Annotated in this window: 117 protein-coding genes, 1 tRNA gene, 1 other RNA gene and 3 pseudogenes (2 of these 122 cut by a window edge); 57 read left to right on the top strand and 65 right to left on the bottom strand. The window is 68.6% G+C overall.

Annotation, left to right across the window (positions count from 1 at the left end; translation table 11 throughout):
- A protein-coding gene (locus BST11_RS05735; protein ID WP_083136991.1) for a helix-turn-helix transcriptional regulator crosses the window boundary here: on the top strand, positions 1-50 show its 3' portion. The gene continues 1,030 nt to the left of window position 1, outside the view; 50 of the gene's 1,080 nt are visible here — the last part of the coding sequence; its start codon lies off the left edge, out of view; the stop codon is at positions 48-50.
- 43 nt (positions 51-93) lie between these two features.
- Complete coding sequence (locus BST11_RS05730) at positions 94-534, top strand: SRPBCC family protein (RefSeq protein ID WP_083136990.1); 441 nt, start codon at positions 94-96, stop codon at positions 532-534.
- Between the two features lie 6 nt (positions 535-540).
- Here the strand turns inward: BST11_RS05730 and BST11_RS05725 are convergent, their stop codons facing one another.
- Positions 541-1,887 (bottom strand): flavin monoamine oxidase family protein, encoded by a 1,347-nt coding sequence (locus BST11_RS05725; protein ID WP_083137040.1) that lies wholly within the window; start codon positions 1,885-1,887, stop codon positions 541-543.
- Positions 1,888-2,064: 177 nt separating this feature from the next.
- Here BST11_RS05725 and BST11_RS05720 point away from each other — a divergent pair, with 177 nt between their 5' ends.
- Complete coding sequence (locus BST11_RS05720) at positions 2,065-3,039, top strand: alpha/beta fold hydrolase (protein ID WP_083136989.1); 975 nt, start codon at positions 2,065-2,067, stop codon at positions 3,037-3,039.
- Here the strand turns inward: BST11_RS05720 and BST11_RS05715 are convergent.
- Positions 3,034-4,380 carry a flavin monoamine oxidase family protein gene (locus BST11_RS05715; RefSeq protein WP_083136988.1) on the bottom strand — a complete coding sequence of 449 codons (1,347 nt, stop codon included), beginning with the start codon at positions 4,378-4,380 and terminating at the stop codon, positions 3,034-3,036. The two genes, BST11_RS05720 and BST11_RS05715, sit on opposite strands and share 6 nt — an antisense overlap.
- Before the next feature lie 104 nt (positions 4,381-4,484).
- On the opposite strand from BST11_RS05715, the gene BST11_RS05710 reads away from it, so the two are divergent.
- A complete protein-coding gene (locus BST11_RS05710) occupies positions 4,485-5,471 on the top strand; it encodes a TIGR03617 family F420-dependent LLM class oxidoreductase (protein ID WP_083136987.1) in 987 nt (328 codons plus the stop codon).
- 20 nt (positions 5,472-5,491) lie between these two features.
- Here the strand turns inward: BST11_RS05710 and BST11_RS05705 are convergent, their stop codons facing one another.
- Together BST11_RS05705 and BST11_RS05700 are read right to left on the bottom strand one after the other, a co-directional pair.
- Positions 5,492-6,607, bottom strand: a complete 1,116-nt coding sequence (locus BST11_RS05705) for an Rv3169 family protein (protein ID WP_083136986.1) — start codon at positions 6,605-6,607, stop codon at positions 5,492-5,494.
- Positions 6,607-7,743, bottom strand: coding sequence for a phosphotransferase family protein (locus tag BST11_RS05700; RefSeq protein ID WP_083136985.1), 1,137 nt, complete (start codon positions 7,741-7,743; stop codon positions 6,607-6,609). The genes BST11_RS05705 and BST11_RS05700 overlap by 1 nt, the downstream gene beginning before the upstream one ends.
- Before the next feature lie 59 nt (positions 7,744-7,802).
- On the opposite strand from BST11_RS05700, the gene BST11_RS05695 reads away from it, so the two are divergent.
- A complete protein-coding gene (locus tag BST11_RS05695) occupies positions 7,803-8,405 on the top strand; it encodes a TetR/AcrR family transcriptional regulator (protein WP_083136984.1) in 603 nt (200 codons plus the stop codon).
- Positions 8,402-9,274, top strand: a complete 873-nt coding sequence (locus BST11_RS05690) for an SDR family NAD(P)-dependent oxidoreductase (protein WP_083136983.1) — start codon at positions 8,402-8,404, stop codon at positions 9,272-9,274. Before BST11_RS05695 ends, BST11_RS05690 begins: the two co-directional genes overlap by 4 nt.
- Here BST11_RS05690 and BST11_RS05685 read toward each other — a convergent pair.
- Entirely contained in the window at positions 9,261-9,887 is a 627-nt protein-coding gene (locus BST11_RS05685) for a class I SAM-dependent methyltransferase (RefSeq protein ID WP_158086767.1), read from the bottom strand. The genes BST11_RS05690 and BST11_RS05685 overlap by 14 nt on opposite strands.
- A 215-nt stretch (positions 9,888-10,102) precedes the next feature.
- Between BST11_RS05685 and BST11_RS05680 the strand changes: the two genes are divergently transcribed.
- The 6 genes and pseudogenes from BST11_RS05680 to BST11_RS29400 form a co-directional block, all read left to right on the top strand.
- A complete protein-coding gene (locus BST11_RS05680) occupies positions 10,103-11,047 on the top strand; it encodes a DUF4129 domain-containing protein (RefSeq protein ID WP_083136981.1) in 945 nt (314 codons plus the stop codon).
- Positions 11,044-11,526: a hypothetical protein gene (locus BST11_RS05675; protein WP_083136980.1), complete on the top strand. Its 483-nt coding sequence runs from the start codon at positions 11,044-11,046 to the stop codon at positions 11,524-11,526. The genes BST11_RS05680 and BST11_RS05675 overlap by 4 nt, the downstream gene beginning before the upstream one ends.
- Before the next feature lie 14 nt (positions 11,527-11,540).
- Positions 11,541-12,512, top strand: coding sequence for an AAA family ATPase (locus BST11_RS05670; RefSeq protein ID WP_083137038.1), 972 nt, complete (start codon positions 11,541-11,543; stop codon positions 12,510-12,512).
- A gap of 7 nt (positions 12,513-12,519) precedes the next feature.
- On the top strand, positions 12,520-13,788 hold the full coding sequence (locus BST11_RS05665; RefSeq protein ID WP_083137039.1) for a DUF58 domain-containing protein: 1,269 nt from the start codon (positions 12,520-12,522) through the stop codon (positions 13,786-13,788).
- A 4-nt stretch (positions 13,789-13,792) separates the two neighbouring features.
- Positions 13,793-14,242: a hypothetical protein gene (locus BST11_RS05660; protein WP_083136979.1), complete on the top strand. Its 450-nt coding sequence runs from the start codon at positions 13,793-13,795 to the stop codon at positions 14,240-14,242.
- Between the two features lie 142 nt (positions 14,243-14,384).
- Positions 14,385-14,846 (top strand): annotated as a pseudogene (locus tag BST11_RS29400) (PPE family protein); the annotation flags it as partial.
- 942 nt (positions 14,847-15,788) lie between these two features.
- Here BST11_RS29400 and nuoN read toward each other — a convergent pair.
- The 26 genes from nuoN to BST11_RS05530 all read right to left on the bottom strand — a co-directional run bounded on the left by nuoN (position 15,789) and on the right by BST11_RS05530 (position 41,786).
- The gene (gene nuoN, locus BST11_RS05650) at positions 15,789-17,378 is read right to left on the bottom strand and encodes an NADH-quinone oxidoreductase subunit NuoN (protein WP_083136977.1); all 1,590 of its coding nucleotides are present in this window, start codon (positions 17,376-17,378) and stop codon (positions 15,789-15,791) included.
- Complete coding sequence (locus tag BST11_RS05645; protein ID WP_169834882.1) at positions 17,378-19,003, bottom strand: NADH-quinone oxidoreductase subunit M; 1,626 nt, start codon at positions 19,001-19,003, stop codon at positions 17,378-17,380. Before BST11_RS05645 ends, nuoN begins: the two co-directional genes overlap by 1 nt.
- An 11-nt stretch (positions 19,004-19,014) precedes the next feature.
- Entirely contained in the window at positions 19,015-20,901 is a 1,887-nt protein-coding gene (gene nuoL / locus BST11_RS05640; protein WP_083136976.1) for an NADH-quinone oxidoreductase subunit L, read from the bottom strand.
- 11 nt (positions 20,902-20,912) lie between these two features.
- A complete protein-coding gene (nuoK, locus tag BST11_RS05635) occupies positions 20,913-21,212 on the bottom strand; it encodes an NADH-quinone oxidoreductase subunit NuoK (protein ID WP_083136975.1) in 300 nt (99 codons plus the stop codon).
- A complete protein-coding gene (locus BST11_RS05630; protein ID WP_142276205.1) occupies positions 21,209-22,003 on the bottom strand; it encodes an NADH-quinone oxidoreductase subunit J in 795 nt (264 codons plus the stop codon). Before BST11_RS05630 ends, nuoK begins: the two co-directional genes overlap by 4 nt.
- A gap of 8 nt (positions 22,004-22,011) precedes the next feature.
- Positions 22,012-22,578: an NADH-quinone oxidoreductase subunit NuoI gene (nuoI, locus tag BST11_RS05625; protein WP_264010334.1), complete on the bottom strand. Its 567-nt coding sequence runs from the start codon at positions 22,576-22,578 to the stop codon at positions 22,012-22,014.
- Complete coding sequence (gene nuoH, locus BST11_RS05620; protein ID WP_169834881.1) at positions 22,571-23,833, bottom strand: NADH-quinone oxidoreductase subunit NuoH; 1,263 nt, start codon at positions 23,831-23,833, stop codon at positions 22,571-22,573. The genes nuoI and nuoH overlap by 8 nt, the downstream gene beginning before the upstream one ends.
- A 5-nt stretch (positions 23,834-23,838) precedes the next feature.
- Entirely contained in the window at positions 23,839-26,256 is a 2,418-nt protein-coding gene (locus BST11_RS05615; RefSeq protein ID WP_083136972.1) for an NADH-quinone oxidoreductase subunit G, read from the bottom strand.
- Positions 26,257-26,329: 73 nt separating this feature from the next.
- The gene (gene nuoF / locus BST11_RS05610; RefSeq protein ID WP_083136971.1) at positions 26,330-27,661 is read right to left on the bottom strand and encodes an NADH-quinone oxidoreductase subunit NuoF; all 1,332 of its coding nucleotides are present in this window, start codon (positions 27,659-27,661) and stop codon (positions 26,330-26,332) included.
- On the bottom strand, positions 27,658-28,416 hold the full coding sequence (gene nuoE / locus BST11_RS05605; protein ID WP_083136970.1) for an NADH-quinone oxidoreductase subunit NuoE: 759 nt from the start codon (positions 28,414-28,416) through the stop codon (positions 27,658-27,660). The genes nuoF and nuoE overlap by 4 nt, the downstream gene beginning before the upstream one ends.
- Complete coding sequence (nuoD, locus tag BST11_RS05600; RefSeq protein ID WP_083136969.1) at positions 28,413-29,741, bottom strand: NADH dehydrogenase (quinone) subunit D; 1,329 nt, start codon at positions 29,739-29,741, stop codon at positions 28,413-28,415. The genes nuoE and nuoD overlap by 4 nt, the downstream gene beginning before the upstream one ends.
- Positions 29,741-30,469, bottom strand: coding sequence for an NADH-quinone oxidoreductase subunit C (locus tag BST11_RS05595; protein ID WP_083136968.1), 729 nt, complete (start codon positions 30,467-30,469; stop codon positions 29,741-29,743). The genes nuoD and BST11_RS05595 overlap by 1 nt, the downstream gene beginning before the upstream one ends.
- A complete protein-coding gene (locus BST11_RS05590) occupies positions 30,466-31,020 on the bottom strand; it encodes a NuoB/complex I 20 kDa subunit family protein (protein ID WP_067315934.1) in 555 nt (184 codons plus the stop codon). The genes BST11_RS05595 and BST11_RS05590 overlap by 4 nt, the downstream gene beginning before the upstream one ends.
- A gap of 9 nt (positions 31,021-31,029) precedes the next feature.
- Complete coding sequence (locus BST11_RS05585) at positions 31,030-31,407, bottom strand: NADH-quinone oxidoreductase subunit A (protein ID WP_067315931.1); 378 nt, start codon at positions 31,405-31,407, stop codon at positions 31,030-31,032.
- A 236-nt stretch (positions 31,408-31,643) separates the two neighbouring features.
- Positions 31,644-32,057 (bottom strand): Rv3143 family two-component system response regulator, encoded by a 414-nt coding sequence (locus BST11_RS05580; RefSeq protein WP_083137035.1) that lies wholly within the window; start codon positions 32,055-32,057, stop codon positions 31,644-31,646.
- A gap of 29 nt (positions 32,058-32,086) precedes the next feature.
- The gene (locus BST11_RS05575; RefSeq protein ID WP_083136967.1) at positions 32,087-32,623 is read right to left on the bottom strand and encodes a YceI family protein; all 537 of its coding nucleotides are present in this window, start codon (positions 32,621-32,623) and stop codon (positions 32,087-32,089) included.
- Positions 32,624-32,629: 6 nt separating this feature from the next.
- Positions 32,630-33,016 carry a nuclear transport factor 2 family protein gene (locus BST11_RS05570; protein ID WP_083136966.1) on the bottom strand — a complete coding sequence of 129 codons (387 nt, stop codon included), beginning with the start codon at positions 33,014-33,016 and terminating at the stop codon, positions 32,630-32,632.
- Between the two features lie 10 nt (positions 33,017-33,026).
- The gene (locus BST11_RS28360) at positions 33,027-33,371 is read right to left on the bottom strand and encodes a DUF6285 domain-containing protein (protein ID WP_067315920.1); all 345 of its coding nucleotides are present in this window, start codon (positions 33,369-33,371) and stop codon (positions 33,027-33,029) included.
- Entirely contained in the window at positions 33,368-34,375 is a 1,008-nt protein-coding gene (locus tag BST11_RS05565) for a phosphotransferase family protein (protein ID WP_142276202.1), read from the bottom strand. Before BST11_RS05565 ends, BST11_RS28360 begins: the two co-directional genes overlap by 4 nt.
- On the bottom strand, positions 34,372-35,610 hold the full coding sequence (locus BST11_RS05560; RefSeq protein WP_083136965.1) for an acyl-CoA dehydrogenase family protein: 1,239 nt from the start codon (positions 35,608-35,610) through the stop codon (positions 34,372-34,374). The genes BST11_RS05565 and BST11_RS05560 overlap by 4 nt, the downstream gene beginning before the upstream one ends.
- Before the next feature lie 11 nt (positions 35,611-35,621).
- Positions 35,622-36,242, bottom strand: a complete 621-nt coding sequence (locus tag BST11_RS05555; RefSeq protein WP_083136964.1) for a TetR/AcrR family transcriptional regulator — start codon at positions 36,240-36,242, stop codon at positions 35,622-35,624.
- Positions 36,242-37,144, bottom strand: a complete 903-nt coding sequence (locus BST11_RS05550; RefSeq protein ID WP_083136963.1) for a hydroxymethylglutaryl-CoA lyase — start codon at positions 37,142-37,144, stop codon at positions 36,242-36,244. The genes BST11_RS05555 and BST11_RS05550 overlap by 1 nt, the downstream gene beginning before the upstream one ends.
- The gene (locus BST11_RS05545) at positions 37,141-38,355 is read right to left on the bottom strand and encodes a CaiB/BaiF CoA transferase family protein (protein WP_083136962.1); all 1,215 of its coding nucleotides are present in this window, start codon (positions 38,353-38,355) and stop codon (positions 37,141-37,143) included. Before BST11_RS05545 ends, BST11_RS05550 begins: the two co-directional genes overlap by 4 nt.
- Positions 38,352-39,527 (bottom strand): alpha/beta hydrolase, encoded by a 1,176-nt coding sequence (locus BST11_RS05540; protein WP_211284653.1) that lies wholly within the window; start codon positions 39,525-39,527, stop codon positions 38,352-38,354. Before BST11_RS05540 ends, BST11_RS05545 begins: the two co-directional genes overlap by 4 nt.
- Before the next feature lie 19 nt (positions 39,528-39,546).
- Complete coding sequence (locus tag BST11_RS05535) at positions 39,547-40,650, bottom strand: homogentisate 1,2-dioxygenase (protein ID WP_083136960.1); 1,104 nt, start codon at positions 40,648-40,650, stop codon at positions 39,547-39,549.
- 164 nt (positions 40,651-40,814) lie between these two features.
- On the bottom strand, positions 40,815-41,786 hold the full coding sequence (locus BST11_RS05530; RefSeq protein ID WP_083136959.1) for an NADPH:quinone oxidoreductase family protein: 972 nt from the start codon (positions 41,784-41,786) through the stop codon (positions 40,815-40,817).
- A 48-nt stretch (positions 41,787-41,834) separates the two neighbouring features.
- Between BST11_RS05530 and BST11_RS05525 the strand changes: the two genes are divergently transcribed.
- On the top strand, positions 41,835-42,689 hold the full coding sequence (locus BST11_RS05525) for an oxidoreductase (RefSeq protein WP_083136958.1): 855 nt from the start codon (positions 41,835-41,837) through the stop codon (positions 42,687-42,689).
- A gap of 31 nt (positions 42,690-42,720) precedes the next feature.
- Here the strand turns inward: BST11_RS05525 and BST11_RS05520 are convergent, their stop codons facing one another.
- The 3 genes from BST11_RS05520 to hisN form a co-directional block, all read right to left on the bottom strand.
- The gene (locus tag BST11_RS05520; RefSeq protein WP_083136957.1) at positions 42,721-43,926 is read right to left on the bottom strand and encodes an acyl-CoA dehydrogenase family protein; all 1,206 of its coding nucleotides are present in this window, start codon (positions 43,924-43,926) and stop codon (positions 42,721-42,723) included.
- Between the two features lie 32 nt (positions 43,927-43,958).
- Complete coding sequence (locus BST11_RS05515) at positions 43,959-45,359, bottom strand: acyl-CoA dehydrogenase family protein (protein WP_083136956.1); 1,401 nt, start codon at positions 45,357-45,359, stop codon at positions 43,959-43,961.
- 83 nt (positions 45,360-45,442) lie between these two features.
- On the bottom strand, positions 45,443-46,231 hold the full coding sequence (gene hisN / locus BST11_RS05510; protein WP_083136955.1) for a histidinol-phosphatase: 789 nt from the start codon (positions 46,229-46,231) through the stop codon (positions 45,443-45,445).
- Between the two features lie 22 nt (positions 46,232-46,253).
- On the opposite strand from hisN, the gene BST11_RS05505 reads away from it, so the two are divergent.
- Positions 46,254-46,583, top strand: coding sequence for a hypothetical protein (locus BST11_RS05505; RefSeq protein WP_083137034.1), 330 nt, complete (start codon positions 46,254-46,256; stop codon positions 46,581-46,583).
- 6 nt (positions 46,584-46,589) lie between these two features.
- Here the strand turns inward: BST11_RS05505 and BST11_RS05500 are convergent, their stop codons facing one another.
- The 6 genes from BST11_RS05500 to BST11_RS05475 form a co-directional block, all read right to left on the bottom strand.
- Complete coding sequence (locus BST11_RS05500) at positions 46,590-47,729, bottom strand: PPE family protein (RefSeq protein WP_083136954.1); 1,140 nt, start codon at positions 47,727-47,729, stop codon at positions 46,590-46,592.
- A gap of 154 nt (positions 47,730-47,883) precedes the next feature.
- Positions 47,884-48,954: a tellurite resistance/C4-dicarboxylate transporter family protein gene (locus BST11_RS05495; protein WP_083136953.1), complete on the bottom strand. Its 1,071-nt coding sequence runs from the start codon at positions 48,952-48,954 to the stop codon at positions 47,884-47,886.
- Entirely contained in the window at positions 48,951-49,748 is a 798-nt protein-coding gene (locus BST11_RS05490; protein ID WP_083136952.1) for a slipin family protein, read from the bottom strand. Before BST11_RS05490 ends, BST11_RS05495 begins: the two co-directional genes overlap by 4 nt.
- Positions 49,745-50,371, bottom strand: a complete 627-nt coding sequence (locus BST11_RS05485) for a hypothetical protein (protein ID WP_142276200.1) — start codon at positions 50,369-50,371, stop codon at positions 49,745-49,747. The genes BST11_RS05490 and BST11_RS05485 overlap by 4 nt, the downstream gene beginning before the upstream one ends.
- A 2-nt stretch (positions 50,372-50,373) precedes the next feature.
- A complete protein-coding gene (locus BST11_RS05480; protein ID WP_083136950.1) occupies positions 50,374-52,689 on the bottom strand; it encodes a nitric-oxide reductase large subunit in 2,316 nt (771 codons plus the stop codon).
- 138 nt (positions 52,690-52,827) lie between these two features.
- Positions 52,828-54,207, bottom strand: coding sequence for an FAD-dependent oxidoreductase (locus BST11_RS05475; RefSeq protein ID WP_083136949.1), 1,380 nt, complete (start codon positions 54,205-54,207; stop codon positions 52,828-52,830).
- Between the two features lie 133 nt (positions 54,208-54,340).
- Here BST11_RS05475 and prfB point away from each other — a divergent pair, with 133 nt between their 5' ends.
- The 10 genes from prfB (at position 54,341) to ssrA (ending at position 62,425) form a co-directional block, all read left to right on the top strand.
- A complete protein-coding gene (prfB, locus tag BST11_RS05470) occupies positions 54,341-55,459 on the top strand; it encodes a peptide chain release factor 2 (protein WP_083136948.1) in 1,119 nt (372 codons plus the stop codon).
- Complete coding sequence (locus tag BST11_RS05465; RefSeq protein ID WP_083136947.1) at positions 55,449-56,441, top strand: mechanosensitive ion channel family protein; 993 nt, start codon at positions 55,449-55,451, stop codon at positions 56,439-56,441. Before prfB ends, BST11_RS05465 begins: the two co-directional genes overlap by 11 nt.
- On the top strand, positions 56,438-56,917 hold the full coding sequence (locus BST11_RS05460) for an Rv3103c family proline-rich protein (RefSeq protein ID WP_083136946.1): 480 nt from the start codon (positions 56,438-56,440) through the stop codon (positions 56,915-56,917). Before BST11_RS05465 ends, BST11_RS05460 begins: the two co-directional genes overlap by 4 nt.
- Positions 56,918-56,960: 43 nt before the next feature.
- A complete protein-coding gene (gene ftsE / locus BST11_RS05455; protein WP_083137033.1) occupies positions 56,961-57,650 on the top strand; it encodes a cell division ATP-binding protein FtsE in 690 nt (229 codons plus the stop codon).
- On the top strand, positions 57,651-58,547 hold the full coding sequence (ftsX, locus tag BST11_RS05450) for a permease-like cell division protein FtsX (RefSeq protein ID WP_083136945.1): 897 nt from the start codon (positions 57,651-57,653) through the stop codon (positions 58,545-58,547).
- 2 nt (positions 58,548-58,549) lie between these two features.
- On the top strand, positions 58,550-59,059 hold the full coding sequence (smpB, locus tag BST11_RS05445; RefSeq protein ID WP_083136944.1) for an SsrA-binding protein SmpB: 510 nt from the start codon (positions 58,550-58,552) through the stop codon (positions 59,057-59,059).
- Positions 59,056-59,901: an EamA family transporter gene (locus tag BST11_RS05440; protein WP_142276199.1), complete on the top strand. Its 846-nt coding sequence runs from the start codon at positions 59,056-59,058 to the stop codon at positions 59,899-59,901. Before smpB ends, BST11_RS05440 begins: the two co-directional genes overlap by 4 nt.
- 32 nt (positions 59,902-59,933) lie before the next feature.
- Positions 59,934-60,779 (top strand): maleylpyruvate isomerase family mycothiol-dependent enzyme, encoded by an 846-nt coding sequence (locus tag BST11_RS05435; protein ID WP_083136942.1) that lies wholly within the window; start codon positions 59,934-59,936, stop codon positions 60,777-60,779.
- 155 nt (positions 60,780-60,934) lie between these two features.
- A complete protein-coding gene (locus BST11_RS05430; RefSeq protein WP_083136941.1) occupies positions 60,935-61,897 on the top strand; it encodes a hypothetical protein in 963 nt (320 codons plus the stop codon).
- 160 nt (positions 61,898-62,057) lie between these two features.
- Positions 62,058-62,425, top strand: a transfer-messenger RNA (tmRNA) gene (gene ssrA, locus BST11_RS05425).
- Positions 62,426-62,478: 53 nt separating this feature from the next.
- On the opposite strand, the gene BST11_RS05420 is transcribed toward ssrA, so the two are convergent.
- The 4 genes from BST11_RS05420 to BST11_RS05410 all read right to left on the bottom strand — a co-directional run bounded on the left by BST11_RS05420 (position 62,479) and on the right by BST11_RS05410 (position 65,608).
- Complete coding sequence (locus BST11_RS05420; RefSeq protein WP_083136940.1) at positions 62,479-63,369, bottom strand: universal stress protein; 891 nt, start codon at positions 63,367-63,369, stop codon at positions 62,479-62,481.
- A 133-nt stretch (positions 63,370-63,502) separates the two neighbouring features.
- Positions 63,503-63,655: a hypothetical protein gene (locus tag BST11_RS27900; RefSeq protein WP_169834879.1), complete on the bottom strand. Its 153-nt coding sequence runs from the start codon at positions 63,653-63,655 to the stop codon at positions 63,503-63,505.
- Between the two features lie 478 nt (positions 63,656-64,133).
- Positions 64,134-64,601 carry a GAF domain-containing protein gene (locus tag BST11_RS05415; RefSeq protein WP_083136939.1) on the bottom strand — a complete coding sequence of 156 codons (468 nt, stop codon included), beginning with the start codon at positions 64,599-64,601 and terminating at the stop codon, positions 64,134-64,136.
- An 11-nt stretch (positions 64,602-64,612) separates the two neighbouring features.
- A complete protein-coding gene (locus tag BST11_RS05410; protein ID WP_083136938.1) occupies positions 64,613-65,608 on the bottom strand; it encodes a glycoside hydrolase family 6 protein in 996 nt (331 codons plus the stop codon).
- A gap of 147 nt (positions 65,609-65,755) precedes the next feature.
- Between BST11_RS05410 and BST11_RS05405 the strand changes: the two genes are divergently transcribed.
- From BST11_RS05405 to BST11_RS05395, 3 genes are read left to right on the top strand one after another with little or no spacing between them, the layout of a single operon-like run.
- A complete protein-coding gene (locus BST11_RS05405) occupies positions 65,756-66,058 on the top strand; it encodes an RNA 2'-phosphotransferase (RefSeq protein WP_244897541.1) in 303 nt (100 codons plus the stop codon).
- Between the two features lie 9 nt (positions 66,059-66,067).
- On the top strand, positions 66,068-67,837 hold the full coding sequence (locus BST11_RS05400; RefSeq protein WP_244897540.1) for a TNT domain-containing protein: 1,770 nt from the start codon (positions 66,068-66,070) through the stop codon (positions 67,835-67,837).
- A 58-nt stretch (positions 67,838-67,895) separates the two neighbouring features.
- On the top strand, positions 67,896-68,228 hold the full coding sequence (locus tag BST11_RS05395; RefSeq protein WP_083136937.1) for a hypothetical protein: 333 nt from the start codon (positions 67,896-67,898) through the stop codon (positions 68,226-68,228).
- A 24-nt stretch (positions 68,229-68,252) separates the two neighbouring features.
- Here the strand turns inward: BST11_RS05395 and BST11_RS05390 are convergent, their stop codons facing one another.
- Positions 68,253-69,173 (bottom strand): LysR family transcriptional regulator, encoded by a 921-nt coding sequence (locus tag BST11_RS05390; RefSeq protein ID WP_083136936.1) that lies wholly within the window; start codon positions 69,171-69,173, stop codon positions 68,253-68,255.
- 123 nt (positions 69,174-69,296) lie between these two features.
- Between BST11_RS05390 and BST11_RS05385 the strand changes: the two genes are divergently transcribed.
- The 14 genes from BST11_RS05385 (at position 69,297) to BST11_RS05315 (ending at position 82,469) form a co-directional block, all read left to right on the top strand.
- Positions 69,297-70,580, top strand: a complete 1,284-nt coding sequence (locus tag BST11_RS05385; protein ID WP_083136935.1) for an aromatic ring-hydroxylating oxygenase subunit alpha — start codon at positions 69,297-69,299, stop codon at positions 70,578-70,580.
- Complete coding sequence (locus BST11_RS05380) at positions 70,577-70,900, top strand: hypothetical protein (protein ID WP_083136934.1); 324 nt, start codon at positions 70,577-70,579, stop codon at positions 70,898-70,900. The genes BST11_RS05385 and BST11_RS05380 overlap by 4 nt, the downstream gene beginning before the upstream one ends.
- A gap of 5 nt (positions 70,901-70,905) precedes the next feature.
- On the top strand, positions 70,906-71,736 hold the full coding sequence (locus BST11_RS05375) for a TauD/TfdA dioxygenase family protein (RefSeq protein WP_083136933.1): 831 nt from the start codon (positions 70,906-70,908) through the stop codon (positions 71,734-71,736).
- Complete coding sequence (locus tag BST11_RS05370; protein WP_083136932.1) at positions 71,733-72,590, top strand: TIGR03619 family F420-dependent LLM class oxidoreductase; 858 nt, start codon at positions 71,733-71,735, stop codon at positions 72,588-72,590. The genes BST11_RS05375 and BST11_RS05370 overlap by 4 nt, the downstream gene beginning before the upstream one ends.
- A 159-nt stretch (positions 72,591-72,749) precedes the next feature.
- Entirely contained in the window at positions 72,750-73,799 is a 1,050-nt protein-coding gene (locus BST11_RS05360) for an MlaE family ABC transporter permease (protein ID WP_372509642.1), read from the top strand.
- A complete protein-coding gene (locus tag BST11_RS05355; RefSeq protein ID WP_083136929.1) occupies positions 73,799-74,668 on the top strand; it encodes an MlaE family ABC transporter permease in 870 nt (289 codons plus the stop codon). Before BST11_RS05360 ends, BST11_RS05355 begins: the two co-directional genes overlap by 1 nt.
- Positions 74,669-74,671: 3 nt before the next feature.
- The gene (locus BST11_RS05350) at positions 74,672-75,718 is read left to right on the top strand and encodes an MlaD family protein (RefSeq protein ID WP_083136928.1); all 1,047 of its coding nucleotides are present in this window, start codon (positions 74,672-74,674) and stop codon (positions 75,716-75,718) included.
- A complete protein-coding gene (locus tag BST11_RS05345; protein ID WP_083136927.1) occupies positions 75,715-76,725 on the top strand; it encodes an MCE family protein in 1,011 nt (336 codons plus the stop codon). The genes BST11_RS05350 and BST11_RS05345 overlap by 4 nt, the downstream gene beginning before the upstream one ends.
- Positions 76,725-77,753 carry an MlaD family protein gene (locus BST11_RS05340; RefSeq protein ID WP_083137030.1) on the top strand — a complete coding sequence of 343 codons (1,029 nt, stop codon included), beginning with the start codon at positions 76,725-76,727 and terminating at the stop codon, positions 77,751-77,753. Before BST11_RS05345 ends, BST11_RS05340 begins: the two co-directional genes overlap by 1 nt.
- Positions 77,754-77,763: 10 nt before the next feature.
- Positions 77,764-78,915 carry an MlaD family protein gene (locus BST11_RS05335; RefSeq protein ID WP_083137029.1) on the top strand — a complete coding sequence of 384 codons (1,152 nt, stop codon included), beginning with the start codon at positions 77,764-77,766 and terminating at the stop codon, positions 78,913-78,915.
- Entirely contained in the window at positions 78,912-79,958 is a 1,047-nt protein-coding gene (locus BST11_RS05330) for an MlaD family protein (protein WP_083136926.1), read from the top strand. Before BST11_RS05335 ends, BST11_RS05330 begins: the two co-directional genes overlap by 4 nt.
- A complete protein-coding gene (locus BST11_RS05325; protein ID WP_083136925.1) occupies positions 79,955-80,920 on the top strand; it encodes an MlaD family protein in 966 nt (321 codons plus the stop codon). The genes BST11_RS05330 and BST11_RS05325 overlap by 4 nt, the downstream gene beginning before the upstream one ends.
- Before the next feature lie 17 nt (positions 80,921-80,937).
- Positions 80,938-81,675 carry a hypothetical protein gene (locus BST11_RS05320; RefSeq protein WP_083136924.1) on the top strand — a complete coding sequence of 246 codons (738 nt, stop codon included), beginning with the start codon at positions 80,938-80,940 and terminating at the stop codon, positions 81,673-81,675.
- Between the two features lie 8 nt (positions 81,676-81,683).
- Positions 81,684-82,469, top strand: coding sequence for a hypothetical protein (locus BST11_RS05315; RefSeq protein ID WP_142276197.1), 786 nt, complete (start codon positions 81,684-81,686; stop codon positions 82,467-82,469).
- Positions 82,470-82,479: 10 nt separating this feature from the next.
- Here BST11_RS05315 and BST11_RS05310 read toward each other — a convergent pair whose 3' ends face one another.
- On the bottom strand, positions 82,480-82,857 hold the full coding sequence (locus tag BST11_RS05310) for a hypothetical protein (protein WP_083136923.1): 378 nt from the start codon (positions 82,855-82,857) through the stop codon (positions 82,480-82,482).
- Between the two features lie 122 nt (positions 82,858-82,979).
- Between BST11_RS05310 and BST11_RS05305 the strand changes: the two genes are divergently transcribed.
- A complete protein-coding gene (locus BST11_RS05305) occupies positions 82,980-84,515 on the top strand; it encodes an adenylate/guanylate cyclase domain-containing protein (protein ID WP_083136922.1) in 1,536 nt (511 codons plus the stop codon).
- Here the strand turns inward: BST11_RS05305 and BST11_RS05300 are convergent.
- From BST11_RS05300 to BST11_RS05290, 3 genes are all read right to left on the bottom strand, one after another.
- Positions 84,490-85,182, bottom strand: coding sequence for an N-acetylmuramoyl-L-alanine amidase (locus tag BST11_RS05300; protein WP_244897537.1), 693 nt, complete (start codon positions 85,180-85,182; stop codon positions 84,490-84,492). The genes BST11_RS05305 and BST11_RS05300 overlap by 26 nt on opposite strands.
- A 4-nt stretch (positions 85,183-85,186) precedes the next feature.
- Positions 85,187-85,708: a DUF732 domain-containing protein gene (locus BST11_RS05295; protein ID WP_083136921.1), complete on the bottom strand. Its 522-nt coding sequence runs from the start codon at positions 85,706-85,708 to the stop codon at positions 85,187-85,189.
- A 240-nt stretch (positions 85,709-85,948) separates the two neighbouring features.
- Positions 85,949-86,536: a DUF732 domain-containing protein gene (locus BST11_RS05290; protein ID WP_158086766.1), complete on the bottom strand. Its 588-nt coding sequence runs from the start codon at positions 86,534-86,536 to the stop codon at positions 85,949-85,951.
- A 120-nt stretch (positions 86,537-86,656) separates the two neighbouring features.
- Here BST11_RS05290 and BST11_RS05285 point away from each other — a divergent pair, with 120 nt between their 5' ends.
- Entirely contained in the window at positions 86,657-86,920 is a 264-nt protein-coding gene (locus BST11_RS05285) for a hypothetical protein (protein ID WP_083136919.1), read from the top strand.
- Positions 86,921-86,927: 7 nt separating this feature from the next.
- Here BST11_RS05285 and BST11_RS05280 read toward each other — a convergent pair whose 3' ends face one another.
- Together BST11_RS05280 and BST11_RS05275 are read right to left on the bottom strand one after the other, a co-directional pair.
- Positions 86,928-87,593 carry a TetR/AcrR family transcriptional regulator gene (locus BST11_RS05280; RefSeq protein ID WP_083136918.1) on the bottom strand — a complete coding sequence of 222 codons (666 nt, stop codon included), beginning with the start codon at positions 87,591-87,593 and terminating at the stop codon, positions 86,928-86,930.
- A gap of 100 nt (positions 87,594-87,693) precedes the next feature.
- Entirely contained in the window at positions 87,694-88,398 is a 705-nt protein-coding gene (locus BST11_RS05275) for a TetR/AcrR family transcriptional regulator (protein ID WP_083136917.1), read from the bottom strand.
- A 407-nt stretch (positions 88,399-88,805) separates the two neighbouring features.
- Between BST11_RS05275 and BST11_RS05270 the strand changes: the two genes are divergently transcribed.
- Positions 88,806-89,204 carry a DUF4267 domain-containing protein gene (locus BST11_RS05270; protein WP_083136916.1) on the top strand — a complete coding sequence of 133 codons (399 nt, stop codon included), beginning with the start codon at positions 88,806-88,808 and terminating at the stop codon, positions 89,202-89,204.
- Positions 89,186-90,013, top strand: coding sequence for an LLM class F420-dependent oxidoreductase (locus BST11_RS05265; RefSeq protein WP_083136915.1), 828 nt, complete (start codon positions 89,186-89,188; stop codon positions 90,011-90,013). The genes BST11_RS05270 and BST11_RS05265 overlap by 19 nt, the downstream gene beginning before the upstream one ends.
- A gap of 2 nt (positions 90,014-90,015) precedes the next feature.
- Here BST11_RS05265 and BST11_RS29210 read toward each other — a convergent pair whose 3' ends face one another.
- The 4 genes and pseudogenes from BST11_RS29210 to BST11_RS05250 all read right to left on the bottom strand — a co-directional run bounded on the left by BST11_RS29210 (position 90,016) and on the right by BST11_RS05250 (position 92,502).
- On the bottom strand, positions 90,016-90,810 hold the full coding sequence (locus tag BST11_RS29210; RefSeq protein ID WP_425320596.1) for a protein adenylyltransferase SelO family protein: 795 nt from the start codon (positions 90,808-90,810) through the stop codon (positions 90,016-90,018).
- A gap of 133 nt (positions 90,811-90,943) precedes the next feature.
- Positions 90,944-91,465, bottom strand: a pseudogene (locus BST11_RS29205) (protein adenylyltransferase SelO family protein); the annotation flags it as partial.
- Between the two features lie 26 nt (positions 91,466-91,491).
- Positions 91,492-92,058, bottom strand: a complete 567-nt coding sequence (locus BST11_RS05255) for a hemerythrin domain-containing protein (protein WP_083136914.1) — start codon at positions 92,056-92,058, stop codon at positions 91,492-91,494.
- A gap of 168 nt (positions 92,059-92,226) precedes the next feature.
- Positions 92,227-92,502, bottom strand: coding sequence for a WGxxGxxG family protein (locus BST11_RS05250; RefSeq protein WP_083136913.1), 276 nt, complete (start codon positions 92,500-92,502; stop codon positions 92,227-92,229).
- 260 nt (positions 92,503-92,762) lie between these two features.
- Between BST11_RS05250 and BST11_RS05245 the strand changes: the two genes are divergently transcribed.
- The 3 genes from BST11_RS05245 (at position 92,763) to BST11_RS05235 (ending at position 95,036) form a co-directional block, all read left to right on the top strand.
- The gene (locus BST11_RS05245; protein WP_083136912.1) at positions 92,763-93,314 is read left to right on the top strand and encodes a hypothetical protein; all 552 of its coding nucleotides are present in this window, start codon (positions 92,763-92,765) and stop codon (positions 93,312-93,314) included.
- Positions 93,315-93,407: 93 nt separating this feature from the next.
- Complete coding sequence (locus BST11_RS05240; RefSeq protein WP_083136911.1) at positions 93,408-94,328, top strand: HpcH/HpaI aldolase/citrate lyase family protein; 921 nt, start codon at positions 93,408-93,410, stop codon at positions 94,326-94,328.
- Between the two features lie 15 nt (positions 94,329-94,343).
- Entirely contained in the window at positions 94,344-95,036 is a 693-nt protein-coding gene (locus tag BST11_RS05235) for a mycothiol-dependent nitroreductase Rv2466c family protein (protein ID WP_083136910.1), read from the top strand.
- A gap of 16 nt (positions 95,037-95,052) precedes the next feature.
- Here the strand turns inward: BST11_RS05235 and BST11_RS05230 are convergent, their stop codons facing one another.
- Entirely contained in the window at positions 95,053-96,327 is a 1,275-nt protein-coding gene (locus BST11_RS05230) for an HNH endonuclease (protein ID WP_083136909.1), read from the bottom strand.
- 46 nt (positions 96,328-96,373) lie between these two features.
- Between BST11_RS05230 and BST11_RS05225 the strand changes: the two genes are divergently transcribed.
- Together BST11_RS05225 and BST11_RS05220 are read left to right on the top strand one after the other, a co-directional pair.
- Positions 96,374-96,733, top strand: coding sequence for a DUF488 domain-containing protein (locus tag BST11_RS05225; RefSeq protein WP_083136908.1), 360 nt, complete (start codon positions 96,374-96,376; stop codon positions 96,731-96,733).
- 76 nt (positions 96,734-96,809) lie between these two features.
- Positions 96,810-97,439 (top strand): GNAT family N-acetyltransferase, encoded by a 630-nt coding sequence (locus BST11_RS05220; protein ID WP_083136907.1) that lies wholly within the window; start codon positions 96,810-96,812, stop codon positions 97,437-97,439.
- 12 nt (positions 97,440-97,451) lie between these two features.
- Here BST11_RS05220 and BST11_RS05215 read toward each other — a convergent pair whose 3' ends face one another.
- A complete protein-coding gene (locus tag BST11_RS05215) occupies positions 97,452-98,465 on the bottom strand; it encodes a phosphotransferase (RefSeq protein WP_276033622.1) in 1,014 nt (337 codons plus the stop codon).
- Positions 98,466-98,577: 112 nt separating this feature from the next.
- Here BST11_RS05215 and BST11_RS05210 point away from each other — a divergent pair, with 112 nt between their 5' ends.
- Complete coding sequence (locus BST11_RS05210) at positions 98,578-99,174, top strand: TetR/AcrR family transcriptional regulator (RefSeq protein WP_244897534.1); 597 nt, start codon at positions 98,578-98,580, stop codon at positions 99,172-99,174.
- Here the strand turns inward: BST11_RS05210 and crcB (BST11_RS28125) are convergent.
- The gene (gene crcB / locus BST11_RS28125) at positions 99,161-99,535 is read right to left on the bottom strand and encodes a fluoride efflux transporter CrcB (RefSeq protein ID WP_083136905.1); all 375 of its coding nucleotides are present in this window, start codon (positions 99,533-99,535) and stop codon (positions 99,161-99,163) included. The two genes, BST11_RS05210 and crcB (BST11_RS28125), sit on opposite strands and share 14 nt — an antisense overlap.
- Entirely contained in the window at positions 99,532-99,930 is a 399-nt protein-coding gene (crcB, locus tag BST11_RS28120) for a fluoride efflux transporter CrcB (RefSeq protein WP_083136904.1), read from the bottom strand. Before crcB (BST11_RS28120) ends, crcB (BST11_RS28125) begins: the two co-directional genes overlap by 4 nt.
- Positions 99,931-99,972: 42 nt before the next feature.
- Between crcB (BST11_RS28120) and pgm the strand changes: the two genes are divergently transcribed.
- The 3 genes from pgm (at position 99,973) to BST11_RS05185 (ending at position 102,980) form a co-directional block, all read left to right on the top strand.
- Positions 99,973-101,601, top strand: coding sequence for a phosphoglucomutase (alpha-D-glucose-1,6-bisphosphate-dependent) (pgm, locus tag BST11_RS05195; protein WP_083136903.1), 1,629 nt, complete (start codon positions 99,973-99,975; stop codon positions 101,599-101,601).
- Between the two features lie 41 nt (positions 101,602-101,642).
- Positions 101,643-102,866 carry an MFS transporter gene (locus tag BST11_RS05190; RefSeq protein ID WP_342351728.1) on the top strand — a complete coding sequence of 408 codons (1,224 nt, stop codon included), beginning with the start codon at positions 101,643-101,645 and terminating at the stop codon, positions 102,864-102,866.
- A gap of 41 nt (positions 102,867-102,907) precedes the next feature.
- A tRNA-Ala gene (locus BST11_RS05185) sits at positions 102,908-102,980 on the top strand.
- Positions 102,981-103,037: 57 nt separating this feature from the next.
- Here the strand turns inward: BST11_RS05185 and BST11_RS05180 are convergent.
- The 3 genes and pseudogenes from BST11_RS05180 to BST11_RS05170 all read right to left on the bottom strand — a co-directional run bounded on the left by BST11_RS05180 (position 103,038) and on the right by BST11_RS05170 (position 105,710).
- Positions 103,038-103,865 (bottom strand): DUF1906 domain-containing protein, encoded by an 828-nt coding sequence (locus tag BST11_RS05180; protein ID WP_083136902.1) that lies wholly within the window; start codon positions 103,863-103,865, stop codon positions 103,038-103,040.
- A gap of 311 nt (positions 103,866-104,176) precedes the next feature.
- Positions 104,177-104,681, bottom strand: a pseudogene (locus BST11_RS29395) (nuclear transport factor 2 family protein).
- 36 nt (positions 104,682-104,717) lie between these two features.
- Positions 104,718-105,710, bottom strand: coding sequence for an Acg family FMN-binding oxidoreductase (locus BST11_RS05170; protein ID WP_083137024.1), 993 nt, complete (start codon positions 105,708-105,710; stop codon positions 104,718-104,720).
- Between the two features lie 239 nt (positions 105,711-105,949).
- On the opposite strand from BST11_RS05170, the gene BST11_RS05165 reads away from it, so the two are divergent.
- Positions 105,950-107,359 (top strand): WS/DGAT/MGAT family O-acyltransferase, encoded by a 1,410-nt coding sequence (locus tag BST11_RS05165; RefSeq protein ID WP_083137023.1) that lies wholly within the window; start codon positions 105,950-105,952, stop codon positions 107,357-107,359.
- A gap of 14 nt (positions 107,360-107,373) precedes the next feature.
- The gene (locus tag BST11_RS05160) at positions 107,374-107,709 is read left to right on the top strand and encodes a cupin domain-containing protein (protein WP_067321099.1); all 336 of its coding nucleotides are present in this window, start codon (positions 107,374-107,376) and stop codon (positions 107,707-107,709) included.
- A 10-nt stretch (positions 107,710-107,719) separates the two neighbouring features.
- Here BST11_RS05160 and BST11_RS05155 read toward each other — a convergent pair whose 3' ends face one another.
- The 3 genes from BST11_RS05155 to BST11_RS05145 are packed head-to-tail and all read right to left on the bottom strand — an operon-like array spanning position 107,720 to position 112,087.
- Positions 107,720-110,299 carry a multicopper oxidase domain-containing protein gene (locus tag BST11_RS05155; RefSeq protein ID WP_083136901.1) on the bottom strand — a complete coding sequence of 860 codons (2,580 nt, stop codon included), beginning with the start codon at positions 110,297-110,299 and terminating at the stop codon, positions 107,720-107,722.
- A complete protein-coding gene (locus tag BST11_RS05150) occupies positions 110,296-111,396 on the bottom strand; it encodes a hypothetical protein (protein ID WP_083136900.1) in 1,101 nt (366 codons plus the stop codon). The genes BST11_RS05155 and BST11_RS05150 overlap by 4 nt, the downstream gene beginning before the upstream one ends.
- A complete protein-coding gene (locus BST11_RS05145; RefSeq protein ID WP_083136899.1) occupies positions 111,386-112,087 on the bottom strand; it encodes a helix-turn-helix transcriptional regulator in 702 nt (233 codons plus the stop codon). The genes BST11_RS05150 and BST11_RS05145 overlap by 11 nt, the downstream gene beginning before the upstream one ends.
- 95 nt (positions 112,088-112,182) lie before the next feature.
- On the opposite strand from BST11_RS05145, the gene BST11_RS05140 reads away from it, so the two are divergent.
- Positions 112,183-112,283, top strand: partial view of a DUF2249 domain-containing protein gene (locus tag BST11_RS05140; protein WP_083136898.1) — the start only. It continues 667 nt past the right edge of the window; 101 of the gene's 768 nt are visible here — the first part of the coding sequence; its start codon is at positions 112,183-112,185; the stop codon falls past the right edge of the window.

Below are 112,283 nucleotides of genomic sequence, written 5' to 3'. Positions count from 1 at the left end.
GGCAGGTCTACGGACAGAGCCCGCACACCACGCTCAAACAGCTGACGTAGCGCCCGCCGATGTGGGCGACCTTGCGCGTCTAGCATGTCTGCAATGGTCGAGATTCATGTGGAGCGAACCATCGCCGCGCCCATCGACGAGGTCTTCGACTGGCTGGCCGACCCGCCGAACCTGGCCGCCGCCCCGCTGGCCCTGAAGGCCAACTATGCGAAGGATTCGCCGGGGCACGGCGCGGGAGCGGTGCGCGAGGTGGTCTGTGCCGGCGCGTGGTTCCGGGAGAAGATCACCGCCTACGATCGGCCGCGCAGCTATACCTATCTCATCGTCCGATCTTTCCCGCCGTTCGACCATGACGGCGGCACACTGACGCTCACGGCTTCGGGCGACGGCACGCACGTGGACTGGCTGACCCACTACACCCATCCGGCGCGGGCCGGCGGCAAGCTGTTGGAAGCGGTCAGCTATCGGCTGCTGCGCTCGAGCTTCCGTGCCATCCTTGACGCCTGTGCCACCGCGCTGGAGAACAAGAGGTAGCGGTCATCAGTGACGCAATCGGCGCATCAGTTGGCCGGCGGCGTAGCGACCACTGACCACCGCGCCGGTGACGGTGGCCGGATTGTCGACGCCGACGGCCTCGCCGGCGAGGTAGAGCCGGTCGCCGATCGGTTCGGCCAGCCGGCGGCGGTCGGCCAGCCCGGACCCGGGGGCATGGAACGAGTAGGAGCCCAACGCATAGGGGTCGGCGGCCCAGTTCGACGTGCGGACCTCGACCGGGGAGACGTCGGCGCCGAACAACTGCCGGGCGACGGGCACGGCGCTGGCCGTCAGCTCCGCGGGTGACGACGACTCCGCCCACCGGCCGCGCTCGCCGGCGTTGAAGGCCAACACGATTGGGCCCGCGCTGCGCGGCAGAGTGAACCATTGCGACCACAGTCCCGGCTCGGGGCCGAGGTACTGATGGAAGGCGTTCTCCGCGTTCCAGGTGCGCCGGTCGAAACGGAAGAAGCTTTTGGACAGCACGCCGAACCCCAGCGCCTTCACGGCGCGGGCATGCGGGCCTGGGAGGGGCGGATCGAACGCGATGGCACCGGCTTTCAGCACGCCGAGGGGGACGGTGACGATCGCCGCGGGACCGTCGAACGAGCGGCTCGCGGCGTGCACGGTGACGGAGTCGTCGTGGTGCGTGATCGCGGTGACCGGGGTGTTCAGCTGGATCTGCAGGCCGTCGGCGAGCAGCTGCGGCAGGGCGTCGTAGCCGCTCGTGACGACGTCTTGGTCGCCGCCGGCGTAGTCGCCAACATCAAAAGTCTTGGCGGACAGCTCATTCGCACCGGCGGCGTATTCGTTCTCGATTTCGGTGGCGACATAGAAGGCCAGTTGGGCGCGGTCGGATGCGGAAAGCCCGGCGCCGGCCGCCGCGGCATCCACGGCGGCTCCGAGGCTGCCGTCGTCGACGTGGTCGCGGGCCCGCTTGACGAAGCCGCGCCAGGCCTGTGGGTGGTACCGCAGCGCCGGGAGCCGCGGATCGATTGCCAGCTTCGCCCATCCGTAGTAGTCGGTGGGGACGAGCCGCGCCCGCGCCCTGGCCGCCAGCTCCATCAGCGGGTTGTCGGTGGTGCCCTGGATCCACGACGCGCCCATCTCGAGCGGCACGTCCCAGTCGCGAGAGGTGCACACCCGGCCGCCGATGCGGTCACGTGCCTCGATGACGCGCACCGGCCAGCCCGCGTCGGCGAGGCCGCGCGCGGCGGACAGGCCCGCCATGCCGGCCCCGACGACGAGCACAGCGTTGGTGTCAGGCGGCGGCGGGCGGCCCCGTGCGCAGGCGGCGGCCAGCGCGCCGCCGACCAGGCTCGCCGTCGCGGCGAGTAGCTCCCGACGAGACATCGGGTACACGGCCGTCAGCGTCTCACACCCGGCGCACCGCGGACCGGAGATGTGGGACGGCCGTCCTCAAATTCACGACGTGTAATGGGCCGTTTTCACCCGTTCGTCATCGACTCGGGGCTACACTCGCCTACACCGGAGTGCGGCGGGGTGGCCGCGTTCGAAGGGGGAACGGCGATGAGCGCTGGGCTATCGAACCGGACACGTGAGCGGATCCCCGACGAATTGCCGCCCAGCCGCACCCTGACCGTGCGCGCGGCCGACGGGATCCCCTTGCACACGGAGGTTTTCGGGCCGCCGGAGGGCTACCCGATCGTGCTCACGCACGGTATCACCTGCTCCATCCGGGCCTGGACCCATCAGATCGCCGACCTGGCGGCCGACTACCGGGTCATCGCGTTCGACCACCGCGGCCACGGCCGCAGCGGAATCCCGCGGCGTGGCGGCTACAGCCTCAAACACCTTGCGTGCGACCTGGATTCGGTCCTCGATGCCACGCTCGCGCCGCACGAGCGGGCGGTGCTGGCCGGGCATTCGATGGGCGGCATCACGATCGCCGCGTGGTCGTCGCACCACCGGCACAAGGTGCACCGGCGCGCCGACGCCGTCGCGCTGATCAACACCACCACGGGGGATCTGGTGCGCCAGGTGAAGCTGCTGTCGGTGCCGCGCGGGCTGGGCGCCCTGTCCCAGGCCCGCGTCGCAGCGGCGCGCGGGCTGATCGGCGTGTTCGGCGGCTTCCCGCTGCCGCCCGGGGCGGGGATCCCGAGCCGCCACGTGGTCGCGGCGCTGGCGGTCGGGGGCGACGCCGACCCGGGCGCCGCGCGGATCGTCTGCGAGCTGTTCGCGCAGACGTCGCCCGCGGGGCGCGGCGGGTGTGCACGGATGCTCGTCGAGGCGCTGGGGTCGCGCCACCTGGACCTGGACGGGTTGACGGTGCCGACCCTGGTCATCGGCAGCGAACGGGATCGGCTGACCCCGATCGGGCAGTCGCGCAGGATCGCGCGCACGGCGCCCAATGTCGTCGGTCTGGTCGAGCTGCCCGGCGGCCACTGCTCGATGCTCGAGCGGCCGCGTGAGGTCAACCGGCACCTGCGGGAACTGGTCGAATCGGTGACCCACGACGCGCGGGACCGCCGCATCAGCTCATAGCAGCGCGGTGATCTCGGCGGCCGCCCGCTGGCCCGACCGGACCGCGCCGTCGAGGAACCCGGTCCACTCGTCGGCGGTCTCGGTGCCGGCCCAATGGATCGGCCCGACGGGTTCGCGCAGCAGCGGTCCGAATCGCGTCCACGACCCCGGCGGTACCGCCGCCGTCGGTCCACCCGGTGCGAAACCCTCTGCGCCCCACCGGTGGTCGACGTAGTCGAGCGGCTTGAGCGCCTCGTCGCCGAACAGCGACGCGAAGCAGCGCAGCGCGTCGCGGCGGCGCTGCTCGGTGGGCAGCGAGTCGAACGCGCGGGCGTCGACGAAGCCCATCAGGACGCCCGGGCCGTCGGCGTGCGGGCTGACGTCGAACGTGATGAAAACCGGGCCCCGGTCGGACAGCGCCTGCCCGGAGAACCCGTCGGCCCGCCAGAACGGCGTCTCGTAGGCCGCGTACGCCTTGCTGAGGCGGCCCTGCGGCCAGTGCCGGGCGAGCTGGTCGTATTCGGGCGGCAGCGGCGGAGCGAACTCGATCGACGCGCGATGGGCGGGCGGGATCGCCACGATGACGAAGCCCGCCTCGGCCGAGCCTCCGTCGGTGGTGACCGTCACGCCCGAGCCGTGCCGCTCGATGCGGCGGACCGGCGCGCCCAGGACCACGCGCGCGCCCAGTTCGGCCGCGGTGGCGAGGGCGATCTGCTGGGTGCCTCCTGGGAAGCGGTCCTGTTGGGCGCCGTTTTCGACATCGAGCAGGCGGTCCAGGCCGCCGGCGGCGTGGGTGTAGCGGGCGGCGTGCAGCATCGACACCTCGTCGGGTTCGCACCCCCAGGTCACCCGGGCCACGATGGCCATCAGGTCGCGCGAGGACGCGGTGGCGCGCACCGAGCGCAGCCACCCGCCCAGCGACATCCCGTCGAGCTCGCGCGCGCGGCGCGCATCCCAGGGCGTGGCCACCGGGACGCCGCGGGCGATCCGGTCGAACTGCCAACGCAGCCGGCCGATGTCGAGCAGCCCGGTCAGCGAGAGCTTGGGGATGGTGCCGTGATAGGGGCGCGCCCAGCCGCGCCAGTGGATCACGTTCTTGCCCTCGTGGTGGGTCGGCGTGGTCGCGACCCCGAGCTCGGCGGCCAGCGCCAGCACGGCGTCCTGGGTGGGGCCGACGAAGGTGCCGCCCAGGTCGGCGGGCAGCCCGGCGACGCTGCCGGTGAACGCCCGGCCGCCGACCCGGTCGCGGCCCTCGAAGACCAGCACGTCATGGCCCTGCCGCGCCAGCTCGCGCGCCGCGGACAACCCGGCAAAGCCGGCACCGACCACGACAACGTCGACAACCGGCGGCGGCTTTGACACGTCCTCTAGTCAACCGCATTTCGCGGACTTCGTAGGATAAATCTTCATCGGCCGCCCCACCGGGGCGGCTTTGCGGGTCCGCGGTGTCAGATCAGGCAGGTGTCTTGAAAGTCTTCACGGCGCTGTACGGCCCCGTCGACGCCGCCGAGCGCGCGCGGGCGCTGCGCGACGCCGGGGCCGACGGCGTCGCCACCTTCGAGGGTCCGCACGACGTGTTTGCCCCGCTGACGCTCGCCGCCACGGTGGGCGGGCTGGACCTGATGACCAACGTGGCCATCGCGTTCCCGCGCAACCCCATCCACCTGGCGCACCAGGCCAACGACCATCAGCTGCTGAGCGGCGGTCGGTTCTTCCTCGGGCTGGGCACCCAGATCCGCCCGCAGATCGAGAAGCGCTTCGGCGCGGCGTTCGACCACCCGGTGGCCCGCATGACCGAGCTGATCGCCGCCCTACGTGCGATCTTTCAGGCATGGAATTCCGGCGGCCCCTTGGAGTTTCGCGGCGAGTACTATCGCCACACGCTGATGACACCAACCTTCAGCCCGGGCCCGAACCCCTTCGGCCCGCCGCCGATCTATGTCGGCGCCCTGGGGCCGCGCCTGACCCGCGCGGTCGCCGGGCACGCCGACGGCCTGCTCGTGATGCCGTTCGGCTCGAAGCGGTTCCTGCACGAGAACACGCTGCCCGCGGTGCGCGACGGCCTGGCCGCCGCGCACCGCGGGCCGGGCGAGTTCGCCGTGATTCCCGAGATCATCGTGTCGGCGGGTTCGGACGCTGGGGCCCATGCGAGCACCCGGCGGCTGCTGGCCTTCTACGGGTCGACGCCGGCGTACCGGCCCGTCCTCGCCGCACACGGGTGGGAAGACCTGCAGCCCGAGCTCAACGCGATGTCCAAACGGGGGCGCTGGCAGGAGATGGGTGGGCTCATCGACGACGAGATGTTGCACACGATCGCGGCCTGCGGCACCCCCAAGCAGATCGCCGCCCACATCCGCGATCGCGTCGACGGGGTCTCCGACACCGTGTGCCTGTATCAGCCGTCGCCCATCGGGCTGCAGACCCTGTCGGAGATCCTGAACGAACTGCGCTAAGCCGCCCGGCGTGGGAGGGCTCAGGGCGCGACCGTCAGCCAGTCGGAGAACCCCGACGGGTCGTGGCGGCCCAGCGCGCCGTGCTCGTAGAGGCCCCAGCCCTCCACCGGCTCGCCGTCGCCGTCGCGGCACACCGCGCGGCCCACGTGGTCGATCACGCCGAAGCCCGACCGCGCGACGATCGCCGGGTCGGTCATGTCGTAAGTCAGCCGCTCGACGAACTTTTCGCCCTTCCACATGCCGTGCAGCCAGTCCGAGTCGCCGCCGTACCCGCCGCCGACGTGGATGGGCACGGGCAGCTTGGACTCCACGTCGAAGTGGACGGGGGTGCCGTCGGGGGCGGTCGCATCGATGGTCGCGCCGGTCGGGATGCGGGTGCCGGACCGGTAGTGGATCTTGACGCGCGGCCAGCCCAGCTGCTCGACGCGCCCGTCGCGCCACACCCTGGTGCAGTCGTTGAGCGACCGGAACCCGTTGGGCTCCTCCTGGATGATCAGCACGATGGCGAACTCGTCGAAGGCCATCGGCACGTAGAGCCACCACATGCCCTCGAACGGCGGGTCGGCGGGCCGGCCCGCCGGCTCGGGCTCGCCGATCGGCCGAATGCCCCAGGAACGGTCGCGGCTGCCGATCCAGGTCGCGGGGTCGACGGCGATCTCCTCGCCGTCGATGACGATGCGGCCGCTCCAGCAGCCCAGCTGGGCGAACCGCTGCGCGTCCAGGGTCACCCGGTTACCCGACCGCAGGACGTGCGGCTGTTCCTGCACGACGTCGAACAGGCCCTCCCAGGCGAGATCGGCTGCGATGCCTTCGGTTTCGTCGAGTATCAGCCGCAGCTTGCGCAGCGGCTCGCTGACCTCGATGCGGTAGCCGTTGACGTTCTGGTTGAGCCGGTTCTGGTCGATGGCGTCCGAGAGATGCACCGCGGTCTGCGTGTCCCCGCGCCGGATGAGCAGGAACGCGTCCTTGACGCCGAGGTTGGGGTAGTAACCGATGCCGCTGATGACGAAGATGTTCCCCGTGCGGTCGTGGGCGTTGAAATAGGACCGGTCGTAGAAGTTGCGGTCGGAGGAACCCGCCCACGCGATCGGCTGGGGAACCTGGTGTACGGGGAATTCGTCGAGCGGGCCGAGCATTACTGCTCCTCTCCGATCAGGCGCCTCATCAATCCGGCGTGGTAGAACAGCGATTCGACATCGTCGGGTTTCTCGGTTTCGCCGAAATGCACCCGACGGGCACCGGTGCGCATGAACACGCACGCCCACATCACCCCGGAGTAGGCGTAGAACCAGCGCAGGTCGCCCAACTCCACGCCGGTGAGTTCGCGGTAGGTGGCGCGGACGTCGTCCTCCCGCATCACGCCGGGCAGCCCCGGCAGCGTGGCCAGGCCGGCGAGTTCCTGAAAGACCATGTGCGCGTAGATCATCCACGCGACGTCCAGTTCGCGCGGTCCGAGCGTCACCATCTCCCAGTCCAGCACCGCCACCGGGGCGAAGTCGCGGTAGAGCACGTTGCCCACCCGCGCGTCGCCCCAGAGCAGCACGGGCTCACGCGCGGCGACCTCGGCCGGCCAGTTGTCCTCCAGCCATTCGAAGGTCCGCTCCAGCAGCGGCGACGAGCCGATGTCCGGGACCGCGAAGTCGTACCACGACCGCACCCAGTTGAAGTGCCGGCGCAGTGCGGTATCACCCTCCTGATCCCCGACCAGGAAGGCAAAGCTGCCTTTCGCGTTGGGAATCGAATGCAGCGCGGCCAGCACACCCACCGTGGCGTCCTGCAGCGCACGCTGACGTTCGGCCGGCGCGTCGGCGAACCAGTTGCCGCCGAAGGTGTAGGGCATGACGTCGGGCGGGACCACGCCGTCGACGTAGTCCATGACGAAGAAGGGCGTTCCCAGCACCTCGCCGGTGGGTTCGAGCCAGCGCACGCGCGGAACGGGGACGTCGGCGAGCTCGGCGACCTTGCGGATCACCTCGAATTGGTGGTCGAGGCGATACGTCGGGAAGACCTGTACGTCCTCGGCGGCGGGCGCCACCCGGGCCACCAGCTTTTGCTCGACCGGCCCGTCCTCCTGTTCCCAACGGGCGGTCAGGATGATGGTTTCCGACGACATCCCCGTCGCGTCGACGCCGCTTTCCACCGCCACATCAGGTTTGGCCCCGCCGGGAAGGACGGTCGACAGCCATCGCGACATCACCGCCGGCACGGTCGTGACATCGCGACTGGAGCGCTGCAGTCGCTCGACGTTGTCGAGCGCCGGTTCGGTGGCCACGGGGTGCCTCCATTTCTTAGAGACTTCTTTGAGGCAATTACGATACGGTAGGTAGCGTTATGAAAGCAGACCCGACCTACCTTGACAAGGCCCCCGGCGCCGGGCGTCCCCGGGATCCCCGCATCGATTCGGCGATCCTGTCGGCGACCGCCGAACTGCTTGTGGAGATCGGCTATTCGAACCTCAGCCTGGCCGCGGTGGCCGAGCGGGCCGGCACCACGAAATCGGCGCTGTATCGCCGGTGGTCGAGCAAGGCCGAACTGGTACACGAGGCGGCGTTCCCGACGGCCCCCACCGCGCTGGAGGCCCCCGCCGGCGACATCGCCGCCGACGTCCGGATGATGATCGAGGCCACTCGCGACGTGTTCACCACGCCGGTGGTGCGTGCCGCGCTGCCCGGCCTGGTGGCCGACATGACCGCCGATCCCGCGCTGAACGCCCGGGTGATGTCGCGGTTCGCCGACGTGTTCTCGGCGGTGCGGGTGCGGCTGCGCGAGGCGATCGACCGGGGTGAGGCGCATCCCGACGTGGACCCGGACCGATTGATCGAGCTGATGGGAGGGGCGACGATGCTGCGGATGCTGCTGCGCCCGGAGGAGGAGCTGGACGACACCTGGGTGGCGCAGACGACCGCCATCGTCGTGCACGGGGTGACGGGATGACCGCGCGACTGGCGGGCCGGGCCGCGATCGTCACGGGCGGCAGCCGGGGCCTGGGCCGGGCGATCGCGCTCGCCCTGGCGGCCGAGGGCGCGGCGGTGGCCGTCGTCGGGCGCACCGAAGCGGTGTGGGACGACCGGCTGCCCGGAACCATCGGCGAGACCGTCACGGGCATCGAGGAGGCGGGCGGTCGCGCCGTGGCGATCCGCGCCGACCTCACCGACCGCGACGACGTCGCGCGGCTGGTCGGTGAGGCGCGAGAGGCGTTGGGGGCCATCACGATTCTGGTGAACAACGCGGCCTTCACCGCGCCCGGCCGGCCGCCGGTTCCGGGCGGCAGGCCACGCCCAAAGCCCGCCACGACCGCCGTGGGCGCCGCCAAACCCGGCTGGCCGGGGTTCGTCAGCACCCCGCTGCACGCGTTCCGCCGCCATTTCGACATCGCGGTGTTCGCCGCCTACGAGCTGATGCAACTGGTGTGCCCGGACATGATCGAGGCGGGCGGTGGTTCGATCGTCAACATCACCTCGGTCGCGTCGCGGATGCCCGGCGACGGGCCCTACGCCGACCGCAGCGGCGGCGTGCTGCCCGGTTACGGCGGATCCAAGGCCGCGCTCGAGCATCTGACCCAGTGCGCGGCCTACGATCTCGCCGACCACAACATCGCGGTGAACGCCCTGTCGCCGTCGAAGCCGATCCTCACGCCGGGCCTTTCCTACTACGCCCGCGAATTCGACGACACCGCCAGCGCCGATGAATTCGCGCGGGCCGCAGTGGAATTGACGCTGGTGGACCCCGGGGCGGTCACCGGCCGCACGATCGGCCACCACCAGGTGCTCGACGGCAGCTTCCGGCCGTTCACCATCGGCTAGCCGGGGGGCTGGCTCGCCTGGTGGCCACCACCCCGTTGATGATCACCGCGCACACCCGATGCCAGTGCGGGGCGTCAAACCCGGCGCGCAGCAGAAGATCGTTGGCGCGCCCCCGGGTGCGGGCCTTGCCGCGACGGCTGGTGGCCAGGGTCGGCAACAGCCACCAGGAGAACTGGTCGACCAGCACCAACCGACCGCCGGGGCGCAGCACCCGGGCACATTCGCGCAGGCCGGCCTGCTGATCCGTCCAGTGGTCGAATGAGGTCGAGCTGACGACGAGGTCGAAAGCGCCGTCGGGGTAGCCGAGCTGTTCGGCCACCCCCACGCCGAAGCTCAATCGATCGTCGCCGCCGAAAGAGCGTGCCGTCGCGATCATTCGCGGCGCCGGGTCGACGCCGCACAATTGGCAGGCCCGCGGGTAGCGGTGGCTCAATGCGCGCAGCAGATGGCCGGTCCCGCATCCCACGTCCAGCACGCGGCTGGCGGAGGCGCTGGCGCTCACCGCGAGATCGGCGGTGCGCTCGGCGATCTCATGGTGCAGCCGGCCGCGCCACCCGTGGTCGTACCCGGGCGCTCGATCGTCGAACGCGGCCACGTCCCGGTACGGCGGCACGCCCCCAAGTCTGGCACCGCCGGGCGCTACGCGCACCGGGCCGGGCGCCGTTGGCCAGACCCGGCCGCACCGCGCGCCAAGTCTTCACCGCCGATGCCGGTTCGCCCCCACACCCGCCCACCGGCGCCGGTTCTGGCGGGATGGCCGCGCGACGTGCCAGTATGAAGAAAGCCAGTGCCGCAACGGCGGCACGCAACCGGTCGAGTGGTGGGCCAATGCCCGGTATTGACAAGCCGACGGGGCGTGTCGTTGCCCTGATCGTCCTGATGATCTTCGCCGCGGTCGCCCTGCGCGGATACCTGCCCGCGCAGGGTCATGCGGTGCGTGGGGAGGCGGGCGGCGGCCGGGCGGCGCTGCTGTTCGTCATCGGGGCGCTCGGCGCGACCCTCGCCCTGCTGACGATCGCGGTCATCGCGCGGTTGCGCGACCCGCGCGCGGTGGCGCCCAAGCAGGGTGACCTGTCCGGGATGCTGGGCACCGACCGGGGCGGACCGAGGTGGCGCGTGGTCCTGATCGGGCTCGCGGTGATCGCGGCGTGGCTGGTCATCGCGTCGTTGCTGGTGCACTTTCTGACGCCGCACGACGTCAATCCCGCCGCGCCCGGGCCCGACGCGACCGCGCCGCCGTCGGGGCGGCCCGCCGGCCCCCCGCCACCGCACCACCGGCCCAAGAGCTCCGCGGACACCGTCAAAATCCTGCTTGCCGCGGTCATCCCCATGCTGCTGGTGATCGTCGCGGGGTCGGTGGCCACGGCGGGGCGGAGGTGGCGGGCGGCGACGCCGATCGTCGGCAATCAGGCCGGCGATCACGTCGAAACGCCGGCACCGCCGTCGGATTCGCTGGCCCGCGCGGCCGAAGTCGGGCTGGCCGAGATGGGCGACCTCAACCGGGAGCCCCGCGAGGCGATCATCGCCTGCTACGCCGCGATGGAGCGTGAGCTCGCCCGTGTTCCCGGCGCCGCCCCCCAGGATTTCGATACGCCGACCGAGGTGCTGGTCCGGGCCGTCGAACACCATGCGCTGCATGCCGATAACGCGGAGCAGTTGGTGAACCTGTTCGAGGAGGCACGCTTCAGCCCGCACGTGATGAGCGAGCAGCACCGTGAGGTCGCGATAAACGTCCTGCAACTGGTCCTCGCGGAGTTGCGGAGCGCGGTATGAAAAGGCTGATAGCACTTGGTATTTGCCTGGTGGTGGGCATAGAGCTCCTGGCGTTGATACTGCACGGCCGCCGATTCCTGTTGGCGGCCTCGGGTATCGCCGTGGCCCTGGTGCTGCTCAACATCCGCCGTTACCTGGGGCGTGGGACGGAGAGCCCGGACGAGCCCGACCACGACGAGCTCGGTGATTCGCTGCGCCGCTGGCTCGCCACCACGGAGGCGACGATCCGGCGGTCGGACTCCACCCGCGCGGATTGGGACCGGCACCTGCGCCCCATGCTCGCCCGGCGCTACGAAATGACAACGGGCCAAAGGCAATCCAAGGACCCCACCGCGTATCATGCCACCGGCCGGATGCTTTTCGGGGCCGAACTGTGGGAATGGGTCAACCCGAACAACATCGCGCGCACCGGTGACCGCCAGCCCGGTCCCGGTCGTGCGGTGTTGGAAGAGATTCTGCGAAGGTTGGAGAGGGTATGACACTGCCGGCCGCGATGCCAGCCGCCACCACCACCGCACACTGCGAGGCGGTGCTCGACGAAATCGAACGCGTGGTGGTGGGCAAGCGGGCGGCGCTGACGCTTATCCTGACCGCGGTGCTCGCACGCGGCCACGTCCTCATCGAAGACCTGCCCGGCCTGGGCAAGACGCTGATCGCGCGGTCCTTCGCGGCCGCGCTGGGACTGCGGTTCACCCGGGTGCAGTTCACCCCGGACCTGCTGCCCGCCGACCTGCTCGGCTCGACGATCTACGACATGCAGTCGGGCCGCTTCGCGTTCCGGGCCGGGCCGATCTTCACCAACCTGCTGCTTGCCGACGAGATCAACCGCACTCCGCCCAAGACTCAGGCGGCGCTGCTGGAGGCGATGGCCGAGGGCCAGGTGAGCATCGACGGCGAAACCCACAAGCTGCCAACGCCATTCATCGTTCTGGCGACCGATAACCCGATCGAGTACGAGGGCACCTATCCGTTGCCCGAGGCGCAGCTGGACCGGTTCGCCATCCGCCTGGAACTGCGATACCTCTCCGAGCGTGACGAGACCTCGATGCTGCGCCGTCGCATCGAGCGGGGTTCGGCCGAGCCGACGGTCAACCAGGTCGTGGACGCCCACGACCTCCTGGCGATGCGCGAGTCGGTCGAGCAGGTGACGGTGCACGAGGACGTGTTGCACTACGTGGTGTCGCTGGCCACCGCGACCCGCCACCACCCGCAGGTCGCCGTCGGCGCCAGCCCGCGCGCGGAACTCGACCTCGTCCAGCTCGCCCGCGCCCGCGCGCTGCTGCTCGGTCGCGACTACGTGATCCCCGAAGACGTCAAGGCGCTCGCCGTCGCCGCCGTCGCCCACCGGATCACCCTGCGGCCGGAGATGTGGGTGCGCAAGATTCAGGGCGCCGACGTGGTCGGTGAACTGCTGCGGCGCCTGCCGGTGCCCCGAACCGGCGGCGGGCACGGCGGGGCCGGATGAGCCCGGCGTGATCCAGACGCGTGAGGTCGAGTTCCGTTGGCGCGCATCGCCATTGACGCGGGCGATCGCGACCTGCGCTGGCGCCGCGCTGGCCGTCGCGGTGATCGGCGGGCGCTGGCAGCTGATCGCCTTCGCGGCGCCACTGCTCGGCGTGTTGTGCTCGCTCAGCTGGCAGCGCCCCGCGCCGGCGCTCTGGGTGCACGGAGAACCCGATTCGCAGCGCTGCTTCGAAAGCGAGCGGGCGCGGCTGAAAGTATGGGTGACCGGCAAGCCCGGGGCGCCCGAGCCCGCCGCGGTCGAGCTGAGCCTGTCGCCGGTCCCGGGCCTGCATCTCGAGGCGCTCGAGCACCAGTCGCCCCACGCGAAAGCGGTTGTGGCGACGGCAGAGCGGTGGGGCCGGTACCCGATCCGGGCCCGCGTCGACGTGCTCGCGCGCGGCGGGTTGCTCACCGGAACGGCCGCCGTCGACGCCGCCGACGTCATCGTATTCCCGCTGACGCCGCCGCAGTCGACGCCCCTGCCGCAGATCGAGCTGCTCGACCGCCTCGGCGCCCACCTCACCCGGCACATCGGCCCCGGTGTCGAATACGCCGACATCCGCCCCTATGTTCCCGGTGACCAACTGCGGGCGGTCAACTGGCCGGTGAGCGCGCGCCGCCGCCAGCTGCACGTGACGCAGCGCTTGACCGACCGCGCCGCGGACGTGGTGGTGCTGATCGACACCTACCGGCAGCCGGCGGGGCCGGCGACCGATGCCACCGAACGGGTCGTCCGCGGCGCGGCCCAGGTGGTGCAGACCGCGCTGCGGCACGGCGATCGCGCCGGGATCGTGGCCCTCGGCGGCAACCGCCCGCGGTGGCTGGGCGCGGACATCGGACAGCGCCAGTTCTACCGGGTGCTCGACACGGTGCTCGGCGCCGGCGAGGGCTTCGAGAACACAACCGGCACACTGGCGCCGCGCGCGGCCGTTCCCGTCGGCGCGATCGTCATCGCGTTTTCCACCCTGCTGGACACCGAGTTCGCGTTGGCGCTGATCGACCTCCGCAAACGCGGCCACGTCGTGGTCGCCGTCGACATTCTCGACAGGTCCCCATTCGAGGAGCGGCAGGATCCGCTGATCGATCGGATGTGGGCGCTGCAACGCTCGGCGATGTACCGCGACATGGCGACGGTCGGGGTGGACATCGTGTCGTGGCGGGCGGACGGCACGCTGGACCAGTCCATGGGCTTGATGCCGGACCGCCGCCACCGCGTGCGGGGTCGGGTCAGGGGATAGCGGCATGAACCCGATCGCCCGCTCGGCCGCCCTGGCCGCCTCGACCGTTTTCGGCGCGCTCATGGTGGCATTGGCGGCCTTCGGTTCGCACGGCGCACCGATCGTCGCCGGCGTGGCCGCCGCCGTTGCGGTGGGCGCCGGGGTGGCTTTTAGACCGGCGGCGACGGTCGCCGTGCTGCTGACCGTGGCGACCATCCTGGCGTCGGACCCGTCGCCGGTGTTCGCCGCCTGGTCCGGGCTCTGCGCGGTCGCCTACCTGGTGTGCCGCCACGCGGTCGGGGTTCCCGCGGGTGTCGTCATCTGGAGCTGGCCGACGGCCGTTGCGGCCGTTGGGTTTTCGTGCGCCGGGCTGGTTGCCACGTCGTTCCCGCTGCAGGTGCCATGGCTGCCGTTGGCCGCCCCGTTGGGGGCGCTGGCGCTCTACGTGCTGGCCACGCGCCCGTTCGTGAGCTGAGCGCGCGTGACGAAAACAGACGTTTTCGGGTGATCTGGAAACAATATCCCTAGAGTCTGTTGTCGACGGCCGGGCGGCGCTCGGTCGGCCGCCCGGCCCTGGGGATGGATGCCGGGCTGCGACGCAACGAGGGGACAAGCCGATGAGCTTTTTAACTCTTCCGCCGGAGATCAATTCACTGCGGATGTTCTCGGGTGCCGGTTCGGCGCCGATGATCGCGGCCGCGGCCGCCTGGGACGGCCTGGCCGCCGAGCTGAACTCCGCCGCGGAGTCGTTTTCGTCGGTGACCTCGGGGTTGGCCGGTCAGGCGTGGCAGGGTCCGGCGGCGGCGGCGATGGTGTCGGCCGCCGCCCCCTACACGGGGTGGCTGAACGCCGCCGCGACCCAGGCGTCGGGTGCCGCGGCGCAGGCCAAGGCGGTCGTCAGCGCGTTCGAGTCGGCCTTCGCGGCGACGGTGCACCCGGCGGCGGTGGCGGCGAACCGCACCAATTTGGTCGAGCTGGTGGTGTCGAACCTGTTCGGGCAGAACGCGCCGGCGATCGCGGCGGTGGAGTCGAACTACGAGCAGATGTGGGCCGCCGACGTGGCCGCGATGGTGGGCTATCACGGCGGGGTGTCGGCGGCGGCCGAGCAGTTGACGTCGCTGCCGGCGGCGCTGCAGAACCTGCCGGGCCAGCTGGCCGGCGCGGCCACGAGCAACCCGGTCAGCGGTTTCCTGCAGCAACTCGAGACCGCGCAGGTCAACTTCAACACCAACCTGGTCAACGGCGAGATGACGTTCAACAAGTCGCTGGTGAACAGCGAGCTGGGGTTCGAGCAGGCCGTCTTCGGGACCAACACCGCCCTCAACGGTTTCGTCAACCGCAGCTTCAACGTCGGAAACCTGTTGTGGGGCAGCGCTCAGCAAGGCGTCAACCTTTTCACCGGCGCACAGGTCCCGACGACCTTCAATTCGAATTTGCTGATCGGAAGCGCGGCCCAGCCCTTCAACAGCGGCACCATCGGCGGTCCGCTGGGGGCCTTCGACCAGAGCCTGGCCGCGGGCGCCGACCTCGCCGGTTTGTTCCCGGGACAAATAAACGTGAGCTTGGGGGCGCCGGCGCAGGCGGCGCTGAGCGCGGTGGGCAGTGCGGCCACGACCAACCCGATCAACACGTTCTTCCAGCAGCTTGACACGGCGCAAACCAACTTCAACGCCAACCTGATCAACAGCGAGCTCACCTTCAACCACGCGCTGACGAACGCCGAGGTGACCTGGGAGCAAAGCACGTTCGGCACCGACAGCGCGCTGAACGGCTTCGTCAACCGCAGCTTCAACGTCGGCAACCTGCTCTGGGGCTCCGGTCAGCAATTCATCAACGGTTTCACCGGTGCGCAGCCCGGGACGGGCTTCAACTCGAGCCTGCTGCTCGGCAGCGGACAGCAGGTCTTCAACGGCGGCCAGATCGGCGGCCCGTTGGGGGCCTTCGACCAGGCGTTGGCCGCCGGCGCCGACCTGGCCGGCCTCTTCCTGGGCGGCTGAGTCGCAGCCGACCCGGCTGCTGACTCAGTGCAGCAGCCGGGCCGCCTGATCGGCGAGGTCGAGCAGGGGCTGCGGGAAGATCCCCAAAACCACTGTGACCGCGGCGCATACCGCGATCGCGGCCTTGCTCAGGATGCCCGGCGCCACCACGTGTGGGGTGTCCTCGGTCGCCTCGGTGAAGAACATCGACACGATGACCCGCACGTAGAAGTAGGCGGCCACACCGCTGGCCACGACACCGATGATGACCAACGGCGCCGCGCCGCCCTGGGCGGCGGCCTTGAAGACGGCGAGCTTGCTGACGAATCCGCTCGTCAGCGGAATGCCGGCGAACGCCAAGAGGAACATCGAAAACATCACGCCCACAATGGGAAAACGCTGCCCCAGGCCAGCCCAGTGCGACAGCTTGGCGTCCTCGACGCCGTCGGCGTTGCGGATCAGGCTGACGATGGCGAACGCGCCGACGGTGCTGAAGCTGTAGGCGACCAGATAGAAGAGCGTGGACGACAGGCCCGCCCTGTTGTCGGCGATCACGCCGGTGAGAATGAAACCCACGTGCGCGACCGACGAATAGGCCAGCATCCTCTTCACGTCGGTCTGGTTGACCGCCGTGATGGTGCCCACGGCCATCGTCAGGATCGAGATCGCCCACAGCACCGGTCGCCACTGGTCGTGCAGCGGCGGCAGCGCGACGTAGACCACCCGGAGCAGCGCGCCGAACGCCGCCACCTTGGTGGCCGCCGCCATGAACCCCGTGATCGGCGTGGGCGCGCCCTGGTACACGTCGGGAATCCAGGAGTGGAACGGGACCGCGCCCACCTTGAACAGCAGCCCGACCGACAACAGCGCGACGCCGGTCAACGCCATCGAGCTATCACCGTGGGCCGCAAGCGCAACCCGGATCCCGGGCAGCAGCAGGGTGCCCGTGGCGCCGTACAGCAGCGCCACGCCGTAGAGGAAGAACGCCGAGGAGAAGGCGCCCAGCAGGAAGTACTTCATCGCCGCCTCCTGCGACAGCAGGCGGCGGTGGCGGGCCAACCCGCACATCAGGTACAGCGGCAGCGACAGCACTTCCAGCGCGACGAACATCGTCAACAGGTCATTGGACGCGGGGAACACCATCATGCCGCCGACCGACAGCATCGCCAGCGGGAAGAGTTCGGTCTGCGCCGCTCCCGCCCGCTCGGCGTCGCGCTCGATGTCGCTGCCCGGGACCGCGGACGCCTGCGGCGTGAAGGAATCCAGCCCACCCGGGCCGGTGGCGCCGGCGCCCACGGAGATTTTGCTTGCCGTCCTGGCTTGCGTCCGCTCGGCGATGAAGATGACCGCGAGCACCGCGACCAACAGCACGGTGCCCTGCAGGAACAGCGTCGGGCGGTCGACGGCGACCGCGCCGAGCACCCCGGTGCGCCCCGCGGGGTGCAGCGAGCGGCTCACCGCGATGACCGCGACGAACGCCGCGATCAGGCCGCCGAGCGCGAGGGTCACCTGGGCGCCGTAGCGAATTCGCCTGGGCAGGAAGGCCTCGACGAGCACGCCAACGACCGCGACGCCGAAGACGATGAGCATCGGGCACAACAGGAAGTACTCGATGCTGGGGGTGGGCAGGGTCATCAATGCGGTCCTTCGGCTGTCTGTGGAATGCCGGTACCCGGGGGCACGCGCGGCGCCGGGTCATGCTGGCCGATGGTGGTCATGGTGTTCTCGACGGCGGGGTTGATCAGGTCCAGCACGGGCTTGGGGTAGACCCCGAGGGCAATCAGGAGCGCGATCAGCGGTGCCACGACGACCATTTCGCGCGCCTTCAGGTCGCCGATGCGTTCGTTGCCGCTGGCCACCGGCCCCGTCATGACCCGCTGGTAGAGCCACAGCATGTAGATCGCCGAAAGGACCAGCGCCGTGACCCCGAACGCCGCGGCCAGCCAGTAGCGGCTGAAAGTGCCCAGCAGGACCAGGAATTCGCTGACGAACGGCGCCAGCCCGGGCAACGACAGGGTGGCCATGGCCGACACCAGGAACGTGCCCGCGAGGATGGGTGCCACCTTCTGCACGCCGCCGTAGTCGGCGATCGCGCGGCTGCCGTGCCGGGAAATCAAGAAGCCCGCGATCAGGAATACCGCCGCGGTGGACAGACCGTGGTTGAGCATGTAGAGCGTAGACCCGCTCTGCCCCTGGCTGGTCATCACGAAGATGCCCAGGATGATGAACCCGAAGTGCGAGATCGAGGTGTAGGCGATCAGGCGCATGATGTCGGCCTGGCCGACCGCCACGATCGCGCCGTAGACCACCCCGATGACCGCCAGCACGATGATCAGCGGACGGAAATACGTTGAGGCGTCGGGGAACAGCTGCAGGCAGTAGCGCAGCATGCCGAAGGTGCCCACCTTGTCCATCACCGCCATCATCAGCACCGCGGTGGCCGGCGTGGCCTCGACGGCGGCGTCGGGCAGCCAGCGGTGGAAGGGCCACAGCGGCGCCTTGATCGCGAATGCGAACATGAAGCCCAAAAACAGCGCCTTGAACACCGCGGGGTCGGCGCCGTAGCGGCCGGACGCGACGCCGGCCACGATCTCGCGGAAGTCGAACGTGCCCGGGCCGTGTTCCGCGGTGACCACGTACAGCCCGATCACCGCCGCCAGCATGATCAGGCCGCCGAACAGGTTGTACAGCAGGAACTTCACGGCCGCGCGTGACTTGCCGGGTCCCTGGCCGAAGCCGCCGATCAGGAAGTACATCGGGATGAGCATGGCCTCGAAGAACACGTAGAACAGCAGCACGTCCAGCGCGATCACCGAGATCAGCACCATCGATTCGATGGCCAGCGTCAGCGCGACGTAGGCGTGCACGTTTCGTGATGATCGCAAGCTCGGCGAAGCCGAACGGGGCGGGTCGCCACCATCGCTGCGGCCGTTCTCGCCGCCGTCATTCCAGCCGGCGACCTGCAGCAGCGGGATCAGCACCGCGGTCAGCAGCACCAGCACCACCGCGATGCCGTCCACGCCGAGGGAGTAGCCCGCGCCCAACGCCGGTATCCACCGGTGACTTTCGACGAGCTGGTAGGTCGCGCCACCGGGCTTGAAGCCGAGGGTCACCACGATCGCCACCGCCAGCGTCAGCACGCCGAAGACCAGGCCCGTCCACTTGGCGGCCCGGCGAAGCCCCGGGGGCAGCAGGATGATCAGCACCGAACCCGCCAGCGGCACCAGCCACAGGACGCTCAGCCACGGAATACCGTTCAGCAAAGGCCCGTTCACCACACCTTCACCGCCAGGATCAGCGCGGCCACCAGCACGGCGCCCACCAGCATGGACAACGCGTAGTTGCGGGCGAACCCGGTTTGCAACTCCCGCAGGCGATTCGACGTGCGGCTCACCAGCGCCGCCAGCGCGTTGACGGAGCCGTCCACGCCCGCGTCGTCGACCTCGACCAGCGCGTGGGTCAGTTGCGCGCCAGGGCGCATGAACACCTCCTCGTTGAAAGCGTCGCCGTAGAGGTCGGCGCGAGCGGCGGTGGTGAGCACCGAGACGCGGACGGGCGCCACCCTGGGGATGGGCACGGTCGCGTACATCCGGACGGCCACCACGATGCCGATGGCGACCACCGCCAGCGCCACGACGGTGGTGACCCAGGGCGGCAGCGCGTGGGCGGCTTCCTCGTGCGCCCCGACGACGGGCTCGAGCCAGCGCTGCAGGGCGCCTCCCCACCACAGCAGCAGGCCGGAGAACGTCGAGCCGACCGCGAGCAGGATCATCGGCCAGGTCATCACGGCCGGCGCCTCGTGCGGATGGGAGCCGGGGGTCCAACGCTTTTCGCCGAAGAAGGTCATCAGCATCACGCGCGTCATGTAGAAGGCGGTGACGCCGGCGCCCAGCAGCGCGGCCCCGCCCAGGACGTAGCCCCGGGTGTCGCCGGTCGACAGCGCGGCCTCGATGATCTTGTCCTTGGAGAAGAAGCCCGCGAACGGCGGCACCCCGATGATCGCCAGATATCCGAGGCCGAAGGTGGCGAACGTGACCGGCAGCGCGGCGCGCAGGCCGCCGTAGCGGCGCATGTCCTGCTCCTCGTGCATCGCGTGGATGACCGCGCCGGAGCCGAGGAACAGGCCGGCCTTGAAGAAGCCGTGGGTGAGCAGGTGCATGATCGCAAACGCGTAACCGGCCGGGCCCAGGCCGGCGGCCAGCACCATGTAGCCGATCTGGCTCATCGTCGACGCCGCCAGGGCGCGCTTGATGTCGTCCTTGGCGCAGCCGATGAACGCCCCGAACAGCAACGTGACGGCGCCGACGATGACCACGGCCAGTTGCGCGTCGGGCGCCAGGTTGTACAGCGGGTTGGACCGCACGATCAGGTACACGCCGGCGGTCACCATGGTGGCGGCGTGGATCAACGCGGACACCGGGGTGGGACCCTCCATCGCGTCACCGAGCCAGGCCTGCAGCGGCACCTGCGCGGACTTGGCGCAGGCGCCCAGCAGCAACAGCAGTCCCATCGCGGTCAGCGCGCCCCGACTCGCGGCCGGTGCGCCGGAGAACACGCCGGCGTACGAAAGCGTGCCGAACGTGCTGAACATCAAGAACATTCCCACGGCCAGCGCGGCGTCGCCGACCCGGTTCATCACGAACGCCTTCTTGGCGGCGGTGGCCGCCGTCGGCTTGTGGTACCAGAAACCGATCAGCAGGTAGGACGCCAGGCCGACGCCCTCCCAGCCGACGTAGAGCACCACGTAGTTGTCGGCGACCACCAGCAGCAGCATCGAGGCCAGGAACAGGTTGAGGTAGCCGAAAAACCGGCGCCGGTCCGGGTCCTCGGCCATGTAGCCGACGGAATAGATGTGGATCAGCGATCCGACCCCGGTGATCAGCAGCACGAAACACATGGCCAGCTGGTCGATCTGCAGCCCGAGGTCGACCTGGAGCCCGCCGACGGGGATCCAGCTGAACACCTTCTGGTGGATGACCCGGTCGGCGCCGCTCCGGCCGAGCATGTCCGCGAGCAGCGTCGCGCCCACGCCGAATGACGCGAGCGCGGCCGCGCAGCCCAGCAGGTGGCCCCACGCGTCGGTGCGCCTGCCCCCGAACAGCAGGATTGCGGCACCCGCCAATGGCAGTGCCACGAGCAGCCAGGTGTAGTGAGTCATGTTGGCGTCGTTCAGCCTTTGAGTAGGTTGGCGTCGTCGACCGACGCGGATTTGCGGGCACGGAAAATCGTCATGATGATGGCCAGGCCGACGACGACCTCGCAGGCGGCCACCACCATCGTGAAGAATGCGATCATCTGGCCGTCGAGATGGCCGTGCATCCGCGCGAACGTGACGAACGCCAGGTTGACGGCGTTGAGCATCAGTTCGACGCACATGAACATCACGATGGCGTTGCGGCGCAGCAGCACACCCGCGGCCCCGACGGTGAACAGCAGCGCCGAAAGGTAAAGGTAGTTAACCGGATTCACGACGCGCCGCCTTTCAGGGCCTTGGCGGAACGAGACTCTGCGACCTCATCGCCGTCCGCGCCGCGGATCCGCAGGATGGGGGACACCGACAGCTCCGAGTACGAGCCGTCGGGCAGCATGGCGGCCACGTCGACCGCGTTCTGGCGGGCGTAGACACCCGGGTTGGGCAGGGGGGTGGGCCGCCCGCCGGAACGGAAGCGTTCCTCGGACAGCTCCCGCTGGGTCTTGCGGCGCGCGAAGCGCTCCCGGTGGGCCAGCACCATCGCCCCGATGGCCGCGGTGATCAGCAACGCGCTGGTCAGCTCGAACGCCCAGAGGTAGCGCGAAAAGATCAGTGCGGCCAGGCCTTCCACGTTGCCGTTGGCGTTGGCGGCGGTCAGTCCCACAAAACCCGGGTGGCCCCCGGTCGCCACGTTGCCGATCGCGGCCAGCAGCAGCACACCGAAGCCGATGCCGGTCAACACCGCCGCGACGCGCTGGCCGCGCAGCGTCTCCTTGAGCGATTCCGCGGAGTCCACGCCGATCAGCATCAGCACGAACAGGAACAGCATCATCACCGCGCCGGTATAGACCACCACCTGGACGACGCCCAGAAACAGTGCGTCCTGGATCATGTAGAACACCGCCAGGATGATCATCGTCATCGCCAAAAACATCGCCGAGTACACGGCGTTGGCCGCCAGCACCACCCCGAGCGCGCCGACCAGTGCGAGCGCACCCAGCACCCAGAACGTCACCGCCTCGCCGGTGGAGGTGCGAACGATGGCGTCAGAGGCGAGGTTCGTGGCCAGCAGCGCGGTCACCTTGTGTCCCCGGCGGTGTCTTTCGCGCGGGTTCCCACGCTTAGCCCCTCGGCGGTCACGTTGCCCTGGTAGTAGTCCTTGTCGGTGGCGCCTTCCGCCCTGGGATGCGGCGGCGCGGTCATGTCGGGCAGCAGGGGAGCGAGCAGCCGGTCCTTCTCGTAGATGAGGTCGGCGCGGTTGTCGTCGGCCATCTCGTAGTCGTTGGTCATCGTCAGGGCCCGTGTCGGGCAGGCCTCGATGCACAGGCCGCACCCGATGCAGCGCAGGTAGTTGATCTGGTACACCCGGCCGTAGCGTTCCCCGGGCGAATACCTCAGCTCCTCGGTGTTGTCGGCGCCCTCGACGTAGATGGCGTCGGCGGGGCAGGCCCAGGCGCACAGCTCGCACCCGATGCATTTCTCCAGGCCGTCGGGGTAGCGGTTGAGTTGGTGACGGCCGTGGTAGCGCGGCGCGACGGGCCCGGGCTTCTCCGGGTATTCCTCGGTGACCCTCCGCTTGAACATCGCGGCGAACGTCACGCCGAAGCCCGCAATGGCCTTCAGCGAGGGCAGGTATCTAGGCACGTGCTTTCTCCTTGCTGGCACCGACCGCCGGCAGCGGCGGTGTCGGGAATGCTGGCTCGGTGATCGCGGGAATTTCCGGTCCCGCCGCCGCCCCGCGCTGGCGGCGCAGTTGCCGCTCCATCGCGCGAATCCCCGGCGCGGTGAGCGGTTTTCGCAACAGCAGCACCAGCGCCGAGGCCACGACGATGCTGCTGATGACCAGCAGCGGCGTCCAATGTGCGTACCCCTGGTTGCGCAGCGTGCGGATGACCGCGGCGATCAGGATCCACACCAGCGCGGCCGGGATCAACAGCTTCCAGCCCAGCGCCATGAACTGGTCGTAGCGCAGCCGCGGCAGCGAGGCGCGCAACCACATGTAGATGAACAGGAAGGTCCACATCTTGGCGGTGAACCACAGCACCGGCCACCACCCGGCGTTGGCGCCGGCCCACATGTTCAGCGGCCACGGCGCGTGCCAGCCCCCGAAGAACAGGGCCGTGGCCAGCGACGAAACCGTCATCATGTTGACGTACTCGGCCAGCATGAACATCGCGAACTTCAGCGACGAATACTCGGTGTGAAACCCCGCGACCAGCTCCCCCTCGGCCTCGGGCAGATCGAATGGCGCCCTGTTGGTTTCGCCGACCATCGAGATCAGGTAGATCACGAACGACGGCAGCAACCAGAACACGTACCAGACCCGGTCCTGCGCGGCCACGATCTGCGACGTCGACATGGAGCCGGCGTAGAGGAACACCGTGGCGAAGGACAGCCCCATCGCCACCTCGTAGGAGATGACCTGCGCGGTGGAGCGCACCCCACCCAGCAGCGGGTAGGTGGAACCCGACGCCCAGCCGCCCAGCACGATGCCGTAGACCCCGATCGCCGACAGGCCCAGGATGAACAACACCGCGACCGGCAGGTCGGTCAGCTGCAACGGCGTCCGGTGGCCGAACACCGACACCACCGGCCCGAACGGGATGAACGCGAACGCGGTGAACGCGGGGATCACCGAGAAGACCGGCGCCGCAAAGTAAACGAACTTGTCGATGCCGCCCGGGGTGATGCTCTCCTTGAGCGCGAGCTTGATCCCGTCGGCCAGGCTCTGCAGGGCGCCCCACGGCCCCACCCGGTTGGGGCCGGGCCGCATCTGCATCCAGCCGAGAATCTTGCGTTCGAGCAGGATCGCGAGCAGCACGTTCAGCATGAGGAACACGAAGATGGCCAGCGCCTTGCCCAGCACCAGCCACCAGGTGTCGTGCCCGAAGGCGCTCAACGTGGTCATGCTCCCGCTCCGATCGTGACGACGCCGCCGACGGTCACACCGAATTTGCGGTGCACCGCCGAACCCGGCGAGTTCAGCGGAAGCCACACCACCCGGTCGGGCATGTCGGTGATGGCCAGCGGGAGGGTGATCGATCCGCGCGGCGTGCCGACCGTGACGTCGGCGCCGTCGGTGGCGCCGATCTCGGCGGCGGTGTCGGCCGACAGCCGGACGACGGGCTTGCGCGCGGTGCCCGCCAGATGCGGTTCGCCGTCCTGCATTCGGCCCTCGTCGAGCAGCATCCGCCACCCGGCCAGCACGGCCTGTCCCCGCCCGGGCCGGGGAGGTTCGGCCGGCGCGACCTCGGGGCCGGCGGCGCGTTCGCCGTCCCAGACGCCCAGCGCGGCGAGTTCGTCGCGGGCCGACTCGACGGTGGTCGTGCCGAGGTAGACGCCCATCTCGTCGGCCAGCGTGTCGAGCACCCGATGGTCGGATTGGCGGGCCGCCTCGGCGGTGCCACGCAGCGCGGGCTCGAACCCGCGGTAGCGGCCCTCCCAGTTGACGAAGGCGCCGGACTTCTGGGTCGTCGCCGCGACGGGGAACACCACGTCGGCGCGTTCGGTGACGGGGCTGTGTCGCAGTTCCAGGCTGACGAGGAAACCGACCGCGTCCAGCGCGGCCAGCACCGCGTCGGGATCGGCGAAGTCGCCCGGCTCGATGCCGCCCACCAGCAGCGCGCCCAGGGATCCGTCGGTGGCGGCGGCCAGGATGGCATCGGTGTCACGCCCTGTGGCGGAAGGCAATTCGTCGACATTCCACGCCGTGGCGACCTGCGCCCGCGCGGCGTCGTCGCCGACCGGGCGGCCACCGGGCAGCAGCGTGGGCAGCGCGCCGGCCTCCAGCGCGCCGCGCTCGCCGGCCCGGCGCGGCACCCACGCCAGCCGGGCGCCGGTGGCGTCGGCGAGCCGGGCCGCGGCCGAGAAGCCACCGGGCACGGTGGCCAGGCGCTCGCCGGCCATGATGACGGCGCCCGGCTTGGCCAGCAGCTCACCGACCTCGCCGCCGGCCAGGCCGTCCAGCGCGGCCGCCTCGGCGCCGGGAACGGTCTCGAGCAACCGGCCGGACATCTTCTCCAGCGCGCGGGTGGCGAACGGCGCGACCGCGTACACGGGCACGCCGTTCTTGCGGGCGGCCTTGCGCAGCCGCAGGAACACGATTGGCGATTCCTCTTCCGGCTCGAACCCGACGAGGACCACCACCGGTGCCGACTCCAGGTCGGAGTAGCTGACGGTGACCGGCTGCCCGGCGATGCGAGCGGCCAGGAAGTCGGCCTCCTCGGCCGAGTGCGGGCGGGCGCGGAAGTCGATGTCGTTGGTGTCCAACGTGATTCGGGCGAACTTGCTGTACGCGTAGGCGTCCTCCCAGGTCACCCGGCCGCCGACCAGCACCCCGGCGCGCCCGCGGGCCCCCTCGAGCCCCTGGGCCGCCGTCGCGATGGCGTGCGACCACGACGCCGGCTGCAGCTCGCCGGCCGCGTCCCGGATCAGGGGTGTGGTGATCACGTCGGGCTGGGTCGCGTAGGTGAAGGCCCACCGGCCCTTGTCGCAGTTCCACTCCTCGTTGACCTCGGGGTCGTCGCCGGCGAGCCGGCGCAGCACCTTGCCGCGGCGATGGTCGGTGCGCTGCGCGCACCCCGAGGCGCAGTGCTCGCACACGCTCGGGCTGGAGACCAGGTCGAAGGGGCGGGCCCGGAAGCGGTACGCGGTCCCGGTCAGCGCGCCCACCGGGCAGATCTGCACCGTGTTCCCCGAAAAGTACGAGTTGAACGGCTCATTGGCGTAGATGCCGATCTGCTGCTGCGCACCGCGTTCCAGCACGTCGATGAATTTGTCGCCGGCGATCTGCTCGGAGAATCGGGTGCAGCGGACGCAGGAAATGCAGCGCTCCCGATCCAGCAGCACCTGCGACGAGACGTTGATGGGCTTGGCGAAGCGCCGTTTGTCGTCGTGGAAGCGGCTCTCGGGGCGGCCGTTGGACATGGCCTGGTTCTGCAGGGGGCACTCGCCGCCCTTGTCGCACATCGGACAGTCCAGCGGATGGTTGATCAAGAGCAGTTCCATCACCAGGTGCTGCGCCTTGTCGGCAACCTCCGACGTCAATTGGGTGCGCACCACCATGTCATCGGTGGCCACCACCGTGCACGACGTCATCGGCTTGCGCTGACCCTCGATCTCCACGATGCACTGCCGGCACGCGCCCACCGGGTCCAACAACGGATGTTCGCAGAAGCGAGGGATCTGGATGCCCAGCAACTCCGCCGCGCGGATCACCAAAGTCCCCTTGGGAACGGTGACTTCGTTGTCGTCGATGGTGAACGTCACCATCTCCGGCTGGGCCACCCCGTCGCCGGTCTCAGGTTTGGCCGCCTGGGTCATCGGCGCCGCTCTCCCCCGCGAGGCGGGGCGACCCCCACCTCGTCGCAGTTGCACATATTGTCTCCGGCGCGGGTCACGCGTTACCTCCGTTGGGCGTCAGCATCGAGTCTCGGGGGTCGAACGGGCAGCCGCCGCCCTCGACGTGGGCGACGTACTCGTCGCGGAAATACTTGATCGAGGACTGCACCGGCATCGCGGCACCATCGCCCAACGCACAGAACGACTTTCCGAACAGGACGTCGGCGATGTCGAGCAGCGTGTCCAGATCCTCCTGGGTGCCCCGGCCGGTTTCCAGCCGCTCGTAGATCGGCACCAGCCAGTAGGTTCCCTCCCGGCACGGCGTGCATTTGCCACACGACTCGTGTTTGTAGAACTCCGACCAACGCCGGGCCGCGCGCACCACGCACGTCGTCTCGTCGAAAATCTGCAGCGCCTTGGTGCCCAGCATGGAACCGGCCCCGCCCACGCCCTCGTAGTCCAAGGGGACGTCGAGGTGCTCCTCGGTGAGGATCGGTGTCGACGACCCGCCCGGTGTCCAGAACTTGAGCCGGTGTCCGGCCCGCACGCCGCCGGCGTATTCGAGCAACTCGCGCAACGTGATTCCCAGCGGCGCCTCGTACTGGCCCGGGCGCTCGACGTGACCGGACAGCGAGTACAGCGTGAAGCCGGGCGATTTCTCATTGCCCATCGACCGGAACCAGTCGACGCCGTTGAGCACGATCGGTGGCACGCTCGCAATGGATTCGACGTTGTTGATCACGGTGGGGCAGCCGTAGAGACCCGACACCGCGGGGAACGGCGGCCGCAGCCGTGGCTGCCCGCGCCGGCCTTCCAGCGAGTCGAGCAGCGCGGTTTCCTCACCGCAGATATACGCGCCCGCCCCGGCGTGCACCACCAGCTCCAGATCGAAGCCCGAGCCGTTGATGTCGCGGCCCAGGTAGCCCGCGGCGTAGGCCTCGGCCACCGCGTTCTGCAGGCGGCGCAGCACCGGCAGCACCTCCCCGCGCACGTAGATGAACGCATGGTGGGCCCGGATCGCGTAGGCGGCGATGATGACGCCTTCGATGAGGACGTGCGGCGTCGCCAGCATCAGCGGAATGTCTTTGCACGTCCCGGGTTCCGACTCGTCGGCATTGACCACCAGGTAGTGCGGCTTGGCCGCGGCGCCGGTGTCGCCCTGCGGGATGAAGGACCACTTCGTCCCGGTCGAAAAGCCCGCGCCCCCGCGCCCGCGCAGCCCGGAGTCCTTGACGACGGCGATGACGTCGTCGGGCTCCATGGCCAGGGCCTTCTTCATCGCCCGATAGCCGTCATGGCGGTGATAGGTCTGAAGCGTCCAGGACTCGGGATCGTCCCAGAAGCGGCTGAGCACCGGAGTCAGCGGCGTCGCCTGTGCCGTGGTCATGACTGGCCCCCCGGCACCGGCGGCGCCTCCATCCCGAGTTCCTTCGCCACCCGCAGACCGGCCAGGGTGGCCTCCCCGGCGCCGCCCCGGTCCTGCTCGGGCCGTTCGTCGGGCAGCCCGGCCAGGATGCGCGAGGTCTCGCGGAAGGGGCAAAGCGGGGCGCCGCGGGTGGGCTCCGCGGGCTCGCCCGAGCGCAGGGAATCGACCAATTCGCGCGCCGACTCCGGCGTCTGGTTGTCGAAGAACTCCCAGTTGACCATCACCACGGGCGCGAAGTCGCAGGCGGCGTTGCACTCGACGTGCTGCAGGGTGATTTTGCCGTCCGGGGTGGTCTCGTCGTTGCGGACGCCGAGATGGTTTACCAGGGTCTCGAAGATGGCGTCGCCGCCCATGACGGCGCACAGCGTGTTGGTGCAGACGCCGACGAGGTAGTCGCCGGTGGGGCCGCGACGATACATCGTGTAAAAGCTCGCCACCGCCGCCACCTCGGCGCCGGTCAGTCCCAGTTGCTCGCCGCAGAACTCCAGCCCCGCCGGTGTCAGGTACGAATCCTCGGACTGCACCAGGTGCAGCAACGGCAACAGCGCCGAGCGCTTGTCGGGGTAGCGGCCGATGATCTCCTTGGCGTCGAGCTCCAGCCGCGCCCGCACCTCGGGCGAATACGACTGGGGCGCACCCTCGGTGACGAACTGGTTGGGCTCTTCGGGCGGCGGGCCAAGCCTCAGGAAAACCGGTTGACCCTGCGGGCCGGTCACCGGTCCACCCCGCCCATGACCGGGTCGATGCTGGCGACCGCGGTGATCAGGTCGGCGACCATCCCGCCCTCGCACATCGCGGCGACCGCCTGCAGGTTGGTGAACGACGGGTCCCGGTAGTGCACCCGGTAGGGCCGGGTGCCGCCGTCGCTGACCATGTGCACGCCGAGCTCCCCGCGCGGCGATTCGACCGCGGTGTAGACCTGTCCCGCCGGAACCCGAATGCCCTCGGTGACCAGCTTGAAGTGGTGAATCAAGCCCTCCATCGAGCTGCCCATGATCTTGGCGATGTGCTCGGGTGAGTTGCCCATGCCGTCGGGGCCCACCTTCAGGTCGGCGGGCCACGCGATCTTGCGGTCCTCGATCATCGTCGGGCCCGGCCGCAATTTGTCCAGACACTGCTCCACGATCTTCAGCGACTCCCACATCTCCTTGACGCGAATGATGTAGCGCCCGTAAGCATCACAACCGTCGTCGGTGATCACGTCGAATTCGTAGTTCTCGTAGCCGCAGTAGGGCTCGCTCTTGCGGAGGTCGTGCGGCAGGCCGGTGCTACGCAGGATCGGGCCGGTGATGCCCAGCGCCATGCATCCGGTCAGGTCCAGGTAGCCCACGCCCTCGGTGCGGGCCTTCCAGATGGCGTTCTCGTTGAGCAGGTCGCCGAGTTCGCGCAGCGGGTGCCGCAGCTGCTCGATCAACGCCGCGATGTCGTCTTTCGCGTTGGGTGGCAGGTCCTGGGCCACGCCGCCGGGGCGGATGTAGCCGTGGTTCATCCGCAGGCCGGTGATCAGTTCGAAGATGTTGAGGATGTACTCGCGTCCCCGGAACCCGATGAACATCGCGGTCATCGCGCCCAGTTCCATGCCGCCGGTCGCCAGCGCCACCAGATGCGAGGAGATTCGGTTGAGCTCCATCATCATGACCCGGATGACGTTGACGCGCTCCGGTATCTCGTCGGTGATGCCGAGCAGCTTCTCCACGCCCAGGCAGAACGCGGTCTCGTTGAAAAACGGTGCGAGGTAATCCATTCGGGTCACGAATGTGACGCCCTGGGTCCAGTAGCGGTATTCGAGGTTCTTCTCGATCCCGGTGTGCAGGTAGCCGATTCCGCAGCGGACCTCGATGACCGTCTCGCCCTCGATCTCCAGGATCAGCCGCAGCACCCCGTGGGTGGACGGGTGCTGGGGTCCCATGTTGACGACGATCCGTTCGCCGGGATCCGCGTTGCGGGCGGCGTCGATGACCTGGTCCCAGTCCTGCCCCCCGGCGACCACGACCGTCTCCGGAGCGCCGCCGTCGTGCGTCGAGTCGGTGATTGTGCTCATCAGTTGTAGGCTCTCCGCTCATCGGGCGGGGGGATCTGTGCCCCTTTGTATTCGACCGGGATGCCGCCGAGGGGATAGTCCTTGCGCTGCGGGTGCCCGTGCCAGTCGTCCGGCATCTCGATGCGCGTCAGCGACGGGTGTCCGTCGAAGACGATGCCGAAGAAGTCGTATGTCTCGCGCTCGTGCCAGTCGTTGGTCGGATAGATCCCGTACAGCGACGGGATGTGCGGATCGCTGTCCGGCGCAGCCACTTCCAGCCGCAGGCGGCGGTTGTGGGTGATCGATTGCAGCGGGTATACGGCGTGCAGTTCGCGACCCGTCTCGTTCGGGTAGTGCACCCCGCTCACGCCCAGGCACATCTCGAAGCGCAGTTCGGGTTCGTCGCGCAGTCGCTGTGCGACCTCCGGCAGCATCTCGCGGCGCACGTGCAGCGTCAGCTCGTCGCGGTAGACCACGACTTTCTCTATCGCGTCGCCGAATTCGACGCCCTCGCGCCCCAGCGCCTCGGCGAGCCGGTCGGCGATGTCGTCGAAGTAGCCGCCGTAGGGCCGGGGACTGCTGCCCGGCAGCGTGACCTCGCGCACCAGCCGTCCGTATCCGGAGGTGTCGCCGGTGCCGGTGACCCCGAACATGCCCCGGCGGACGTTGATCACCTCTTCGTCGGCGGTGGGCACCGATCCCCCCACCTCGCTGGCCGCTACCTTCGGGTCGTGTTCGGGCGAGCTCATTGCAGCAGCCCGCGCATCTCGATCGTCGGCCTGGCCGCCAGCGCCGCCTGCTCGGCCTCGGCGATGGCGTTTTCGCGATTGACGCCCAGCGGCATCTGTTGAATCTTCTCGTGCAGCTTCAGGATTGCGTACAGCAGCATCTCCGGGCGAGGTGGGCAGCCGGGCAGGTAGATGTCGACGGGGACGACGTGGTCGACGCCCTGCACGATCGCGTAGTTGTTGAACATCCCGCCGGACGACGCGCACACGCCCATGGACAGGACCCATTTCGGCTCGGCCATCTGGTCGTAGATCTGCCGCAGCACCGGCGCCATCTTCTGGCTGACGCGCCCGGCCACGATCATCAGGTCGGCCTGGCGCGGGGTCGCCGAGAACCGCTCCATGCCGAACCGGGCGATGTCGAACCGCGGCCCCGCGGTCGCCATCATCTCGATCGCGCAGCAGGCCAGCCCGAACGTCGCCGGCCACAGAGAGTTCTTGCGGACGTACCCCGCAACCTTCTCGACCGTCGACAGCAGGATGCCACCGGGCAACTGTTCTTCCAGGCCCACGTCTTTACCTCAATCCCACGTCAGGCCGCCGCGGCGCCACACGTAGGCGTAGGCCACGAAGACCGTGAGCATGAACACCACCATCTCGACCAACGCAAAGGTCCCCAGCGCGTCGTAGCTGACCGCCCACGGATACAGGAACACGATTTCGATGTCGAAGACGATGAACATCATCGCGGTCAGGTAGTACTTCACCGGGAATCGCTGCCCGGGCGTCGCGTGCGGGCCGCTCACCGGCGCTTCGGTGGGCTCGATGCCGCATTCGTAGGCCGCCAGCTTGGACTTGTTGTAGCGCGACGGCCCGACCAGGCTCGCGATCGCGACCGAGCCCACGGCGAAGGCGGTCGCAATCGCCCCCAGCACCAGGATGGGTATGTAGACGTTCAACTCGCTCCATGATCCGTCGTAATGGGCCGCCCTCAGCGGGCGCCAGGCGGTAACCGGGCTGCTGTGACGTGCCGGGTCTGAAGCACATCCCAGTGATCTTCAACATAGCGGTGAGGCGGTCGCCGCACGTGCCCGGGGTAGCACTAGACCGCGGTTCGGGGTGTGAGATCCGGCACGTTCGCCGGGCCCGGCGCCAACGGCGCCGCCAGGGCGCCTTGGCCGAGGGTTCGCGGGCTCTAGCGAGCGGGGGCGAGGAGCAGCCCGAGCACGGTGCGGCCCAGCTCGATCGGGTCGAGCGGATGCGGCACCGCGGCCTCGGCGCGCGACCAACTGGCCAGCCACGCGTCGTCGCGGCGTCCGGTGAGCACCACGATGGGCGGGCAGGTCGCGAGCTCGTCCTTGAGCTGTTTGGCGATGCCCATGCCGCCGGCCGGGGTGGCCTCGCCGTCGAGAATGGCCAGGTCGATGCCGCCCTCGTCCATTGTCTGGATCACCATCGGGCCGGTCGCCACCTCGACATAGCTCAGCTCCGGCAGGTCCGGGTGCAGCTGCTTGCCCAGCGCGCGCATCACTCGTTCGCGGGTTTCGGCGTTGTCGCTGTAGACGAGGATTCGCAGGACCACAGTTGACGTGGGGCTGGAGTCGGGCACGGTCAGATCGTACTGGTGGCGCACCGGCCCTACCGGGCCGCCCGAACCAAGACGGCTTGCGCGGCCGCCGTCGCCGTCGCGCCGATCATGCCGAACCTGTTCCAGCCCAGGTCGAATCGGGCTCGGTCGACCTGGGTTTCGCCGGAGACCTGAATCGAGCCGTCGTCGAGCTCGGTGATCGTGACGGGCAGGACCAGCGGCGCGGTGACGCCCTTGATGGTGAGACTGGCCTGCAGGTCGGCGCGCTTGCCGGTGGTCGGATGCACGGCGGTGGCGACGACGCTGATGTCGGGGAAGCGCTCGACGTCGAAGAAGTCGTCCGAGCGCAGGTGCTTGTCGCGGCGGCCGATCCCGGTGTCCAGCGACGCCGCCCGGATGTCGAGGCGGCCGAAGACCGCGCCCTTGCCGGTCAGCTGCCCGTCGCCGCTGAACTCGGTGAAGCGGCCCTTGACGTTCAGCAGGCCCCACGCGTTGCTGACCTTGAAGGCGATGGTCGAGCGACCGGGGTCAATGTTCCAGACGCCGGCCAGGTCGGGGTCGGCCAGCAATGTCTCCAGTGTCGTCATGTCATCTCACAGCAGTGGCGCGATGCCGGCGGGGTCGAAGTACTCGTCGATCCGGTCGATCAATCCGTGTGTACCCACTCTGATCACGATGCAGACCCGCAGGGAGATCGATTGGCCGGCATGGCCGGTGGCGTGCAGGACGTGCTGCTGGACGAAGCCGCCGTCGAAAAGCCGCCGGTCGAGCGTCTCGTAGCGGCGCTGCGTGGTCGCGCCGATGAACCAGTCGATGACGCGCATCGCGCGGGCCTTGTCGTCGTCGCGGCGCGAGCCGGCGCGCCACACCGCGATGTCGTCGCTCCACAGCCGGGCGACCGCGGCCGCGTCGCCCTTCTCGATCGCGGTGAACAGGCGGCCGGCCACGTCGCCGATGGTCCGTGCGTCGGTAGCGGGCATGCTGGCTCCTCTAATCCGTGTGCTCGTATCCGGGGTGGGCGGCCGCCAGCCGGTGGCGCACCAGCGTGCGCAGGCACGCGATGACCTGCGAGTCGGGCCGCCCGTCCAGCTCGCCGGCCCGGATGGCGTCGGCGAGACCTTTTTCGTCGGCGAAACCCAGGCCCTCCAGCGCCGCGCGGCAGTCGGCCCCGCCGTCGTCGAGTAGCTCACGCTCGACCATGCGCAACGCGTTGGCGGCAACCCGGGCGTGGAAGTTCACCTGCCCGTCGGTGGCCGCGCGGACGTCGGTTTCGAGGAACTCGGCCACCGCCGCGATCAGTTCGGGCGCGGTGGGACGGCCGTGCATGCCGCTCACGGTTTGGCCCCCTCGAGCAGGTCCAGCAGGTCCCACTCGTTCTCGCAGACCCGTCGGCCGATCGTCGCCAGCTCCACCGACCGGGCATCTCCGCTCAGATGCCGCTCGGCCTGGTAGCGGCAGATAACCCCCCACCGCAGGGTGGCCAGCACCAGCCACCAGTGGAACGCCACCCGGTCGACGGTAGTCGCGCCGGCGGCCTCGTAGGCCGTGAGGAAGTCTTCGACGCCGCCGAGACCCCCGGCGCCCATGGCGGCGGGCGCGCCGAACCGCCAGGCCCGGACGCAGAACCAGGCGAGGTCCTCGTACGCGTCGCCGAGGTGGACCAACTCCCAGTCGAGGACGGCGGCCAGGTCGGAGCCGTCGACGATCAGGTTTCCCATCCGGTAGTCGCCGTGCACGAGAACCGGCTCCGCAGGCCGGGATTCGCCGGGCCGGTTGGCCTCGAGCCAGCGAAACGCCCATTCGAAGGTGGCGGTGGTGTCGCCCATGGCGTCGAGCCGCTCGCGCCACTGCCCGAGCTGGTCCTCGCGGGCCAGGCCCGGGATGTGCGGATCGGCCCGGTGGATGGCGGCCAGCGCCTGCGCGCACTGGCGCAGCAGCCGGGCGCGGCCCGCTTGGCCGTCTGCGCTGTCCAGCCGGCGCTGGATGCGCCGGACGATGGTTTCGCCCGCGATTTCGTCGCAGATCAGAAACGGATTGCCCAGTGCGGCAACCGAATCGTCGGCGACCAGGATGTGGGGGACCGGGGCGCCGGCGGCCGCGGCCGCGGCCTGGGCGCGGCCCTCGAGCTCCATGCCCGCGTGCACGTCGTCGGGCGGGCCGGCGCGCAGGATCAAACGACGGCGCTGCTCACCCGTTACGGCGTCGAACGCCCAGGTGGTGCGGCTGGCGCCGCCGGTCAGCGCGCGCAGGTTCTCGATCGTGACCTTCGCGCCGAGCGCCGACGCGAGCACCGGCGCCAGCCTGCGGGCCAGCTCCCCGGGGTCGTGGGAGGCCGTCACCGGTGGCCGAATTTGAAGAGCCGCTGCGCCACCCGGCGGATCTGGATCTCCTCGGCGCCCTCGGTGATCCGGTAGCGGCGGTGGTGGCGGTAGATGTGCTCGAACGGCTCGTGGCGGCTGTAGCCGAGTCCGCCGAAGACCTGCATGGCCCGATCGGCGGCGTCGCAGACCAGGCGGTTGGCCCGGTAGTTGGCCATCGACACTTTGTCCGAGACCTCCATGTGGTGGTCGCGGTCCAGGTGCCAGGCCGCGTATTGGACGAGCAGCCGCACCATCTGGGCCTCGGTCTGCAGCTCGGCCAGCGGCCATTGCACGGCCTGGTTGACCGACAGTGGCTTGCCGAACACCGTGCGCCGGCCGGCGTATTCGGCGGCGCGGTCGATGCAGTACTGCGCCGCGCCCAGGCTGCTGGCCGCCTGCCGAATCCGGTTCTCGTGCAGGAAGGTTTGCGCGACTTCCAGGCCCCGGTCCACCGCGCCGAGCACCGCGTCCCCGGGCACCCGCACGTCGGTCAGCTCGACCTCGCCGTGGTCGGTGGGCATGTTGAACGTCCACCAGTAGTAGGGGACGTTGAATCCGGGCGCGTCGGTCGGGACGAGGAACGCGGTGATGCCCACCGCGGCCCCCGGCTCGCCGGAGGTGCGCGCGAAGACCAGGTCGTGGGTCGCGCGGTGCACCCCGGTGTTGAATCGCTTGGAGCCGTTGATCACCCAGCCGTCACCGTCGGGTTCGGCGCGCGTCTCCAGCCAGGTCGCGTCCGAGCCGTGCCGGGGCTCGGTGAGGCCGAAGGCCATGGACCGTTCCCCGGTGATCAACGCCTCCGACCATTGGCGGCGTTGCTCCTCGGTGCCGAAGCGCTCCATCATGATCACCTGCGGGAAGTTCCCGACGATCGAGGACTCGTTCTGCAGGTCGTTGTGCAGGCCAAGGCCCTTGTGCGCCAGGTGTTCCCGGATGACGGCCATGTCGACGTTGGAGCCGTCGCGCCCGCCAAGCGACGCGGGCAGCCCGTAGCGCAGCCACCCCGCCCTGTCGGCACGGCGGCGCATCTCGGCGAGTAGGTCCTCCCATTCGCGGGTGGGGATGCCGTCGTTGTCCCAATCGGTGCGGGCATGCTCCCGACGCTGGTCGAAATACTGGATGTGCTCGCGTTCCAGCGGCTTGATCTCGGATTCGATGAACGCGTCCATCTCGGCGAGCACGCCCGGAAGGTGTTCGGGGAGGGTGAAATCCACGTGTGCGCTCCTTACCTGCCGTAGAGGGTCTTCTTCCAGACCGTCGACAGCGTCGCGACGGCCTCCTCGTCGCTGATCTTGATGCCGAGGCCGCCGGAGGACGAGGTGCCGACGAACACGGTGGTGAAGTTCTCGAACAGCAGCGCGATGGCCGCCGCGGTGTGTTGCGGGTTGAGGTCGGCCCCGTAGCCCTGCTCCTGGGCCCGCCGCACCGAGGCGGCCACGATGTCCATGCCGAAGCGCCGGAATTCGTTCTGGACGGCCGCGAAGCGACGCTGGGTGGCGGCCAGCTGGGCCACCGCGATCATGATGCCGATGTTCTGCTTGAACATGTTCCAATACCCGGTCACCACCGACGTGAAGAACGCGTCGTCGTCCGGCGACTGCGGTAGCTCGAGGCTCAGCCCGGACGGCGCGACGACCTCGTGCAGAAAAGACTCCGCCAGGGCGGCCAGCAGGTCTTCCTTGTCGGCGAAATACCGGTAGAACACGGCCGGCGACTTTCCCGCGGCCGACGTGATGTCGGCCAACGTCGTTCCGTGAAAGCCACGCTCGGCGAACAACTTTCGGGCGGCCTGCTCGATGGCCCGCCTGGTCTGGCGGCCCTTGACGGTCAAGCCTTCGGCCGGCATCAGTTCCGGATCCGGTCGCCCGCGCGCAACAGGGAGCTCGGCAGATCATGGCCCACAACGGATTTGGCGACCTCGGCCGCGGCGATGGCGGCCTGCAGGTCGACGTCGACCTCGAAACCGCTGTCGGTCAGCAGGTAGACCAGGTCCTCGGTGGCGATGTTGCCGGTGGCGCCCGGGGCGAACGGGCAACCCCCGAGCCCGCCGACCGAGGCGTCGAGCCGGGTGACCCCGCAGCCGACCGCCGCGTACGCGCTGGCCAGCCCGCTGCCGCGGGTGTTGTGGAAATGCCCGCCCAGCGGCATGTCGCCGATCACCGGGCGCAGGTGCCCGATCAAAGAACTCACCCGCCCCGGGGTGGCCGTGCCGATCGTGTCGGCGATCGACAAGCGGTCGGCGCCGCGGTCGCGGGCGGCCGCGGCGATGTCGAGCACCCGCTGCGGCGGGGTGGGCCCCTCGAACGGGGAGTCCCAGGCGGTGGCGATGACGACCTCGAGGCTGACCGGGGCGGGGCAGCCGTGGGCTATGGCGACGATCTCCTCGATCTGGTCGGTGGCCTCCGCGCTGGTTCGCCCGACGTTGGCCTGGCTGAAGGTGTCGTCGGCGGCGACCACGTACTCGATGGAGCGCAGCCCGGCCGCGACGGCCCGCTTGGCGCCCCCCGGGCTGGCCACCAGCGCCGAGAACTCGACGTCGGGGTAGTCGTGCAGGTGCGCCGCGAGCTCGGCGGCGTCGGCCATCGACGGCACCTTCGACGGGGACACGAAGGCGGTGGCCTCGACTTCCCGCACCCCGGTGGCGACCACGGCCGCCAGCAGTTCCAGCTTGGCGGCCAACGGGATTGGCTTTTCGATCTGCAGGCCGTCGCGCAGGGACACCTCGCGAATGTTCACGTGGCGGGTCATAACACCTCCTCGGCCCTGAGGGCGTCGAGCTCGTCGGCGGTCATGCCCAGCAGCCCGATGTAGACGTCGTAGTTGTGCTGTCCCGGGCGCGCCGGCCCGGCGTTGCGCACGGCGCCGGGCGATTCGGAGAGCACCGGAACGATGCCCGGGCCCAGGACGTTGCGGCCGATGCGTTCGTCGTAGTGCTCGACCAGCATGCCGCGGGACCGCAGCTGCGGGTCGTCGACCACCTCGGCGACGGTGTTGATGGGGCCCGTGATCACCCCTGCGGCGGAAAGGGTTTCGGTGATCTCCCCGGGATGCCGTTCGGCGGCCCAGGCGCCGATGATCTTGTCGAGTTCGTCCTGGTTGCGGCCCCGGGCGCCGTGGGTGGCAAACCGGTCGTCGGTGGCCAGCTCGGGGCGCCCGATGGCCTTGCTCAGGCGGGCGAACACGGTGTCCTGGTTGGCGGCGATCACGACCCAGGAGCCGTCGGCGCTGCGGTAGATGTTCGACGGCGCGATGCCCTCCAGCCGGGTGCCCGACGGGCCGCGCACCACGCCGCCGACGTCGTAGTCGGGGATCGTGGATTCCTGTACGGCCAGGCATGATTCGGTCAGCGCCACGTCGACCACCTGCCCGTGGCCGGTGATGCCGCGGCGGTACAGCGCGGCCAGCGCGCCCTGGGCGCCGAACATGCCCGCCAGGCTGTCGCCGAGCGAGAGCGCCAGCCGGGGCGGCGGGCCGCCCGGGAAGCCGTTGAGGTGCCGCAGCCCGCTGGCGGCCTCGGCCACCGACGCGTAGCCCGCCTTGTGCGCCTCGGGCCCGGTCTGGCCGTAGCCGGACACCCGCACCAGGATGATGCCGGGGTTGCGTTCGGAGAGCACGTCGTAGCCCAGGTTCCATTTCTCCAGCGTGCCCGGGCGGAAGTTCTCCACCACGATGTCGGACTTCGCGACCAGTTCGAGGAACAGCTCGCGGCCGCGGGGCTTGCGCAAGTCGAGCGTGATGGCCCGCTTGTTGCGCGCGTGCACCGTCCAGAAGACGTGGTGCCCGTCCAGTTCGGCCTGTCCCCAGGTGCGCAACGGGTCGGGCGCGCCGGGGGGTTCCAGCTTGATGACGTCGGCGCCCATGTCGCCGAGCAGCCGGCCCGCGAAGGGCCCGGCGATCAGGGTGCCCAGTTCGAGCACCCGGATGCCGTCCAGCGGGCCGGCCGAGTTCTTTCGGCTCATTCCTTGCTCGCGAAATCGTGACGGATCAGCCAGTCGGTGACGACGTCGACGGCCGCGCGCAGCTTGTCGCGCTGGTCGGGGCCCGCGTAATAGTGTGTGGCGCCGGGGATTTCGTGCATCTCCTTGTCGGGGTGCCCGATCGCCTCGAAGAGCCGTCGGGTGTGGCTGGGCGTGCAGGCGTCATCGGCCAGATTACCGATGACCAGCGCCGGGATGGCAAGGTCGCGCCCGCAGTCGATCCCGTCGCCGCGGGCTTCGTCGTAGCTCCACTGCGACAGCCAGCCGCGCAGCGTGCAGAAGCGGGCCAGGCCGACCGGGCTCATGTTGACCACCCGCGGGTCGCCCAGGTAGCAGGTTCCCGGGGTGCGCTCGTTGGGGTCGACGGTCGGATCCAGCCAGCGCGGGTCGGCCATGGTGCCGTGCACGACGAACCCGAACTCGTCATCGGGGCGCCCATCAGCGGCGAGCTTGGCCAGTTTTTCTCGGACCCATGCGGTGATGCGGCGGTTGCGGTCGATCTGCGCCTGCCGGTAGCGGTCGAGGAATTCCTGGCTGTAGGGCGGCTGGTTCGGGTTGTCCGGGTTGTACAGGTCCAGTTCGGGGTCGCGCTTGGTCGGGTCGGATTCGTCGAGGATCGACGCGTCGAGCCATTCGGTCAGCGTGCGGTGCCGGCTGATGTGCGCGGCCAGCAGCATGATGCCGTCGGCCGGTATCAGGTCGAGTTGGGTGAGGTCGGGGCCGTCGCCGGACGGGCTCGCCGTGATGGTCGGCTTCTGGGCCTGCTGCTGGTAGAACATCGACAGCGAGCCGCCCCCGCTCCACCCGGCCAGCACCACCTTGCGGTACCCCAGCCGGTTCTTGGCGTCCTTGATGCACTCGCCGAGATCCTCGACCACCTTCTCCATCAGCAGCGCCGAATCCGTGCCGCGGAACCGGCTGTTGCAGTAGATGACGTGGTGGCCGGCCCGGGCGAGGCCGTTGATCATCGGCAGGTACGCGCCACCGCCGATCGGGTGCATGAACACCAGCACGGTGTCGGACGGCTTGGCTTTCGGCTTGAGCAGATAGCTTTCCAGCACGGTGATCTCGGCCAACCCGCCATAGACGTCGCGTACCCCCGAATTGTTTTGAAAGGCGACCAGGTACGGGATCCGGTCGTAGTCGTGCTTCACGGCTTGCGCGCCCCCCATGTCAGTGCTGTCCGAGGTCGTGGGCGAGTACCTCGTCCGACGGCGTCAGCCGCCGGCGGGTGTCGACGGCGATCACCTGCCAGTCCACCCGCGAATGCTCGTCGAACTTGCGGCGCGCTCGTTCCCGCGCCTTCTCCGGTGCGCCATGGTGAACCCCTTGCGGCACATGCGAAATCAGTCCCGGCGGCATCGGGATGCCGTAGAGCGAACCGCCGTGGAAGAAGGCGATCTCGTCGTAGTCGACGTTGCGGTGATACCAGGGCGTGCGTTCGGTGCCGGGGACACCCTCGGCCGGCCTGGGCAGGAAGTTCATCACGTAGACCCCGGTGGCCTGCATGAACAGATGGACCGTCGGCGGCAGGTGGACGCTGTCGGAGGTGACCACGTTGTAGTCGGCGATGTTGAAGGTGAACGCGAAGTTGTCACCGCGCCAGCCTTCGACATCGATCGGATTGTGTTGGTAGTACAGCGTTGTCGGGCCGCCGCGGTGGGCGAGCCTGACCTCGTACTCGTCCCGCCCGTCTTTGAAAGGGTCGGGGTCGATCGGGGCCGGGTCCGGGATGGTGGCCTGCGACGGGTCGAACGGGAAGTGGCGTCCCAGCGCGCCGGGCGGCGGCACCCGGAACTCGTCGGTGGCCTCGATCATCAGCAGCGTCGTTTCGCTGTCGGGCAGCTGCCGCCAGGTGCAGGCCTTGGGGAGGTAAACCCAGTCGCCCTCGCGGTAGCGCAGCGGCCCGAACTCGGTCTCCAGCAGGCCCTCGCCGCGGTGCACGAAGCACAGCAGGTCGCCGTCGACGTGGCGGGTGTAGAACGGCATCGGCTCGTGGCGGCGGCTCAGCAGGATTCGGCAGTCCTCGTTGCTGAACATCAGCAGCGGCCCACCGCCGGCGTCGGTCGCATCGCTGGGCTTCAGCTCGCCGGCGAGCACGTCGACGGGCCGCAGCGGACCGACCGAACGGTAGGCGGTGGGGTCGTTGCGGCGGTACATGTTGGCGGTGCGGCCGGTGAACCCGCCCCGGCCCAGCTCGTCGTCCTTGAGCCCGTCCAGGTCGGCGTGCAGCCGCCGCGGTGTTTTCCCTTTGCGCAGGTGAACGAAGGATTCCATGGACGACTCCAGGGGTGTGATTGCTGGGCTACAGAACTAAAAGTGACATTAGTTTTCGTTTTCTCGGGGCGCAAGGGGCCCCGCGGTTCGGGGTGTCGCTGTGAGGCGGGCAAACAGCCGACCGCCCTCCTCGACGCCCGCGTGAAAGCTGCGACGTGACACGGTCATTCGCGTACGCGGACGACGACCTTGCCCTTCGCCGTGCGGTTTTCGAGCGACGCGACCGCCGCGGCGGCCTGCTCGAGCGGATAGACCTCCGGTGTCGGCGCAGCCAGCCGGCCCGAGCGAAGGAGGCCTTCCAGCCCCGCCCACTGCTCGGCGAGCGCGTCCGGGTGCGTCGCCGTCCAGGCTCCCCAGCCGACGCCGACGACGTCAATGTTGTTGAGCAGCAACCGGTTCACCTTGACCGTGGGGATCTCGCCGCCGGTGAACCCGATGACCAGCAGCCGCCCGCCCGGGGCGAGCGAGCGCAGCGAATCGGTGAACCGGTCGCCCCCGACCGGGTCGACGACGACGTCGACGCCGCGCCCGCCGGTGAGCTCCTTGACCGCGTCCTTGAAGCCCTCGGCCAGCACCACGTCCGTGGCGCCGGCCGCCGTCGCGACGTCCGCCTTGTCGTCGGTGCTGACCACCGCGATGGTGCGGGACGCGCCGAGCAGGGCCGCCAGCCGCAGCGCCGACGTCCCGATCCCGCCGGCCGCGCCGTGCACCAGCACCGTCTCGCCCTGGGCCAGCCGGCCGCGCACGGTCAGGGCGAAATACACCGTCAGGTCGTTGAACAGCAGGCCGGCGCCCGCCTCGAAGCTGACGTTGTCGGGCAGCTTGAACACGCGGTCGGGCTGCAGGACCGCGACCTCGGCCATGCCGCCGGACAGCATCGTCAGCCCGACCACCCGGTCGCCCGGACGCACGTGCGCGCCGTCGGGCGCCGAGCGCACCACGCCCGCTATCTCCGCGCCGAGCACGAACGGCGGCTCCGGCCGGTACTGATACAGGCCGCGGGTCAGCAGCGCGTCGGGGAACGCCGCGCCGGCGGCGTGCACCTCGACGACCACGCCGTCGCCCGAGGGCTCGTCGACCTCGGTCACCTCGATCGCCTCCGGACCGTCCAGCCGGGTCACCCGTGCAGCGCGCATGCCACCTCCGTCGTCGATGCCGTCCGATCAGCCTACTAACCTCGCCCCATGGATTCCTTTCCCCTCGGTGGCCTTTCCGTCGCCCGCGTCGGCTTCGGCGCCATGCAGTTGCCCGGGCCGAACGCGTTCGGCCCGCCGCGCGACCGCGACGAGGCGCTCGCCGTGCTGCGGCGCGCGGTGGAGCTGGGTGTCAACCACATCGACACCGCCCAGTTCTACGGCCCCGACGTCGCCAACGAGCTCATCCGGGAGGCCTTGCACCCGTACCCGGACGACCTGGCACTGGTGAGCAAGGTCGGCGGGCGCCGCGACGACGCCGGCGCCTGGCTGCCGGCCGGCGAGCCCGCCGAGTTGCGTCGCGACATCGAAACCAACCTGCGCACCCTGGACGTCGACCGGCTGGCCGTGGTCAACCTGCGGGTCTTCGAAAGCGACGGGCCGGACCAGCTGTTCGACGATCAGCTCTCGGCCCTGATCGACGCCCGCGACGCCGGACTGATCGGCGGGATCGGGCTGAGCAACGTCAACCGCGAGCACCTGCTGCACGCCCTCGGGCGCACCGAAATCGCCTGTGTGCAAAACGCCTTCAACATCGTTGACCGCGACTCGGCGCCGGTGCTCGAAGAATGCACGCGGCAGGGGATCGCGTTCGTCCCGTTCTTCCCCCTCGGGGCGGCCTTCATGCGGCCGAACCCGGTGCTGAGCCACCGGGTGGTGGTCGACGCCGCCGAGCGGCTCGGCCGCACCCCCGCGCAGGTCGCCCTGGCGTGGACGCTGGACGTGGCGCCCAACGTGCTGCTGATCCCGGGCACCTCGTCGGTGGCGCACCTGGAGGAGAACATGGCCGTCGCCTCGATCGAGCTGGACGCCGAGACCCGCGAGCGGCTGAACGCCGCCGCCTAAGCGTCGGCGCGAAGGCGGGGAAGGCCGACCCCTATTTGAGCTCCGCCGACGACAGGCCCAGCAGGCGGCGGGCCACCACCAGCTGCTGGATCTGCTGGGTGCCCTCGAAGATGTCCAGGATCTTCGAGTCGCGCGCCCACTTCTCGAGCATGGACTGCTCGGAATAGCCTGCGGTGCCGGCCAATTCAACGGACTTGAGGGTGACGTCGCTGGCCATGCGCCCGGCCTTGGCCTTGCTCATGGACGCCTCTTTGGAGTTGGGGATCTTGTTGTCGGCCTGCCACGCCGCGCGCAGCGCCAGCAGGTAGCTGGCCTCCCAGTCGGCCTCCATCCGCAGGAACTCGGCCGCGGCCGCGCTCTGGACGTGTGACGGTCTGTCGTAAGAGATTTCGACGCCGGCCTCGGTGAGGATCTTGCGGATCTCCTCGAGCGCGGCGCGGCCGACCCCGATCGCCATGGCGGCCACGATCGGCCGGGTGTTGTCGAAGGTCTCCATCACCCCGGCAAAGCCCTTGCCGACCTCGATCTCGGGGTTGCCCAGCAGGTTGTCCTTCGGGATGCGGACGTTGTCGAACCGGATCGCCGCGGTGTCGGAACCCTTGATGCCGAGCTTGCGCTCGAGCCGTTCGACCGTGACGCCGGGGTGGTCGCGCGGCACGACGAACGACTTGATCGCCGCGCGGCCCTTCGACTTGTCCAGCGTGGCCCACACCACGATGTGGGTGGCGCGCGAGCCGGCGGTGACGAAGATCTTCTCGCCGTTGATGACGTACTCGTCGCCGTCCAGCGTGGCGGTGGTGGACACCGCCGCCGAGTCGGAGCCGAAGCCGGGTTCGGTGATGGCCATCGCCGCCCACACCTTGCCGAGGCGCTGCAGCTGCTCGTCGGTGGCGACCGCGGAGATGGCCGCGTTGCCCAGGCCCTGGTAGGGAACCGACAGCATCATCGCGACGTCGCCCCAGCAGGCCTCCAGCGTCTGCAGCAGCGCGGCCATGTTGGCGCCGTTGTGGTTTCGCTCCCGATCCTCCTCCTCGTCGCGCAGCGCGTCGGCCCCGGCGAACGCGACCGATTCGGAGGCTCCCTCGAACAGGTTGATGAGGGTGTCGAGCTCGACCGGGTAGGCGTGCTCCTTGAGGTCGTACTTGCGCGCGATCGGCCGCATCATCTCGGCGGCGCCCTGGTGGGTCTTGACGATCACCGCTTGCAGCTTGCGGGGAAGTTCCAGATTGATTGCCATGGTTGGACTTTCAGCTCGTGGTGGGAAACGACTCAGATCACGACGACGCCCTCGGCGACGCCGATGGCCCGCAGGTCGCGGTACCAACGCTCGACCGGGTGCTCCTTGGTGAAGCCATGGCCGCCGAGCAGCTGGACGCCGTCCAGGCCGATCTGCATGCCCTTGTCGGCGCCGAGCCGCTTGGCCAGCGCCGCCTCCCGCGTGAACGGCAGGCCCTGCTCGGCGCGCGCGGCGCCGCGCCAGGTGATCAGCCGCAAGCCGTCCAACTCGATCGCGATGTTCGCGCACATGAAGGCCACGGCCTGCCGATGCGCGATCGGCTCGCCGAAGGCCTCGCGCTCCTTCACGTAGGGCACGACGTAGTCCAGGACCGCGTGCGAGGTGCCGACCGCCAGCGCGGCCCAGCCGAGGCGGGACAGCGCGAGCGCCTCGGAGTAGTCGTCGTCGCACGCCCCGTCCTCGCCCAGCCGCGCGCCCAGCGGGACCGACACCCCGGACAGCTCGACGTGGCCCAGCGCCGCCGCACGGATTCCCATGCTCGGATCCGCCTTGACCGTAAGGCCTTTGGTGGACGACTCGACGATGAACAGCGCGGGTTTGCCGTCCAGCTGCGCGCCGACGATGAACAGCTCGGCGTCGGCGGCGGCGGGCACCAGCGACTTCACGCCGTCGAGCCGGTAGCCGCTGGGGGTGCGCACCGCGGTGGTCTTCAGCCGGGTGGGGTCGAAGAGTGGCTGGGGTTCGGCGATGGCCACGCAAGCCTGCGGCACGTTCTCGCCGGCGAACTCGTGCAGGTAGGTGGCCTGCTGGTCGGCGCTGCCCCAATGCGTCAGCGCCGCCGCCACGCCCCCGGGGGCCAGGATCGGCAACGCCAGACCCATGTCGCCGTAGGCGAGCGCCTCGGCCGCCAGCACGTTGGTCACGCTGGAACGGTGCGCGGCGATGCCCTCGAAGTCCTCGGGGATGTTGATGGCGGTGATGCCCAGCTCGGCGGCCTTGGCGATCAGGTCGGGCGGATAGGTCGCGGCCTCGTCGGCGTCGTGGGCCGCGGGGCGCAGCACCTCGGCGGCGAACTCGTCGAGCGTCTCGACGATCATCTTCTGCTCGTCGTCGGGCGTCAGGTCGAAGTAGTCCTTGCCGCTGGACTTGAGCCGGGTCGGCCCGCCGCGCAGGCTCTGGACCCGCTTGAACTGGCGGGAGGTGGCGGCGGCGGTGGAGAAGATCGTCTTGGTGCCGTAGCGCAGGCCGCGGTTGAGCGGGTCGCGCAGATGGTATTTGTCCAGAAACTCCTGGCCGACCAGCGGCGTGAGCAGCGCAAGGGCGATGTCGATCCCCGTCCGCTTGTGCGGTTGCAGCCCGACGCCGGTCTTGCGGCCGCGCCGTTTGAGGGGTGAGCGGGTGGTTGAAGTCTTTTGTGTACCGGAGTCGGTCATTTCGGCAGCCTCGGTGGTTGGGCGATGCGGATAAGCCCGATCTTACTCCGGAGTAAGATAGATGGCGCGGTGTGTTAGCAAATTCACACGGACCCCGCCCGCAGCCGGCTGAGCACCTGGTCGTGCAGCAGGCCGTTGGTTGCCACCGCGTCGCCGCCGTGCGGGCCCGCCGTCCCGTCCAGGGCCGTGAACGTCCCGCCGGCCTCGCGCACCAGGAGGTCCAGCGGCGCCAGGTCCCACACCGACACCTCCGGCTCGGCGGCGATGTCGACCGCGCCCTCGGCGACCAGGCAGTAGGACAGGAAATCGCCATAGGCCCGGACCCGCCAGACCGCGTCCGTCAGCTCGATGAAACGATCGCGCAGGCCGCGCTGCGCCCATCCCGACAGGCTGGAGAACGACAGGCTGGCCGAATCCAGCTGGGCCACAGAGGAAACCGATAGCTGTCGAGGTGGGCCGCCGTCGACCGCGGCGAACGCGCCCCGGCCGGCCGCAGCCCACCAGCGGCGCCGCAGCGCCGGCGCGCTCGCCACGCCGACCGACGGGACGCCGTCGCAGAGCAGGGCGACCAGGCTCGCCCACACCGGCACCCCGCGCACGAAATTCTTGGTGCCGTCGATCGGATCGATGATCCACTGGCGCCCGCTGAACGTCGCGGTCCCGCCGAACTCCTCGCCGACGACGCCGTCGTCCGGGCGTTCGCGGGCCAGCACGTCGCGCAATTCGGTTTCCACCGCGCGGTCGGCGTCGGTCACCGGCGTCAGGTCCGGTTTGGTGTCGACGCGCAGGTCGAGCGCGCCGAACCGGGCGGAGGTCAGCGCGTCCGCGCGGTCGACCAGTTGCAGCGCCAGCGCCAGGTCGTCGCGATTCATGACGCAGTCCTACCATGGCCGGGTGTGGGAATTCGGTCTGCTGATCCTGCTCGTCGCGGTCCTCGCGGTATTTCTGGCCCAGCGTTTCGCCCCGCGCGGCCCGCGCGGTGAGCTCGCCAGCGGCACGCTGCTGGTGACCGGTGTCAGCCCGCGGCCGGACGCGTCCGGCGAACAATTCGTCACCATCGCCGGTGTCATCAGCGGGCCGACGGTCAGCGAGCACGCCGTCTATCAGCGCATGGCCGTCGACGTCGAGCACTGGCCGACGATGGGCCAGCTGCTCCCGGTGGTGTATTCACCGAAGAATCCGGACAACTGGAGGTTCGCGCCGGCCGAACCGCCGCCCGCCTAGACGCCATCATCCGCCCGCGGGGGGCCGCGTCATCACCGTGAGCCGGGTCCCGTAGCGGGGGAGGACGCCCGAGGCGCGCGCCGCCGTGCCCGCGGGCATCCCGGGTACGCCGGGATAGCCGGACCCGGCCGCCTCGTCGGCGCCGCCGAATGTGGTCAGGCCCGCGGGCTGCAGCGGCGCCACCCGGCCGGTCGACGGCGCGGACCAGCTCGCCGGCACCGACATCGGACCGATCGCATTGCCGCGGCCGACGCTCGCGGTGACCGCGTTCTGCAGGCCGGCGAGCCCCGACGCGGGCGTCGCGCCGCCCAGGTTGCCGAGTCGGCCGAGTCCCATGGGCCCCAGCGCGGGCGACGGCCCGGCGAAGCCGGACAGGTAGGCCAGGTTGGCCTGAGCGCCCGTGAGGGCACCGGGGATCCCGGCCATGGTGCCGGTCCCCTGCAGGCCGGTGTTGACGGCCTGGATGGAGTCCAAGATGTTGACGCCGTTGGGGGTGAGCGGAACGGGGCTGAGGTCCAACAGGTTGCCCAGCCCGTTGCGCAGCTGCGAAGTCCACTGCCACAGCGTCGAGTACAAGTCGGAGAGCGGGTCGGTGGCGGCGGGGTTCCGGGCGCTCGCCCCGTCGGTCGTCTGCTGCGGCGACACGAACGACGTCAGCCTGGCGGCCGCGGCCGAACTCGCGGCGTAGGTGTTCATGGCGAGGGCGTCCTGGGCCCACATCTCGGTGTAGGCGGCCTCGGTGGCCGCGATCGCCGCGGTGTTCTGGCCGAAGAAGTTCGTCGCGATCAGCGCCATCAGCTGGGCGCGGTTGGCCGCGATCACGGGAGGGGGGACGGTCATCGCGAACGCCTGGTCGAACGCCGCCGCGGCGGCCCTGGCTTGCATGGCCGTCTGCCGTGTCTGCTGGGCGGTCGTGTTCAGCCATTCGACATAGGGCGCGGCCGCGGCCATCATGGACGCCGACGCGGGCCCGCGCCAGTGCAGGTAACTCAGGCTCGTCAGCACCGAATCGTAGGTTTCGGCCGTGGTCCCCAATTCCGCCGATAACGAATCCCAGCTTCCCGCGGCCGCCAGCAGCGAGCCCGATCCGGGGCCGCTGTAGATCCTGGCGGAGATGAGTTCGGGCGGAAAGAAGGCGTAGTCCACCGTCAAATCTCCTGCTGGGCTGGCCGGTCAACCGCGCGGTCGGCGGCGGTCATAAAAATGTAGGCGCCGCTGCCGGTTCGTACTGGAGAATTACCGATGAAATGTCAAGTGGGTCAAGACAACTGAAAATCGCCAAATTCAACGACGGCTCGGGCTAGGGGGTTCGCGCGGGCCGGGTTCGCCCGACGCGGTCGCCGAATCCGACGGTGACGACCACGTGCTGCACCATTGCGCAGAACGTGATCGCCCAGGCCCCCAACGCGATCCAGCTCTGCACGTCGCCGATGGTTTGGACGATGGGCAGTTCGTCGGCCTGCCCGAGGTAATGGCCGCCAACCCCGTACATGCCCAGCGGGAACACGACGCTCCACAGCGGGGCTTCGTAGCGCAATGGGATGCGGTGCACGACGTGACGCCACACGCCGGCGGCGATCAGCGGTGGGATCAACCAGCTGCCGAATGCCCAGAACACCACGGACATTCCGGCGACCAGCCCGCGGGTGGCCGAGACCATCGGCGCGTTGGCCATCTCCACGATGCGGGCGCCGGCGAGCACGGTGATCGCGGTGGCTCCCATGGCGACCCAGTACGGGGGACCGAGGTCTTCCGGCCGCAGCGGGTAGACGAACAGGCGCGCGGTGACGAAGACGCCCACGGCCCCGTAGAGGAACACGCCCACCGACCAGGAGAACACCGCGAGCAGGGCCAGCTCCCGCCGTCCGGACCCGATCGCCGGCTGCAGTACCGCGGCGAGCACGGCGATCGACTGGCTGGCGACCACCCAGGTGAACCAGGTGCCGTTGGCGCGTTGCAGCGCCGGCGCGCGGGCGCTGTGCAGGACCGCCGTCCACGGCACCACGTAGCCGAGCACGAGCCAGAAGATCCAGCCGACCGTCAGCAGCGCGAGCGCGGCGACGTGGTGGGCGTCGAGGGCCAGCCGGGTGCCCACCACGTCGACCGCCGCGACGAACGTGAACATCGCGAACGCGCGACCCGGGTCGGCCAGATCCCTCGCGAAGTCACCGCGGTAGGCGATGATTCGGGCCGCGCTCAGCGCGGTCAGGACGATCAACTCGGCGACGGCCAGCCAGAGCAGCAGCACCGACAGGGCGTTCGCGTGGTGGTGGTACATCGCGACCGACACGATCCCCGTGGCCATCACCAGGGCGAAGTAGCCCGGATTGAGCGTTCGCACCGCGTCGCCGACGCCGCCGCGGGTCGTCATCCACGGTTGGTGAAGTTGTCGGCGATGCCCTGCAAAACCTCCGGGTGCCGCAGAAACGGCGTGATGATATCGACGGGCAGCGGGAAAACCACCGTCGAATTCTGGTCCGCACCCAACTCCAGCAGCGTCTGCAAGTAGCGCAGCTGCAGCGAGGCCGGGCTCTTCGACAGGGTTTCGGCGGCTTCCCGCAGCTCCTCTGACGCCTGCAGTTCACCCCGGGCGTTGATCACCTTCGCGCGACGCTCGCGTTCGGCTTCGGCCTCGCGGGCCATCGCGCGTTGCATCGACTCGGGGATCTCGACGTCCTTGATCTCCACCACCCGAACCTGGATGCCCCACGGTTCGGTCATCTTCTCGATGATCGTGCGCAGGTCGCTGTTGAGGTCCTCGCGGTGGGCCAGCAGGGTGTCCAGGTCGGCGCGGCCCAGCAGCGAACGCAGCGTGGTCTGCGCGATCTGCGAGGTGGCCACGGCGTAGTTCTCCACCGCCAGAATGGCTTTCAGCGGGTCGGTCACCTGGAACATCACGACCGCGTTGACGCGGGCCGGCACGTTGTCCCGCGTGATCACCTCCTGCGGCGGGATGGTCAGCGTTACCAGCCGCTGATCGACGCGAATCATCTTGTCCACCAGTGGAATCAAAAACCGAAGCCCGGGATGATAGAGCGGCCGCACATGGCCCATTCGGAACACGACCCCGCGCTCGTACTCGCGCAGCACGGCCAGCGACAGCACTGCGAGCACGGCCAGGATCGCGATGCCCACAGCGATGACGGCGATCACCCACGTGGTCACGGCGTCTTGTCCTCCTTGTCTTGCCAGCCTCCCCAGCGGGTGGAGTACCGGTCGATCGCGGCGGCGACCCGGTCCTCCTGGGCGGTGCGGTGGGGCAGGTGGTCCGGCGCGTTGGACGGGGTGTTCCACAGGTGCTGGGCGAGCGGCAACCCCAGCAGCACGACCAGCACCGCCGTGCCCACCAAGATAAGAGCCTCGCTGGCCGAATGGCTGGCAATCAACGTCGCCAGCGGCAGCACCACCCCGAACGCGGCCACGCTGCAGGCGATTCCCCGATGGAACCGCCCCGCGTCCGAATGTGGCCACGGGTCGATCTCGCGGCTGATCTCGCGGCCGTGATCCGAAGTGGTGCAACTGGATTTCACCGGGCAACTGTTGCACACCACCGGCAGCGCCCGATAGCGCATCACCCGGTGCCGCGGATCGAACGAGCTGGGCCACAGCCAGTGGTCCTGTGGGCAGACCCAGGCGTCGTGATCGGGCCGGTAGGTGAATTGGCCTGTGCGCCACCGCGCCGCGCGCACCGAGGCGCGCCGCGCCATGCCGTCGAAACTCCAGCCGGTCGCCAGCAACGCCAGCGAATATCCGGCGATCAGCCACACCGACGCGGCCGGCGGCGCCACCGTCACTCCTTCGCCGGAACCCGGGCGTCGTCGGCCCCGGCCTCGGTGTAGAGCGGGTGTTCGGGCAGTTCGTCCACCGCCGTCCCCGAACGGAAGTTGCGCAGCGCGGTCCAGGCGATCCAGACGAAGGGCAAAACACCGCCGACGATCAGGATGATGTCCCCCGGCATCCGCAACCATTCCATCACCGCGTTACCGGGTTTGGTGATGTAGCCCAGCGAGCGGGCCTCGAAGTAGCCGTCGCTGACCGAGTGATACAGCTGCAGCACACCGAGCGGCAGCAGGGAGACGAACACCATCCACGCCAGGCCGATGTTCATGCACCAGAACGAGATTCGCGCCAGCCTTTCGGGCCACTTGTCGGCCGGGATCACGTAGCGGAACGCGAACATGGCCAGGCCGACGGCGAGCATGCCGTACACGCCCATCATCGCCGCGTGCCCGTGGTTGGCCGTCAGCGCGGTGCCGATCTGGTAGTAGGACACCACCGGCAGGTTGATCAGGAACCCGAAGATGCCCGCGCCGAGGAAGTTCCAAAAGCCAACCGCGACAAGGAACATCACCGCCCAGCGGTGGGGGAACGGGTTGGCGTCGCCGGACTGCTGGCGCGCGCCGAGTTGCAAGAACGCCCACGCCTCGACCGTCAGGAACGTCAGCGGGATGACCTCCGCGGCCGAGAAGAACGCGCCCAGCGCCATGTGCTCCACCGGGGTGCCGGAGAAGTACAGGTGGTGCATGGTGCCGATGACGCCGCCGGCCGAGTACAGGATGACGTCGAGGAAGATCACGCCCAGGGCGATGCGTTCGCGCACCACGCCCAGCAGCACGAACATGTACGCCACCATCACGGTGGTGAACAACTCGAGGAAGTCCTCGACCCACAGGTGCACGACCCAGAACCGCCAGAAGTCCGCGACGGTGTAGTGGGTGCCGCTGCTGGCCAGCAGCCCGACGGCGTAGAACACCGGAATGGCCAACCCGGCGAAGAAGAACAGCCACGGCATGTTCATCTTCGACTCGCCCTTGAGCCGGGCGCGCATTCCGCGCCAGATGATCGCGATCCACACGAACATCCCGATGATCAGCAGGATCTGCCACAACCGCGGCAGGTCGAGGTACTCCCACTGCTGCGACAGCGGCCCGCCTGCGGGGATCACACCGTAGATGGAAAGCGCCTCGCTGATCAGCGAGCCGAACACCACCACGGCGACCGCGCCCAGGAGCACGTAGGCCAGCACGGCCTGACGCTTGGGCTCCCGGCGGGCGATGAACGGCACCAGGAAGATGCCGCCGGCCAGAAACGCCGCGGCGGTCCAGAACAGCGCGAGCTGCAGATGCCAGGTGCGGGCCAGGTTATAGGGCAGCATCCGGGCGAGGTCCAGTCCGAAGAACGTCGCCAAATCGGCCCGGTAATGCTCGGCGGCCGCGCCCAGCAGCGTCTGCGCCAAGAACAACACCGACACCACCGCGAAGAACCAGATGCAGGCCCGCTGCGCCGGTGTCAGGCTCACGGTGCCGGGTTGGCGGAACGACAGCGTCGACGTCTCGGCGCTGTGCCAGCCGACCTTCTGGCTCCAGCGCCCATAGACGGCGAACATGACCCCGATGCCGCCCAGCAGGGCGATCAGCGACAGCGCCGACCACACGATCACCGGCGCGGTCGGGCCGTTGTCGACGCGCTTCTCGGCCGGCCAGTTGTTGGTGTAGGTGTACTTGTGCCCGGGGCGTTCGGCGGCGGCCGCCCACGCCGTCCAGGCGAAGAAGGCGGTCAGCTGGCGGATCTGGGTCTTGTCGGTGATCAGCCGCGGCAGCAGCCCGTATTTGGTGGAGTTCTCGGCGAAGTAGGCCGCGTACTGGTTTTGGATGTGGTCGAACGCGGTGGCCTGGCGGTCGGTGAAGACCAGCGTCTTGTCCGCGGGGTTGTAGCGGTTGGTCCGGAACTCGGCGACCACCCGGTCGTGCGGGTCCGTCACGCCCTGTGCCCGGAGCTGGTCGGCGACGTCGTCGGTCGCCCGGCGCAGGTATTCGGCCGTGTAGTCGGGCCCCAGGTAGGCGCCGTGGCCGAGCACCGACCCGTATTCCATCAGCCCGCGGGCCTGGTACAGCTCTTGGCCTTTGGTGATGTCGTCGGCGGTGAACAGCACCTGGCCCGTCTCGCTGACCACCCGGTCGGGCATCGGCATCGACGCCGTGTAGGTGCGGTAGGCCAGGACGCCCATCACGAGGAAACCGAAGATCATCACCAGGGCGACGCCCTGGATCCAGCCTTTGCCGATCAGCGGTTGGGTTTGCGTCGAGGACGACGGCTCTGCGGCCATGTGGCGGAACTCCCCTCTATTCGACGGCGATGCCATAGCCATCCAACCGCGTTCGGTGGGGTCGCGACAGTACTACCGCGCAGGATCGCGAAGGATGAGGACCAATGGCCCCCCGGCTGGGGACCGAATGCTCCGGGTTCAGCCGTGGCTGATGCGCAGCAGTTCGGCGAGGTTCGGCAACTTGACGCGGGGACGCCCGTGCGGCTCACCGGCCGCCCGTTCGTGGCGGTCGATCGCCTGCCAGTGGGCGGAGGTGACCAGCTTCGGCTGGCGCGACGCCAGCCACTCGGCCAGCTTGTCGGCGTGGTCGGCGGGGAAGTCCGCGCGGTCGGCCCGCTCTTTGGAGCCGGCCAGGTCTTCCAGCAGGGTGTCGACGGTGTCCTGGCTGTCCTTCTTATTGGTGCCGATCACGCCGGTGGGCCCGCGCTTGATCCACCCGACGACGTATTCGTTGCGGCGGCCCTCTACCCGTCCGCCGGTGTTCGGGATGGTCGCGTTCTTGTCGTCGAACGGCAATCCCGGGGTGGGCACGCCGCGGTAGCCGACCGACCGCACGACCAATTGCGCCGGCAGCTCCTCGCGCTCGCCGGTGTCCTTGGCCGCCACCCGGCCGCTTTCATCGCTGACCAGTTCGTTGCGGCCGAGCACGATGCTCTCGACCTTGCCATCGCCTTTGATCTCGATCGGAGACGTCTGAAACCGGAAGACAATTCGGCGATGGCCCGGCCGAGGGGCGCGCTGGGCGTAGTCGCGCAGCACCTTGAAGTTCTGCTTCGTCGTCTTGCCCGCCGCGGCCGCGTCGTCGTCGGTGATGCCCTTAAGCTGCGCGGGGTCGACGATCACGTCGACCCCTTCGAGGTCGGCCAGCTCGCGCAGCTCCAGCGTCGTGAACGCCGTCTGCAGCGGACCGCGCCGGCCGATGATCACCACTTCGTCGACCCCGCACGGGCGCAGCGACTCCAGGGCGTGGTCGGCGATGTCGGTGCGCGCCAGCACGTCGGGGTCGGTCACCAGGATGCGGGCGACGTCCAACGCCACGTTGCCGTTGCCGACGACCACCGCCCGGGTGCAAGACAGGTCGGGGCTGCAGTGCTCGAAGTGCGGATGTGCGTTGTACCAGCCCACGAAGTCGACGGCCGCGACGCTGCCCGGTAGGTCCTCGCCCGGGATGTTCAGCGAGCGGTCCGACTGCGCCCCGACGGCGTAGATGACGGCGTCGTAGCGCTCGGCGAGTTCGCGGGCCTCGATGTGTTCGCCGACCACCACGTTGCCGAAGAAGCGGAACCGCGGGTCCTCGGCGGTCTTTTCGAATTGCTTGCTGATCGACTTGATCTTCGGGTGGTCGGGCGCGACGCCGGAGCGCACCAGGCCCCACGGTGTCGGCAGCATCTCGACCATGTCGACGGCCACGTCGATGTCCTCCGACGCGTCGGCCGCCTTGAGCAACGATGCCGCGGCGAAGAATCCGGACGGCCCGGAGCCGACGATCGCTATGTGATACCGGTGGGGCGGGCGCATATGTGATGCCTTCTGTTCGTCTCCGGCTGCGGCCCGAGGGGCTGTGGAGAGGATGGCCGCAGTCGCGCGGTGCACATGATGTCTCCTGATGCTAAACGCTGACGACGGTAACTTGCCGGTAACGTGGGCGGCTGTGGAACCCGACCGGCAAGCCGATATCGCTGCCCTCGACTCCACCCTGACCACGGTGGAGCGGGTGCTCGATGTGGACGGTCTGCGCACCCGCATCCAAAAGCTGGAGCAGGAGGCGTCGGATCCGAAATTGTGGGACGACCAGTCCCGCGCCCAGCGGGTGACCAGCGAGTTGTCCCACGCCCAGGGCGAGCTGCGCCGCATCGAGGAGCTGCGGCAGCGCCTCGACGACCTGCCGGTGCTCTACGAGCTCGCCGCCGAGGAAGGAACGAGCGACAGCGGGGTCCAGGCGCTGGCCGAGGCCGACACCGAGCTCAAGGCGTTGCGCGCCGATATCGAGGCCTTCGAGGTGCGCACGCTGCTCTCCGGTGAGTACGACGAGCGGGAGGCGCTGGTCACCATCCGTTCCGGCGCCGGCGGGGTGGACGCCGCCGACTGGGCCGAGATGCTGATGCGGATGTACATCCGCTGGGCCGAGCAGCACAAGTATCCGGTCGAGGTGTTCGACACCTCCTACGCCGAGGAGGCTGGCATCAAGAGCGCCACCTTCGTGGTGCACGCGCCGTTCGCCTACGGCACGCTGTCCGTCGAACAGGGCACCCACCGGCTGGTGCGGATCAGCCCCTTCGACAACCAGGGCCGGCGTCAGACGTCGTTCGCCGAAGTCGAGGTGCTCCCGGTGGTGGAGACCACCGATCACATCGACATCCCCGAGGGTGATGTGCGGGTCGATGTCTATCGTTCCAGCGGGCCCGGGGGCCAGTCGGTGAACACCACCGATTCCGCGGTGCGTTTGACCCACATCCCCACGGGTATTGTCGTGACTTGTCAGAACGAAAAGTCGCAACTGCAGAACAAGATCTCGGCGATGCGCGTTCTTCAGGCAAAGTTGTTGGAGCGCAAGCGATCAGAAGAGCGCGCGGAGCTGGACGCGTTGAAGGGGGAGGGCGGCACCTCCTGGGGCAACCAGATGCGCTCCTACGTGCTGCACCCGTACCAGATGGTCAAGGATCTGCGAACCGAGTACGAGGTCGGCAACCCGGCCGCCGTTCTGGACGGAGACATCGACGGGTTCCTGGAAGCGGGGATCCGGTGGCGCAACCGAAAAGATGACGATTAACACGAATCCGATGGCCGCGGCCGCCGCGTCACCGGCGCAGCGCTGGGCGGACTTCTGGCACGGCCAGATCGGTGAATGGATCATCACCCGCGGCCTGCGGATCGCCATGGTGCTGATCGCGGCGGTGCTGGCGGCGCGCTTCGTCAACTGGGTCGCCGAGCAGGTGACCCGCCAACTCGACGTGGGTTTCGCCGAAAGCGACGCCCTGGTGCGCTCGGAGGCCACCAAACATCGCCAGGCCGTGGCGTCGGTGATCTCGTGGGTGTCGATCGTGATCATCGGGATCTGGGTCATGCTCCAGATCGCCGACATCCTGCGGTTCTCGGTGGGCGGCCTGATCGCGCCGGCCACGGTGGTCGGCGCGGCCCTGGGTTTCGGGGCCCAGCAGTTGGTCAAGGACCTGCTCTCCGGCTTTTTCATCCTGGTCGAGAAGCAGTATGGATTCGGCGATTTGGTGACGCTGACCATCGTCGCCTCGACGGAGGCCAGCGGCACGGTCGAGAACGTGACGTTGCGGGTGACCCGGCTGCGCTCACCGGACGGCGAGGTGCTGACCATCCCCAACGGCCAGATCGTCAAGGTGGTCAACCTGTCCAAGGACTGGGCCCGCGCGGTGGTGGACATCCCCGTGTCGACCAGCGCCGACCTCAACCAGGTCAACGACGTCTTGCACCAGGAATGCGAACGCGCCATGGACAACCCCGTGCTCGGGGAGTTGCTGTTGGACGCGCCCACGGTGATGGGCGTGGAAAGCATCCAGGTCGACACGGTCACCCTGCGCATGGTGGCCCGCACGCTGCCCGGTAAGCAGTTCGAGGTCGGCCGCCAGCTGCGCGTGCTGGTCATCCGGGCACTGGCCCGCGTCGGGATCATGACCGCGGCCGACGCGAGGGTGGGCGTCGTCGACGACGCCGCGCTGCCGGTCGACGAGGCGGCCGAGAAAGCCGGCGACAAGACCGACGGCACGGTGCGGCAGTCGTGAAATTCACACTGAACATCCTCGAGAAGCGCAGCGACGACAGGCGACGAGGTTGGAGCCACCTGTTCGGTGGGCGCATGCGCACGTCGACCCTGGTGCTGATCATCGCGTTTTTGGCGGTGTGGTGGCTCTACGACACCTATCGGCCGGAGGCGGCGCCCAAGCCGCCGGCGCCGCAGGTGGTGCCGCCGGGCTTCGTGCCCGACCCGAACTACACCTGGGTCCCGCGCAGCCGGTTGCAGCGGCCTCCGGCCACGGTCACGGTCACGCCGACCCCCACCGCCACGGTGCCGCCCACCACGCCGCCGCCCGTCACCACGACCACCACGCCGCCCTTCGTGGTGCCGCCCCCGCCGTGCCTGCTGCCGCCGCCGTTCTGCCCGCCGAGCACCAGCCCGACGCCCACGCCGACCCCACCGCCGCAGCTACCGCAGCCGGGGCCCGGTCCGGCGCCGAGTTCGCAGCCCCCGGCAAGCTGACTTCGCTTACCAGCGAAATTCACCGCTACACTGGCGTGCCGTGATGATCACCCTGGACAACGTCAGCAAGAAGTACAAGGCGTCGGCTCGGCCGGCGCTGGACGACATCAACGTCAAAATCGACAAGGGTGAATTCGTCTTTTTGATCGGACCTTCGGGCTCGGGCAAGTCGACCTTCATGCGCCTGCTGCTGGCCGAGGAGACGCCCAACACCGGCGACATCCGGGTGTCGAAGTTTCACGTCAACAAGCTGCCCGGACGGCACATCCCCAAGCTGCGCCAGGTGCTCGGCTGCGTCTTCCAGGACTTCCGGCTGCTGCAGCAGAAGACGGTCTATGAAAACGTCGCTTTCGCGCTGGAGGTCATCGGCCGGCGCCGCGACGCGATCAACCGAGTGGTGCCCGAGGTGCTCGACACCGTCGGCCTGTCCGGCAAGGCCAACCGCCTGCCGCACGAGCTGTCCGGCGGCGAGCAGCAACGCGTCGCGATCGCCCGCGCGTACGTCAACCGGCCATTGGTGCTGCTGGCCGACGAGCCCACCGGCAACCTCGACCCCGACACCAGTAAGGACATCATGGATTTGTTGGAGCGGATCAACCGCACCGGCACCACGGTGCTGATGGCGACGCACGACCATCACATCGTCGATTCGATGCGGCAGCGGGTCGTCGAGCTGTCGCTGGGCCGGTTGGTTCGCGACGAGCAGCGCGGCGTCTACGGAATGGATCGCTAAGTGCGCTTCGGCTTCCTGTTCAACGAGGTCCTGACCGGCCTTCGTCGCAACGTCACCATGACGGCCGCGATGATCCTGACGACCGCTATCTCGCTCGGCCTCCTCGGCGGTGGGCTGTTGGTCGTGCTGTTGGCGGACCACTCCCGGAGCATCTACCTCGACCGCGTGGAGTCGCAAGTTTTCTTGACCGACGACATATCCGCCAACGATGCGACGTGCGACACCAAAGCATGCAAGACGCTGCGCGACACGATCGAGGCTCGTGGCGACGTCAAATCGGTGCGGTTCCTCAACCGCGAGGACGCATACAACGATGCCATCCGCAAATTCCCGGAGTTCAAGGACCTCGCGGGCAAGGACTCGTTTCCGGCCTCGTTTGTCGTCAGGCTGGACAATCCCGAGCAGAACACGGAGTTCGACGCGGCCATGCGAGGCCAACCGGGTGTTCGCGATGTGATGAATCAGAAGAATCTGATCGACCGGCTGTTTGCGGTCCTGGACGGCTTGAGCAATGTCGCATTCGCCGTTGCCCTGGTGCAGGCCGTCGGTGCGATCCTGTTGATTGCCAACATGGTCCAGGTCGCGGCGTATACACGGCGGACGGAGATTGGGATCATGCGTCTGGTCGGGGCAAGTCGCTGGTATACCCAGCTGCCGTTCCTCCTCGAGGCGGTGCTTGCCGCGACCGTTGGTGTGATCATCGCGGTCGCCGGCCTAATCCTCGTGCGGGCAACGTTTTTGGACGACGTTTTGGACCAGTTCTATCACGCCCATCTGATAGCCCAGATCGACTGGGCCGACATCCTGTACATCGTGGCACCGATTCTGCTGGCTGTCGGCGTGTCGATGGCAGCGGTGACCGCTTACGTGACGTTGCGCCTGTACGTACGGCGGTAGCTGTGCCCAACGACTCGGGCAGGGCCAAGGCGACGGTCGGCAAGCGTGGCAGCAAACAAATTGTCGCCACCAATCGCAAAGCGCGGCATAACTATTCGATTCTCGAAGTATTCGAGGCAGGCGTCGCCTTACAGGGAACCGAAGTCAAAAGCCTGCGCGAGGGACACGCGTCGCTGGCCGACGCGTTCGCAACCGTCGACGACGGCGAAGTATGGTTGCGCAACCTGCACATTCCGGAGTACCAGCACGGTAGCTGGACCAACCATGACCCACGCCGCAATCGAAAGTTGTTGTTACACAGGCGACAAATCGACAGGCTGGTCGGCAAGATACGAGATGGTAACCTCGCCCTCGTGCCATTGTCTCTGTATTTCTCCGAAGGAAAGGTCAAGGTCGAGCTCGCGCTTGCGCGCGGCAAGCGGGCCTATGACAAACGCCAGGACGTGGCTCGCCGGGATGCCCAGCGCGAAGTGCACCGTGAACTCGGGCGCCGAGCCAAGGGCATGAACTGATTGGGGCCGCTTACGCCCAGCTGTCCGCCGTTACGTACGGTGTCAGCGATTTTGTGGGCGGTGTAGCCGCTCGACGGGTGCCCGCGCTGCGAGTGATGCTCGTGGCCTACCCGATCGAGGCAGTCTTGCTCGGCGCGTTGGCGATCGTCGTGGGTGGGCCGATCACGCCCAGCGCGGTCTTCTGGGGCGGCCTGTACGGCGTCGGCATGGCGTTCGGAATGTGGGCGTTCTTCGCGGCGCTGGGCGCCGGGCCCATCTCCGTGGTCTCACCGCTGGCGGCCGTGCTCAACGCCGCCGTGCCCGTCGCCGTCGGGGTCGCCCTGGGGGAGCGCCCCGGCCAGGCGGCGTCGGTGGGCGTCGTGCTCGCCCTGGTCGCGGTCACGCTGGTCAGCCGCGAGGCCACCGCCGAGGGCACCACGCCGTACCGGTTCACGCCCAAGGTGGCGTGGCTGACGGTGGTGGCCGGGTCGGCCATGGGCCTGAACCTGGTGTTCCTGCATCAGGCGCCGCACGCGTGCAAGCTCTGGCCACTGGTGTTCGCCCGGTTGTCCGGGACCCTGGTGGTGTGCGGCATGGCCGCGCTCAGCAAGAACATGCGGCTACCGCACGGCAAGCCGCTGAAGCTGGCCGTGGGCGTGGCCGTGCTGGACATCTGCGCCAACGTGACCATGCTGCTGGCGCTGCATACGTGGCTGCTGTCCCTGGCCAGCATCCTGATCTCGCTGTATCCGGCGGCCACGGTCGTGCTGGCCATGGTGGTGCTGCGCGAGCGGGTGAGCCGCTGGCAGGGGGTCGGCATGGTGATGGCCATGGGTTCGGTGGCGATGATCGCCGCGACCTGACGACCGCACGGTCGGCAGCCTAGGATCCGACCATGGCCGATCGCCCCGTCACCCTGCTGGAGAAGTCTGAGGTTCTGGCCGGTCTCTTCGCGGTGTGGGACTCCATCGCCGCGCTGCTCGACGGGCTGCCCGAGGGCGAGTGGCTCTCGGCGAGCCCGCTGCCCGGGTGGGACGTGAAGGCCCTGGTGTCGCACATGATCGGGACGGAGTCGTTCCTGGCCGGCGTCGCCGCTCCTCAGCCCGACATCGACGTCTCGGCGCTCGACCACGTGCGCAACGACATCGGCGCCATGAACGAGTGCTGGGTGCGCCATCTCAGCGGGGAGCCGGGCGCCGCCGTGCTCGAACGGTTCCGCGCGGTGACCGCCGATCGCCGCGCCGCCCTGGCGGGCATGTCCGACGGGGACTGGAACGCCGTGACGCCGACGCCCGTCGGACCCGAGAGCTACGGGCGGTTCATGCGGGTACGGGTCTTCGACTGCTGGATGCACGAGCAGGACATCCGTGACGCGGTGGCGCGGCCGTCGTCCGACGACGCGCTGCGCGGTCCCGCGTCGGAGCTGTCCCTCGACGAAATCGCGGCCACCATGGGGTACGTCGTGGGCAAGCGCGCCAAGGCGCCCGACGGCTCGCGCATCCTGTTCGATCTGACCGGGCCCGTCGGCCGCAGCATCCGCGTCGACGTGGACGGCCGCGCCCGGGTGGTCGACGACTTCGGTGACCGCCGGCCGACGGCGACGATCCGCATGGACGGGCTGCAGTTCAGTCGGCTTTCCGGCGGGCGTCCGATGAGCCCCGCGCGCGCCCGGGACATCGAGCTCGATGGCGACAAAGAGGTGGCCAACCAGGTCATCGAGCACTTGAATTTCGTGATCTGACGCCATCTTTGGCGGTTTACGACCGCGGCGCCCGCTCGACGGGCGACATATGTCACAGCCCCGCGGCGGATGATTGAGCCGGCACCCAGATTGGGTAGTTGACGTGAAGCGCGCACCTCGCGCCGACACCTGATCGTCAACGCCAGGAGGCCAGCATGACTGCACCAGACACGACGCGGCTGCTCGCGCAGCTGCGCACCCTGCTCGACCTGACCAACACCGAAATCCAGATCGCGGAAACCCGCGTCGCCCAGGCGCGCACCGAGGCGGTGCGCCGCGAACTCAAGCAGAACGCCGGCAACGGCCGCGAGCGGGCCGAGGCCATCCAGGCCGCGATCCGCGACCTCGGCGGCTACCCCGACGTGATCGGCCCCTTCCTGGGACGGGCCGCCGCGGCCGTCAAGGCGCTCACCGAGCAGGCCGAGCCGTTCGACGAGGCGCTGCTGGGTGACCTCGCGCTCGAGGACCAGCTGCTGGACCGCGCGCGTTACACCAAGGCGCTCGCCGTGGCCGCCAAGCGCCAGGACATCGTCAACCTCGCCGAACGCCTGATCACCGCGCACTCGGCCACCGTGGACTGGCTGACCACCGTGCTGGCCGAGGACGCGCTCGGCGGGCCGGCCGCCCTTCGTCGTACGCCGCTGCAGGCCGTGGCCGGCACCGCGGTGAAGCTGGTCAACCTGCCCGTCGCCTGGTCGGCCCGCGGGCTCGACAGGGCGGTAGACGCCGTGCGGTCCACCGGCCCGGCGTTCAATGACCTGGTCAAGCGGGGCGGCAACGCCGGTGACGTCGCGGCGAAGGCATTCTCCGCGTCGCAGAGCGCCGCCCTGAAGGCCGCCGAACGCGTCACCCGCTCGGAGGGGGCCGACGGCGCCGCCGACGTGTTGCACTCGGGCCGGGAGGCCGCCGGCGTGCTCGACGCCAGCGAGCTGCCCATCCGCAACTACGACGACCTGAACGTCAACGACGCGGTGGCGGCGATCAAGGACCTCAAGGAGCCCGGCGACGTGCACGCCATCATCGCCTATGAGGAGGCGCACAAGAACCGGCAGCGCATCGTCTCCGCCGCGCAGACCCGCGTCGCCGCGATCGCGCAGGACGTCGTCGGCATCAAGTAACGAACGAGCCAACCAGCGCCGTTATCGGCAACCGAGTACCCCCTGGAGTCGTCTGACCGGGGGGTATTCGGCCTGGTGGGAAGTTAATCGCGTTGCCGCGTGTTGATAGCCGGGTACCATTGATTGTCCTGCCGAAGGTCGGCGGGATGCTCGAAGACTAGGGGCTGAACGGTTTCGACTTCGCGCATCGAATCAAGGGAAGCGTGCCGGTGCAGGCAAGAGACCACCGTAAGCGTCGTTGCAACCATATAAGCGCCGATTCACATCAGCGCGACTACGCTCTCGCTGCCTAAGCGACAGCTAGTCCGTCAGCCCGGGAACGCCCTCGACCCGGAGCCTGGCGTCAGCTAGAGGGATCCACCGGTGAGTCCGGTCGCGGGGCTCATCGGGACATACACAGCGACTGGGATCGTCATCCCGGCTGGTTCGCGTGACCGGGAGATCCGAGTAGAGGCATAGCGAACTGCGCACGGAGAAGCCTTGAGGGAATGCCGTAGGACCCGGGTTCGATTCCCGGCAGCTCCACCGGACAAACAACTGGTCAGGGCACCAGCCCTGGCCATTTCTCACGCCGGCGGTCGTCAGAACCCACGCGCCACGATCACCGGAATCTTCGCCCTGTTGACCACGGCCGCCCCGACCGAACCCAGCAATGCGCCCCTGAGCCGGCCGCAGCCGTGGCTGCCGACCACAAGCAGTTGCGCGCGTTCGGAGGCCTCGATCAGCCAGCGTGCCGGATCACCGACTTCGATTCGGCGACGGATCCCCACCTCGGGATAGCGTTCGTGCCAACCCGCCAGCCGCTCGGCGAGCGTCTCCTCCTCCTCGGCCAGCCGAGCGTCCCATTGGGAGTCCTGGTACGACACCTTGGAGCCGGACACCCGGGGATCGGGCCAGACGTGCAGGGCCATCAGCCCGACACCTCGCAGGGAGGCTTCCTCAAATGCGATGGCGGTCGCCGCTTGCGACGCCGGTGAGCCATCGATGCCCACCAGCACCGGCGCCCGCGCGACCTTGGTGACCAGCGGCTCCTCGTCGTGGATCACGGCGACTGGGCAATGCGCGTGGTAGACCAAGGCCGAACTCACCGAACCGAGAAACACCCGGGCCGTCGCGCCGCCACGCCCTCGAGAGCCGACCACCACCATCTCCGCCTCTGCGGTGAGGTCGACGAGCGTCGTGGCGGCGGCCGAATGAAACACCTCGCTGTCGATGGGCAATGCACCGCACCCGCCGGCGCTCTCCTCGGCGACCTTGATCGCCGCTTCGATGACATCACGTGCCCGCTTCTCCTGCGATTGCCGGAAGCTTGCGGCCTCGAACCACTCCGGGAGGGGTGCGTCGACGACATGGATCAGAGTCAGCGGCACATTCCGCAGCGCGGCATCATGGGCCGCCCACCGCACCGCAGCCAGTGCCGCTGCTGAGCCGTCGACGCCTACCAACATCCCGCGGCGCGGAGGTTGCGACATCTCGGTTCGTTTCTGATCGGCTGCTATGTACCCACCAGCAGGATCACTCGGGGCGGCCGTGAGGTGTCAGGGCCGAAGAGATGCAAGCCCAAGGACCAAAGGCCCGATGAACCGGTTGAACGGCAGGCGGTGGTCAGTGATGCGGTGGTCGTTCGTCGCGGAGCCGGCTCTCGTCCAACGCCGCGCGCACTTGCTCCTCGTCGCGATACCTCTCCAAATCCTCGGTCGTGACGTCCACCCGCCGCGGCTTCGGCGCGGCCCGTGGACGCGGGGCTTCGCTGGGCATGAGTTGATTGTCGCAAAAAAGATAGAGCGGTTTTGTCCGCCTAGAGCTGGAGCGATGCACTAGGGCGATCGCTATGCCGCCCTCACCCACGGATGCCGCCCGCGCTTCACTGATCCCGAGCGGATATCGCCGACCGCGAAAATTCCAGGGCGGCCGGTTTCAAGAGCGAACGCTCGCGATCGGCCTTCCATTGTCCCGACTTCATCGCGTCGGTTCCCGTCCACACGAAGCCGTGCGCGTCGCAGGAGATTTCGGAGGGGAGCTAATCAGTCGCCGCTTTGGCGCCGATCAGAACGAAGAGCACGCTCGCATCCCGTCGCGATGTCATGCCGGTGGTTCGTGGCTACCCCTCAACTCTTTTCGCGGGGCAATCGCTGGCTCACGAGAGCGGCTCGCCGTCGAATCTTTCGATGCGGGAATTGTCCACCGCACACCCGCGGCAGCGGATGAGGCATCCGCCCCACAAACGAGCGGCGTGTCAAGGCTCGCTAGTCCGCTGCGGGCCGGACCCCTGCGCGTCCCAGATCCTTTGTGTCTCCTCGCCTATCGAGCGGTGGTGGATTTCCTGGAAGTTGCGCCCGCCCCGGCCGAATGTGGCCACGACAGCGGCCGGCACATCCCGCTCCGGAATCGGGACCGACAGCCACTCGCAGGGTCGCACGTGCACCAAATCCACCGCCGCAGCCGTGTCGTCGGCGTCGTACGTGTACGGCCCGCTGATGCGGCCCAGCCAGAACCACCCGTCGCTGTCGCGGGTCCACACGAACGAACCCTCGTCGAGCTCGCCGAAGCGGGCGACCCGACGTTCAAGCCGTTCATCTTCTCCGGGCCGACTCACGTATTGCCCGAAGCCGCACACACCGAGCCGGCGGGCGCGATCGATGGCGGCCTGTGCCTCGACGGCGTCGTTGCGCGAACGCATCGGCGCGCGGTAGACGGCCACCATGGCGCGCTTGCCTAGTGGCTCGCGTTGCGGGCCAGATCGATGGCGTACTGGCTCACGAAGTTGCCCGCCGGCGGATCACCCTTGCCGCATGTGCCGTCGGATTCGCCGGGGCGTTTGATCCACAAGTAGGCGTCGGCGTGCGCGCCCGCGGTAGCCGTGGTGGGCGGAGTGCCCAGCGCCCGACCGCCGGGGTTGCACCAGTTGAGCCCGGAGTCGGGCGCCGGGCCCGCGCCGTTGCGTGAGGTGTCGACCACGTAGTGCGAAGCATTCGTCAGCCCCGAAATCGCCTCGCCGTAACCGATTTCGTCCTCGGTGGAGAAGAAATTCGCGGTGTTGACGCTGAAGCCCCGCGCGCGGCCGACGCCGGCCTGGTTGAGCCTGGTGGCCATGTCCTCGGGGCTATGCCAGCGCAGGTGGCCGGCGTCGACGTAGACGGCCGCGTTCGGGTCGCGCGTCAGCGTGTCGACGGCGTAGCGAATCAAGTCGGAGCGTTCTTGGCGCTGATCACCCGACAGGCAGTCGGCCATGGCGAGCGCATCCGCTTCGACGATGATCGCCACCCGCGAGGTGCCGACCCCGGAGGCGATGGTGTCGATCCAGCCTCGGTAGTCGGCGCCCGACCCCATGCCGCCCGCGGCGAAGCTGCCACAGTCGCGGTGGGGGATGCCATAAATCGACAGGACGGGGATGGCTCCGGCAGCGTTTGCGTCGCCGACGTACTTCCCGACCGTGCCTGCCGAAGAGCCCGGCACGACCCAGTACGCCTGCGGCGTATTGGCGATTGCGGTCAATTCGGGACTGGGCGGATCGGCGCGCTGCGCGGCGCGCATGGCCGCCGAGGTGGGGTTGACGTAGAACGGCGCCCCGGCCAACGGGTTTCCCTCGGCGGCCAAGCGCACCGCCGGGGCGGCCGGCGCCGGGGCAAGGCAACCGATGCCGGCAACGGCCGCAACCGTCAGGAAGGGGGTGATCCACCGCGCGACTGCACCAGCAGCTGAGAACATCACCCCAGGAAATTAGCGCCCCAAAGCATCGAGCGCCAATTGCCCGTCGGGCTGGCTGCCGCGGGCCTGCTCGGCAACGGGTGAAGGGCGCGCGCGGCTGCAGCGACCTATGATTTGCGTGCGCGGCGCCGGGAGCGGAAGGGGGGCAGCGTGGCCTATCTCTTGAAGGTCGATCCCGTCGCGCTGCACGCGGGCAGTGCTGACATGTTTAACGCGGCCGGTGAGGCCGCCGTCGGGTTCGTCGGCCACGAGGAAGCATTGGCCGGGGCCGCGCCGGGTTGGGTGGGATCCTCGCAGCTGGCGTTGGCGGAGCTGGCGGCGCGCTGGGAGCTCCGGCACGACCACCACCAGTTGCTGGTAGGTGGGTTGGGATCGCATGTGGCCGAGGCAATGGTCGGCTATGTCACCAACGAGGACGATTCGGCGCGCGCTCTCAGGTCGGTGCGGGAGTAGGGGTATCGGGTGGCGACGTTGACCCCATACGACGTCAAGCGTTGGGATCTCGGCGCGATCCAGATGGTGTTCGAGACGGCCAACGGGCGCGCCAATACCTTGCAGCGGTTGGGGGATAACCTGCAGCAGGTGCACGACACGCTCAGCGATTGGCATGGCGAAGCCGGGGAGGCGTTTCGCGCCGATCTGGGCAAGGCTCGCCGTGACATCGAGGCCGACGGGCGGGAGTCTCGGCAGGTGGCGGCGGCGGTGTCGCGCGCCGAGGGGGACGTGAGCGCGTGCAAACGCGAGCTGGCTGACATCGAGCGGGCCACCGATGCCAAGGGCTGGACCATCACGCCCGACTGGCGAATTGACGTGGGGGACAGCTGGATTGGGCGGGATCCGATCGAGTTCGCCGCACAGCAGCAGCTGTTGCAGGATCGGCTAATCATGCTGAAGGTGCGTGCCGACACGGCCGACCACGAGCTTGCCGCGGCCATCCGCGCTGCCGTAGGCGAGGCTCCGGTGGCTGCCGGCGGACCTCCCACGGGCGGTTCGCCGCCGCCGCAAGGGGCGCGCGGGCCCGCACCCTCGGGCAAACCGCGGACGTGGCACGACATGCTGTTGCCCGACGGCCCGGCGGACGCTGGACCCTCTGGTGGCCCGCCTACGGGTGTGCCGAATCCGGCTGGCGCCCCTGCGGGCAAGCCGCCGTCCCTGCAAGACCTTTTGACCGGCGGGCCGCCAAATTCTGACCCACAACTTCAACCGGGCGGCCTGCCGGGACTGCTGGGGCCGGCAGGCCGCCCCGGTGCTCCTGGCGCACCGGCGCCTAGGCCGACCCCCGCAGACGTGGAAAGCGCCAAGGCGCTGCTTCGTCCGATCATGCTCCAAGACGGGGTGCCGCCGGATCAGATCGAGGCGCGCCTGGATCAGATCGTGGCCGACGCCCAGCAGTGGATCGACCACGGGATGCCCAACTACATACCGCCCGAGCCGACGCCCCCGCCGCCGCCGGGATTCGGCGAGGGATTCGCCGACCGCTGGTTTGCCACCGAACAAGGGATCAAAAATCTGCTCGGGCAAGGAGGTCCCGGCGCGCCCGGCGCGCTCGAGTCGTGGCAGCAGATGCTCAAAGGCACCGTCGAGGCGGCGACGAATCCGGTCGGCACGACCGTCGGAGAAGTCGAAAATCTGCTGGACTCACCGAGTCCGGCGTACTACGCGGGAGGCAAAGCCTCTGATGCCGCGTTCGCCCTGCCCGGGCTGCTCTTCGGCGGGGAGGGCGCGGCCGTCGAGGCAGGACTTCCCGCAGAAACCGTGACCGAAGGTGGTGCGCCTTTGGCCGTGGTGCGAGGCTGGCACCCCACAGGCGGACTGACATGGGACGAATTTGCTTCCCTGTTCGGCACGCCGGAAACGCGCAGCTATCCTTCGAATGATGGTTTTCAACCCGGCTTTGTCCCTCATCCTGCCCAGTTGCCCGAGGGTGCGATCATCGACCGGTTCGGGTCGGAATACGGCCGTTATCTTGCGCCCGACGGAACCCCTTTTGCAGATCGTGCTTTAGCGCCGGAATCGGTTGGCGGGGATTACAACCGGTACATGGTTACCGGAAAACCGCTGCCTCCAGGCTGGCAACTCGTAGAAGGGCCAGTGCAACCGTATTATGGTCAGACGCCGTCGCCAGGCTCTCTTCAATTCATGATCTTAGGTCCCGACGGCGTGAAAGTGTCGGTGAGAGAACTGGTCGACAGAGGAATCCTCGATGAATACGGACCGCGACTTGGACGCTAAGTGTACGAAGCTGCAATCCGAGATAGATATGTTGTCAGAAAAGCTCGGCGTTCGTCCTATGCCGGTCGGACTCCGAACGAAGGATGGCCTGAATATTTACATTGCCGACGATGGTTCGTATCACTTCACCTTCTACGAGCGAGGAAAACTCGGCTTCGACCGTGTAGGTAGCCTCGATGATCTTCTCTACTGGTACTGCGAAGGAGTTGTGACCAGCCAAGCGGCAAAACGGGTGGGTGACCGTGCCGAACGCTTCAAGTACGAATATCAGATATTGAGTCAGTTCGATATTGCGTGGGCGAAGAGGCGGGTGCGCGAACTCGCTTCCGTTTTTCGTGACGGCCAGCCAGAGGATATCGCCCTGCTCCCCGACATCGGCGAACCGCTGTGACGCTCATACCCCCGGCTGCAGCCCTCAGCTGCGCGCCGAGTTCTCGCTGATGATGTCGCAGGCGGTCTCATAGAACGCGCTGATCAACGTCGAGAATGACAGCGCGAAGGGGTGAATCATGTACACGTCCAACCCTTCCAGGGTCCAGTCCGTCAGCACGGGCACGATGGTTCCCTCACGCAACTCTTCCGTGACGATGATCTGAGTGGGCATCGCGCCGACGCCGAGGCCCTGCAGGATGTACTGCTTGCAGACCTGAAAGTTGTTGGCACGCGCGCGAACCACGGGTGAGAGCTCGTGGCGTCGCTTGCTTTTCGCGACCGTGAGCCTGCGTGGCGCGTCGCCGAACCCGAAATCGATGAACGGCAGGGCATTCAATTGCGCCGGAGCGGTGATCGGCTCCGTGAGCTCGTCCAGAAAATCCGGCGACGCGCACAGGAACAGCTCCAAGCTGAAGACCTTCCGCGCAATCAGCGTCGAATCCTGCAGCGGGCCCGTTCCGAAAACCACGTCGAACCCGTCGTGCACGGGGTGAACGACGTTGTCCACCAAGCGGATATCCAGCCGCGAGTTCGGATAGCGCCGCAGGAACTTCGCGCCGACGCGCGACGCGTAGTCGATGCCGACGAACACCGGAATGGCCACCCGCAGCTCCCCCTGCGGCTCCTGCCTGCAGTCTTCCACCAGCGCCCGCACGCCGTTCGCCTCGGCCAGGATGTTGACGCCGTGGCTGTAGATCTTCTCGCCCAGATCCGTGACCGTGAGCTGGTGGGTGTTCTTGCGCAGCAGCTTGATGCCCAGGTCCGACTCCAGCTTGCTGAGCTTGCGGCTGACCGTGGACTTGGGCATGCCGAGCAGGGTGGCGGCCTTGGACAAACTGCGGCACTCGACGACCTTGCCGAACACCAGCAGGGCGTCGAGGTCGAACGGTAGGTTTTGTTCCATCGGTGTTCCAAAAATGCAACAGGGTGTTGCAATTGAAGGCCTGTTTCGGCTCTTCGGTCAAGTGCTACGTTTCTGCCGGTAGGGGGGCCGGGGCCTACGAGGAGGACAGCGGAGGAGGGCCTCATGAGCCAGGACGTCCTGGTGACCAAGCCGGCGAGCGGGCACTGGACCGACGCCTATCCCGAACTGGGACGCGGCCCGGTGTCCCTCGAGGATTGCGTCTCGCCCGAGTTCTACGAGAAGGAACGCGAGCACGTCTTCAAAAAGACCTGGCTCTACATGGGGCGCGTAGAGCGCGTGCCGAAGTCCGGCAGCTACTTCACCCGCGAGCTCAGGTTTTTGAACACCTCGGTCATCATCGTGCGCGGCAAGGACGACGTGATCCGCGCCTTCCACAACATCTGCCCACACCGCGGAAACAAGATGCTGTGGGAGGACGACCCGTTCGAGGAGGTGCAGGGCCGCGCGCCGCTGCTGTACTGCCGCTTCCACGGCTGGCGCTACAAGCTGGACGGCTCCCTGCACTCCGCGACGCGCACGGACCTGCTGCTCGACTTCGACGCCGACAGCTGCCGCGTGCCGGCCATCCAGTGTGAGGTCTGGGAAGGGTTCATCTTCATCAACCTCAACCCCGACAACACCGAGCCCTTGCGCTCGTTCCTCGGCAGGCTGGCCCACGGAATCGAGGGCTATCCCTTCGCGGGACCCCACCAGGTCTACCGGTTCAAGACCGAATTGCGGTGCAACTGGAAGATTTTCGTCGACGGCTTCGCCGAGAGCTACCACGGCCCATACCTGCACGCGTCCTCGTTCGGCGCCCTCACCGCCGAGGCCCGCGACGCGTTCAACCAGCCCAACCCGTTCACCGACGCGCTGGCCTATCAGCTCGCGGGCCCGCACCGGATGTTCTCCTTCTCCGGCGAGCCCTCGCAAAAGACGCCGTATTCCAAGCCGATCGAATGCGTGATGGAGGCGAGCGCCGCCGGACCGTGGAACAAGCGCACCGACCGCGGACCGATGCCGGCGGGCCTCAACCCCACGCGCTCGGAGAAATACGGTTTCGACTCCTTCCAGTTCTTTCCCAACTTCGTGCTGATCTTCGGCTCGTCCGGCTTCAGCACGCACACGCATTGGCCGACGGGCCCGCACTCCCACATCTTCGAAGTCGAGATGTTCTATCAGCCGCCCACGACGCACAAGGAGCGTCTCGGGCAAGAGCTGACCGTGACCTTCCTCAACGACATCATCCTGGAAGACGCCAGCCCGTCCGAAGGCCTACAGGCGATGCTCAACAGCGGCGCGCTGACGCATTTCACCATGAACGACGAGGAGATCCTGCTTCGTCACCTGCACAAGGTGGTGCGCGACTACGTCGCGGCCGGCGAGCGGGCAAAGGCGGGCCGATGAACGCGCGTCTGCCGCAGGAGTTTTCCGAACTCGAGCACCTGGTGGACGAGTGGGCCATCGAGGACGGCCACGAGCGCTACGTCAAGCGCGTGAACAGCTCGATGGCCGAAATACAGGCCTTCTACGACGAGGTCTTCCCCCGCGCCGAGGAGGCCGTCGCCTACATCGACAAGTTCGACTACTCCGAACCGCTGCCCGACGACGTGGCCAACCTTCGCAACCTGCTGTACTCGTTGATCACCGTCTCGCTGGCGGTGGAGCTGTGGAAGCAGCCGCGGGTAAAGCATTCGGCCAAAACTATTCTGACGCGATTGAGCTGAGACGCATGGGAACTCGATCGCGCCCGCTCGAAATCGTCGACCGCACACCGGCCATCGGCAGCGAGATACGAACCGACCTGGAAACGCTGCTCAGTGGCCGCGAAGCGGAGACCATCCGCGCCACGCTGGAGCGGCGCGGCGTCGTCTTCTTTCGCGGCCTCGACATCAGCGACGAGCAACAAGTCGCCATCGCCAACACCCTTGGCAGCATTGTGCAGAACGAGGGGGAGGGCGGGATCTACAAGATCTCGCTCGACACCACCGTGAACCAGCGAGCGGAATACCTGAAGGGCTCGATGTTCTGGCATTTCGACGGCTCGCTGCAGCCTTATCCGAATCTCGCGACCCTGCTGCGGGCCATGAAGCTGTCGGACTCCGGAGGTCAGACCGAGTTCTGCAACACCTACGCGGCGTACGAGGATCTGCCGGACGCGGACAAGGAGGCGATCGCCGAGCTTCGGGTGGTCCACAGCGCCGAGCGCTCGCAGTACTACGTGCGCCCCGAGATGAGCTACGACGAGATCACCTTCTGGCAGAAGTCGCCGACGAAGTCGTGCCCGATGGTGTGGACGCACCAATCCGGGCGCAAGTCGCTGCTCCTCGGCGCGACCGCGGACTACGTGATCGGACTGCCGGTGGAGGAAAGCCGTGCCCTGCTCGCGCGCCTTCGTGACTGGGCCACCCAGCCGCACTACGTCTACCGGCACGAGTGGCAGCCCGGCGACCTGTTGATCTGGGACAACACCGGCACCATGCACCGGGCGCTGCCGTACGCCGCCGACAGCGGCCGCCTCATGCACCGCACCGTGCTCGCCGGGGAAGAGCCGCTGAATTGAAGCTCGGCATCGCGACACCCGTCGTCACCAACGTCGCCGGTGCGGCCCTGACGTGGGAGAAGGACGCCACGATCGAGGACATCGGCCGCGCGGCCGAGGAGGCGGACCGGCTCGGCTATCACCATCTCACCTGCAGCGAGCACATCGGCATACCCTCGGGCGAGGCCGCGCGGCGCGGCTCCCGCTACTGGGACCCGCTCGCCACGTTCGGCTACGTGTCGGCACGCACCCGACAGATCCGACTCGTCACGATGACCCTGGTGCTCGGCTATCACCACCCGCTGGCGATCGTGAAGCGCTACGGCACCTTGGATCACGTGAGCGGCGGCAGGGTGATCCTCGGCGTGGGCGTCGGCAGCCTGAAGGAGGAGTTCGACCTGTTGGGCGCGCCGTTCGACGACCGCGGCGCGCGCGGCGACGACGCCCTGAGGGCGCTGCGGGCGGCGCTGCCCACCAACGAGCCGGCGTATGAGGGCGAGTACTACTCGTTCGGCGGGCTCACCGTCGACCCCTGCGCGCTGCAGCCGCACATGCCGATCTGGATCGGCGGGCGGACCAAGCGGTCGTTGCGGCGCGCCGTCACGCTCGCCGACGGTTGGTGTCCCTTCAACGTGTCGATCGCCACCGCCGCCGAGTGGCTGCGGGCCTGGGAGCTGCCCGCCGGGTTCGAGGTCGTCTTGCCCGCCGAAAAGCCGCTGGACCCGGTGGGGCAGCCGACGCTGACCGAGGAGACCCTGCGCACGATGGCGGCGGCCGGCACCACCACGTTGTCGGCCAGGTTCGTCCATCACTCCCTCGCGCACTACCTCGAGCAAATCCACGCCCTCGCGGAGTTGCACGCCAAGGCCTTCTGATCCGGGGTGTGGCGTAGATCACACTCCCCTGTTTTCCAGGACAAATGCCGCTCACCGCTGGTAGAACGCACCTACTCGATGCTGTTGGACGTGCGTCAAGCAAGCTGGCAATTGTGCTTCGGTGGGGCGCCGTGACAGCGGTTAAGGAGGAACCTGCCGTTGACAGCAGGTGTACACGACGCGACAGCGGCTGAACCGGCGATTGAGACAGACGGCAAAGAACTGGCCGTCGATGTCGGTGCCGACGTCCCCGTCGATGTCGCCCTCGGTGTCGACACGGACACTTCGGCAAACGGCGAACACGCACCCGATCCCGCGGCGGTCACCCCGGCCGAACCGGACGATCAGCAAGCCCGCGACCACCCGGCGCCGGCGTCGATCGGCCGCCGGGCCCGCACGATGTTGGGCAGACCCTTCCGATACGGCCTCAACCAGACCGATTCGTCGTTGAAGACGCTGGGCCGCTTCTTCGAGCTTTCCGTGCAGTCCTTCGTCTACCTGATCACCGATCTGATCCGGCTGCGCCACCCGTGGCGGGACACCATCAACCAGGCCTGGTTCATCATCAGCGTCACGGCGATACCCGCCCTGCTGGTGTCGATCCCGTTCGGGGTCATCGTCGCGGTGCAGGTCGGCAACTTCATCCAGCAGGTCGGCGCTTCGTCGATCTCGGGCGCGGCCGGCGGCCTCGGGGTGATCCGGCAGGGTGCGCCAATCGTCGCGGCGTTGCTGCTCGGCGGCGCGGCGGGTTCGGCCGTGGCCACCGACCTGGGCGCGCGCACCATCCGCGAAGAGGTCGACGCGCTGCGCGTCATGGGCATCGACCCGGTGCAACGGCTGGTCACTCCCCGGCTGGCGGCGATCGTGTTCGTGGCGCCGGTGCTGTGTTCCTTCATCATCTTCATGGGGCTGGCCGCGGGCTACGCCATCAACGTCGGCTTCCAGTCCGGCACCCCGGGCAGCTACATCGCGTCGTTCGCGTCCTTCGCCAGCGTCGGCGACGTCGGGGTCGCCGTGCTCAAGACCTGGCTTTTCGGCGTGGTCGTGATCCTGGTTGCCTGCCAGCGCGGGCTGGAGGCCAAGGGCGGCGCGCGCGGCGTGGCCGACGCCGTCAACGCCTCGGTTGTCATCGGCGTGGTGGCGGTCTTCGTCCTCAATTTGTTGATCACCCAGGGCCTGTCGATGTCGATGCCGCTGAGGGTCGGTTGATGGCCCGCGCGACCGCGCCGGCACGGCATCTGCCCACGCCCCTGCGGGCCCCCGGGTGGGTCGTTGACCGCGGTGACTCCCTGGTGCAGCGCCTCGGTCACCAGTTGACCTTCCTGTTCCAGGTGCTCGGCGCGATTCCGCACACGCTGAGGCACTACCGGCAGCAGACCGGCGTGCTGCTGGTCGACATGATCTGGGGAAACGGGTCGCTCATCGTGGGCGGCGGCACCATCGGCGTGCTGGTGTTCATGGGCGCGGCGGTCGGCGGTTCGGTGGGAATCGAAGGCTACGGCGCCCTGGACATGGTGGGCATGGGCCCGCTGACCGGGTTCGTCTCCGCCTATGCCAACACCCGCGAGATGGCGCCGATGATCGCGGGGATCGGCTTCGCCGCCCAGGCGGGCTGCCGCATGACCGCCGAGATCGGCGCCATGCGAATCTCCGAGGAGATCGACGCGCTGGAGGCCCTGGGCATCCAGTCGATCCCGTTCGTGGTCACGACCCGGGTGATCGCCGGGATGATCACCATCGTCCCCTTGTACGTGGTGACGCTGGCGCTGAGCTACGTGTCGTGCGCGCTGGTCGTCAACGTGCTGCACGGGCAGTCATCGGGCACCTACTACCACTACTTCGACTCGTTCATCCGGCCCTCCGACGTGGTGTTCTCGGTGCTCAAGGCGGCGACCTTCGTGACGCTGATCATCGCCATCCACGGCTACCAGGGCTACTACGCCGGCGGCGGCCCCGAGGGCGTCGGCCGGGCCTCCGGTCGAGCCATCCGGGCCAGCATCGTCACCGTGGTCGCCGCCGACATGGTGCTGACGCTGTTGTTCTGGGGCAACAGCCCGGGCATTCGGATCTCGGGATAGGGCATGCCGACATTTCCGGACCAAGGAGCGCGAGCGCCCAGCTCCCGCGCGTTGCGGATCCGCGGCCTGATCGGCGCGGTCGTGCTGGGGATCGCGGGCATCGCGCTGTATCAGCTGGGCACCGGCGGCTACTCCGACACGTTCAAGCTCACCGTGGTGACCGACACGCTCGGTGAGGGTCTGACGCCGGGCGCGGAGGTGAAGTTCCGCGGTCTGACGATCGGGTCGGTCAAGGCGCTGCAATCGGTCGGATACAACAAGCAGAAGATGACGGTGGAGCTCGAGCCGGGCCAAGCGAAGGCCCTGGCCGCCGACACCACGGCAAGGTTCATGTCCTCCAACGCCTTTGGCCTCGCGGCGGTCGAGCTCGTCAGCAGCGGCAATGGCCCACGCTTGAAACCCAACCAGACGCTGCTGATCGGGACCAACACGCACTCGACGTCGATCACCGGACTGCTGCGCCAGGGCCAAAAACTCGGCAAGCTCATCGATTCGCCCGACGTCGACCACATCTTCGAGATCGTGCGCAGGCACGCCGACCTGACCGAGCCGGTGACGCGGTCCTACTTCGATCTGGTCAAGATGCTCGTCGATTCCCAGAAGGTGCCCTTCTCACAATCGCTTTCGGTGCTTGCGTCGGTGGTCAACGGCGTCGACGACTCCATCCCGCTCATCGGCTTGGCGTACGACCTCCTCAACGGGATGGCCTTTTTGGCGCAGCCCGACGGGGTCGCGCGCATGAACCTGATCATGGACCAGACCGCAAAGCTGTTGTTCAACATGGACCGCACGTTCGCGAAGAACGTCTCGTGGCTCGTCCCGACCTTCGCCTCGCTGGCCGACGTGCTGCTGCCGCTCACCTACATGATGGGCAGCCAGGCGCCCGTCTATGACCGGCTGTCGGGCCTGCTGGACCGCACCAGTGCGGCGTTCCCCATCGTCAACGGCAAGGTCCGCATGCAGATCGAGGTCGTGATGGACACGATGCCGGGGCTACCGGCGGCCCTGCCGTCCGCGCCCGGACCCGCACCGCAGGGGGGCGGCCGATGAGAAGTGTCACCAAATCGGTTGTGTGGCTGACCATCTTCACCGCCGTGGCGGTGGTGTGTGCCCTCATCGTGCTGACCGCCTTGCGTTCCCCGGTCACCGGGGCGGTCTCGCGCTACACCGCGGCGTTTTCGGACGTGTCGGGTCTCTACGTCGGCGACGACGTCCGCATCTCCGGGGTCCAGGTCGGCAAGGTGCAGACCATCCGGCTCGACGGGCGGATCGCCAAGGTGGACTTCACCGCGCAGGACGACCACCCGGTGTTCGCCAACACCGTCGCCGCGGTGCGATACCAAACCCTGCTCGGTCAGCGCTATCTGGAACTGGTTCAGCCGGCCAAGCCGGACCGGCGGCTGCTCGCCGGGGGCACCATCCCGCTGGGGCAGACGATTCCGTCGTTCGACGTGGCCAAGCTGTTCAACGGGTTTCGACCGATTTTCCAAGCCCTCGACCCCGCCCAGTTCAACTTATTGGGTGAGAACCTGCTGCGGTTGATCCAGGGCGACGAAGCCGGCGTCGGTCCGTTCCTGCACGACCTCGACGTCATTTCCAAGTTGGCCGTCGACCGCAAGACGGTCATCACCGCGATAATCCGCAATCTCAATGCCATCTCGAAGGATCTGGGCGGCAAATCGGAGCAACTGTTCCACCTGATCGCCACACTCAACGACGTGGTGCGGGGGTTCGCTTCCAAGGGTGCGGAGTTCCGTGACGCGATGGAGAGCTCGCTTCCCGTCCTGCGAAACAGCGCCCATATGCTGGCCTACTTCGAGCGCATCTTCGACGGGACGAAGGTTCCCCTCTACGACCTGTTCAGCCGGATGTGGCCGCAGACCGCGACGATCATCTCGGGCCTGTCGCTCATGCCGTCGTTGATCCAGGGGCTGCGGGACTCGCTGGTCGACGACAAGGCCGCCACGCCAACGTTTTCCTGCTCACACGGCGAGGTCACCCTGCCTGGCATCGGGCAGGTGTCGTTCGCCCAACAGAACCTGGTGGTGTGCCGGTGATGGGGTTGCGCGACCGGCTCGCTTCGCTGGGCAAGCGACGCGCCGTACTCGACGAGCACGCCGCCGCCATCCGCAGCCGCCGCCAGGGCATCCTCGGGGTCGTCGTCATCGCCGCGGCATTGGCGGGCACCGCGATGGCGTACCTGAACCCGTCCGGACAGACCGGATACACCGCCCACCTGTCCAACTCGGGCGGTGTGCGCGCCGGAGACCAGGTTCGCGTCGCCGGCATCCCGGTCGGAAAGGTCACCGGCGTCCGGCTCGCCGGGGGAGTCGTCGAGTTGCAATTCGACGTCGAGCAGTCGGTGAAGGTCGGTTCGGAATCCACACTGGACGTCAAGCTGCTTACCCCCCTGGGCGGCCACTACGTGGCGCTCGATCCGAAGGGCGCGCTACCGTTGGGCCGCAACGTGATTCCGCCGCAGCGCGTCACGTTGCCGTTCGAGGTCAACGACATCATCCAGGCGGCAACCCCACTGATCAAAGAAGTCGACGGCCAGGTCATCCACGACACCTTCACCGAGGTCGCCAACGCGGCCAACAAGTACCCCAACGCCGTGCGTGACCTGCTGCGGTCGGCCAACGCGTTGACCACGTCGCTGAGCGAGTCAACGGAGGATTTCCACCGCACCCTGGACTTCACCAACAACGGCCTGCGGGCCATGGTCGCCGGGCGCAAGCAGCTCATCACGCTGTTCGAACAGCTCGACATCCTCAGCAGGACCTACACCGCGAAATCGGTCGACATCGTCGAGTTCTTCAGCCTGCTCGGCGAATTGTCTCGGATTCTGGACCGCATCGCCGTGTTCTATGCGCGGGAGGTCGCGCCGGTAGGCAACGGCATCGACGACATCACCGACACGCTGACCGCCCACCCCGACCGCATCGGAGAGGCGCTCGAGGGCCTGGGGCAGGCCCTCAACATCGTGGTGCCGATGCTCAGCGGGAACGGGGTGCTCGTCGACCAACACAACCGCCTCGTCCCCGGGCAGGACCTGTGCCTGCCCAACCTCATGAGGCACTGCTGAGGTGACCAGGATGTCGGCTCTCGGCTCGAGACTGCGTTCCCCACTCGGGATCGCGACGGCGGTGGCCGTCGTCGCCGCCCTCACCGTGGCGGTGGTCGTCGGCGCAAAGGTGATGACGCCCGACAAAACCCGGGCGATGTGCGCCGAACTGGCCGACGCGGTGGGGCTTTACCCGGGCAACAAGGTGGCGCTGCTGGGCATCGAGGTCGGCTCGACGACCGCGATCGTCAACAAGCCCGCCTACGTCGAGGTCGACTTCACCGTGCCCGCCGACCTCGACCTGCCGGCCGACGTCGGCGCGGTCACCTACTCGCAGTCGATCGTCACCGACCGACACATCGAACTGACCAAGCCCTACACCGGAGGCCCGAAGTTCACCGGGCCGGGCTGCATCAAGCTCAAGTCCACCAAGACCCCGATCAGCGTCAGCGAAACCTTCGCTGCTGTAGGCAAACTCGCCGATGCCATCCTGGGTCCCCAGCAGCAAGGCCAAGACCCGTCGAAGGCGCCGGGCGTGCAGGCGATCAACGACAGCCTGGGCGCGGCCAGCCGATCGATGGACGGCACCGGTGCCGGCCTCAACCAGACGCTGCGCAACCTGGTAACCATGCTGTCGGACCCCTACAAGGCCGACGCCGACTACCGGGCGCTCTTCGAAAACGGTGAGATCCTCAGCTCGGAGTTCCTCAAGAACTGGGACAGCTTCGCCTCCGTCATCCAAACACTCCCCGCCACAACCCAATTGGTCGAGGGCCTGTCGGACAACTTCGCGGCCGCGCTGAGCCACATGTCGCACCTGCTGCCGATCCTGGTCGAGATGATGAACCGGTTCGGGCCGCGGGTCTACCAGAAGATCGAAAAGCTGGTCTCCTGGGTGCAGCGCGTGCTGAACGCCCACACCCCGGCGATCCTCGCCACCATCAACTCGTGGCCGCAATTCAGCCACTGGCTGTCCGACATCTACGAGCCCGCCTGGGGCACCCACAACGTCACCTATCTTCCTCCGCAGGTGGCCATCTCGCCGTCGCAGGCCGGTGCCATCTGCGAGGGCCTGCAGCGACGCAACATCCCCGGTGCCGCGGCGGCGTGCGCGTCGGGCACCGCGTCGGATCCGGTCACCCTCGGCCTGACCGACCTCATCCTGGGGGCCGCGCTGTCATGACCCGACGATCGATGCGCGCCGCCCGGCTCGTGCTGGCCACCGCGGCCATCATCCTGACGGCGGCGTGCTCGCTGGACCCGACCCGGCTGCCGGTCCCGGGCGCCTACACCCCCCACCACCCCTACCGGGTCAAGATCGAGTTCTCCAGCGTGCTCAACCTGCCCGCGCGGGCCAAGGTGGACTCCGGTGGGGTGCAGATCGGCGTGCTCGACCACGTACAGCTCGACGGCAACACGGCGGTCGCCCACGTCGACATGGCCGGTGACAGCAGGCTTCCTAGCAATACCCGCGCCGAACTGCGCCAGGCGACCCCGCTCGGCGACGTGTACATCGCGCTGCTACCGCCGGACAGCGCGTCAACGGCGGTATTGCACGACGGCGACACCATCCCGCTGCGCAACACGGCGCCGGCCGCCAACGTCGAAGACGTCTTGAGGTCGGTGTCGAACCTGGTGGCCGGCGGAACGATCGGCACGCTGCAGGACACCGTCGTCAACTTCAACAAGGCGTTCCCGAAAGAACCGGCCGAGTTGACCCGGATCCAGCAGACCGTCGGCGGCGTACTCAATGACCTGGCCGCCAACCAGGACACGCTCAACGGCATGCTCTACAGCCTGGAGAACATCAGCGCCAATCTGGCCGCCAACACCGAGGTATTCAACCGGCTGGTCACGGAGGGGCCGCCGAAGCTCGAAGGCCTGTCCGCGGTCACCCTGGCCATCTTGCACGTCGTCTCGGACTCGAAAGACATCGGCGACCTCAGCGCACAGATCGTCAACCCCGTGAACGGCGACTTGATGCAGATCCTCTCCTACACGACGCCATGGATCAACACGGTGGCAACCGCTGACACCACCGTTCCCGTGCTCGCCGACAAGCTGATCGCCTTCCTGCATTACAAGCTTCTCGGGTGGTTCCGCAACGGCGGTCCGAAATACATTGTCTCCGAACTTCATCCACCTACGGGCCACGAGGGCGTTGATCCCGCCGACAAGACCGATGCGGCAATCTCCGCGATGCGGACGATGGGGCTGCTGCCATGAAATTCAATGCCCGCATCACATTGGCCATCCTGGCGGCGCTGACGGTGCTCGGCGCGGTCTACATGTCGGTCGGCGTGCTCGACTTGGGCCCGACCAAGCAAGTCACCCGGCTCACCATCTTGCTCAACACTTCCGGCGGCCTGCTGCCCACATCGGAGGTGACGATGCGCGGCGTCAAGGTCGGCCGCGTCACCGCCATCCGGACCACCACGACGGGGCTGGCGGTCTCGATCGACCTCGACCGGGCGCACCCGGTCCCCGCCAACAGCACGATCAGCGTGGAAAACCTCTCCGCGGCCGGTGAACAGTACATCGACTTCAAGCCGAAACTGATTGCGCCGCCGTATTTTGCCGACGGATCGGTGATCCCGCCGGAGCGCGTCGAGCCGATGGTGACCGGCAGCGACCTGCTCGCCAAGGGCAATGCCCTGATCTCGGCGCTCAACCCCGATCACGCACGCACGGTCATCGGCAACATCGCCGCGGCCTTCGCCGACAACGACGGCACCCTCGATTCCCTGGCCACCACCGCCGGGCTGACCGCCAAGGTCATTCACGACGACAGGCAATTGATGGCCACCCTGTTCGGCAACGTCGAGAACTTCACCACCAACCTGGGCGAGCTCCACGCCGGCGAGGTGATCAGCGAGACCGGCAGGCTGCTACCGCGTTCGGTGCCGGCGTTTTTGCGGCTGATCCACGAGATCGAAACCCTCTCGCACAGCGGGATCGGCGTGGTGGGGCCCGACGATCCGGCCGGCGTGCTGGTGACCAAGCTCGGCGAATATCTCGACATGCTGGCCGGCCCGATGAGCACCTTCGCCCCGGTCCTGCAGCCCGCGGTCGCACCGTTGCACGACGTCAAAATCGACGCCGGGCACTGGCTCGATTTCTGGGAATCGACCTTCAACGACACCGGCGGCGTGCGCGTGCAGCTCAACGTCCCCGAATGGCACCAATGAGTGAGGAAAGAACGGATATGGCCAACTCGACGACCGAAGACGACACCAAAGACGACAAGGTGGACGACAAGGTGGACGCCGCCGAGCGCGAGACCGCAGCCCGCGACGAAACCGAAGCCGCCGATGAGGCCGCCGAGGATGAAGCCCAGCCCAAGCGGCTGGCCAAGCGGCGCCTCCGGCCGAAGCGGCCCTGGCGATGGGTCGCCGTCGCCCTCGCGGCAGCGGCGCTCGGCGGCGGGGCGTTCGGGTTCGTCAAATATCGTCAGGTGTCAGGTCAGCTCGCGCAGCTGCGCCAAGAACGCGCCGACAGCGCCGCGGCGGCGCAGCTGGCCAAGGACTATGCGCTGAAGTCACTGACCTACAGCTTCGAAGACCCGGACGCGTTCTTCCGATCCGTCGAAGACGGTGTGTGCCAACAACTTAAAGACAAGTACGTCAACGCCACCGACCTGCTCAGAGGGATCATGCTGCAGGCGCAGGTCAGCTCCACCGGCGAGGTGCTGGCCACCGATCCGACCGCTCAGCCCGGCGGGGCCTACCAGGTGGTGGTGTCGGCGCATCAGACCACGCGCAATCTGCAGAACCCGACGCCCAAGGTATCGATCATCCTGCTGCAGGTCACCGTCAACAAGGTCGGCAATGCCTGGCAGGTGTGCGATATCGGTCCCAAGACCGGCACCCACCCGCCCGTCGAGGACCAAATCCCGCGCCCCGAGCCGCCTCCCGCTCCCGCCAGGCCGGCCCCGAAGCGGTAGGCGCGGCCGTGTCCCGGCTCTCGGTGCTGGTCGCCGCCGTGACGGTGGCGACCGCGGGCGTCGTGGGCCCCGCCTGCCCGACCGGCGCGGCCGACACCACGCTGCCGCCGTGCCCGCAGGGCGCGGCTCTGATCAGCCCGAAAGCCACGTCGCCGCATACGGATTGCCAGGTGCGCTCCGGCGGCCTCGATTTCGCCGTCACCTACTGGAGCACTCCCGAGTTGTCCGGGCCGAGGGCGGCGAAGGTCACCGTGACCGATGCGTCGGGCGAGGTGGTGCAAACCATCGACGAGCTCTTGCAGCCCTCGAGCCCCGGGGGCGTCGGGCTGGCGGACATCGACGGCGACGGACGTGACGAGGTGGTCATCCCGATCGCCCGAAACCCGTTCAACGGCAGCCCAAACACGCTGTTCTCGGTGTGGCGAGCGCCGGGCGATCGCCTGCATTACGAACGCACGCAGATGGTCGGGCAGGCCGTCTATCCCAGCGGCGACGGTTATCTGGTGACCAACGGCGGCGGCCTGGACAGCCGCGACCTCACGTTCTACCTGCCGACCGGGGCCGGGTACACGCTCGTCGTGGTGTTGACCATCGAGGCCGAAGAGGTGGACCCGGATACCCACCGCGTGCTGACCGTCGTCTGCCGCGCCCACCAGGAAGACGGCCTGCACGCGGTCGACATGAACCTCCGCCAGGCGGAGGAGACCTTCTGCGCCTCACCGGCGGCGATGGCCATCTGGCCCGGCGCCCAGCGCATCGAAATCCGGCGCTGGCGCCCGGGGCAGCAGCGGTAGCCGAACGTCCCTAGGGCGCGCAGAAGTCGCGAGCCGCGGCCAGCAGCTGTTTCGCCTGCGCGAGATCGTCGGCGAGTTGTTCCGGGTTCGCCGGCCGGTAGGGGTCGCTGGCGTCGATCTGCGACGCCAGCATGCCCGACCGGATCCGCAGGTCGATCGCCGCCGGAACGGACACGCCGTGCAGCGGCGCCACGGCGTTGCGGATCTGGCCCGCTACGTAAGACGGCGTCCCCGTGGGGGATACCGCGTCGAGCCAGGGCTCCAGCCGATCGGCCGCCGGCAGGATGACGCCGCACTCCCAGTCGCCGACGGCCGCCGCCGGCGCGGTCGTCAGGCACATCGCGGCCGCGGCAACCGCGAGCGGCACACCCAGAATTCGTCGAGCCATCGGCCCTACCTTCCCACTTTCTCGCGCGAGAGTCCCCAAAATGCCAACAGTTACCGGCGCGTTGTGCCCAAACACGCGCGCTCGCGGGAGTGAGGCGGGTGGTCCGACGGTAATCTCCTGCCATGGACCGCATCTGGCAGTGGGCATGGGACCGGTTCGGCGCAAGGTACACCTGGGCGGGTGGTGTGGTCGCATTCCTCATCTCGCTGCCGATCTATCTCACCTTCGTATCGTTTCCGATCATTGCTTTCGAGAATTCTGATCGCTACGTCGACGCGGCGGCCGTCACCGTCGGGGCCGTGGTGGTGCTCGCATGCGTCATGGTTCTACCGGATCGCCGATGGGCACGACTTGCGGAGCGGTGGGCGGCGGGCGAGGAGGTCGATCGCGCGGCGGCGCTGGAGGGCACCTATATCTTTGTCCGCAGGGCGACTTCTCGCACGATGTGGGCCGCCGGTGTCTGGGCCGCCGCATTGGCGGTCGCCGTCGGTGCGATTGCCGGAGCCGGTTGGACACGGCTGGCGCAATACGGGGTTTTGGCTGCCGTCATCGCAGTGGCGGTCCAGCTGGTCGCGCTTCACAATTCCGTGGAGGCAGCGTGGTGGCCCGCCAGGGTCGCCCTCGCCGGTGACACGGGGATCGGCGATTGCATGCCCCGCTCTCGTCCGACCTTCGCCACAAGGTCCAACGTGTCGATGGTTGCCGTCGCGTTTGCGTACGCCCTCGGCGGCGCATTGCTTGCCGCCGTGTCGAATCGAGTCAGTGCCGCCCCGATCCTGTCCGTGGTGATCGGAGCTGCGTTGGCGGTCGTGTTCGCGGTGCCGGTCACCGTCGGTTTCGGATTCTCGCGATCTATGCAACCCATCCGCGATCTTGCCAAGGGCGCCGAACGCGTTGCGGCGGGGGACTTTAGCCGGCGCCTGCCGGTGGTCCAGGACGACGATCTCGGTGCGCTGTCGGCGTCGTTCAACCGCATGCAGGCGGGTTTGGCCGAGCGGCAACGGCTTCAAGGCGCGTTCGGCACCTACGTCGACCCGACGCTGGCGGCGCGGCTGCTCGAGCAGGGCGACGACGTCTTCACTGGCGAGCGTCGCGAGGTGACGGTGATGTTCGTCGACATCCGCGACTTCACCCCGTTCGCCGAGGCCAACAGCGCCGAGGACACCGTCGCCCGGCTCAACGCCCTGTTCGACATCGTCGTACCCGCCGTCGTCAACGCCGGCGGGCACGTCAACAAGTTCCTCGGCGACGGCGCGCTGGCCGTCTTCGGCGCCCCCAACGACGTTGCGGGACATGCCGACTCGGCGGTGTCCGCCGCGATGTTGATCCACCACCTCGTCACCGAACGGTTCGGCGGCGCGCTCCGGATCGGCATCGGGATCAACACCGGTGTGGTGATCGCCGGCACCATCGGCGGCGCAGGCAAGCTGGAGTTCACCCTGATCGGTGACGCCGTCAACGTCGCCGCCCGCGTCGAGCAGCTCACCAAGGCCACCGGCGACACGATCCTGCTCACCGAGTCGTGCGTCGACGCGCTGGCTTCTCGACCGCCCGGCCTCCTCGATCGGGGATCCCACGCGTTGAAGGGCAAGTCAGCCACCGTGCAGGTCTTCACTCTCGGTGCGGCGCAAGCTAATTACCCGCCTCGATGGCCGTGACGCGTGCGGCGGCGTCGGGCCCGCAGAAGCGCTGCACGTCGACGCCGCCGGCGGCCAGCAGAGCGTCGATGCGCCGCCTGAGGTCGCCCGAGGAGAGATGGGCGTACAGGTTCGCGCCCGGGCACGACGTCTGGGCGAAGTCCCGGTGCCCCGCCAGTGTGCCGCTGGAGATGCGAAAGGTCTGGGCGGCCCAGGCGAATGCGACCGCGGCTCCGCGCAGCTGGGCCTCCGGCACCGCCTCCTGATCGAAGTCACCTTCGCACAACACGAGGAAGTGTCCCGCGGTGTCGTAGTCCGTCGCGGTGTCGCCGGCGATCGCGGTGCTGCGCAGTTCGTAGAGGTTGCCGTTGCGGTCGACGCCCATGTGGTACGCGATGTCGATCCAGCCCAGCTGGTCCTGGTGGTAGTGCTGGTCCTGCCGCAAGCGGCCAGGGGCGTTGCGATTGTCGCCGAGGACGACGGCCTCGTGGTGCAGGGTCATCCGGGTGATGGTGTGGGGCTTCCCGCCGGGCCGGGCAGGTCGCGCGCCCCAGGCCTCGCGGCACAGCAACTGAGCCGACGCGGCGGGTGGGCTCGCCCCGGCCGTGCCCGAGCGCCCGCCGAGCACGGACGCCACGCCGACGCCGCCGGCCAGCCGGAGCAACTGACGGCGGTCGACGAAAGCCACCGCGTCACTTCGCGGCGCTGGGGCAGTAGGCGCCCACGGCGGCCTCCGCCAAATGCTCGGCGTCGTCGTGGCTCAACCGCTTCGGCCACCGATTGCCCGCGGCGATGTCCTGGGTCTGCGCGTCGAGGATGTTCGTCACGGTCAACTCCAGCGACTGCGGCCGCGGTGGCAACAGCAAAAAGCAGGTGTGGTGGCCCAACTCCATGAACCGCTGGCGGATGGCGGCCTTGCCGTTGTCCGTGATGCCGTAGCTGTCCAACGTGGCCAGGAATTGGGCGTCAGCCCCGTCCGCCGGGGCCAACGCCGCGGCTGACGGACTGATCGTCACCGTCTGCGGCCCCGGCGATGTCGCCGTCTTGTCTCGCGACAGGTAGACACCAACCGAGATGAGACCCCCCAGCGCGGCTACCGCCAGGGCCGTCGCGCCAACGATGACGGCGGCCGGTGTCTGCCTGGGCCGAACCGCCGGCCGTCGCGGGTGATCAGGCGCCGGTCCGGTCGGGACACCGCGGTCCTCGACAGTCATGCGCAGCCTCTCGCCCGGGTAACTCCTAGTCCAATCAATATCGCACCGTTTGCATTCCGGAGTTCGTCGACCCGTCCGAGTCGCTGTCGAAGTCTGTCACGCTTGCCGCGGTCCGTACAGGGTCCCCGCGGTGAGGCGCCGCATGCGATTCATGGCCGACTCGAATCCGTCTGACGATGGGCCGATCGTATCGCTGAGCTTTGCATAACGCCTACCTTTTTGGGCCGGGCCGTGCTGGTCCTACGGCCCGCCAACCAGGTTGGCGTTCTGCGGGCAGTACGCGCGCACGGAAATGGCCACATACGTATCGGCATCAAGCCCCGGATTGCTCGCACGAAATGACGCCACGATCTGGGGCACCGTCATCCCCTGACGGATGTCGTCGCACACCACCTTGCCGTTGTGGACAGCGGCCTCGGGATTGGCGAACGAGATGCCGTGGTCGTTCAGGTCCTGCACGTACTTGTTGTCCTGGTCGGGCGTGGAGGCGATGGACGACGGCGCGGCGGACGCCGATGGGCTCGGCGGCGCGGGAGCCGCGCTCCCCTTCGGTGGCGGCTGTGGGCCCTTGGGCGTCGGGCTCGCCAACCAGAAGACCAGAACGATCACCCCGGCCAGCGCGAGCCCGCCGAACAGCAGCGCCGCCGCTTTGCGCCACGTGGCGCTCCACGACTCGCGGCCGGCGGCCGGTTCGCTGCGGTCGCCGTCGTCGTAGTCGCGAGCGGACGTGCGATCGAGCGCATCGGAACCCGCGTCATTGGGGACGGCAACCGTCTCGGCGTGGTTGAGCGCGAACGTTTCGTCGCCAGCCGGGGACGGCTCGGCCATGACGGTCATGGTAGCCATCGGTGACGGATTTCGTCTGCCGGCGCGCGCCTTTGCTCCACCAGATGCTGATGTGAGAACCTCAGATGTCAAATTCCCTGCCGTGCTGGGGGACTGCGCGTTATGTCAGTTGCGATGAATGCCCTACGACGCGTGCTGCAGTACGAAGTCACCGTCGGAGCGCTGATCGAGGTGGCGCTGTGGCTCGCGATTCCCTACCTGGCCATCGGTTTCGGCTGGACCGTTTTGCACGCCGACGAGACGCGGCGAATCCAGGCGCGGCTGGAACGTGTGGTGCCGTCGGGCGCGGACGTCGCGGCCTTCGGCCTGGCCGCGGCGTTGTGGCCGGCCTCGATCCAAATAGCCGACGCGTGCCCGGCCCGGTGACCGGCGGTTAGCTGGCGGCCGTCTCGCGCCGGGTGACCTGTTCGATCGTTTGCGACGCGACGCCCAGCCCGCGCAGGCAGAACCGCAGCGCGCGATCGCGAACCACGGTGCGATCCCAACGGTGTGTGGCCCACTGCCGCTGGGTGCCGGCCCACACGACGCCGTGAATCGACTTGGCGGCGGTCGTCGGAACGATGTCCTCGAACACCCCGAGTTGCAGGCCGCGCTCGAGCTGTTCGACGAGCGGCTCGAGGATCGCGCTGTATGCGGGCGCGGTCATCTCGGGGGAGGAGAACGCCTTCGAATGAGCCTCCAGGGTCAGCCGGCGCCGACCATGGTCCCCGCCCTCACCGAAGGCGAGTTCGAGTCGCCCGTCGACCCAGGCGACGACGGCTTCCACCGGATCGGCGGCGCCCGCCATTCTCGCGCGGAGCCTTTGCGTTTCCAGGCGGGCCAACTCCAGGAAGACCGCCGCGACCAACTGATCCTTGGATTCGAAGTGCCGGTAGAACGCGCGCGTGCTCAGCTGGGCGCGCTCGAGCACCGCGGCGATGCTGAGGCCCCGCACCCCGTGGTCGTGCATGGAGCTGGATGCGGCGGTCAAAATGGCGCACCGCACATCGGGGTCCGGAGCGAGCTTGTTGCGCCGGGCTGGGACGGCCGGGTTGGACATGTGTGTCACAGGTGCGTAGGTACCCCCGTAGTCGGTTCTGGAAAACCTGCTTCTCCCCGTGAAAACTCGCGTTTTCACTGACGGCGCGCCGGCCGCGCGCCTACCCCACGGCTTCCTCGTCCGCCGTGACTTGTTCGATCGTCAGTGGGGCCACGCCCAGTCCGCGCAGGCAGAACCGCACCGCGCGGTCGCGGACTTGCTCGCGGTCCCAATGGTTGAGCGCCCACTGCCGTTGCGTGCAGGCCCATACCACGCCATGGATCGACTTGGCCGCGGTCGCGGGAATGATGTCCTTGAACACGCCGAGCTCCAGGCCGCGCTGAAGCTGCTCGATAAGCGGTTCGAGTATCGCGCTGTATGCGGGCGTCACCATGTCGGGTGCGGAGACCGCCCTCGATTGCGCCTCCAGCGACAGCTGGCGCAGCTCGGCCTTGATGTCCTCGTCGAAGGCGAGGTCGAGTCGCCCGTCGATCCAGGCGGCGACCGACTCGACCGGGCCGGTCGCGTGCGCCATTCTCGCCCTCAGCCGCGCCACCTCGGTGCGTGTCATCTCGAGGAAGACCGCTGCGACCAACTGGTCCTTCGAATCGAAATGCCGATAGAACGCGCGTGTGCTCAGCCGGGCGCGCTCGAGAACGGCGGCGACGCTGAGCCCTCGAACCCCCTGCTCGCGAACCGATTTCGACGCGGCGTCGACGATGGCGCGGCGCACGTTGGGGTCCGGGGCGAGCTTCTTTCGTCGTGGCGTGACCGGATGGCTGGCAAATTGTTGCCGACGCGCAAGCGGATCCCCCTGTGCCGTCATAGTTATGCAAAATAATCCGCGAACCGTTCGTACACATGCAATTTCGTAAAGCTCGGTCCGATCGAGTCGTCGTCACGCGCGCGGTCGGGCCTGCCTGATGTTGCCGGAAACTCCATTCAACGGATGCACAATAGTTACATTCAAGATCATCCGGCACGCACTTGTGCCTGGTCGCTTAGTTTTTCGGCGTCGCCTTTAGGTCGGTGGACGGCATCGCGGAAAATCCGTTGGCGCCAAAACGCGTTTGCGGTCGTTCAGCATCGAGCGGTCACGTCCCCTTCGCCGCGTGTCAGGAATCGCGTCATCGAAAGGCCATGATTCAGTGAACAATGGTCCGCTTCCATGGCGTACCTATGACGTTCGGTTTTTTCCTCGTGCGTCCGCACGATTAGTTCTAGGCTGCGGCCATGTCGATTGACCGTGCCGCGCTCCTCGCCGGGAGCATCCGACTCGCATCGGGCATCTCCTTCCTTGTTGACCCGCTCCGCGCGAACCGATGGTGGGGCGATGCCGAGGAGCCGACGCCGACCGCGCGACTGCTGCTGCATTCGATGGGCTATCGCGACGCGCTGATCGGCGGGCTGCTCGCGACCGCGGCGCTGCGCGGCACGGGCACCCGGGGGTGGTTCCTCGCCTCCGGCGGCGCCGACGCGGCGGACCTGCTCGGCGGCTTGCGTGTGCATCGGGAGTTGAAGCCGGCGCAGCGGTTCGTCGGCCTGGGCGGCGCGGTGGTCGGCATCGGCGTCGGGCTCTGGGGCGCGACCCGCCGGACCTCAAAGGAGCACCGGTGCGATTCGGCATCCTGACGTTCGTCACCGACCAGGGAATCGGCCCGGTCGAGTTGGGCCAGGCGCTCGAGCAGCGGGGGTTCACGTCGCTGTTTCTGGCCGAACATTCGCACATACCCGTCGACGCCAAGACCCCGTATCCGGGCGGTGGCCCGATTCCGCCGAAGTACTACCGCACGTTCGATCCGTTTGTCGCGTTGACGGCGGCGGCGGTCGCGACGGAGAAGCTGCTCATTGGCACCGGCATCGCATTGATTCCGCAGCGCGATCCGATCCTGACGGCCAAAGAGGTTGCGTCGCTTGACCTGATCTCGCGGGGGCGGTTTCGTTTCGGGGTGGGCGTCGGCTGGTTTCGCGAAGAGATTGCCAACCACGGTGTCGATCCCAAGGTGCGCGGGCGGGTGGTCGAAGAGCGGCTACGCGCGATGATCGAGATTTGGACCCGCGAGCAGGCCGAATTCCACGGGGAATTCGTGGATTTTGATCCGATCTACAGCTGGCCGAAGCCGGTGACGCGGCCGTATCCGCCGGTGTACCTGGGCGGCGGGCCGGCGAGTTTTCCGCGCATCGCCCGACTCAACACCGGCTGGATTTCGATGAGCCCGTCGCCGGACGCTCTGTCGGGCCAGCTCGAGCAACTGCGCGCGACCGCCGATCACGATGTGCCGGTGATCAACATCCACGCCGGCAAGCCGACGGCGAAAAGTGTCGAGGGTTACCTGCAGCAGGGTCTGGAGCAGGTCCTGGTCGAGATTCCCACGGAGCCGCGCGATCAGACGCTGCGGCACCTGGACGACCTGCAGGCCGAGTTCGCGAAACTAGCGTAATATCAAGTGCCGCAGAATGTTTGGTATCGGCCGAAATCCTCCGGCGCGGGACTCGGGTAGCGCTCCAGGCCCGGCCGCTCGTGGTATGGCGCGCAGACGGCTTCGAGCAGCCGTCCCAGCGGATCGAGGTCGCCGGCGCTCGCCGCGGCCAGGGCTTCCTCGATCAGGTGGTTGCGGGGGATGTAGATCGGATTGGTGCGGTCCATCGTTTCGGCGTCGGGACCCAGGGCCAGCCAGCGCGACGCCCAGGCGTCGAATCCCGCGAGGTTGACGAACAACCCGCGCGCGGGTTCGCGATCGCCCCGGGCCGCGTGGCCGAGGTGGCGGAAGAACGAGGTGTAGTCGACGTGGCTTTCCTGGAGCAGGCCGAGCAGTTCGTCGACCAAAGGCGTGACGACGGCGGCGTCGAGGTCGGCCGGCAGGCCCAGTTTGGCGCGCATGCCCGACGACCACACCGCGTCGTAGGTGGGTTGGAACACCCCGAACGATTCCTCGGCCAGCGCTACCGACTCTTCGATGTTGTTGGACAGCAACGGAAGAAGTGCTTCTGCGAAGCGGGCAAGGTTCCAACTCGCCACCATCGGCTGGCTACCGTAGGAGTAGCGACCCCAGAAATCGATCGAACTGAAGACCGTCTCGGGGTCGTACGCCTCCATGAAGGCGCAGGGCCCGTAGTCGATGGTTTCGCCGGAGATCGTCATGTTGTCGGTGTTCATCACCCCGTGGACGAACCCGATCAGCATCCACTGGGCGATCAGCGACGCCTGCGCGGCGACGACCGCTTCGAACAGCGCCACGTACGGCCGGTCGGACTGTGCGGCGCCCGGATGGTGACGCGCGATCGCATGGCAGCAGGCCGAGGTCGCCGGAGGCCGAAACGTATTGGAAGCTTCCCACCCGCAGGTGGCTGCCGGCGACGCGGGTGAGCACCGCGCCGGGGAGCACCGCCTCGCGCTCCACCGGCCGCCCGGTGGCCACCACGGCCAGCGACCGCGTCGTCGGGATCCCCAATGCGTGCATGGCTTCGCTGACGACGTACTCGCGCAGCATCGGTCCGACCGCGGCCAGGCCGTCGCCACCGCGCGCGAACGGGGTGGGGCCGGACCCCTTGAGGTGGATGTCGCGGAGGCGCCCTTCGGCGTCGACGAGTTCGCCGAGCAGCAAGGCGCGTCCGTCGCCCAATCGCGGGACGTAGCCGCCGAACTGGTGGCCGGAGTACGCCTGGGCAACCGGGGCGGCGCCGTCGGGAACGAGGTTGCCCACCAGGAAACGCAGCCCATCGGGACCGCGCAGCCAGTCGGCGTCGAGGCCGAGCTCCGCGGCCAGGGGTTCGTTGAGCGTGAGCAGCCGTGGGTCGGGCGCAGTCTCGGCCTGCCAGCGCACGCCGAGCTCGGGCAGTTCGTGCGCGAACCGGTCTTGTAACGCGACGGTCGTGTCCGGTGCAACGCTCATTTCACCGAGGGTACGGAAACCCAGGGCTAGCCGATGGCTTGCGCGATCAGGTCGCGCGCGCGGTCGAGCATCGACGCGAACGGCCCGACCGCGAAGTTGAGCTTCGCCGATTCCACGCCGGGATGCGGGCGGGTCGGCGCGATGGCCTCGGCGGCGCGCACCGCCGACCCCATCCGCTTGAGGTCGTCGGTGTCGACGTTGCGCTCCAGCACGGGGAATTCCTCGTCCTCCTCGTGCCGGGCGTGCTCCAGCACGGCGTCGCGCAGCTTGGTGATTTCGTCGATGAACTGCTGCGAGGTGATCTCGAGGTTCTCGATCCGGGACAGCATTTCCTTGGCCTCGTGCTCTTCCTTGAGCCGGGCGTCCACGAGCGCGTCACCGGCGTCGGCCTCCCGGCGCACCCGGGGGTGCACCACCATTTCCTCGGCCGTCTCGTGGACGGCCAGCAGCTGGCGCAACTCGACGAACGGCTTCTCTCGCGCTTGGGGATCCGACGCGTGCAGCACGTCGTCGAACATGTCCTCGATGAGGTTGTGCTGCGCTTTGAGAAACGCGACGACTTCCTCGGGTGATTGGACAATCATCTCGGCCATCGCCGATACCTCCGTGATAAGGGATTTGAGGGGCGCGGGCATCGGGCTGTGCACCGCTTGGCGAGAGATACCCGGCGAGCCGACGCGTAAACGAGGGCGCGCTGTCGTTGGACCCGAACGGCCCCCGCCAGACGCGTGCCGCGTCCGGCGGGGGCTTCGACCGAGCGGCTACGCGCCGGGCCGGCGGGTTGTCCCGACACCAGCTGCCGTGTCGGTGTCCTTGCGGCGCTTCAGCCCCACGAGTCCGCCCAAACCGAGGAGGCCGAGCAGCCCCCACAGTCCTGACTTGTCGCTTTGCTGTTCACCGTTGTTCGTGGTGTTGTCCGCCAAAGTCGTCGTGGTCGATGCAGGCGCCGTCGCGCTCTCGACGGTGGCATTGGCGATGCCGGCCCCGCCGAACAACAGCGCGCCGGCCGTAGAAACGACTGCGATGGTCTTGCGCATGATTACTCCTGAATGGGTCGAATCGATCGGGATGGAGTTGTTGACGCCGAAGAGCGGGGCCAGTTGGCTCTAGCCCCTCGGCAAGCGACGTGTCGCAAGCCACCGGCTACCCGGTGCCATCGCAATGAAACCGAATACGCTTGAGATGTTCGCCTGCCGCGGCGGACTACCCAGATTGCTGGGCAAACGTGGCGTTGGCCGCCCTTAAAGCGAGTAAAAGCATAGGTGCGGTACGTACTGCAAAGTGCGATCATTTGCTGATGAGCCCACAGGATCCCGAGGAGCGCATCGCGGAGCTCGAGCGCCAGCTCGCGCAGCAGAAGCGCATCGCGGACCTGGAACGCCAGCTGGCCGAAGCGAAATCGGCCGTTGCGCCGGGCCAACCCGTGGGCCCGACAATCCGCGTCGCCCCCGTGCAGAGGTACGGCGACCTTCCAGGGTCGCGGCGCAGGCTCGTCGGCGCCGATCGCGTCGGGGCGATCATCGGGATGCTGGGCGGGGCGATCGGCCTCTGCGTCGGCGGCGCCGCGGCGGTCACCGCGCTGATCCCGTCGACGGCGCTGTGGATGAGTGCCCTCGTGTGCCGCGGCGGGTACGACATGGCCTACAACACCTCGCACTACAGCTACAAGCCGGGGCAGTCGGGTACCACCGTGAGCTTCCAGTGTGTGAACGGCGATGACTTGTACGACGTCAACGACTTAGCGGTCTTTGCGCTGCAGTCGTTGCTCGCCGCGCTACTGCTGTGCGTCGCACTGGCCGTCGGCGGCTTGCTCTGGCGGAGGGGCAGGCCGCGCCAAGGCGGGGGTTAGCGACCACCTAGCGGCCGCCCGCTTCGCCCTGCCGCTACGGTTTAAGCAACACGAGCTAGCACTCACGGATTGAAAATGGCGACAGATCACGCAATGTATGACCAGGTCGACGACCAGGCGCCCGATCCTGCCGACATCGGGTGGCGCATCGATCCCGTGCTCGCGCGCAGTTGGCTGCTGGTCAACGGCGCGCACGCCGACCGGTTCCAGGCCGCGGCGCATTCGCGCGCCGACATCGTGGTGCTCGACATGGAGGACGCGGTCGCGCCCAAAGACAAGCAGGTCGCCCGGGAGAACGTGGTGGGTTGGCTCAGCCCCGAAAACACCGACTGGGTTCGCATCAACGGGTTCGGCACACCGTGGTGGGCCGACGACTTGGCCGCGCTGGCCGGCACCCCGGTCGGCGGCGTGATGCTCGCGATGGTCGAATCGGTGGACCACGTCACCGAGACCGCCCAGCGACTGCCCAACGTCCCGATCGTGGCGCTGGTCGAAACGGCCCGGGGCTTAGAGCGCATCACCGAGATCGCCGCGGCCAAGGGCACCTTCCGGCTCGCCTTCGGCATCGGCGACTTCCGCCGCGACACCGGCTTCGGGGAGAACCCCACGACCCTGGCGTACGCGCGGTCGCGGTTCACGATCGCCGCCAAGGCGGCCAACCTGCCGAGCGCGATCGACGGTCCGACGATCGGTTCCAACGCGCTGAAACTCATCGAGGCCACCGCCGTCTCCGTCGAATTCGGCATGACCGGCAAGATCTGCCTCACGCCGGACCAGTGCGCCGTGGTGAACGAGGGGCTGTCGCCGTCACACGACGAAATCTCCTGGGCCAAGGAGTTTTTCGCCGAGTTCGACCGCGACGGGGGAGAGATCCGCAATGGCTCCGACCTGCCGCGCATCGCCCGGGCGACCAAGATCCTCGAGCTGGCCCGCGCCTACGGGATCGTGGCGTCGGAGTTCGACGACGAGGAAAAGGTTCACTCGCCCGCGCCGTCGGACACGTACCACTACTGAGCCGGGGAGCGGTTGATGAGCACCTCCGTGGACTTTCACTTCGACCCGATGTGCCCGTTCGCCTATCAGACCTCGCTGTGGATCCGCGAGGTCCGCGAGCAGCTCGGCCTCACCGTCAACTGGCGGTTCTTTTCCCTCGAGGAGGTCAACCGCTCCGAGGGGCAAAAGCACCCGTGGGAACGGGAATGGTCCTACGGGTGGTCTTTGATGCGCATCGGGGCGCTGCTGCGCCGGACGGACATGGCGGCGCTGGACCGGTGGTACGCCGCGATCGGACGTGAGCTGCACGCGCTGGGCGGAAAACCCCACGACCCTGAGGTCGCGCGAAAGCTGTTGGGCGACATCGGCGTCGACGGGGCGGTGTTGGATGCCGCGCTGGACGACCCGACCACGCATGACGAGATTCGCGAGGACCATCAACGCGTCGTCGAGGCCGGAGGATTCGGAGTGCCGACGCTGTTCCTGTCGGGGCAGTGCCTGTTCGGGCCGGTGCTGGTGGACCCGCCGACCGGACCCGCCGCCCTGACGCTCTGGGGCGTCGTCACCGGCATGGCCGAGCTGCCGCACGTCTACGAACTGCAGCGGCCCAAGGCGCCGGCCGATCTCGAACTCATCGGCCGAAGCCTGCGCCCCTACCTCGACGGGCGCGATTGGGTCAGCATCAACCGCGGCGAAGTCGTCGACGTCGAGCGCCTGACCAACCCGTGACCACGCGGGCGACTGACTACGCGGCGTACTTTGCGAGCGAGATGCCGACGAGCACTTCGACTTTGCTGACGGTGATCGTGGGCGCGCGGGGTGGCGCCGCCGAGCGATAGGTGTTGCCCGTCGGTGTGGTGAATTCGGCTGTGTGGGTGTGCTTTTCGTCGACCTGGGTACGCACCCGCCAGCCGGGGGCTTGTTTGGCGTAATTGCAGCGTTCGCAACAGCCAAGGCCGTTTTCCGCGGTGGTGGGGCCGCCCCGGGCCCATGGCCGCGCGTGGTCCCGGTGGCGGATGGGCGCGTCGCAATACGGGGTGCGGCAGCGACCGTCGCGCAGCTCGATGAAAGCGGCCAGCCCGCGCGGGAAGAGCCGTGCCCGGGATTCCATCGCCACCAGCGCTCCCGAGCGGGGATGCGCGTAGAGGCGTCGCAGCGTGGCCTTGGAGCGCCGGTCGGCGAGTGTGTCGGTGACCATGGAACGCGCGACCGAAGCGGGAATGGGTCCGTAGCCCAACAGATCGGCCGGCTCATCGGCGCCGCCCAACAAGGTTTCGTCGGTGAGGACCAGGTTGACCGCGACCGGGCTCGGGATCGCCGGGTCGCAGCCGGTGACGCGCTGGACGAGGGTGTCGGCCATGATCTGGCCCCGGCCGCGCCCGTCGAACGTGGTGTCGGCCGCGCGCTTGAGCGCCGCGTACACCGCGACGCCTTTGGCGACCGGCAACAGCGCGGTCAGGTACGTCATGGTGTCGGGTGCGGGCCGGATGGTGACGGTGCGCTCGTTTTCGGCCTTGGCCGCGCGCTCGACGACGGCGTGCGGGTCGATCCGGTAGGCGATCGCCTTCGCGGCGGCGGCCACCCGGGCATCGCCCATCCCGGCCAGCCCGGCCGCGTCGGCGCACAGTTCGGCGTCCAACCGCCGGCGGTCCTCGACGTCCAGGCAGGCGCTTTCGCGCACGACCAGGGTGGCCCGCCATTCGGAGAGGACTCCGCACTCCAAGGCCGCCAGGGTGTGCGGCATCTCGTACACCAGCGCCTTGGCGAAACCCAGGTGCCGGCCGCCGCGGGCGGGTGAGTCCTGCCGCGCCAGCGCGATCTCGCCGGCCACCCCGCGTCCACGCCGCGCCGCGGGCACCCCGGCGGCCGCCTCGGCGGCCCGGCGCGCCCGGTCCAAGGCAGCCGCCAACCGGGCCTGTCCCGCGGCCGCCGCGCACTTCATCCGCTCCAGCTCGGCGATGCGCTCTACCAGCGCCGATTGGTCGGCGAGTGGATCCACGACCGTCAGTGATTCGAACATGTGTTCGAGTATAACAGGCCCGGTGACATCGCGCTAGCCTGTCCCCATGGGCGCCAAGGGCCGGATCCGGGTGGCGCGTGTGTATGACGAGCCCGGCCCCGACGACGGGCAGCGGGTGCTGGTGGATCGCGTGTGGCCGCGCGGAATCCGCAAGGATGACCCGCGGGTGGGCACGTGGTGCAAGGAGGTCGCGCCGTCCAAGGAACTGCGGCAGTGGTACCAGCACGACCCGCAAAAATTCGACGAGTTCGCGGCGCGCTACGCCGACGAACTCCGTGGCAGCCCCGCGCTGGCGGAGCTGCGCAAGCTGGCCAAAGGCGGCGGCGGCCTGACCCTGGTGACGGCCACCCGCGAAGTGGACATCAGTCAGGCGGCGGTCCTGGCGAAGCTGCTCAAGCACCGCTGAGCGCGGTGAGACGATCGTGCCGCGCGGCTGTATCTTCGCTGGCCGACCAGTGGCTTCGGTAGGCTGAAAATCCGATATGAGCGAACCCGAAGCGATCTTGGCGCGCGAGTTGACCGACCTCAGCGACGAGGTCCGCAACGTCCCGCCGCCACCCGGCCAGGCGGAGGTTCCGGAACCGTACGCTTTCCGGCTCGCCGACCCGGACGCCGACGCGGAAATGATCGCCGAGTGGATGAACCGGCCCGCGCTCGCCGAGGCATGGGAGTACGACTGGCCCGCCGAGCGCTGGCACCGCTATTTGCGGGCGCAACTCGACGGCGCCTATTCCCGGCCGTTTTTCGCCAGCCTGGACGGCCAGGACCACGCGTACATCGAGTTGTACCGGGCCGCAAAGGATTCCATCGCCGCCCGGTACGAGGCCGACCCCTACGACTTGGGAATACACGCCGCCATCGCCGACGAGGAATTCGTGAACCGGGGAATCGCCGGCTACGTGCTGCCCCATTTCGTCGCCAGCGTGCTCGGTCAGGATCCACTGTGCCGGCGCATCATGTTCGATCCCGACCACCGCAACAAGACCGCGCGGCGCTTCTGTGAGCGCGCCGGTTGCGCGTACCTGGGCGAGCACGACATGTCCAACCGGCGCATGGCGCTCTATGCGCTGCCCCGCACCCCCGCCGACGTTCCGAAGCTCCGCGAGGGCTGACCGGGCGGGCTGTTATCCGGCGATCTCGGCCAGCGCGGCCGCCGCCTCGAGGTCGCCGTAGGCGATCGAATACCGTTGCGCCAGAGCGAGAGCGACGTCGCGCCGTTGCCAATCGCCGGCGCTCGCGGTGACCAGCCACAGCGTCAGCCCGTGCGCCACCGACGCCCGGTAGCGCAGCCAGATCTCGTCGGCGCTCGGCATCTCGTCCGCGGGCAGCCCCAGCGAATCGCGGTATTCGTCGAGGAGCGCGCGCTCGTTGCGGCGGCGATCCTCGACGGTCAGCGCGCCCTGCAGGAAGTAGCCCAGATCCAGCGACCAGTTGCCGCGGCGGGCGACCTGCCAGTCGAGGAAGCCGACCTCGCCGCTGGGCAGCAGGTAGGTGTTGCCGATGTGCGGGTCGCCGTGCAGCAGGGTCTGCGGTGACGTGGTCAGCGTTCGGATGTAGGGCTTCCAGATGGACTCGATCATCCTGTCGATGGTCAACGACGTCACTTCGGCGGGAGCGTCGTCCCCGAGGCGTTCCAGCACGGAGGGCAGCGGCGCGAATTGCATTCCGTCCCACGGCAAGAACGGTTCCAGCCACCCCAGGGCCGGGTCGCGGAGCACCCTGTCACCCCAATATTTGCCGTGCATCCGCCCCAGGCCCCGCACACCCGTCGCGACTTCCTCGACGGTCATCGGCCTGGTGCCGTCCCGCGGATCGGCCCCGCGGGCGGTGAGGTCCTCCATGATCATCACGAAGCCGTAGTCCGCCTCGTCGATCAGGGCGAGGTGGACCAGGGGGTGTTCCAGGGGCAGGTGGGCCCCGCAGGTGAACAGGCGCGGCTCGTGAAACATGCCGCTCGTCATCCGGATCATCTCTTTATGGGCGGGATCGTCGCCCTTGGCGAACACCGTCGCCGGCCCGCTGCCTGCCGAGTACGTCACGCGGAGGCGGGCGCGGCGATTGGTGCCGTCGTCGCGCGCGTCGACGGTCACCGCGTCGACCACCGCACCGGGGTGCTGCGCCGCCAGCGCCGCCGACATCCATTCCGGGGTGATGTCCTCCCAGGCCTTGGGCACCGGCAGCGGGTGGGCGGTCACGGCGGTCCTTTCGTCGCACAGCCAAAATTGAGAAACGACACGTATCGTATACCTCGTGACGCTAGCTCGTGGCCGGCCCCGCGACACCGGACTGCACCGGGCGATACTGGTGGCCACCCGCGAGCTGTTGGCGATGGGCAGCTACGCCGAGCTGTCGATGGAAAGCGTCGCGGCGCGCGCCGGGGTGGGCAAGAAGACCCTCTATCGGCGGTGGCCGTCGAAGGCGCCGCTGGTCGCCGAGGCGGTCCTGGAGGCGTACGGGGGATCGGGATCGTTTCCCGTCGCCGAAACCGGGGACATCCGCGCCGACCTGCGCTCGTGGCTCGACGAGCACGCCGATTTTCTGGCCGAGCCGGCGAATGCGGCGCTGATACGGGCGCTGGTCGCCGCCGCGGCGGCGAGTCCGGCCGACGGTGCGGCCCTGTATCGGCAACTGAGCGCGCCCCAGCACGCCGGGTTGACGACGCGGCTGCGTCAGGCGGTCGAGGATGGACAGCTGCGCGCCGACGCCGACCTCGATGCGGTGGCGGGCGCGCTGATCGGCACCTTGCTCCTGCAGGCGCTGACGCAGCACGGCGCCGCCGACCCCGGGGCGCGATACGACGGGCTCCTGGACGCGATGCTGGTGGGCATCACGGTCACCGCGAAATGAACTGCTGCGCAACCCATTCCCCGAGTATCGCGGCGGCGACGCCCAGCGCGACGCTGACGACGATGTTGGCGAGCGCCGTGCGCGTCTGGCGTTCCTCGCCGAGGCGGTGGGTTTCCAGCATCCACGTGGAGAAGGTGGTGTAGGCGCCGACGAATCCGGTCCCCGCGAGCAGGGCCGCGTCCTTGCTCAGCGCCAACCCGCCGAGGAAACCCAGCACCGCGGCGCCGCTGACGTTCACCGCGAGCGTCCCGAACGGAAAGGCACGGGCGATCCGGCGGGCCACCGCGCGATCGACCAGGAATCGCAGCACCGAGCCGGTGCCGCCGACGAGCGCGACGCCGGCCCACACGGCCGCCGTCACGGGCGCACCCTCACCCGGCGTACCAGCGCGGTGGTCAGGTAGACCGCCAGCAATCCCAGCGCGATGCTGCTCGTGGTGTACGTCGCGGCCATGACCCAGTGGCCGTGGTCGATCATGGCCAGGGTTTCGACCTGCATCGCCGAGAACGTGGTCAGCCCGCCGCAGAATCCGGTGCCGAGCAGGGGGCGGCGATAGCTCGACACGGGCAGGCGCTCCAGGAGTCGGGTGGTGAAGTAGCCGACCAGGATCGCGCCGACGATGTTGACGATGAACGTCGGCCATGGCCAGCTCGCCGGGTCGTGCACGGCGGCGCTGCTCAATGCCGCGCGGGCCAGCGCGCCGAGCGCTCCGCCGACGAAGACCGCGGCCAGCTCGCGGTAGTCGTGTTGGGCCACGGTTAGCAGCGTAGGTGTCGGGCACCGGCAGAATTGGTAAGCATGGCCCACCCGCGCGCCGGTCAGCCGGCCCAGCCCGAAGACCTTGTCGACCTGCCCCACCTCGTCACTTCCTATTACTCGGTGGAGCCCGACCCGGACGACGTCGCGCAGCAGGTCGCGTTCGGCACGTCGGGCCACCGCGGGTCGGCCCTGGCCGGGGCGTTCAACGAGGCCCACATCCTGGCCATCACCCAGGCGATCGTCGAGTACCGCGCCGCCCAGGGCACCACCGGGCCGCTGTTCATCGGGCGTGACACGCATGGGCTTTCGGAGCCGGCCTGGGTGTCGGCGCTGGAGGTGCTGGCCGCCAACGATGTGGTCGCGATGATCGACTCGCGCGATCGCTATACACCGACGCCCGCGATCAGCCACGCGATCCTGACCTACAACCGCGGCCGCACCGACGCGCCGGCCGACGGGATCGTCGTCACCCCCTCGCACAACCCGCCGCCCGATGGCGGCTTCAAGTACAACCCGCCCAACGGCGGCCCCGCGGACACCGGCGCGACCAACGCGATCGCCAAGCGCGCCAACGAGATTCTGCGCGACGGAGCGGGTGTGAAGCGGGTGCCGCTGGCCCGCGCGCTGGCCGCCGCTCAGCGCTACGACTACCTGGGCGCCTACGTCGACGACCTGCCGAGCGTGGTCGACGTCGGCGCGATCCGCGGGGCCGGGGTGCGCATCGGCGCCGACCCGCTCGGCGGCGCCAGCGTCGACTACTGGGGCGAGATCGCGGATCGGCACGGTCTGGACCTGACCGTGGTCAATCCGCTGGTCGACGCGACGTGGCGGTTCATGACGCTCGACCACGACGGCAAGATCCGGATGGACTGCAGCTCGCCGGACGCCATGGCGGGGCTCATCGGCAATCGGGACCGCTACCAGATCGCCACCGGCAACGACGCCGATTCCGACCGCCACGGCATCGTCACCCCCGACGGGGGGCTGCTGAACCCGAACCACTACCTCGCGGTGGCGATCGACTACCTCTACACCCATCGGCCGTCGTGGCCCGCCGGCATGGCCGTGGGCAAGACGGCGGTGAGCTCGTCGATCATCGACCGGGTGGTCGCCGGCATCGGCCGCACGCTCGTGGAGGTGCCGGTCGGCTTCAAGTGGTTCGTCGACGGCCTGCTGGCTGGCAGCATCGGCTTCGGCGGCGAGGAGTCGGCGGGGGCGTCGTTCCTGCGGCGTGACGGGTCGGTCTGGACGACCGACAAGGACGGAATCATCTTGGCGCTGTTGGCTTCTGAGATCTTGGCCGTCACCGGTTCGACCCCCTCGCAACGGTACCGGGAGCTGGCCGACGAATACGGCACCCCGTCCTACGCGCGCGTCGACGCGCCCGCCGACCGGGAGCAGAAGGCCCGGCTGTCCAAGCTGTCGCCCGACAAGGTGGCCGCCACCGAGCTGGCGGGGGAGCCCATCACCGCGAAGCTGACCGCCGCGCCCGGCAACGGCGCGCCCCTGGGTGGGCTGAAGGTGACGACCGCCAACGCGTGGTTCGCCGCGCGGCCGTCGGGCACCGAGGACGTCTACAAGATCTACGCCGAATCCTTCCGCGGTCCCGAGCACTTGGCGGAGGTCCAGGAAACCGCCCGCGAGGTGGTGAATAAAGTCATCGCGTGACCCTCTCCCTCCGACCTGGCCGCTCGGGGGGCTGGCGGCATGTGCCACGCGAAGTCTGGATCCTCAGTTCCGCCAACGTCCTGATCGCGCTGGGCTATGGCGTGGTGTCGCCCGTGTTGCCGTCGTTCGCGCGGACGTTCGGTGTGAGCATCGGCGCGGCGACGTTCGTCATCACCATCTTCTCGTTGGCCCGGCTGTGCTTTGCCCCGGCGAGCGGGCAGTTGGTGCGGAGGTTCGGCGAACGCCCGACGTACCTTTACGGCTTGCTGGTGGTGGCGCTGTCCACCGCGGCATGCGCGTTCGCCCACTCGTATTGGCAGTTGCTGGTTTTCCGCGCCCTCAACGGCGTGGGCTCGACCATGTTCTTCGTCTCGGCGTTCGGGCTGATGATCCGCATCAGCCCTCCCGACGCGCGCGGCGAGGTCGCGGGCCTGTTCACCACCTCGTTCCTGTTGGGCGCGATCGGGGGGCCGGTCGTCGGCAGCCTGACCGCGGGGTGGGGGCTGGGCGCTCCGTTCATCGTCTACGGGGTCGTGCTGCTGGGCATGGTGGTGGTGCTGTACTACAGCTTGCGGGACTCGGAGCTGACCGCACCCGGCCACGTGACGCGGACCGCGGTGACGATGCGAGAAGCGCTGCGACACCGTGCATATCGGTCGGCGCTGCTGTCCAATTTCGCCACCGGCTGGTCGGTGTTCGGCCTGCGCATCTCCCTGGTGCCGTTGTTCGTCTCCGACGTCATGGGCCGCGGCGTCGGGATCACCGGCCTGATACTGGCAACGTTCGCGGCGGGCAATGCCTTGGCCGTCATCCCCAGCGGGTACGTGTCCGACCGCGTCGGCCGGCGCAGGTTGCTGATGGTGGGTCAGGCGACGTCTGGGATGGCGACCATCTGGCTGGGCGCCGTGTCGTCGTTGCCGGTGTTCCTGGTGGTGGCGTGCGTGACGGGGGCGACGGCGGGCATCTTCATGTCACCGCTGCAGGCCGCCGCCGCCGACATCCTCGGCAGCGAGGCGCGAGCGGGCAGCCCAGTGGCGGCCGTGCAGATGATGTCGGATGTCGGCGCGATCGTGGGTTCGGTGGCGGTGGGGCAGATCGCCGGACACCTGACCTTCGGGCTGGGTTTCGTCGTCAGTGGGGTGGTGCTGCTGGTCGCGGCCGCCGGCTGGGCGCGGGCACCGGAAACGCGGGTGTCACTCGAGCCGGGGGCCGAGGGTTTGCCGCCGCAGGAGGACGTCGAGCTGTCCGGTGACCAGCAACTTTGAAGGCCGGCTGCCGGTGGTGTAGCTTCGATGGGCAACTTCTTGGGGCTATGGCGCAGCTGGTAGCGCACCACACTGGCAGTGTGGGGGTCAGGGGTTCGAGTCCCCTTAGCTCCACCCCGTTCCTGCTGGACCCGGCCGCGCTCTGGCCGCCTGGCCCGATGGCACCAGTGCTCAGGGATGTAGGTTCCACTGACCGCAATCCTGGGCAAGGACGTCGTTGACGTCGACTTCGAGTCCCCCGACTACCGGGCCGGGATTCGACGCGGTACTCACCACGCGTTGGTAGAGAACGGCGGCGGGCTCGATCTGTCCGCGGGACCAGGACCGGGTCTGCCACGCCCACCGGTGGCCAGGAGTGCGCGAACTGCCGATGACGCCGTCGGCGGCGGCCCATCGGCACACATCGATACCGCCGTAGACGCCGGTGCGCTGCACTCCGAGTACCGAATTGATTCCGCGAAACCACTTGAGTGCCAAATTGTTCCAGGTGTCGTGGCTTATGTCCTCGTCGATGCTGAAGAAGATCGGGGCGCTCTGACCGCCACCCGCCGCGGTATGCAGCTTCCAGGCGGTGCGAGCATCGGCGACGCCGCCCGCGAACCCGCGCCTGAAGTCCGATGGTGCCGTCCCGCCTGGCTTGCCGTATTGGTAGTTGCTGACGATCATCAGCCCGGCAGCGGTCAGCTGCTCGGCGTAAGGCCGGGTGATCGGCTTGGCGCCCATGGATGAGCCGGGACGCGACAGCGACACGTAGTTGATGACACCGGAGTAGCCGGCAGCCCGAATGCGCTCCGCTGGGATTTGGCGCATGGCAAAGTCGATCAGTTTAGGGGTGGCGGCAGCCGTGGAAGGGATGGCAGCCGCCGGGGGGACGGCGACACTCGCCAGTCCCGCATACAACCCCGGTAGTGCGGACACAGCGATGGCGTAGCGCAACACGTCGCGCCGAGGAATAGCGCGTGATCGCTGGAGGCACACATCTACCGACAAATCCTGCATCGCGTGATGCTAAGTAGGTGACTTTGATGAACAGAAGTAGCGGGCAGCAGTCGATATCAAATCGGTCTTTGTGGTTCACCGGCCTGAGTCAATGGCCTCTCGGAATTGCGTTGACTGCGCTCCTAGGTGTTCTTCACAGGCGGGTTGTGAACGCGTAGGCGCTCCACCGGTGCCGGTAGGGGGGCTGCTCGGGCCGATCGCCTTCCGGCCGTCCGATGTGTAGCAGATGATGTGCGTGTCCATGACGAACGTCAACGGTTACGCCAACGTGCCGATACGGGCATCAGAATAGGCCCCGTTTCAACCCACTCTCACAGGCCTTTCAGCACGGCATAAGAGGGATCGGTGCGGTCCCGCCTGGCGTCGCGCCGGACCATCTCGGTGACTTCGCGGACCTCGTCGAAGTCGAACAACGCCAGGCGTTTGTCGATGCGCCACTGACCTTCCCGTCGCGACCACTCGTCGAGGTACCGGCCCCAGACCCGGATCTGCATGAGCTTGTCGTCCTGCATCAACCGCGTCGCGGAGTGGAAATACGTTTCACTGCCCGCGGTCGTCGTCCAAGACGACGAGGATGTTGCACACTTGATGCGAATGGTTGAGCGCCAGCAGATGCGAGGCACAGATGAAATCGATCACGCCGCGCCCGTCGCCACGGTAGAGTGATTCGCCGTAGTCAGCGGTCGCATCCTCGTGAAATACCGAGTGCCCCAACGGAATATCCAGCCGATCCACCGCGCGGCAGTAGCGGTGGATCTGCTCTGTGATCGCCTGTCGGTCGAGCAGACCCCGAACCTCGGCGGGATCGATCGCCATGTGCTGCTCAGTTTCGACCATCCGTCAATATAGCGTTCAGAACCACTCCACTACGCGGGAGAGGTCGCGGCGCGGCGTCGCCGGCAGCGGTTCCGCGCTGTCCGCCGCCCAGCCCACCCGCAGCAGCATCTGCGGGTACCGCTCGGCGCCCAACACTTCGAAGCGAATGGCGTCGCGGGTTTGCGTTATCTCCAACGGCTCGGTGATCGGGCACGTGGCCAGTCCCATCGCCGTCGCGGTCAGCAGCAGCGCGCTGGTTGCCTCGCCGGCGCGCAGCCACGCCAGCCGGTCGTCGGTCTCGGTGCCGAGCACCAGCACGACGGCGTTGTCGTCGGCGGGCGAGGCGCCGGGCGGTTGCGCCAGGCCCGCCCCCGCGAAGATGCGCAAGGGTATCGGTGCGGCGCAGTCGTGCTCGGGGATGTTGCGGGCCGGCACACCGGCCCTGGATGCGAATCGCCCGCTCCACCGGGTGAGCTCGACGAGGTAGTCGTGGTCGGTCGCGTGAGCCCGCGCGGCCCGCCTGACTATCTCGCGCAGCTCTCCGCGGGCGTCGACCTGGCGGGCCGCCACCCCCATCCGGCCCGCGAGAGCGGCGAGCGAGGCGACATCCGCCGCCGGGACGGGCCGAGGGCTGTAAATCCGCCGATCGGTGCGGCGCCGCGGGATTGCCGCCGCCCGGGCGAGCTCCGCGCGATCGGGGGTGTGCGGGTGGACCTCGATGGTGGCGAGGTGGCTGGGGTCGTCCGGGTCGGGTAGGCGATGCACGTCGGCGCCCCAGCCCTCGGCGGCCAGAGCGGTGACGCAATGGTCAAGCGCGGCACCGCAACTCAGGATCAGGTCCCGTCCATCCGGGTCGGTGTTGGGCAACCGCATGCGGGAGTCGGCGTAGAGCTGGAGGCTCGCCCGGCCCACCCGCCACCGCCACGGCTGCGTGTTGTCGATGGACGGCGCCCGGGTGGCCAGCGTCAGGACCGAATCGACGACGTGTGCGTCGGGGAAAAGCCGATGTGGGTTTGTCAGCGTGGTCACGGCGACCACCTCCGGTCGTTCTCTTCTGATCGCCTCTTGCGGCAAAGATAATTTAGATGAATAATATCCGTTAAATGGGCAATGGGCAACCGTTGGAAAGCTTGGGGCCGATGACCGGAATGACCGCGAAGAGCCGTGGATTTCCCGGCGCCCAAGGACTTTTGGCCCTGCCGTAGCGACCGCGGCCCGGCGCACAATGGTGTTACCACTAGTTGCAGATAAAGGCGGAGGTGGCGGTCGTGGACCAACTGACAACCCTTGACGCGGGCTTCCTCAAGGCCGAAGACGCCGACCGCCACGTGAGCCTGGCGATCGGCGGGCTGGCCGTCATCGAGGGACCGATCCCGGACCGCGATGCGCTGATGGAAACGCTCGCCGAGCGGATCCGCGCGTGCCCGCGATTCGCCCAGCGCCTGCGTACGCGCCCGTTCGACCTCGGTGCGCCCGAATGGGTGGACGATCCGAGCTTCGATCTCGCCCGGCACGTGCGCCACATCGCCCTGCCACGCCCCGGCGGCGACCGGGAGCTGTTTCAGTTGGCCGCCGACGTGATCTCCCGTCGGCTCGACCGGGATCGGCCCCTGTGGGAAATCTGGCTCATCGAAGGCCTCAGCGACAACCGGTGGGCCATGCTCACCAAGATCCACCACTGCATGGCCGACGGGATCGCCGCCACCCACATGCTTGCCGGCCTGTGCGATGACGGCATCGGCGAGAGCTTCGCACACCGCATCCGCGCCGCCAAAGAGCCCAAAGCGCGAGGAATCTCACCGAGCATCTTGGGTGTCAATCCCTTGAACGTGCTGGGCGGCCTGTGGAACTTGTCGACCGCCGTCACCGCCACCGCCGCCCGGACGGCGCTGGGTGCCGCGGAAATTGCCGCCGGCCTGCTGCGCCCCACCACCACATCGCTGAACGGGCCGATCACCACCTTGCGGCGCTACAGCGTCGCCCGGGTCCCGCTCGCCGACATCGCGCACGTGTGCCAGACCTTCGACGTCACCATCAATGACGTTGCGCTGGCCGCCATCACCGAGAGCTACCGCAACATCCTCGTCCAGCGCGGCGAAGCGCCCCTTCCGGATGCGCTGCGCGCGCTGGTGCCGGTGTCGATGCGATCGCCCGACGCGATGGACAAGACGGACAACCGCGTCTCGGTGATGCTGCCGTACCTACCGGTCGACGAAGAGCACCCGATCGAGCGGCTGCGGGCCGTCCATTCTCGCTTGGACCGCACCAAGTCACACCGCCAGCGCCAGGCCGGACACGCATTCGTGTCGCTGGCCAACCTCGTCCCATTCCCGCTGACCGCCTGGGCGGTCCGCCTGCTGACACGGTTCCCGCAGCGCGGCGTCACCACCCTGGCGACCAACGTTCCTGGCCCCCGTCAGCCGCTGCAGCTCATGGGCCAACGGGTGCTGAGCGTGTTCCCGGTCCCGCCGATCGCGATGCAGTTGCGCACCGGGGTGGCCATGCTGAGCTACGCCGAGGATATGTTCTTCGGCGTCCTGGCCGACTACGACGCCGTGGCCGACATCGAGGCACTGGCCCGCGGGATCGAGACCGCGGTGGCCCGCCTGGTGGCGATCAGCAAGCAACGCAAGCGAATTCGTGGCCGGCGGGGGCTGTCTCTCGTCGTCAACAACTAGCCAGGAGCCTGTCGATGGAGAAGATCTCGCTCACAGCACTGGCGCGGGAGCAGTTGGCGGCAGCGCACCGAGCGGCCAGCGGCCGCAGCGCACACACCGTATACGGGGGTCACCAACACACCCTGCGGCAAACCATGGTCGCCTTGACCGCTGGAGTGGCGCTCCATGACCATGACAGCCCCGGCGAGGCCACCCTGCAGGTATTGCAGGGGCGAATCCGGCTGACAGCGCCCGAGACAAGCTGGGATGGCGCGCCGGGTGATCACCTGGTGATCCCGCCGAGCCGGCATGGTGTACAGGCCGTCGAAGATTCCGTAATCCTGCTCACCGTAGCCAAAAGCGTTAGCTGAGGCGTTGCCGTTATCGACCGGCCACCTCGATGATGCCGTGGGCGCCGCGTTCGGCGTCGACCATCGCGTGTGACACGAACGGGTACCGGCCGGGCTGACCGAAGGCCAATTCGACGAATCCCCCTTGGGCCGCGAACAAGCCGAGCGTCTGCGCGCCGCCCGCGCCCATGCGCAGCCGGTAGTCGCCCTCGGACCACACGGTGTCGAACTGGCCCCCGACGACGTGGAAGGAGGTGCCGCGGTTCGGTCCGGCGGCGAGCACCCAGATGCGCACCCGCTCGCCCACCCGGGCCGTCAGTGGCGCATGGTCGTATTGGCGGGCGTAGCCGTTGAACACCACCAGGTCTGGCCTGTCCGCCGCGACCTTGTCCGCGTCGGCCTCGCCTCCGGGGGCGCCGAGGTACATCTCCGACTGCACGACCACGTATTCGCGGTCGACGCGCGGCAGGCCCGGTGGGTCGATGATCACCGCCCCGAACATGCCGTTGGCGATGTGCAGCGACATCGGCATCGTCGAACAGTGGTACAGCCAGATGCCCGCCCGCGTCGCGGTGAACCGGTACACCAGACGCTCGCCGGGCTGGATGGTCCGCATCGGTTCGTCGGGGGCCAGCGCTCCCGCGTGGAAGTCGATCGAATGCCCGGTGGTGCCGTCGTTGACGAGCGTGATCTCAAAGACGTCGCCGATCTTGCCGCGCAAGGTGGGGCCGGGAGCGGTACCGCCAAATGTCCACAGCCGCTGGCTGATTCCGGGGGAGACCTCCCGCTCGATCTCGGTCACCGGCAGCGTGATGCGGTGATCGGCCGTGGCCGGTGGCGCCGTGGCGTCGCGCGGGGCGAAGCCCGGGCCGGGATTCGCGCCGAGGCTGCGCGCGATGGCGGCGGGAGGGATCACAACACCGCCCGCCGGGTCGTGGTGGCCGCCGTGCTTGGAATCCGTTGCGGGAGGGGGCGTGCCGGTCACCCGGACGGTAAACGTCATGCCCATCTGCCGATGGCCGGCGACCGCGCACCAGCCGTCGAGGCTGGAGCCGATCACCCCCGCGTCGAGGACGGACGTCTCGCCGGGGGCGAGGCGTCCGGTGCGGGTGCCGTTGGACAGCACCAGGTCGTGTTGGTCGGTGCCGGTGTTGGCGAGGGTGATCAGCAGCCGGTCTCCGGCGGCGACCTCCACCGTGTCGGGCACGAAGCGCATGCCCTCGACCCGGACCGAGGCGGTCGTGGTGTGCCCGGTGGCGGTGACGGCGAGCCGAGGGGACGTCCCGATGCCGACCGACGCGGGATCGGCGGCCACTCCGGCCGCGGCGGCCAGCACGACGACCGCGAACCCCGCGGCGGCGGCGCCGAGCCGTCGACCCGGCGGGGCCGCCTGGGGTTGGCCCGCAACCGATGCGGTGTCCCGATTCCGGTGTGCCCGCCACACCGCCCGTACCAGCAGTGGCAGGAAGGCCGCGTAGGAAACCAGCACCAGCATCGACGCGGCGACCCGGACCAGGCTCGGCGTCGGGAGCACACAGAGCAACAGCCCGGCATTGGCGACGGCCAGCCGCCACGGAGCGCCCCGCTCGAGCTCGACCGCGGCGGCCATCGTGGCGGCCCGGCCGCCCATCACGACGGGGGTCAGGTAGGTCAGCGATCCGAGCAGCACCTGCACCAGGAAGCCGGCCAGCACCGGCGCGGTGAGATAGCCGGCCGCCGCGACGGCGTCCGGCCAGGTCGGCGCAGTCGCCGGCGCGACGGCGGCGAACGCCAGCGATCCGATCAGCCACGCCACGCCCGCCAGCACGGACAGGGTCGCGAAGTCGCCGGGCCGCTTGCGGCGGATCTCGTCGAGGTGCGGCCAGAGCACCAACCCGGCGGCGCCGAGGTAGCCGAGGGCGCCCGCCGCGGTGATCGGCGGTGATCCCGTCAGCGCACCGCCGGCGGCCACGGCGAGGGCGGCCAGCAGCGCGGGCAACCCGCGGCCGGCGGCCGCCTCGACCCCGGCGGCCATCCGGGTGCGCAGCATCGTCGGCCACAGCGTGACCAGCGTGCCCAGCACCGTGAGCCCCACCCAGCCGAACAGGTTCACCACCGTATGGGCGATGACGAACCGCTCGTGGAGGCGGCCGGGCAGCGCCGAATGCGCCATCGCCACACCGAATCCCGCACCGATGGCCAGGAATGCCGTCGCGGCGACGTAGTAGCGCACGGTGACGCCGAAGCGCGACGGCAGTGCGGTGCGCAACTGCCGAAGCAGGATGGCCCCGTGCGCGAGGGCGACGACGCCGACCACGGCGCCGCCGACCAGCACGATCGGCCACCACCGGCCCAGCATGCCCGCGACCGCCGTGACGGCACCGGCGTTGAACGCCGCGATCACCAACGCTTCCGCGGTCCGCGTCGGATCCGGCGCCCGGCGCAGCAACGCGTCGGTGAAATGCCGGCTCCAGATCAGGATCGCGTTGCCGGCGGCGCCCAGCGCAAGCAGGTGGATCAGCAGCCAGCCCGACATCGGAAGAAACCGATGGCCGACCGCTACCGCGACGAGGGCCGCAAGCCAGGCGAACACCACCGCCCCGGCGCGCACGTGCCATCCCGACCGGTTCATGCCGCCACCCGAGTGGCGGCACGGGACGCCGAGCAGACGGCCACGACGATAAAGCCAAGCACGGCAACGATGTTCAACACGCCACCCACCTGCACGGCCCATTGGACGTCGCGGGCGTCACCGACGGCCAGCCGCAGCAGCAACGACATATGCAACAGGGCCACCGGACCATACATCAAGCGGGTGTAGGGCAGCGGGCGGCGCAACACGGCCGGCAGGATCACCGGCGCGTGCGCCATGATCATCGACAGCACGAACCCCAGCATCACCGCATGCACCACCGCGTCGTAGCCGCGTGCGGAATCCTCGGGGGCGACCTGACCGGCCAGCAGCCAGGCCGACGCCGGCACCAACAACCACACGTAACCGGCGAGCAGGCACACCGCCATGTAGCGGGTCAGGCCGGTCGAGCGCACGGTGTGGCGGGCGACGTCGAACCGGCCCAGCCACATCACCGCGGCCAACAGCGTTGCGCCGAGCAACGGATAGCCGGGCGCCGGCCACAACAATGCGGCGACGGTGGCAGCGACCATCGCCCCGGCGGCGAGGGTGAGAAGCGACTCGGCTCGGGTGCCGAGCATCGCGACGCGCGCGAGCTCGAGGCGTTCCCCGACGATCGTGAGGATCAGGAAGCCCGAAAGCCACGGCAGTAGGTCGGGAACCGGTACGCCGCCCAGCCACAGCAGCGCCGCGCCGGTCGCCAGCACCGCGCCGGCAACCTGAACCAGCACCGCCACGTCGGCGCTCCGCCGCCACAGCGAGACATACACCGCAACCAGCGCCGCGGAGCCCGCGAGCAGCAACGCACCGCCGAGGTTTCGGGGCGCCCGGCTGATCAGCAGCATCGCGCCGGCGCCGAGGAACATCGGGCCGAGGTAGCCCCACCAGCGCTGCGCGGCCACGGCCCGCTCCAGCGCGATCACCGTGCCGACGAAGCCGAGCACCAGCAGCGGGCCGTGCACCTCGGACAGCCGGGTCGTCTCGACCGGCGCGGGCAGGCCGAGCAGCATCAGCGCGGCATCGAGCCCGGCCAGCAACGCGAATCCGCCGGGTACCAAAAGCAGTGCGCGGGATGGGATTCGGTGGTCAGTCCTCATGCCGCACCACGGGATCGGGCAGGAACAGCCGGCAGGCGCCGGGTTCGGCGAACGGGATGAGATCGAGACCCGCTCGCCGCTGGACGCCGAGGCGCTCGAGCATCCCCTCGACGATGCCGAGATGCACCTGGCAGACGACGGCGGGGTAGCGGCGGGCCGCGTCGAGCAGAGGACAGCGGCGCAACGCGATGCCGCGCGGGTCGTCGGCGTCGGCGTCTGGCGCGAAGCCGAGACGGTCCAGCGCCGTAAGGATGGACTGCCGCGCATCGTCGCCGGCTTCGCTCGACTCGTCGATGAGTTCGCGCCCCCACTCGACGCCGGCGGCCCGCGCGTCGCGCTCCGGTTGGGCGCTGCTGCGCGCCAGATGCCCGGCCAGCGCGGTCGCCAGGCCCGCGTAGTCGCGGACCGCCACGGTGGGGTCGGCGGCCGACGCCCGATACACCACGGCCGGGCGCCCGCGTCCCACCGCGGTCGCGCTCGCCCGCTCGACGAGTCCGAACCCGACTATCGCGTCGAGGTGCTCGCGAACGGTGTTGGGGTGCAAGTCCAGAGCGACGGCCGTGTCGGCGACCCGGACGGGGGAGTGCGCGCGGACGTACTCGAGCACCCGCAGCCGCTGCCCGGACAGCGCCACCGGGGCCTGCAGGACCGGCGTCGGTTCGGGACCCAGGACCAACGGCTCTTTTTTCACGGAATATACTGTAGTAAATTATTGGTCGATGCACATAGGGCATTGAGTCACATTCGCGTGAGCGGATTCTCCGGATTCGAGGGAAGGAACCTGACATGCCAGCCAACGATGTGATCGTCGCGTCCACGGCCGCCGACGCCGAGGCGGTGGAAGCGATCACGAACCACCACGCGCAGCTCGCCGGGCAGCTCGCGGT

It is taken from the genome of Mycobacterium alsense, assembly GCF_002086635.1.
Lineage (GTDB): Bacteria > Actinomycetota > Actinomycetes > Mycobacteriales > Mycobacteriaceae > Mycobacterium > Mycobacterium alsense.
Note: the sequence above shows the minus strand (reverse complement) of the source record. Positions and strands in the feature narration are given on the sequence as shown.

Excerpts from the sequence above, each read along its gene's own strand:
- BST11_RS05730 (WP_083136990.1), top strand. The coding sequence starts at position 94 with ATGGTCGAGATTCATGTGGAGCGAACCATCGCCGCGCCCATCGACGAG.
- BST11_RS05725 (WP_083137040.1), bottom strand. The coding sequence starts at position 1,887 with ATGTCTCGTCGGGAGCTACTCGCCGCGACGGCGAGCCTGGTCGGCGGC.
- BST11_RS05720 (WP_083136989.1), top strand. The coding sequence starts at position 2,065 with ATGAGCGCTGGGCTATCGAACCGGACACGTGAGCGGATCCCCGACGAA.
- BST11_RS05705 (WP_083136986.1), bottom strand. The coding sequence starts at position 6,607 with ATGCTCGGCCCGCTCGACGAATTCCCCGTACACCAGGTTCCCCAGCCG.
- BST11_RS05695 (WP_083136984.1), top strand. The coding sequence starts at position 7,803 with ATGAAAGCAGACCCGACCTACCTTGACAAGGCCCCCGGCGCCGGGCGT.
- BST11_RS05690 (WP_083136983.1), top strand. The coding sequence starts at position 8,402 with ATGACCGCGCGACTGGCGGGCCGGGCCGCGATCGTCACGGGCGGCAGC.
- BST11_RS05680 (WP_083136981.1), top strand. The coding sequence starts at position 10,103 with ATGCCCGGTATTGACAAGCCGACGGGGCGTGTCGTTGCCCTGATCGTC.
- BST11_RS05675 (WP_083136980.1), top strand. The coding sequence starts at position 11,044 with ATGAAAAGGCTGATAGCACTTGGTATTTGCCTGGTGGTGGGCATAGAG.
- BST11_RS05670 (WP_083137038.1), top strand. The coding sequence starts at position 11,541 with ATGCCAGCCGCCACCACCACCGCACACTGCGAGGCGGTGCTCGACGAA.
- BST11_RS05660 (WP_083136979.1), top strand. The coding sequence starts at position 13,793 with ATGAACCCGATCGCCCGCTCGGCCGCCCTGGCCGCCTCGACCGTTTTC.
- nuoN (WP_083136977.1), bottom strand. The coding sequence starts at position 17,378 with ATGACCCTGCCCACCCCCAGCATCGAGTACTTCCTGTTGTGCCCGATG.
- nuoL (WP_083136976.1), bottom strand. The coding sequence starts at position 20,901 with ATGACTCACTACACCTGGCTGCTCGTGGCACTGCCATTGGCGGGTGCC.
- BST11_RS05615 (WP_083136972.1), bottom strand. The coding sequence starts at position 26,256 with ATGACCCAGGCGGCCAAACCTGAGACCGGCGACGGGGTGGCCCAGCCG.
- nuoF (WP_083136971.1), bottom strand. The coding sequence starts at position 27,661 with ATGACCACGGCACAGGCGACGCCGCTGACTCCGGTGCTCAGCCGCTTC.
- nuoD (WP_083136969.1), bottom strand. The coding sequence starts at position 29,741 with ATGAGCACAATCACCGACTCGACGCACGACGGCGGCGCTCCGGAGACG.
- BST11_RS05595 (WP_083136968.1), bottom strand. The coding sequence starts at position 30,469 with ATGAGCTCGCCCGAACACGACCCGAAGGTAGCGGCCAGCGAGGTGGGG.
- BST11_RS05575 (WP_083136967.1), bottom strand. The coding sequence starts at position 32,623 with ATGACGACACTGGAGACATTGCTGGCCGACCCCGACCTGGCCGGCGTC.
- BST11_RS05570 (WP_083136966.1), bottom strand. The coding sequence starts at position 33,016 with ATGCCCGCTACCGACGCACGGACCATCGGCGACGTGGCCGGCCGCCTG.
- BST11_RS05555 (WP_083136964.1), bottom strand. The coding sequence starts at position 36,242 with ATGCCGGCCGAAGGCTTGACCGTCAAGGGCCGCCAGACCAGGCGGGCC.
- BST11_RS05550 (WP_083136963.1), bottom strand. The coding sequence starts at position 37,144 with ATGACCCGCCACGTGAACATTCGCGAGGTGTCCCTGCGCGACGGCCTG.
- BST11_RS05545 (WP_083136962.1), bottom strand. The coding sequence starts at position 38,355 with ATGAGCCGAAAGAACTCGGCCGGCCCGCTGGACGGCATCCGGGTGCTC.
- BST11_RS05535 (WP_083136960.1), bottom strand. The coding sequence starts at position 40,650 with ATGGAATCCTTCGTTCACCTGCGCAAAGGGAAAACACCGCGGCGGCTG.
- BST11_RS05530 (WP_083136959.1), bottom strand. The coding sequence starts at position 41,786 with ATGCGCGCTGCACGGGTGACCCGGCTGGACGGTCCGGAGGCGATCGAG.
- BST11_RS05525 (WP_083136958.1), top strand. The coding sequence starts at position 41,835 with ATGGATTCCTTTCCCCTCGGTGGCCTTTCCGTCGCCCGCGTCGGCTTC.
- BST11_RS05520 (WP_083136957.1), bottom strand. The coding sequence starts at position 43,926 with ATGGCAATCAATCTGGAACTTCCCCGCAAGCTGCAAGCGGTGATCGTC.
- BST11_RS05515 (WP_083136956.1), bottom strand. The coding sequence starts at position 45,359 with ATGACCGACTCCGGTACACAAAAGACTTCAACCACCCGCTCACCCCTC.
- hisN (WP_083136955.1), bottom strand. The coding sequence starts at position 46,231 with ATGAATCGCGACGACCTGGCGCTGGCGCTGCAACTGGTCGACCGCGCG.
- BST11_RS05495 (WP_083136953.1), bottom strand. The coding sequence starts at position 48,954 with ATGACGACCCGCGGCGGCGTCGGCGACGCGGTGCGAACGCTCAATCCG.
- BST11_RS05480 (WP_083136950.1), bottom strand. The coding sequence starts at position 52,689 with ATGGCCGCAGAGCCGTCGTCCTCGACGCAAACCCAACCGCTGATCGGC.
- BST11_RS05475 (WP_083136949.1), bottom strand. The coding sequence starts at position 54,207 with ATGCGCCCGCCCCACCGGTATCACATAGCGATCGTCGGCTCCGGGCCG.
- BST11_RS05465 (WP_083136947.1), top strand. The coding sequence starts at position 55,449 with ATGACGATTAACACGAATCCGATGGCCGCGGCCGCCGCGTCACCGGCG.
- ftsE (WP_083137033.1), top strand. The coding sequence starts at position 56,961 with ATGATCACCCTGGACAACGTCAGCAAGAAGTACAAGGCGTCGGCTCGG.
- BST11_RS05435 (WP_083136942.1), top strand. The coding sequence starts at position 59,934 with ATGGCCGATCGCCCCGTCACCCTGCTGGAGAAGTCTGAGGTTCTGGCC.
- BST11_RS05430 (WP_083136941.1), top strand. The coding sequence starts at position 60,935 with ATGACTGCACCAGACACGACGCGGCTGCTCGCGCAGCTGCGCACCCTG.
- BST11_RS05420 (WP_083136940.1), bottom strand. The coding sequence starts at position 63,369 with ATGTCGCAACCTCCGCGCCGCGGGATGTTGGTAGGCGTCGACGGCTCA.
- BST11_RS27900 (WP_169834879.1), bottom strand. The coding sequence starts at position 63,655 with ATGCCCAGCGAAGCCCCGCGTCCACGGGCCGCGCCGAAGCCGCGGCGG.
- BST11_RS05415 (WP_083136939.1), bottom strand. The coding sequence starts at position 64,601 with ATGGTGGCCGTCTACCGCGCGCCGATGCGTTCGCGCAACGACGCCGTC.
- BST11_RS05395 (WP_083136937.1), top strand. The coding sequence starts at position 67,896 with ATGCCGGTCGGACTCCGAACGAAGGATGGCCTGAATATTTACATTGCC.
- BST11_RS05390 (WP_083136936.1), bottom strand. The coding sequence starts at position 69,173 with ATGGAACAAAACCTACCGTTCGACCTCGACGCCCTGCTGGTGTTCGGC.
- BST11_RS05385 (WP_083136935.1), top strand. The coding sequence starts at position 69,297 with ATGAGCCAGGACGTCCTGGTGACCAAGCCGGCGAGCGGGCACTGGACC.
- BST11_RS05380 (WP_083136934.1), top strand. The coding sequence starts at position 70,577 with ATGAACGCGCGTCTGCCGCAGGAGTTTTCCGAACTCGAGCACCTGGTG.
- BST11_RS05375 (WP_083136933.1), top strand. The coding sequence starts at position 70,906 with ATGGGAACTCGATCGCGCCCGCTCGAAATCGTCGACCGCACACCGGCC.
- BST11_RS05355 (WP_083136929.1), top strand. The coding sequence starts at position 73,799 with ATGGCCCGCGCGACCGCGCCGGCACGGCATCTGCCCACGCCCCTGCGG.
- BST11_RS05350 (WP_083136928.1), top strand. The coding sequence starts at position 74,672 with ATGCCGACATTTCCGGACCAAGGAGCGCGAGCGCCCAGCTCCCGCGCG.
- BST11_RS05345 (WP_083136927.1), top strand. The coding sequence starts at position 75,715 with ATGAGAAGTGTCACCAAATCGGTTGTGTGGCTGACCATCTTCACCGCC.
- BST11_RS05340 (WP_083137030.1), top strand. The coding sequence starts at position 76,725 with ATGGGGTTGCGCGACCGGCTCGCTTCGCTGGGCAAGCGACGCGCCGTA.
- BST11_RS05335 (WP_083137029.1), top strand. The coding sequence starts at position 77,764 with ATGTCGGCTCTCGGCTCGAGACTGCGTTCCCCACTCGGGATCGCGACG.
- BST11_RS05330 (WP_083136926.1), top strand. The coding sequence starts at position 78,912 with ATGACCCGACGATCGATGCGCGCCGCCCGGCTCGTGCTGGCCACCGCG.
- BST11_RS05325 (WP_083136925.1), top strand. The coding sequence starts at position 79,955 with ATGAAATTCAATGCCCGCATCACATTGGCCATCCTGGCGGCGCTGACG.
- BST11_RS05320 (WP_083136924.1), top strand. The coding sequence starts at position 80,938 with ATGGCCAACTCGACGACCGAAGACGACACCAAAGACGACAAGGTGGAC.
- BST11_RS05310 (WP_083136923.1), bottom strand. The coding sequence starts at position 82,857 with ATGGCTCGACGAATTCTGGGTGTGCCGCTCGCGGTTGCCGCGGCCGCG.
- BST11_RS05305 (WP_083136922.1), top strand. The coding sequence starts at position 82,980 with ATGGACCGCATCTGGCAGTGGGCATGGGACCGGTTCGGCGCAAGGTAC.
- BST11_RS05295 (WP_083136921.1), bottom strand. The coding sequence starts at position 85,708 with ATGACTGTCGAGGACCGCGGTGTCCCGACCGGACCGGCGCCTGATCAC.
- BST11_RS05290 (WP_158086766.1), bottom strand. The coding sequence starts at position 86,536 with ATGGCCGAGCCGTCCCCGGCTGGCGACGAAACGTTCGCGCTCAACCAC.
- BST11_RS05285 (WP_083136919.1), top strand. The coding sequence starts at position 86,657 with ATGTCAGTTGCGATGAATGCCCTACGACGCGTGCTGCAGTACGAAGTC.
- BST11_RS05280 (WP_083136918.1), bottom strand. The coding sequence starts at position 87,593 with ATGTCCAACCCGGCCGTCCCAGCCCGGCGCAACAAGCTCGCTCCGGAC.
- BST11_RS05275 (WP_083136917.1), bottom strand. The coding sequence starts at position 88,398 with ATGACGGCACAGGGGGATCCGCTTGCGCGTCGGCAACAATTTGCCAGC.
- BST11_RS05270 (WP_083136916.1), top strand. The coding sequence starts at position 88,806 with ATGTCGATTGACCGTGCCGCGCTCCTCGCCGGGAGCATCCGACTCGCA.
- BST11_RS05255 (WP_083136914.1), bottom strand. The coding sequence starts at position 92,058 with ATGGCCGAGATGATTGTCCAATCACCCGAGGAAGTCGTCGCGTTTCTC.
- BST11_RS05250 (WP_083136913.1), bottom strand. The coding sequence starts at position 92,502 with ATGCGCAAGACCATCGCAGTCGTTTCTACGGCCGGCGCGCTGTTGTTC.
- BST11_RS05245 (WP_083136912.1), top strand. The coding sequence starts at position 92,763 with ATGAGCCCACAGGATCCCGAGGAGCGCATCGCGGAGCTCGAGCGCCAG.
- BST11_RS05240 (WP_083136911.1), top strand. The coding sequence starts at position 93,408 with ATGTATGACCAGGTCGACGACCAGGCGCCCGATCCTGCCGACATCGGG.
- BST11_RS05235 (WP_083136910.1), top strand. The coding sequence starts at position 94,344 with ATGAGCACCTCCGTGGACTTTCACTTCGACCCGATGTGCCCGTTCGCC.
- BST11_RS05230 (WP_083136909.1), bottom strand. The coding sequence starts at position 96,327 with ATGTTCGAATCACTGACGGTCGTGGATCCACTCGCCGACCAATCGGCG.
- BST11_RS05225 (WP_083136908.1), top strand. The coding sequence starts at position 96,374 with ATGGGCGCCAAGGGCCGGATCCGGGTGGCGCGTGTGTATGACGAGCCC.
- BST11_RS05220 (WP_083136907.1), top strand. The coding sequence starts at position 96,810 with ATGAGCGAACCCGAAGCGATCTTGGCGCGCGAGTTGACCGACCTCAGC.
- BST11_RS05215 (WP_276033622.1), bottom strand. The coding sequence starts at position 98,465 with ATGTCGGCGGCGCTGGCGGCGCAGCACCCCGGTGCGGTGGTCGACGCG.
- pgm (WP_083136903.1), top strand. The coding sequence starts at position 99,973 with ATGGCCCACCCGCGCGCCGGTCAGCCGGCCCAGCCCGAAGACCTTGTC.
- BST11_RS05180 (WP_083136902.1), bottom strand. The coding sequence starts at position 103,865 with ATGCAGGATTTGTCGGTAGATGTGTGCCTCCAGCGATCACGCGCTATT.
- BST11_RS05160 (WP_067321099.1), top strand. The coding sequence starts at position 107,374 with ATGGAGAAGATCTCGCTCACAGCACTGGCGCGGGAGCAGTTGGCGGCA.
- BST11_RS05155 (WP_083136901.1), bottom strand. The coding sequence starts at position 110,299 with ATGAACCGGTCGGGATGGCACGTGCGCGCCGGGGCGGTGGTGTTCGCC.
- BST11_RS05150 (WP_083136900.1), bottom strand. The coding sequence starts at position 111,396 with ATGAGGACTGACCACCGAATCCCATCCCGCGCACTGCTTTTGGTACCC.